The sequence below is a fragment of the Amycolatopsis sp. lyj-112 genome, from assembly GCF_046549055.1.
Classification (GTDB): domain Bacteria; phylum Actinomycetota; class Actinomycetes; order Mycobacteriales; family Pseudonocardiaceae; genus Amycolatopsis.
In genome coordinates this window covers 392474-504989 of the sequence record NZ_JAJPWS010000002.1, presented here as the reverse complement: position 1 = coordinate 504989, position 112516 = coordinate 392474, and the positions used below count along the sequence as shown (strand labels likewise).

General features: G+C 68.7%; 109 protein-coding genes and 1 pseudogene (2 of these 110 cut by a window edge). 55 read left to right on the top strand and 55 right to left on the bottom strand.

Annotated elements, in window-relative coordinates; genetic code table 11:
* From ACLJRL_RS09195 to ACLJRL_RS09170, 6 genes are all read right to left on the bottom strand, one after another.
* Positions 1-335, bottom strand: the 5' end (the start) of a protein-coding gene (locus ACLJRL_RS09195) for an ESX secretion-associated protein EspG (protein ID WP_410655648.1). 421 nt of this gene lie to the left of the window's left edge; only the first 335 of its 756 coding nucleotides appear in the window; the start codon lies at positions 333-335; its stop codon lies beyond the left edge, outside the window.
* A complete protein-coding gene (locus ACLJRL_RS09190; protein ID WP_410655647.1) occupies positions 336-1580 on the bottom strand; it encodes a hypothetical protein in 1245 nt (414 codons plus the stop codon).
* Position 1581: 1 nt separating this feature from the next.
* Positions 1582-2151, bottom strand: a complete 570-nt coding sequence (locus ACLJRL_RS09185) for a DUF3558 domain-containing protein (RefSeq protein ID WP_410656160.1) — start codon at positions 2149-2151, stop codon at positions 1582-1584.
* Between the two features lie 47 nt (positions 2152-2198).
* The gene (locus ACLJRL_RS09180; RefSeq protein WP_410655646.1) at positions 2199-2702 is read right to left on the bottom strand and encodes a hypothetical protein; all 504 of its coding nucleotides are present in this window, start codon (positions 2700-2702) and stop codon (positions 2199-2201) included.
* Positions 2703-2765: 63 nt separating this feature from the next.
* On the bottom strand, positions 2766-3311 hold the full coding sequence (locus tag ACLJRL_RS09175; protein ID WP_410655645.1) for a DUF3558 family protein: 546 nt from the start codon (positions 3309-3311) through the stop codon (positions 2766-2768).
* Positions 3308-3799, bottom strand: a complete 492-nt coding sequence (locus ACLJRL_RS09170; RefSeq protein WP_410655644.1) for a hypothetical protein — start codon at positions 3797-3799, stop codon at positions 3308-3310. The genes ACLJRL_RS09175 and ACLJRL_RS09170 overlap by 4 nt, the downstream gene beginning before the upstream one ends.
* On the opposite strand from ACLJRL_RS09170, the gene ACLJRL_RS09165 reads away from it, so the two are divergent.
* The gene (locus ACLJRL_RS09165; protein WP_410655643.1) at positions 3798-4640 is read left to right on the top strand and encodes a helix-turn-helix domain-containing protein; all 843 of its coding nucleotides are present in this window, start codon (positions 3798-3800) and stop codon (positions 4638-4640) included. The two genes, ACLJRL_RS09170 and ACLJRL_RS09165, sit on opposite strands and share 2 nt — an antisense overlap.
* A gap of 43 nt (positions 4641-4683) precedes the next feature.
* On the opposite strand, the gene ACLJRL_RS09160 is transcribed toward ACLJRL_RS09165, so the two are convergent.
* Entirely contained in the window at positions 4684-7176 is a 2493-nt protein-coding gene (locus ACLJRL_RS09160; RefSeq protein ID WP_410655642.1) for a protein kinase domain-containing protein, read from the bottom strand.
* Between the two features lie 78 nt (positions 7177-7254).
* Here ACLJRL_RS09160 and mdlC point away from each other — a divergent pair, with 78 nt between their 5' ends.
* Complete coding sequence (gene mdlC / locus ACLJRL_RS09155; RefSeq protein WP_410655641.1) at positions 7255-8838, top strand: benzoylformate decarboxylase; 1584 nt, start codon at positions 7255-7257, stop codon at positions 8836-8838.
* Positions 8839-8934: 96 nt separating this feature from the next.
* Here mdlC and ACLJRL_RS09150 read toward each other — a convergent pair whose 3' ends face one another.
* The 5 genes from ACLJRL_RS09150 to ACLJRL_RS09130 all read right to left on the bottom strand — a co-directional run bounded on the left by ACLJRL_RS09150 (position 8935) and on the right by ACLJRL_RS09130 (position 13644).
* A complete protein-coding gene (locus ACLJRL_RS09150; protein WP_410655640.1) occupies positions 8935-9801 on the bottom strand; it encodes an ABC transporter ATP-binding protein in 867 nt (288 codons plus the stop codon).
* A gap of 26 nt (positions 9802-9827) precedes the next feature.
* A complete protein-coding gene (locus ACLJRL_RS09145; protein ID WP_410655639.1) occupies positions 9828-10661 on the bottom strand; it encodes an ABC transporter permease in 834 nt (277 codons plus the stop codon).
* Positions 10658-11428 (bottom strand): ABC transporter permease, encoded by a 771-nt coding sequence (locus tag ACLJRL_RS09140; protein WP_410655638.1) that lies wholly within the window; start codon positions 11426-11428, stop codon positions 10658-10660. The genes ACLJRL_RS09145 and ACLJRL_RS09140 overlap by 4 nt, the downstream gene beginning before the upstream one ends.
* A gap of 8 nt (positions 11429-11436) precedes the next feature.
* Positions 11437-12438: an ABC transporter substrate-binding protein gene (locus ACLJRL_RS09135; protein WP_410655637.1), complete on the bottom strand. Its 1002-nt coding sequence runs from the start codon at positions 12436-12438 to the stop codon at positions 11437-11439.
* Between the two features lie 249 nt (positions 12439-12687).
* Positions 12688-13644, bottom strand: a complete 957-nt coding sequence (locus ACLJRL_RS09130) for an ABC transporter substrate-binding protein (protein ID WP_410656159.1) — start codon at positions 13642-13644, stop codon at positions 12688-12690.
* An 806-nt stretch (positions 13645-14450) separates the two neighbouring features.
* On the opposite strand from ACLJRL_RS09130, the gene ACLJRL_RS09125 reads away from it, so the two are divergent.
* From ACLJRL_RS09125 to ACLJRL_RS09095, 7 genes are all read left to right on the top strand, one after another.
* A complete protein-coding gene (locus tag ACLJRL_RS09125) occupies positions 14451-17573 on the top strand; it encodes a nitrate- and nitrite sensing domain-containing protein (protein WP_410656158.1) in 3123 nt (1040 codons plus the stop codon).
* A gap of 20 nt (positions 17574-17593) precedes the next feature.
* Entirely contained in the window at positions 17594-18052 is a 459-nt protein-coding gene (locus tag ACLJRL_RS09120) for a roadblock/LC7 domain-containing protein (protein WP_410656157.1), read from the top strand.
* A gap of 25 nt (positions 18053-18077) precedes the next feature.
* Positions 18078-18860, top strand: coding sequence for a DUF742 domain-containing protein (locus ACLJRL_RS09115; protein ID WP_410655636.1), 783 nt, complete (start codon positions 18078-18080; stop codon positions 18858-18860).
* A complete protein-coding gene (locus ACLJRL_RS09110; protein ID WP_410655635.1) occupies positions 18841-19449 on the top strand; it encodes a GTP-binding protein in 609 nt (202 codons plus the stop codon). Before ACLJRL_RS09115 ends, ACLJRL_RS09110 begins: the two co-directional genes overlap by 20 nt.
* 417 nt (positions 19450-19866) lie before the next feature.
* Positions 19867-20289, top strand: a complete 423-nt coding sequence (locus tag ACLJRL_RS09105) for a roadblock/LC7 domain-containing protein (RefSeq protein ID WP_410655634.1) — start codon at positions 19867-19869, stop codon at positions 20287-20289.
* 6 nt (positions 20290-20295) lie between these two features.
* A complete protein-coding gene (locus ACLJRL_RS09100) occupies positions 20296-20958 on the top strand; it encodes a DUF742 domain-containing protein (protein WP_410655633.1) in 663 nt (220 codons plus the stop codon).
* 440 nt (positions 20959-21398) lie between these two features.
* Positions 21399-21731, top strand: coding sequence for a hypothetical protein (locus ACLJRL_RS09095; protein ID WP_410655632.1), 333 nt, complete (start codon positions 21399-21401; stop codon positions 21729-21731).
* A 52-nt stretch (positions 21732-21783) separates the two neighbouring features.
* Here ACLJRL_RS09095 and ACLJRL_RS09090 read toward each other — a convergent pair whose 3' ends face one another.
* Entirely contained in the window at positions 21784-24027 is a 2244-nt protein-coding gene (locus tag ACLJRL_RS09090; RefSeq protein ID WP_410655631.1) for a helicase-associated domain-containing protein, read from the bottom strand.
* Between the two features lie 92 nt (positions 24028-24119).
* Here ACLJRL_RS09090 and ACLJRL_RS09085 point away from each other — a divergent pair, with 92 nt between their 5' ends.
* From ACLJRL_RS09085 to ACLJRL_RS09065, 5 genes and pseudogenes are all read left to right on the top strand, one after another.
* On the top strand, positions 24120-24302 hold the full coding sequence (locus tag ACLJRL_RS09085) for a hypothetical protein (RefSeq protein WP_410655630.1): 183 nt from the start codon (positions 24120-24122) through the stop codon (positions 24300-24302).
* A gap of 99 nt (positions 24303-24401) precedes the next feature.
* Positions 24402-25790 (top strand): NAD-dependent malic enzyme, encoded by a 1389-nt coding sequence (locus ACLJRL_RS09080; protein ID WP_410655629.1) that lies wholly within the window; start codon positions 24402-24404, stop codon positions 25788-25790.
* A 139-nt stretch (positions 25791-25929) separates the two neighbouring features.
* Positions 25930-27468 (top strand): alpha/beta hydrolase, encoded by a 1539-nt coding sequence (locus tag ACLJRL_RS09075; protein ID WP_410655628.1) that lies wholly within the window; start codon positions 25930-25932, stop codon positions 27466-27468.
* A gap of 17 nt (positions 27469-27485) precedes the next feature.
* Positions 27486-27956 carry a cyclic pyranopterin monophosphate synthase MoaC gene (moaC, locus tag ACLJRL_RS09070; protein ID WP_410655627.1) on the top strand — a complete coding sequence of 157 codons (471 nt, stop codon included), beginning with the start codon at positions 27486-27488 and terminating at the stop codon, positions 27954-27956.
* Positions 27953-28869, top strand: a pseudogene (locus tag ACLJRL_RS09065) (molybdenum cofactor biosynthesis protein MoaE). The gene moaC and the pseudogene ACLJRL_RS09065 overlap by 4 nt, the downstream one beginning before the upstream one ends.
* A 129-nt stretch (positions 28870-28998) precedes the next feature.
* Here the strand turns inward: ACLJRL_RS09065 and ACLJRL_RS09060 are convergent.
* From ACLJRL_RS09060 to moaA, 4 genes are all read right to left on the bottom strand, one after another.
* Positions 28999-29637: a transglycosylase family protein gene (locus ACLJRL_RS09060; protein ID WP_410655626.1), complete on the bottom strand. Its 639-nt coding sequence runs from the start codon at positions 29635-29637 to the stop codon at positions 28999-29001.
* Between the two features lie 454 nt (positions 29638-30091).
* Positions 30092-30937, bottom strand: a complete 846-nt coding sequence (locus tag ACLJRL_RS09055) for a phosphatidylinositol-specific phospholipase C/glycerophosphodiester phosphodiesterase family protein (RefSeq protein WP_410655625.1) — start codon at positions 30935-30937, stop codon at positions 30092-30094.
* Between the two features lie 125 nt (positions 30938-31062).
* A complete protein-coding gene (locus tag ACLJRL_RS09050) occupies positions 31063-31317 on the bottom strand; it encodes a MoaD/ThiS family protein (RefSeq protein ID WP_410655624.1) in 255 nt (84 codons plus the stop codon).
* 1 nt (position 31318) lies between these two features.
* Positions 31319-32326, bottom strand: coding sequence for a GTP 3',8-cyclase MoaA (moaA, locus tag ACLJRL_RS09045; protein WP_410655623.1), 1008 nt, complete (start codon positions 32324-32326; stop codon positions 31319-31321).
* A gap of 146 nt (positions 32327-32472) precedes the next feature.
* On the opposite strand from moaA, the gene ACLJRL_RS09040 reads away from it, so the two are divergent.
* From ACLJRL_RS09040 to ACLJRL_RS09010, 7 genes are all read left to right on the top strand, one after another.
* Positions 32473-32946: a MarR family winged helix-turn-helix transcriptional regulator gene (locus tag ACLJRL_RS09040; protein ID WP_410655622.1), complete on the top strand. Its 474-nt coding sequence runs from the start codon at positions 32473-32475 to the stop codon at positions 32944-32946.
* Between the two features lie 33 nt (positions 32947-32979).
* Positions 32980-33384 (top strand): TOBE domain-containing protein, encoded by a 405-nt coding sequence (locus ACLJRL_RS09035; RefSeq protein ID WP_410655621.1) that lies wholly within the window; start codon positions 32980-32982, stop codon positions 33382-33384.
* Positions 33381-34157, top strand: a complete 777-nt coding sequence (modA, locus tag ACLJRL_RS09030; RefSeq protein ID WP_410655620.1) for a molybdate ABC transporter substrate-binding protein — start codon at positions 33381-33383, stop codon at positions 34155-34157. The genes ACLJRL_RS09035 and modA overlap by 4 nt, the downstream gene beginning before the upstream one ends.
* A 76-nt stretch (positions 34158-34233) precedes the next feature.
* The gene (locus ACLJRL_RS09025; protein WP_410655619.1) at positions 34234-35010 is read left to right on the top strand and encodes an ABC transporter permease; all 777 of its coding nucleotides are present in this window, start codon (positions 34234-34236) and stop codon (positions 35008-35010) included.
* On the top strand, positions 35007-36074 hold the full coding sequence (locus tag ACLJRL_RS09020; RefSeq protein ID WP_410655618.1) for a sulfate/molybdate ABC transporter ATP-binding protein: 1068 nt from the start codon (positions 35007-35009) through the stop codon (positions 36072-36074). The genes ACLJRL_RS09025 and ACLJRL_RS09020 overlap by 4 nt, the downstream gene beginning before the upstream one ends.
* Positions 36075-36083: 9 nt before the next feature.
* Entirely contained in the window at positions 36084-36878 is a 795-nt protein-coding gene (locus ACLJRL_RS09015; protein WP_410655617.1) for an HAD-IIA family hydrolase, read from the top strand.
* A 38-nt stretch (positions 36879-36916) separates the two neighbouring features.
* Complete coding sequence (locus ACLJRL_RS09010; protein ID WP_410655616.1) at positions 36917-37744, top strand: metallophosphoesterase family protein; 828 nt, start codon at positions 36917-36919, stop codon at positions 37742-37744.
* Between the two features lie 92 nt (positions 37745-37836).
* On the opposite strand, the gene ACLJRL_RS09005 is transcribed toward ACLJRL_RS09010, so the two are convergent.
* Both ACLJRL_RS09005 and ACLJRL_RS09000 read right to left on the bottom strand, forming a co-directional pair.
* Entirely contained in the window at positions 37837-38517 is a 681-nt protein-coding gene (locus tag ACLJRL_RS09005) for a response regulator (RefSeq protein WP_410655615.1), read from the bottom strand.
* Entirely contained in the window at positions 38514-39689 is a 1176-nt protein-coding gene (locus ACLJRL_RS09000) for a sensor histidine kinase (RefSeq protein ID WP_410655614.1), read from the bottom strand. Before ACLJRL_RS09000 ends, ACLJRL_RS09005 begins: the two co-directional genes overlap by 4 nt.
* Before the next feature lie 169 nt (positions 39690-39858).
* Between ACLJRL_RS09000 and ACLJRL_RS08995 the strand changes: the two genes are divergently transcribed.
* From ACLJRL_RS08995 to ACLJRL_RS08985, 3 genes are read left to right on the top strand one after another with little or no spacing between them, the layout of a single operon-like run.
* A complete protein-coding gene (locus ACLJRL_RS08995; protein WP_410655613.1) occupies positions 39859-40791 on the top strand; it encodes an ATP-binding cassette domain-containing protein in 933 nt (310 codons plus the stop codon).
* Positions 40788-42332 carry a hypothetical protein gene (locus ACLJRL_RS08990; RefSeq protein ID WP_410655612.1) on the top strand — a complete coding sequence of 515 codons (1545 nt, stop codon included), beginning with the start codon at positions 40788-40790 and terminating at the stop codon, positions 42330-42332. The genes ACLJRL_RS08995 and ACLJRL_RS08990 overlap by 4 nt, the downstream gene beginning before the upstream one ends.
* Positions 42329-43093 carry an ABC transporter permease subunit gene (locus ACLJRL_RS08985; protein WP_410655611.1) on the top strand — a complete coding sequence of 255 codons (765 nt, stop codon included), beginning with the start codon at positions 42329-42331 and terminating at the stop codon, positions 43091-43093. Before ACLJRL_RS08990 ends, ACLJRL_RS08985 begins: the two co-directional genes overlap by 4 nt.
* Before the next feature lie 391 nt (positions 43094-43484).
* Here the strand turns inward: ACLJRL_RS08985 and ACLJRL_RS08980 are convergent, their stop codons facing one another.
* From ACLJRL_RS08980 to ACLJRL_RS08970, 3 genes are all read right to left on the bottom strand, one after another.
* On the bottom strand, positions 43485-43859 hold the full coding sequence (locus ACLJRL_RS08980; protein ID WP_410655610.1) for a YccF domain-containing protein: 375 nt from the start codon (positions 43857-43859) through the stop codon (positions 43485-43487).
* Positions 43859-44620: a PhzF family phenazine biosynthesis protein gene (locus tag ACLJRL_RS08975; protein WP_410655609.1), complete on the bottom strand. Its 762-nt coding sequence runs from the start codon at positions 44618-44620 to the stop codon at positions 43859-43861. The genes ACLJRL_RS08980 and ACLJRL_RS08975 overlap by 1 nt, the downstream gene beginning before the upstream one ends.
* A 66-nt stretch (positions 44621-44686) precedes the next feature.
* A complete protein-coding gene (locus ACLJRL_RS08970; protein WP_410655608.1) occupies positions 44687-47206 on the bottom strand; it encodes an ATP-binding protein in 2520 nt (839 codons plus the stop codon).
* Between the two features lie 156 nt (positions 47207-47362).
* Here ACLJRL_RS08970 and ACLJRL_RS08965 point away from each other — a divergent pair, with 156 nt between their 5' ends.
* From ACLJRL_RS08965 to ACLJRL_RS08950, 4 genes are all read left to right on the top strand, one after another.
* On the top strand, positions 47363-47932 hold the full coding sequence (locus ACLJRL_RS08965) for a hypothetical protein (protein WP_410655607.1): 570 nt from the start codon (positions 47363-47365) through the stop codon (positions 47930-47932).
* Positions 47929-51117 (top strand): trypsin-like peptidase domain-containing protein, encoded by a 3189-nt coding sequence (locus tag ACLJRL_RS08960; protein WP_410655606.1) that lies wholly within the window; start codon positions 47929-47931, stop codon positions 51115-51117. Before ACLJRL_RS08965 ends, ACLJRL_RS08960 begins: the two co-directional genes overlap by 4 nt.
* Positions 51118-51210: 93 nt before the next feature.
* Positions 51211-52869: an AMP-binding protein gene (locus tag ACLJRL_RS08955; protein WP_410655605.1), complete on the top strand. Its 1659-nt coding sequence runs from the start codon at positions 51211-51213 to the stop codon at positions 52867-52869.
* A gap of 124 nt (positions 52870-52993) precedes the next feature.
* Positions 52994-54142: a hypothetical protein gene (locus tag ACLJRL_RS08950; protein WP_410655604.1), complete on the top strand. Its 1149-nt coding sequence runs from the start codon at positions 52994-52996 to the stop codon at positions 54140-54142.
* 64 nt (positions 54143-54206) lie between these two features.
* Here the strand turns inward: ACLJRL_RS08950 and ACLJRL_RS08945 are convergent, their stop codons facing one another.
* Both ACLJRL_RS08945 and ACLJRL_RS08940 read right to left on the bottom strand, forming a co-directional pair.
* Positions 54207-55178, bottom strand: a complete 972-nt coding sequence (locus ACLJRL_RS08945; protein ID WP_410655603.1) for a R2-like ligand-binding oxidase — start codon at positions 55176-55178, stop codon at positions 54207-54209.
* A 15-nt stretch (positions 55179-55193) separates the two neighbouring features.
* The gene (locus ACLJRL_RS08940; RefSeq protein ID WP_410655602.1) at positions 55194-55820 is read right to left on the bottom strand and encodes a TetR family transcriptional regulator; all 627 of its coding nucleotides are present in this window, start codon (positions 55818-55820) and stop codon (positions 55194-55196) included.
* Positions 55821-55915: 95 nt separating this feature from the next.
* Here ACLJRL_RS08940 and ACLJRL_RS08935 point away from each other — a divergent pair, with 95 nt between their 5' ends.
* Positions 55916-56569 (top strand): HAD family hydrolase, encoded by a 654-nt coding sequence (locus ACLJRL_RS08935; RefSeq protein WP_410655601.1) that lies wholly within the window; start codon positions 55916-55918, stop codon positions 56567-56569.
* On the opposite strand, the gene ACLJRL_RS08930 is transcribed toward ACLJRL_RS08935, so the two are convergent.
* Positions 56505-56750: a hypothetical protein gene (locus ACLJRL_RS08930; RefSeq protein ID WP_410655600.1), complete on the bottom strand. Its 246-nt coding sequence runs from the start codon at positions 56748-56750 to the stop codon at positions 56505-56507. The two genes, ACLJRL_RS08935 and ACLJRL_RS08930, sit on opposite strands and share 65 nt — an antisense overlap.
* 132 nt (positions 56751-56882) lie before the next feature.
* On the opposite strand from ACLJRL_RS08930, the gene ACLJRL_RS08925 reads away from it, so the two are divergent.
* Positions 56883-57269: a cold-shock protein gene (locus ACLJRL_RS08925; protein WP_410656156.1), complete on the top strand. Its 387-nt coding sequence runs from the start codon at positions 56883-56885 to the stop codon at positions 57267-57269.
* A 97-nt stretch (positions 57270-57366) separates the two neighbouring features.
* On the opposite strand, the gene ACLJRL_RS08920 is transcribed toward ACLJRL_RS08925, so the two are convergent.
* The 3 genes from ACLJRL_RS08920 to ACLJRL_RS08910 are packed head-to-tail and all read right to left on the bottom strand — an operon-like array spanning position 57367 to position 60622.
* Positions 57367-57834, bottom strand: coding sequence for a DUF2771 family protein (locus ACLJRL_RS08920; RefSeq protein ID WP_410656155.1), 468 nt, complete (start codon positions 57832-57834; stop codon positions 57367-57369).
* A gap of 28 nt (positions 57835-57862) precedes the next feature.
* Positions 57863-59800, bottom strand: coding sequence for an MFS transporter (locus tag ACLJRL_RS08915; protein WP_410655599.1), 1938 nt, complete (start codon positions 59798-59800; stop codon positions 57863-57865).
* A 51-nt stretch (positions 59801-59851) separates the two neighbouring features.
* Entirely contained in the window at positions 59852-60622 is a 771-nt protein-coding gene (locus ACLJRL_RS08910) for a glutaminyl-peptide cyclotransferase (protein WP_410655598.1), read from the bottom strand.
* Positions 60623-60671: 49 nt separating this feature from the next.
* On the opposite strand from ACLJRL_RS08910, the gene ACLJRL_RS08905 reads away from it, so the two are divergent.
* Together ACLJRL_RS08905 and ACLJRL_RS08900 are read left to right on the top strand one after the other, a co-directional pair.
* Entirely contained in the window at positions 60672-61616 is a 945-nt protein-coding gene (locus ACLJRL_RS08905) for a DUF3027 domain-containing protein (protein ID WP_410655597.1), read from the top strand.
* Positions 61597-64434 (top strand): sacsin N-terminal ATP-binding-like domain-containing protein, encoded by a 2838-nt coding sequence (locus ACLJRL_RS08900; RefSeq protein ID WP_410655596.1) that lies wholly within the window; start codon positions 61597-61599, stop codon positions 64432-64434. Before ACLJRL_RS08905 ends, ACLJRL_RS08900 begins: the two co-directional genes overlap by 20 nt.
* An 81-nt stretch (positions 64435-64515) precedes the next feature.
* Here the strand turns inward: ACLJRL_RS08900 and ACLJRL_RS08895 are convergent, their stop codons facing one another.
* A complete protein-coding gene (locus ACLJRL_RS08895) occupies positions 64516-64743 on the bottom strand; it encodes a DUF2530 domain-containing protein (RefSeq protein ID WP_410656154.1) in 228 nt (75 codons plus the stop codon).
* Positions 64744-64823: 80 nt separating this feature from the next.
* Between ACLJRL_RS08895 and ACLJRL_RS08890 the strand changes: the two genes are divergently transcribed.
* The 3 genes from ACLJRL_RS08890 (at position 64824) to ACLJRL_RS08880 (ending at position 68150) form a co-directional block, all read left to right on the top strand.
* Positions 64824-66281, top strand: coding sequence for an NCS2 family permease (locus ACLJRL_RS08890; protein ID WP_410655595.1), 1458 nt, complete (start codon positions 64824-64826; stop codon positions 66279-66281).
* 67 nt (positions 66282-66348) lie between these two features.
* On the top strand, positions 66349-66780 hold the full coding sequence (locus tag ACLJRL_RS08885) for a MarR family winged helix-turn-helix transcriptional regulator (protein ID WP_039923532.1): 432 nt from the start codon (positions 66349-66351) through the stop codon (positions 66778-66780).
* A gap of 110 nt (positions 66781-66890) precedes the next feature.
* Positions 66891-68150 carry an MFS transporter gene (locus tag ACLJRL_RS08880; RefSeq protein ID WP_410655594.1) on the top strand — a complete coding sequence of 420 codons (1260 nt, stop codon included), beginning with the start codon at positions 66891-66893 and terminating at the stop codon, positions 68148-68150.
* Between the two features lie 22 nt (positions 68151-68172).
* On the opposite strand, the gene ACLJRL_RS08875 is transcribed toward ACLJRL_RS08880, so the two are convergent.
* The 6 genes from ACLJRL_RS08875 to ACLJRL_RS08850 form a co-directional block, all read right to left on the bottom strand.
* Complete coding sequence (locus ACLJRL_RS08875) at positions 68173-69192, bottom strand: hypothetical protein (RefSeq protein WP_410655593.1); 1020 nt, start codon at positions 69190-69192, stop codon at positions 68173-68175.
* 631 nt (positions 69193-69823) lie between these two features.
* Positions 69824-70825: a hypothetical protein gene (locus ACLJRL_RS08870; RefSeq protein ID WP_410655592.1), complete on the bottom strand. Its 1002-nt coding sequence runs from the start codon at positions 70823-70825 to the stop codon at positions 69824-69826.
* Between the two features lie 44 nt (positions 70826-70869).
* Positions 70870-71709 (bottom strand): SDR family NAD(P)-dependent oxidoreductase, encoded by an 840-nt coding sequence (locus tag ACLJRL_RS08865; RefSeq protein WP_410655591.1) that lies wholly within the window; start codon positions 71707-71709, stop codon positions 70870-70872.
* A gap of 215 nt (positions 71710-71924) precedes the next feature.
* Complete coding sequence (locus ACLJRL_RS08860; protein WP_410655590.1) at positions 71925-72683, bottom strand: arylamine N-acetyltransferase family protein; 759 nt, start codon at positions 72681-72683, stop codon at positions 71925-71927.
* A gap of 103 nt (positions 72684-72786) precedes the next feature.
* Positions 72787-73410, bottom strand: coding sequence for a superoxide dismutase (locus tag ACLJRL_RS08855; protein ID WP_184896249.1), 624 nt, complete (start codon positions 73408-73410; stop codon positions 72787-72789).
* 197 nt (positions 73411-73607) lie between these two features.
* Positions 73608-75491, bottom strand: a complete 1884-nt coding sequence (locus ACLJRL_RS08850) for a serine hydrolase domain-containing protein (RefSeq protein ID WP_410655589.1) — start codon at positions 75489-75491, stop codon at positions 73608-73610.
* Positions 75492-75603: 112 nt separating this feature from the next.
* Here ACLJRL_RS08850 and ACLJRL_RS08845 point away from each other — a divergent pair, with 112 nt between their 5' ends.
* The gene (locus ACLJRL_RS08845) at positions 75604-75876 is read left to right on the top strand and encodes a hypothetical protein (RefSeq protein WP_410655588.1); all 273 of its coding nucleotides are present in this window, start codon (positions 75604-75606) and stop codon (positions 75874-75876) included.
* Between the two features lie 36 nt (positions 75877-75912).
* Here ACLJRL_RS08845 and ACLJRL_RS08840 read toward each other — a convergent pair whose 3' ends face one another.
* From ACLJRL_RS08840 to ACLJRL_RS08830, 3 genes are all read right to left on the bottom strand, one after another.
* Complete coding sequence (locus ACLJRL_RS08840) at positions 75913-76581, bottom strand: heme oxygenase (biliverdin-producing) (RefSeq protein WP_410655587.1); 669 nt, start codon at positions 76579-76581, stop codon at positions 75913-75915.
* Between the two features lie 73 nt (positions 76582-76654).
* Positions 76655-77257 (bottom strand): TetR/AcrR family transcriptional regulator, encoded by a 603-nt coding sequence (locus ACLJRL_RS08835; RefSeq protein WP_410655586.1) that lies wholly within the window; start codon positions 77255-77257, stop codon positions 76655-76657.
* A gap of 35 nt (positions 77258-77292) precedes the next feature.
* Complete coding sequence (locus ACLJRL_RS08830; protein ID WP_410655585.1) at positions 77293-78792, bottom strand: glutamate-cysteine ligase family protein; 1500 nt, start codon at positions 78790-78792, stop codon at positions 77293-77295.
* 216 nt (positions 78793-79008) lie between these two features.
* On the opposite strand from ACLJRL_RS08830, the gene ACLJRL_RS08825 reads away from it, so the two are divergent.
* The 3 genes from ACLJRL_RS08825 (at position 79009) to ACLJRL_RS08815 (ending at position 80980) form a co-directional block, all read left to right on the top strand.
* Positions 79009-79824, top strand: a complete 816-nt coding sequence (locus tag ACLJRL_RS08825) for a TrmH family RNA methyltransferase (RefSeq protein WP_410655584.1) — start codon at positions 79009-79011, stop codon at positions 79822-79824.
* Positions 79825-79850: 26 nt separating this feature from the next.
* Entirely contained in the window at positions 79851-80471 is a 621-nt protein-coding gene (locus ACLJRL_RS08820; protein ID WP_410655583.1) for a DUF2537 domain-containing protein, read from the top strand.
* Between the two features lie 143 nt (positions 80472-80614).
* Entirely contained in the window at positions 80615-80980 is a 366-nt protein-coding gene (locus ACLJRL_RS08815) for an MmcQ/YjbR family DNA-binding protein (RefSeq protein ID WP_410655582.1), read from the top strand.
* Between the two features lie 39 nt (positions 80981-81019).
* Here the strand turns inward: ACLJRL_RS08815 and sepH are convergent, their stop codons facing one another.
* The 4 genes from sepH to ACLJRL_RS08795 all read right to left on the bottom strand — a co-directional run bounded on the left by sepH (position 81020) and on the right by ACLJRL_RS08795 (position 85754).
* Entirely contained in the window at positions 81020-81874 is an 855-nt protein-coding gene (sepH, locus tag ACLJRL_RS08810) for a septation protein SepH (RefSeq protein ID WP_410655581.1), read from the bottom strand.
* A gap of 193 nt (positions 81875-82067) precedes the next feature.
* Positions 82068-83234, bottom strand: coding sequence for an ATP-binding protein (locus ACLJRL_RS08805; protein WP_410655580.1), 1167 nt, complete (start codon positions 83232-83234; stop codon positions 82068-82070).
* Positions 83231-83890 (bottom strand): response regulator transcription factor, encoded by a 660-nt coding sequence (locus ACLJRL_RS08800; protein WP_410655579.1) that lies wholly within the window; start codon positions 83888-83890, stop codon positions 83231-83233. The genes ACLJRL_RS08805 and ACLJRL_RS08800 overlap by 4 nt, the downstream gene beginning before the upstream one ends.
* Positions 83891-83936: 46 nt before the next feature.
* Positions 83937-85754 (bottom strand): alpha-L-fucosidase, encoded by a 1818-nt coding sequence (locus ACLJRL_RS08795; protein ID WP_410655578.1) that lies wholly within the window; start codon positions 85752-85754, stop codon positions 83937-83939.
* Positions 85755-86034: 280 nt separating this feature from the next.
* Here ACLJRL_RS08795 and ACLJRL_RS08790 point away from each other — a divergent pair, with 280 nt between their 5' ends.
* The 5 genes from ACLJRL_RS08790 (at position 86035) to ACLJRL_RS08770 (ending at position 90888) form a co-directional block, all read left to right on the top strand.
* The gene (locus ACLJRL_RS08790) at positions 86035-86595 is read left to right on the top strand and encodes a hypothetical protein (protein ID WP_410655577.1); all 561 of its coding nucleotides are present in this window, start codon (positions 86035-86037) and stop codon (positions 86593-86595) included.
* On the top strand, positions 86592-87692 hold the full coding sequence (locus ACLJRL_RS08785; protein ID WP_410655576.1) for a peptidoglycan-binding protein: 1101 nt from the start codon (positions 86592-86594) through the stop codon (positions 87690-87692). The genes ACLJRL_RS08790 and ACLJRL_RS08785 overlap by 4 nt, the downstream gene beginning before the upstream one ends.
* Positions 87689-88375 carry an ABC transporter ATP-binding protein gene (locus tag ACLJRL_RS08780; protein ID WP_410655575.1) on the top strand — a complete coding sequence of 229 codons (687 nt, stop codon included), beginning with the start codon at positions 87689-87691 and terminating at the stop codon, positions 88373-88375. The genes ACLJRL_RS08785 and ACLJRL_RS08780 overlap by 4 nt, the downstream gene beginning before the upstream one ends.
* A complete protein-coding gene (locus ACLJRL_RS08775; protein ID WP_410655574.1) occupies positions 88372-89592 on the top strand; it encodes an ABC transporter permease in 1221 nt (406 codons plus the stop codon). Before ACLJRL_RS08780 ends, ACLJRL_RS08775 begins: the two co-directional genes overlap by 4 nt.
* Before the next feature lie 93 nt (positions 89593-89685).
* On the top strand, positions 89686-90888 hold the full coding sequence (locus ACLJRL_RS08770; RefSeq protein WP_410655573.1) for a glycosyltransferase 87 family protein: 1203 nt from the start codon (positions 89686-89688) through the stop codon (positions 90886-90888).
* A 286-nt stretch (positions 90889-91174) separates the two neighbouring features.
* Here the strand turns inward: ACLJRL_RS08770 and serC are convergent, their stop codons facing one another.
* On the bottom strand, positions 91175-92302 hold the full coding sequence (gene serC, locus ACLJRL_RS08765) for a phosphoserine transaminase (protein ID WP_410655572.1): 1128 nt from the start codon (positions 92300-92302) through the stop codon (positions 91175-91177).
* 115 nt (positions 92303-92417) lie between these two features.
* Here serC and ACLJRL_RS08760 point away from each other — a divergent pair, with 115 nt between their 5' ends.
* Positions 92418-92735, top strand: a complete 318-nt coding sequence (locus ACLJRL_RS08760) for a hypothetical protein (RefSeq protein WP_410655571.1) — start codon at positions 92418-92420, stop codon at positions 92733-92735.
* 21 nt (positions 92736-92756) lie between these two features.
* Here the strand turns inward: ACLJRL_RS08760 and ACLJRL_RS08755 are convergent, their stop codons facing one another.
* From ACLJRL_RS08755 to ACLJRL_RS08730, 6 genes are all read right to left on the bottom strand, one after another.
* Positions 92757-94103, bottom strand: a complete 1347-nt coding sequence (locus ACLJRL_RS08755; protein WP_410655570.1) for a serine hydrolase domain-containing protein — start codon at positions 94101-94103, stop codon at positions 92757-92759.
* Between the two features lie 14 nt (positions 94104-94117).
* A complete protein-coding gene (locus ACLJRL_RS08750; RefSeq protein ID WP_410655569.1) occupies positions 94118-94738 on the bottom strand; it encodes a response regulator in 621 nt (206 codons plus the stop codon).
* The gene (locus tag ACLJRL_RS08745; protein ID WP_410655568.1) at positions 94735-95889 is read right to left on the bottom strand and encodes a sensor histidine kinase; all 1155 of its coding nucleotides are present in this window, start codon (positions 95887-95889) and stop codon (positions 94735-94737) included. The genes ACLJRL_RS08750 and ACLJRL_RS08745 overlap by 4 nt, the downstream gene beginning before the upstream one ends.
* Positions 95886-96710: an ABC transporter permease gene (locus ACLJRL_RS08740; RefSeq protein ID WP_410655567.1), complete on the bottom strand. Its 825-nt coding sequence runs from the start codon at positions 96708-96710 to the stop codon at positions 95886-95888. Before ACLJRL_RS08740 ends, ACLJRL_RS08745 begins: the two co-directional genes overlap by 4 nt.
* The gene (locus ACLJRL_RS08735; protein WP_410655566.1) at positions 96707-97546 is read right to left on the bottom strand and encodes an ABC transporter ATP-binding protein; all 840 of its coding nucleotides are present in this window, start codon (positions 97544-97546) and stop codon (positions 96707-96709) included. Before ACLJRL_RS08735 ends, ACLJRL_RS08740 begins: the two co-directional genes overlap by 4 nt.
* Positions 97547-97712: 166 nt before the next feature.
* Positions 97713-98297, bottom strand: coding sequence for a TetR/AcrR family transcriptional regulator (locus ACLJRL_RS08730; protein ID WP_410655565.1), 585 nt, complete (start codon positions 98295-98297; stop codon positions 97713-97715).
* 82 nt (positions 98298-98379) lie between these two features.
* Here ACLJRL_RS08730 and ACLJRL_RS08725 point away from each other — a divergent pair, with 82 nt between their 5' ends.
* The 3 genes from ACLJRL_RS08725 to ACLJRL_RS08715 are packed head-to-tail and all read left to right on the top strand — an operon-like array spanning position 98380 to position 102221.
* Positions 98380-99879: an MFS transporter gene (locus ACLJRL_RS08725; RefSeq protein WP_410655564.1), complete on the top strand. Its 1500-nt coding sequence runs from the start codon at positions 98380-98382 to the stop codon at positions 99877-99879.
* Positions 99880-99915: 36 nt separating this feature from the next.
* Entirely contained in the window at positions 99916-101607 is a 1692-nt protein-coding gene (locus ACLJRL_RS08720) for an SDR family oxidoreductase (RefSeq protein ID WP_410656153.1), read from the top strand.
* 23 nt (positions 101608-101630) lie between these two features.
* Positions 101631-102221: a TetR/AcrR family transcriptional regulator gene (locus tag ACLJRL_RS08715; RefSeq protein ID WP_410655563.1), complete on the top strand. Its 591-nt coding sequence runs from the start codon at positions 101631-101633 to the stop codon at positions 102219-102221.
* A gap of 54 nt (positions 102222-102275) precedes the next feature.
* Here ACLJRL_RS08715 and ACLJRL_RS08710 read toward each other — a convergent pair whose 3' ends face one another.
* Positions 102276-103427 (bottom strand): citrate synthase 2, encoded by a 1152-nt coding sequence (locus ACLJRL_RS08710; RefSeq protein ID WP_410655562.1) that lies wholly within the window; start codon positions 103425-103427, stop codon positions 102276-102278.
* Positions 103428-103719: 292 nt separating this feature from the next.
* On the opposite strand from ACLJRL_RS08710, the gene ACLJRL_RS08705 reads away from it, so the two are divergent.
* Genes ACLJRL_RS08705 through ACLJRL_RS08680 form a run of 6 tightly spaced genes read left to right on the top strand, consistent with a single transcriptional unit; the run spans position 103720 to position 108133 of the window.
* Positions 103720-104022: an urease subunit gamma gene (locus tag ACLJRL_RS08705; protein ID WP_410655561.1), complete on the top strand. Its 303-nt coding sequence runs from the start codon at positions 103720-103722 to the stop codon at positions 104020-104022.
* Positions 104023-104034: 12 nt separating this feature from the next.
* A complete protein-coding gene (locus ACLJRL_RS08700; RefSeq protein WP_410655560.1) occupies positions 104035-104328 on the top strand; it encodes an urease subunit beta in 294 nt (97 codons plus the stop codon).
* Complete coding sequence (locus ACLJRL_RS08695) at positions 104328-106049, top strand: urease subunit alpha (RefSeq protein WP_410655559.1); 1722 nt, start codon at positions 104328-104330, stop codon at positions 106047-106049. The genes ACLJRL_RS08700 and ACLJRL_RS08695 overlap by 1 nt, the downstream gene beginning before the upstream one ends.
* The gene (locus tag ACLJRL_RS08690; protein ID WP_410655558.1) at positions 106049-106735 is read left to right on the top strand and encodes an urease accessory protein UreF; all 687 of its coding nucleotides are present in this window, start codon (positions 106049-106051) and stop codon (positions 106733-106735) included. The genes ACLJRL_RS08695 and ACLJRL_RS08690 overlap by 1 nt, the downstream gene beginning before the upstream one ends.
* Positions 106725-107432: an urease accessory protein UreG gene (gene ureG / locus ACLJRL_RS08685; protein WP_410655557.1), complete on the top strand. Its 708-nt coding sequence runs from the start codon at positions 106725-106727 to the stop codon at positions 107430-107432. The genes ACLJRL_RS08690 and ureG overlap by 11 nt, the downstream gene beginning before the upstream one ends.
* The gene (locus tag ACLJRL_RS08680; protein ID WP_410655556.1) at positions 107429-108133 is read left to right on the top strand and encodes an urease accessory protein UreD; all 705 of its coding nucleotides are present in this window, start codon (positions 107429-107431) and stop codon (positions 108131-108133) included. The genes ureG and ACLJRL_RS08680 overlap by 4 nt, the downstream gene beginning before the upstream one ends.
* Positions 108134-108189: 56 nt before the next feature.
* Here the strand turns inward: ACLJRL_RS08680 and ACLJRL_RS08675 are convergent, their stop codons facing one another.
* Positions 108190-109284, bottom strand: coding sequence for a lipase family protein (locus tag ACLJRL_RS08675; RefSeq protein ID WP_410655555.1), 1095 nt, complete (start codon positions 109282-109284; stop codon positions 108190-108192).
* Between the two features lie 91 nt (positions 109285-109375).
* On the opposite strand from ACLJRL_RS08675, the gene ACLJRL_RS08670 reads away from it, so the two are divergent.
* A complete protein-coding gene (locus ACLJRL_RS08670) occupies positions 109376-109996 on the top strand; it encodes a TetR/AcrR family transcriptional regulator (RefSeq protein WP_410655554.1) in 621 nt (206 codons plus the stop codon).
* Between the two features lie 161 nt (positions 109997-110157).
* Here the strand turns inward: ACLJRL_RS08670 and ACLJRL_RS08665 are convergent, their stop codons facing one another.
* The 4 genes in view from ACLJRL_RS08665 to ACLJRL_RS08650 are tightly spaced (at most 20 nt apart) and all read right to left on the bottom strand, a layout consistent with a single transcriptional unit that may run on beyond the window.
* Entirely contained in the window at positions 110158-110751 is a 594-nt protein-coding gene (locus ACLJRL_RS08665) for a GTP-binding protein (RefSeq protein ID WP_410655553.1), read from the bottom strand.
* The gene (locus ACLJRL_RS08660; RefSeq protein WP_410655552.1) at positions 110729-111109 is read right to left on the bottom strand and encodes a DUF742 domain-containing protein; all 381 of its coding nucleotides are present in this window, start codon (positions 111107-111109) and stop codon (positions 110729-110731) included. Before ACLJRL_RS08660 ends, ACLJRL_RS08665 begins: the two co-directional genes overlap by 23 nt.
* Before the next feature lie 20 nt (positions 111110-111129).
* Positions 111130-111555, bottom strand: coding sequence for a roadblock/LC7 domain-containing protein (locus tag ACLJRL_RS08655; RefSeq protein WP_005156032.1), 426 nt, complete (start codon positions 111553-111555; stop codon positions 111130-111132).
* Positions 111552-112516, bottom strand: partial view of a nitrate- and nitrite sensing domain-containing protein gene (locus ACLJRL_RS08650; RefSeq protein ID WP_410655551.1) — the final stretch only. The gene runs 1756 nt beyond the window's last position; 965 of the gene's 2721 nt are visible here — the last part of the coding sequence; its start codon lies beyond the right edge, outside the window; its stop codon occupies positions 111552-111554. Before ACLJRL_RS08650 ends, ACLJRL_RS08655 begins: the two co-directional genes overlap by 4 nt.

The window sequence follows — 112516 nt, the reverse complement described above, 5'->3', positions numbered from 1 at the left end:
CGCACCGCGATGAGCCGGAACCAGACGGATCCCGCGACGAGCACGCCGAGGTTGACGCCCGTGGTGGTGTCGGCGATCCAGCCGAAGCTCGCCTCCGCCGGGCTGGACAGCAGGACGGCGATGTCACGAAAGTCGGGCTCGTCCGCGTCGCGCGGATCGCCGCCGTAGCGGGCCTTCGCGGACTTGAGCGCCTTGGTGGCTTCGGCGCGGGCGGAGTCGTCCAGCCACACCGCCTGCGGCGCGAGAACGGGGTGCAGCTCGCCGCCCGTGGTCTCGGTGACCAGGGCGGCGAGCTGATCCACCGCGAACCGTTCCGGCTCGGTGAACCAGACCATCTACTTGCCGATGACCGGAGGTGTCGGGGACATGCCGGTCGTCGGATCGACGATCTTCTCGCCCTTTTCGCCGGGCAGGAAGTGAGAATCGTCGTCGAGCACGTACTTGCGCTGGTGCTCGTCGTCCTCGCCGCCCTTGCCGCGCTGCCCGGCCGCTCCCGGCGCCATCCCGCCCACGCCGGGTTTCCCGGCCGCGCCGCCGCGCATGCCCGGCTCGGCGATGCCGCGCGTGCCCGCCATTCCGGAACCCGAGCCCGGCCCGCCCCCGAGCCGCCCGCCCGTGCCGCCGCCAGTACCCGGTCCGGCGGTTCCCGGCCCGCCGATCCGGCCCGCGCCGGGCCCGCTGAGACGTCCCGCTCCTGGCCCTGATCCCGGTACGCCGGTGCGTCCCGGGCCGCCGGGTACGCCGGGTCCGGTGACCGGCGGGAGCCAGTTCGGGTTGCCGCTGATCGGCGGTCCGCTGATCGGCGGGCGGGGCACGTCCGTGATCGGGGTGCGGATGGGGTTCGGCTTCGGGTGATCCTCGACCGGCCGCGTCGTCTGGTCTTCGCCCTTCGCGACAGGTACGGGCTGCTTCGGTACGTCCACAGTGGACTCTTTGGGGCCTGGCTGAGGCGTGCCCGGCTTCGGAGCCGGAGTCTGGCCGGGAGTCCTCGGCGTCTTCTTGCGCTGCTCCGGTGCGCCACGGAACCCGTCGATCGCTCCGGGCTTCTCGCCGGGAGCCCCCTGCGAGACACTGAAAGCGCCCGGGTCGATGGTGCCGTAGGTGACCGGCATCCTCGCGCCGTTGTCGCCGGAGATCTTGGTCCAGCCGTCCATGACCGACACGTTGCTCTGCGCCGCGTTGTTCGACGCGGTCGTGGCCTCGAAGTAGTTCTTGGCCCCGCCTTCGATCATTTCGTCGAACGAGGCCGGCATCGGCGGGATCGGCGGCACGGGCTGGACCGCGTTCTTGGTGGCGTGGAAGCTGGCGACCTGAGTGCTGAGCAGGTTGTCGGCGAACTCCATCTCGCCACCCGCCTGGCCATGCGCGACGGCGAGAGGGCCCGCACCGCGCTGGGCGGCACCGGCGGCGTCGCCTTGCCAGTGTTCTTCGAGGGCCGCGGCGGCCCTGGTGATCTCGGCCTGGAGGCGGCCGTACTCGACACGGACCTCGACTAGCTGCCGTTGCGCTGCTTCGAGCCCACCCGGGCCGGGGGCGTTCGCGAAGTTCTCGTAGATCTGCTGGCCGTTCATCACTCCCATCTCAAGCCCCCTTCTTGATGGTTTCGATCACAGCTGTTGCCACGTTCTTCGCAGCCACGCAGCTGTCGTTGCCTGGCCTAGCTTGAAGGTCTACCGAGAAGAACATCGTGTCCGTGGCAGCAGTGGAAATACCGCAACTGCCGCCGTCGCGTAGATCCGAGATCCCGTTGTAAACAGCTGGATAGCCACTCACGGTTGCAGGCTCGAAGTAGCCGTTCTTCCACCAGCCAGTCTCGTCGAGGGCGTATAGGTGGCTCAGGCCATCGGGAAGCTTGCGGGCGAACGTCAGGCTGATACTCGTATCCCCGTTCGACCCGATCTCCCAGCGACAGCTCGGGTCTCCTTCGACGTCTTGAGGCGTGCCAGGACCGCGGACGTTGAATTCCTGCTGTTGCTCCTGAGTCAGCGTCGTGCAGGGTGACTCGACGTACTTGGCCGGTTCCAACGGGCTGGCCACTCTGGGCGCTTTCGTGTGGCTCTCGTGCCCGTTCGAAGAGGGCGCAGCGGTACTAGTGGAACTTGAGCTGGCACTGGGCTGTCCCGGCACATCCGATTTGCATGCAGACACCATGGCGAGTGGAACGGCTGCTGCTGCGATGAGCTGAAGCCATCGGCGATTCATGTGGCAGGTCGCTCCTTGAACAAGGCCGATGTTTCCTCATCGTGCTGTTTGTATGTTCCGTTCGCTTTGCGCAGAGAATCAATGAGGCCTTGCGCGTATTCAAGTATCGCAAGGTTGTTGGCCGCGGCTGCGGCCAACGAGTCTCGAACCTTGGCCGCGTTCGCGACCGCGGGAGGATCATTCGATGGTGGTGTTGCGTTTCGAGCCGCTCCCATGAGGTCCACATGAGCTGCGCGGCTGCGATCGCGGATGTCCTCGAACGTGCGGATCTGTGCGGCTAACGCCTCCGGATCGATCCGGTACCCCGCGCCCCCGGTCGGAGCAGCGCCGAAGCCCATCCCAAGCTTGTCGATCACGCTGGGCGGCGGTGGCGGCTCCTTCAGGTTCGCGCGCAGGTCCGTATCCGCTCTCGCGGTCTTGACCTGCTGCGCTATCTCCTGTTCGGCCTGCGTGGCTCTGCCGTGGTCCGGCGCGCCCATGACGTCCTCCCCTGTGGTCATCCCACACCCTCCGACGGAAGATCATAGGACATCGTTCCGCAACGGTGGGGTTACTCAGAGGAGTCACTGAGTGTGATTAAGCGTTTCGATCACCGACGAGGCGATGGCTCGTGCGAATTCGCATCCGGTGCCACCTTGGTGGGCGTGGGAGAAGACGGCGAAGAACAGCTGGTCCGTGAGAGCGACGTTCAGATCGCACTTTCCGATCGGTCGATCGTCCCTGATCGCGGCGAAGACGGCGGGGTAACCCGATACGGTGACGGGTTCGAAGTAGCCGTTCTTCCAGGCGTCGTTCCGATGGTATTCGTAAAGCTGTTCGAGTCCTTTGGTGATTTCCGGAAAGAGCAGGATGTCGATGGTCAACGGCTTGCCCTCGCCGGTGGTCATTTTGCAGCCCGGGGTCTTGCCGCGGTCGGTTTCTTCGATGCGTACGAGGGTCGGGTTGTTCGGGAACACCGCGCACGGGTCGGCCAGCAGTCCGGCGGCATCGAGCGGCTTCGGGACGAGTGGGGCTTTGCGCCCGAGCCCGACGTCGATTACATCCTGTGACGGTGTTGCCCCGCAGGCTGAGATGAAGAGAAGTATGACGATCGCCAACAAGCGTTTCATTGCTGCGCCCCCTTCGCGATGCATGAGCCGCAGCGTTCGTGACGGGTGATCTTGCCGGTCAGGTCGTGGCCGTAGAAGGGGAAGCATGCGGCGCCGCAATTCGCGATGTAGAGGAGGCCGAGCCGCAGTCGTCCCTTGCCGACATAGTGGGCGCGACGTTGTCCCAGGGAAGGGGTTCCGGCCTCGGGGATCCAGCCGCCCGCCGGTAGCCGTTGTGCGGCAAGACGATCGAGTTCGTCGGCGTAGGTGACAAGATCCGTGCCGACCTCATTCAGACGTTCGCCGAGGTCCCGCAGGCTGTCCGCGCGGATCGGCGTGGGGGAGAGCCACGTGATGTCCTTGGGCAACGTCGTGGCCAAGTCGTGCAAGCGCTCGAAAAGGCGTTCGTCCACAGTCATGCGCGGCATGTTCGGTGCTTCAAAACGGCAACACCAAATGTCGATCACCCGGTCGGGATCGCCGGGCTCCGGTGACACACTGCGCGGCATGACGGCACTGGTGGCTACCTCGCGGGCGCGCGCTCTCGGCGCCGCGATTCGTGCTGCGCGCAGGCGAAGAGGGATGGGACTGCGGGAGCTTTCGCGGCTCGCTGAGGTTCCAAGTCCGCAGTTGTCCCACTGGGAGAAAGGAACTCGACTTCCGAAGGTCGAGGAGCTGGCCGGTCTGCTCGCCTACTTGCGGGTGGTGGGTGAGGAGAAGGCGTGGTTCATCGAGTTGGCGCGCAACGCGCACGAGCCGGACTGGTTAGAACAGAATCAGCCCGGTGTGCCGCCAGGTTTGGCTTCGTTCATCGAATACGAGAGAACCGCGACCGCGGTCTTCAACTGGCAGCCGGTATTGATCCCCGGCATCTTCCAAACCTCTGCCTACGCCCGGGCGATCTTTGGCGGCGGCTCTTTGGCTCAAGATGATGTCGAACAGCGGTTGATGGTGCGCCTGGCTCGCAGAGAACTGCTAAGACGGTCAACTCTGCGCTATACCGCACTACTCGGCGAGATTGCCCTCAGGCAAGGCATCGGGGGAGATGCCGTGATGTGCGACCAACTCAAGCGGCTGCTCACGTTTGCGCAGCTGAGCAATGTGACGGTTCGGGTGTTGCCGTTCGGCGACGGCTATCACCCAGGGCTCAATGGATCGTTCGGCATCCTGGACTTCGATGATCTCCCGACGATCGTTCACGTGGAGCACTTCCGCTGCAGCGCGTATCTCTGCGCCGAAGACAAGGTGGCGGTATATCGGGCGGCCGCGAAGACCATGGTGAAGCTGTCTCTGGATGAGGCCGCGTCGTCCGCGGTGATCCAAGGGGTGATCACCGAACTGGAGGAATAGTTTATGAACTGCCCTGAAGCGTGGTCAGCCCTGACCCGCCGCCTCAAGCGCCGTTGAGCAGCGCCTCCACCTTTGAGACCAGTTCGGCCCGCCCCTGGTTCCGATAGATCTCGACAGCTTCAAGCCACATCTCGCGCGCCTTGTCGCCGTCACCGAGCGCGGCATGGCAATTTCCCAGTTCCACCAACGTTTCCGCCTCGCTGTCCGGGAAACCGTGTCCACGAAGCAGAGAAAGCGCCGCCTCGCAGTGCGTGCGCGCCTCGTCGAACCGGCCGAGCTTGCCCGTGTGTCGGCCCATCGCGTTGAGGGCCACGGCTTCCAGCGCGGGCTCGTCCAGCGTCTTGAACCGCTCTCGGGCGAGCGTCGAGTATTCCAGGGCCACTTCGTCATCCTCGCGCCGTTCCCAGAGCAGGCCGAGAATCTGGTACGAGCGGCCTTTCCCTTGCTCGTCCTCGGTTGCCTCGTACAACGAAAGCGCGATCCGGAGGTGATCCAGCGCTTTGTCGAGATCGGCCGTCCGGGAGTACGCGTGCCCGAGACATCGGTGGCACAGCGCCTTCGCGGCGGGATCGTCGAGGCGTTCGGCGGCCGACAGCGCCCGGTGCCACACCGCCAAGTCTTCCCCGACGCGCCCGCGCCGGGAATGGAAAGTGGTCAGCGTCGATGCGAGTTGCCAGACCTGCTCGTCCCAAGCGTGTTCGACGGCGAGTTGCTGGACGGCCAGCAGCATCGGCTGTTCCGCATCGAACCAGTCCAGTGCGGCCGCGGCGTCGGCCAGTCGTTCCGGCACGTAGCCCGAGGGGGCGGGGCCGAGGTCGATCAAGCGCCCGAGCGGGTCGAGCAGCCCTGTGGCCCGGTGCGCGGTGTGCAGAGAGAAATCGACAAGCCGGCGTAGCGCCTCGCCTTGCTCTTCCGGTGAGTAGCGCAGCCGAGCCCCTTGGGCCGCATAGAGCCGCACGAGATCGTGCATGCGCCAGCGGCCGTCGACATATTCATCCACAAGGGACTGTCGTTCGAGTGTTCGCAGCGTGGCCTTGGCTTCCGCGATCGAACCGTCGATCAGGTTCGCGACGGCGGGGAGCGGGAGGTCCGGTCCCGGCGCCAGGCCGAGCAGTTCGAAGAGTTCCCGGTGCCTCTCCACCAGCGCGTAGTACGACATTTCCAGCGCCGCTTCGAGCCCTGTGGCCGGGTTGCGGTCGTCAAGCGGGTCGAGCCTGCTCCGGGTACCGCGAAGGATCGCGGCGGCGGTTCCCAGGAAGAACCCGGGATGCGCGGTCAGCCGTCCGGCGACGATCGCCAGCGCCAGCGGAAGACCGCAGCAATGGGTCAGGATCTCTTCGAACGCTTCGGGTTCCGTGGCGGCCCGGTCCTCGCCGATACGCCGGACGAGCATCGCCCGCGCCTCGCGCACCGGCACCGTGTCCAGCGATACCGAGTGCGCGGCGTGGTCCGGCATCCAGCCGCGGCTGGTGATGAGCACCGTGCACTCCGGCGTACCCGGAAGCAGGTCGGCGATCTGCCCGGCGTCCCGCGCGTTGTCCAGCAGGATCAGCATGCGCTTCCCCGCGACGAGATTCCGGTACAGAACCATCTGCGCTTGCCGGTCGGCCGGGACCTCGTCCGGTGGCACCCCGAGCGCGGTGAGGAAACCGTGCAGCGCCGCTTCGGAATCGTTCAGGTTCACGAAAAGCTGTCCGTCCGGGAACCGTCGCAGGTTGTCGTGCGCCCAGCGCAACGCCAGCCAGGTCTTGCCGATCCCGCCCAGCCCGTCGATGACGACGACGTCGCCGGAGATCGCTTCGAGTTCCCCTTCGCGGCCTTCGAAGTGGACAGGCGCTGGAGGAAGCTGACGCGGCACGAGCGACGTCGACGCGGGCGGTGGGTTCTCGGCGACTTCCAGCAGCAGGGCACTCGCCTCGGCGGCCGTCGGGCGCTTGCGCGGATCCGGATCGGTCAAAACAGCCAGGAGTCCGGAGATGCCGCCCTCGGTCACCGCCGCGAGCGTCACGCCGAGCGCGTGGACATCGAACGCCGGGTCCGAGGCTTCGTCATCGGTGGCCAGGAATTCCGGACTGCCCGCGTTCGACCACACCGCGATGCCGAGATCGGTGAGCTTGGCCGTGCCGTCCTCGGCGACGAGCACGTTTCCCGGCGTGATGTCCCGGTGCACCAGGCCTTTGGCGTGCATCGCGGCCAGCGTCGCCGCCACCTGCGCGCCGATCTCCGCGGCCTTCCCGGCCGGGAGAAGATCACCCGTCCGCAGCATCTCGGCGAGACTGCGCGAGGGCAGGTACTCCATCACCAGCCAGCGCCCGCGCCGTTCCCGGACGACGTCCAAGACCGCGACGACGCCCGCGTGCCGCAGGCCCGCGCCGATTCTCGCCTCACGCCGGACCTGTTCGCCGGAGCGCGCGAGTTTGACGGCGACGACCCGGCGCAGTTCGAGATCCAGCGCCCGCCAGACCTCGCCCCGCTCGCCGGCGCCGACGACCTCCTCCAGCCGATAGCGGCCGGCGATCATCTCCCCCTTGCGCACGCCGTCAAGGTTAGAGCACGGACGGTGACTTGAGGTTGCATCTTCAACTACCGAGATCCGACCGGCTAGCGTGGGGGCATGGCTACCCGCACCGTACGTGACGCGACCAGGGAACTGCTGCGTGAACTGGGCCTGACCACGGTTTTCGGCAATCCCGGAACTACTGAAATCGCTTTCCTCACCGATTGGCCCGACGACTTCACCTACGTGCTCGCCCTGCAAGAGGCGTCCGTCGTCGCGATGGCCGACGGATACGCGCGCGCGTCGCGGCGTCCGGTGCTGGTGAACCTGCATTCGGCGGGCGGGGTCGGGCACGCGCTCGGGCACGTGTTCACCGCGTACCGCAACAACGCGCCGCTGATCATCGTCGCCGGGCAGCAGACCCGGTCGCTGCTCCCGGACGAACCCTTCCTCGGCGCCGTCGACGCGACGAGTTTCCCCAAGCCGTACGTCAAGTGGAGCTGTGAACCGGCCAGGGCCGAGGACGTCCCCGCGGCGCTGGCGCGGGCGTACCACATGGCGACGCAGGCCCCCATGGGTCCGGTGTTCGTCTCCGTCCCGGTGGACGACTGGGACGTCGAGACCACGAAGCCGATCGTGTCCCGCCCGCGGATCCCCGGTTTCGCCCCTGATCCGGCCACCCTGGACGAACTGGTGTCCGCTTTGGACGCCGCCGAGCGGCCTGCGATCGTCGTCGGGCCGGGCGTCGACGACGAAGGCGCCGTGCCGGACGTCGTCGAACTGGCCGAGAAGATCGGAGCCGGGGTCTGGGCTTCGCCGATGTCGTCGCGCTGCTCCTTCCCCGAGGACCACCCGCAGTTCTTCGGTTTCCTGCAGCCGGAACGGCAGATGCTCGCGAGCGCGCTGACCGAGCACGACGTCGTGGTGGTCATCGGTGCCCCGGCGTTCACCTATCACGTGTACCGCGGCGAGTCGGAGATCCCGCTGCCGCAACTGTTCCTGGTCAGCGACGACGAGCAGATCCTGGCGCGCGCCGCGGTGGGCACCGGCCTCCGTGCGACGCCGAAGCTCGCGATCCGGGCGCTGGTCGAGCGCGCCGCGACCCGTGAGGCGCCGAAGTCCCGCGCGGTGATGGAGAAGCCCGCCGCGGTCACGCCGATCTCGCCGGGCTTCGCCTACGCCACGATCGCGGAAGTGCTGCCGGACAACGCCATCGTCGTCGAAGAGGCGCCGAGCCACCGCAACGACCTGCACGACCACCTGCCGATCACATCCACCGACGCGGGCTTCCTGGCCGTCGCCAGCGGCACCCTGGGCTATGCCCTCCCGGCCGCCGTCGGCGCCGCGATGGCCCGCCCGGACCGCAAGGTCGTGGCCATCCTCGGCGACGGTTCGAGCATGTACTGCATCCAGGCACTGTGGACCGCGGCGCAGCACAACCTGCCTATCACCTTCGTGATCTTCGACAACTCGCAGTACGCCGCCGTGCGCATCCTCGGCGAGGCGGCGGGCGGCGAGAAGGTGCCGGGCGTCGACCTCGGCGGCATCGATTTCCCCGCGCTGGCACAGAGCATGGGCCTGCGGACGTCGGCCGTCGAGAAGGCCGAGGACCTGAAGCCGGCCCTGGAAGCGGCGCTGCCGGACGAGCGCCCGCACCTGGTGCACGTCCGCATCGATCCCAACCCCCGCAAGCTCTACTGAGCGACTGGACGAGTGCTGAAGGGCGCGCTATGAACGAGTCTTTCCTTGCAAATTTTGCAAGGAAAGACTCGTTCATAGCATCGCTGGGGAGAGTGATCAGCCCTTCGTGCGGGCTTCCGTCGCAGCGTCGGCCGCGGCGTCGACCTGGGCCAGGTCCCATTCGGCGGCGTCGGAAGCGGCGGTGACGGCTTCGGGCGCGCCACCCTGCAGCAGCCGCGCCACCTCACCGCGCAGCGTCACGAACTCCGGGGACTCGCGCGTGGTGATCTGGTTCCGTTCGGCGGGCAGCCCGACCGGCAGGTCCGCGACGATCGTGGCGGGCGACTTCGACAGCACCAGCACTCGGTCCGACAGGTAGACGCTCTCGTCGATGTCGTGCGTGACCACGAGAACCGTGCTCCCGTTCTCGCGCTGCACGCGCCGGGTCAGGTCCTCCAGTTCGAACCGCGTCTGCGCGTCGACCGACGCGAACGGCTCGTCCATCAGCAGCAGTGCGGGCCGGCTCGCCAGCGCCCGCGCGATCGACACACGCTGCTGCATACCGCCCGAAAGCTGCCACGGGAACTTCGAGCCGACACCGGACAGGCCGACCGACTCCAGCGCCTCCTGCGCCCGCGTCCGGCGCTCGGAACGGCTCAAGTTGCGCCACCGCAAGGGGAACTCGACGTTCTTCGCGACCGAGAGCCACGGGAACAGCGAGCGGCTGTAGTCCTGGAACACCACGGCCAGGTCTTCCGGCACTCCGGAGACGTCGTCGCCGTGCAGGCTGACCTGTCCGGACGTCGGCTTGATCAGCCCGGCGATGCAGCGCAGCAGGGTCGACTTGCCGCAGCCCGACGGGCCCACGATGCTGGCGAGCTGACCGGCTTCCACGGTGAACGAGAGGTCGTTGACCGCGACGTGCGCCTTTTCTCCCGCGCCGTACCGGTGGTTCAGCCCGGAGACCTCGAGCATGGTTGACATTTGGCTGACCCTTCGAAACTGGGAGACTAGATACGGCCGTTGCGGGTGGGCTGCCAGCGGAGCACTCTCTGCTCCACCGCCAGGAAGGCCGCGTTGAACCCGAAGCCGAGCAGTCCGAGCAGGACCAGCCACGACCACATGAGCGGGAAGTCGAACGCCTGCTGGGCGTCCATCAGGGACCGGCCGATGCCGTTGTAGGAACCGACCAGCTCCGAGATCACCATCAGCAGCAGGGAAATCGACAGGCTGAGCCGCAGGCCGGCGAAGATCTTCGGCCCGGCGGCCGGGAGGACGACCGAGCGCAGCCAGAACGACCTCGGCGTCCGGAACGAGCGCGCGGTCTCGACCTTCACCTGGTCCACCGAGCGGACACCGTCGACGGTGTTGAGCAGCACCGGCCAGATCGCGCCGAAGATGATCGACCCGGTCTGCATACCCGGTCCGAGTCCGAAAAGGACGATGAAGACCGGGATCAGCGCGGGCGGCGGAACCGAACGGAAGAACGCGAACAGCGGGCCGACGTAGTCCATGCCGGTCTTGGACCGTCCTAACGCGACACCCAGGGCGACCCCGATCGCGCCGGCCAGCAGCCAGCCGCCGAGTGTCCGGCCGAGACTGGGCAGGACGTTGTCGAACACGGTGTCGGTGAGGAACAGCTGCGACGCCGGACCGGTGAACCACAGTTTCGCCGCGGCGGCCACGATCTCGCTCGGCGGCGGGAAGAACGGGCTCTCGGCCAGCCGGGTCGAAAGCTCCCAGATTCCCAGCAGGGCGAAGAAGAGCAGCCAGTTGCGGACCAGGATGCCGAGCCCCCGGCCCACCTGCTTGCCGACGCGGCTGGACAGCGTGAGGGTCGTCACGAGACAGCCTCCCGGTCGACGGTGCTCCAGCGGAAGACCCGACGGCCGATCATCTCGAGCCCGCCGTTGATCAGGAAGCCGAGCACGCCGACCACCACGGTCCCGGCGAGTACGAGGTCGAACCTGGTCGAGCCGGTACTGGCCTGCATGATGAAGTTGCCGATGCCGAGTTTGGCGCCGGCCAGGAATTCGGTACTGACCACCGCGATCAGCGCGATGTTGGCGGAGAGCCGGACCCCGGTGAACACGAACGGCGCGGTGTGCGGCAGCGCCACCGACGTCAGCGTCCGGAACTTACCGGTGCCGCAGGCCTTCGCGGTCTCCATCAGTACGGGGTCGATCTCGCCGAGGGCGTAGATCGTGTTGAACATGATCGGCCACAGCGAGGCGTACACGGCCAGCGTGATCTTCGCTTCGGGGCCGCCGCCGATCAGCAGCAGCACCAGCGGGATCAGTGCGACGGCGGGGATCGGCCGCAGGAACTCGACGACCACCGCGGTCGCGGTGCGCAGCCCGGGGATGCTGCCCAGCAGCAGCCCCGCCGGCACGGCGATGGCGACGGCGATGACCAGGGCGATCGCCCACGCGAGGAACGTCGCGATCAGATCGCGGATGAACTGCACCTCACCGAACTGCTCGATGATCGTCACGACGACCACGGACGGCGGGGGGAGGAACTCTTGTCGGACCAGGCCGGCCCGGACGATCACTTCCCAGATCAGGAAGAAACCGGCCAGACCGGCCAGAGCACGGAGAAGTCGTGGCACCTTTACCTTTATCCAGCTTGAGGGGCGAGCATCGACGAGGCGTCGAGCTTGGCGGTGATCACGCCGGTCTGCAGGAGCAGGTCCGGCACGCGCTGCAGGCGACGGGCGTCCAGAGTGGACCCGAACGTCGGCAGCGTCAGCAGCGACGCGGTTTCGGCGTCGACCTTGGCGTACTTGACGACCAGGGGCTCGATCTTGGAACGGTCGGCCGAATCACGCACCGCCTTGCTCATCGCACGCTGGAACGCGGCCACCGTCTTCGGGTTCTTGTCGACGAACGCGCCGAGCGCGCCGAAGCCGGCCAGGGGGAAGTCCTGGGTGGCACCGGTCGAGATGTCGACGACCGGGGTCGCGCCGACCACCTTGGACGCCTGAGTCAGGAACGGCTCGGGCAGGTAGCCCGCGTCGACCTGGCCGGAGCTGAGCGCGGCCGCGATGTTCGGCAGCGCCATCGGCACCCACTGGACCTTGCTGGTGTCGACGCCGTGGTCCTTCATCACCGAGACGGTGAGCAGGTGCGACGCGGTGTTCTTGTCGGTGATCGCGATCTTCTTGCCCGCGAGGTCGTTGATCGTCTTGACCGGTGACTTCGGCACGGTGACGACCGCGTTGCTCTTCGGGCTGGCCGAGACGGAGTCGGCGACGAGCCGGATGTCCGCGGCACCCTTGCTCTTCGCGACGAAGAACGGGAAGTAGGTGGAGAAGGCGATGTCGACCTCGCCACCGATCATCTTGGTCATCGACGCCTGGCCGCTGGGGGCGTCGACCGCTTCGACCTCGAGCCCCTCGGCCTTGAAGTAGCCGCCTTCCTGCGCCAGCCGCAGCGGCGCGAGGTCGACGACGGGCAGCAGGGCAACCTTGATCTTCGTCTTCTCCAGCGTGCCGTCGCCGGACCCACCGGACGTGTCGTCACCGCCGAGCGCGCCGCAACCGCTCAAGGCGGTCAGCATCATCGCGCTCAGGGCGACACCGAGGACACCCCGTCGTCTGCGTGCCCCGCTCCTGCTCATGGCGTTTCGAAACAAAGCCCACTCCTCGGAAACAATGAATCACCGTTTGGGGATTTTTCGTCAGTGTCGTGGCTTTATTTCGCCAGGCACGCGGTCACCTTAGAGATTTGCCCACCTGCTCACAATGGGTGTCGTGAGCGGGTGATCATTTTAGGCCATTCGCCGGATCGCATGATCACCCGCTTGGACATCACTACTTGCAGTAATCAAAAAGCCGATTTGCGGGGATTTCGTGGTGACCGCGCGTCATCAGTTCGAGGACTGAGCCGCGATCATCCCGCTGACGTCGATCTTCGTCTGGATGGCGCCCATCTGCAGGAGAAGGTCCGGCACCCGCTGGATGCGGCGGGCGTCCAACGTGGACTGCAGCGTCAGCAGCGTGGTCAACGCGGCGGTGTCCTGGTCGATCTTGGCGTACTTGACCAGCAGCGGCTCGATCTTGGAGCGGTCGGCCGAGTCGCGGGTCGCCTTCTGCATGGCGCGCTGGAAGGCGGCCACGGTCTTGGGGTTCTCGGCGACGAACTTGCCGATGCCGCCGTAGCCGGCGGTGGGGAAGTCCTGGGTGGCACCGGTGGCGGTGTCCACGACCGGGACCGTGCCCGCGGCCTTCGCGGCCTGGGTGATGAACGGCTCGGTCAGGAAGCCGGCATCGATGTCACCGTTCTTGAGCGCGCCCGCGACGTTCGGCAGCGGCAGCGGCACCCACTGGACCTTGCTGAAGTCGACGCCGTGGTCCTTCATGACCGACTTGGAGAGCGTGTCGGACACGGTGTTCGGCGCGGTGATGCCGATCTTCTTGCCCGCCAGGTCGTTCACACTCTTGACGCTGGACGTCGGGAGCGTGACCAGCATGGTGCTCTTCGGGCCGGCGGAGGAGGCGTCGGCGACCAGCTTGATGTCCGCGGTGCCCTTGCTCACCGCGGTGAAGAACGGCGTGTAGCTCGAGTAGGCGATGTCGACCATGCCGCCGATCAGGTTCGTCAGCGAGATCTGGCCGGTCGCGGCTTCGACCGCCTCGACTTCGAGGCCCTCGGCCTTGAAGTAGCCACCGTCCTGCGCGAGGCGGAAGGGCGCGACGTCGATGGTCGACATCACGGAGACCTTGATCTTCGCCTTCTCCAGGTTCCCGGAGCCGCTGGAAGAGGAGGAATCGTCCCCGCCGAGCAGGCCACAACCGCCGACGGACGTCGACACGAGGGCTGCCATCGCGAGTGCGAGCGCCTTCTTCCCCCGGCCGGCGCTCAGGGCCTTCTTCGAGCTTGCAGAGCCAAGCAAGTGGTGCTCCTGATCAAGGGAGGTCACGTGTGACGTGGCCTGATGATGGATTCGGATGTGACTCATTGTCGGGAGTCACGGGCCCACTGTAGAGAACCGACAACCTGCTCACAATGGGTGGTCATCCTATGATCCTCTGGGGTAACGATCACCCGAACAGGTTGTTTGTCAGAAGTGAACACAACGCGGCGTGTTCGTCCCGTGGGTTTGTTGACAACTGAGTAGCAACGGTCAAGGTCCGTCCGGTGGCTCTTCCCACGTCTTGTCCGAAGGGTTACATCTGGGCCGCCCGTTCGCTACCCTCAGGCACCGGTAGTGAGGTGTGGACCACTGATGTAGTGAAAGAGAGTGCCTTGGATGGCCGAACGCTATGGACCTTTTCCGAGGTGCAAGGCACTCTGTGTTCATCGAATGAGCGTCCATCGAACAAGCGTCCGTCGAACGAATGTCCATCAGGACCGCGCTGTACCGGTGCGAGCCGTCACACTGGCGGGTTAGGCCGAAGAGACCAATGACTTGCCAGCACGAGGATCGAAAGCCATGCCTGGGCTGAACAGCTGCCGCCGCGCCAGGCGGGGTTTCGGCCGGGTACACCCGACAGAGTGCGCCGAAGACGTTCTTCTCGTTCAGATGAGTGAGAACTCGCGCCGTGCCTATCCCTGCCGGGTGGCAGGAGTGAGCGGGTAGTGGTCTTCGGCGACGGATCAAGACAGCAGAACGGCCAGTTCGAGAACGGCATGTCCAAAATGGGCTTTCCCGGCCCGAATGAAGATGATGGTGGTGCGGCGGTGCCGAACGAAGACACCGCGGGGGTTGGAGGGGCCCCTGCGCGGGAGACCGGAGACGGTTCTGGTGGAAAAGCCGGATCGTTCCTGGGTTTGCGTAACTGGCGGCTGCGATCCAAACTCGCGGCGGTCCTGATCATCCCGACGCTGACCGCGCTCGCGCTGGGCGCGTTGCGGGTGATCGACGACAGCGGCGAAGCGGCCCGCTTCCAGGACACGGCCGATCAGGTCGCGTTCGCGGACAAGATCACGCTGGTGGTGCACGAGCTGCAGAGCGAGCGCGCGCTGGCCGTCGCCCGGATCTCGTCCGGTGACGGATCGCGGCAGACCGGTGTCGACGCGCAGATCGCCAAGGTCGACCGCGCCGTCGACGACCTGCGGGCCTCGGCGAACCAGATCAACCCGGACGATCAGGACACGAGGGACCGCTACTCGCGTGGTCTGCAGCGGCTCGACGCCCTGCGCCCGCTGCGCGGCGCGATGAACACCTCGCTGCTCGGCGACACCCCGGTCCTCATCGCCTACTCGGGCATCCTCGACTCGCTGGTGCAGCTGGGCCGCGAGGTCACCACCGCGGTGGCCAACCGGGACGTGCTCCGGCTCGGCGTCACCGTGCAGGCCATCAGTGAGAGCAAGGAGTTCATCGCCCGCGGTGACGCGGCGCTGCTGATCGCCTCCTTCCGCTCGTCGTTCCCCGGCGACCTGTTCGACCAGGCCCGGTCGGCGGTCGCCAGCGGTGACGCCTCGACCGCGGCCTTCGTCGCCAACGCCAGCCCCGAACAGCGGCAGCTCTACTCGGACACCTTCTCCGGCCCCGAGGTCGACGACCGCCGCCGGATCACCACGATGGCGTTCTCGCTGGCCCAGCAGGGCCAGGCTCCGGAGATCGACAACGTCGCGCTGGGCAACGACAGCCGGGTCGCGCTGGACAGGCTGCGCGCGGTCGAGACCAACCTGCTCGGCCAGCTGCGGGCACAGGCCGACGGCCTGGCCACCGACGCGATCAACTCCGCCTGGATCGGCGGCGCGATCGTGCTGCTGGCCCTGTTGGCCGCACTGGCGCTGATGCTCGTCATCGCCCGCCTGATGCTGCGCCCGCTGCGGGTGCTGCGGAAGACCGCGCTCGACGTCGCCTACACCCGGCTGCCGGAAACGGTGCAGGCCATCCTCGACGACCCGGACCCGATCAACGCCTCGAAGCGCCGGGTCGAACCGGTGCCGGTCACCTCGCGTGACGAGATCGGTGAAGTGGCGCGTTCGTTCGACATCGTCCACGAACAGGCCGTCAAGATGGCCGCCGAGCAGGCCCTCCTGCGGGAGAACGTCAACGGCATCTTCGTGAACCTGTCCCGCCGGTCGCAGCGGCTGGTGGAACGCCAGCTCGGCGTCATCGACCGGCTCGAGGCCGACGAGCAGGACCCGGACCACTTGGCCAGCCTGTTCGAGCTCGACCACCTCGCCACGCGGCTGCGCCGTAACGGTGAGAGCCTCCTGGTGCTCTCGGGCGCCGGTCTCGCGAAGTCGGTGCCCAAGCCGGTGCCCGCCGGTGACGTCATCGGCGCCGCGGTCTCGGAGATCGAGCAGTACGCCCGGATCGAGATCGGGATCGTCCCCGACGTCGCGGTCCAGGGCCTGACGATCCACGACCTCGTGCACGTGCTCGCGGAACTGCTGGACAACGCCACCTACTTCTCCGAGCCGGAGACCAAGGTGACCGTCCGCGCGGTGATCACCCGCAAGAAGGCGCTCGCCATCCAGGTCACCGACCACGGTGTCGGCATGACCGAGGAGCGGCTCGCCGAGGTCAACACGCGCCTCGCCGACCCGCCGGACCTGGACGTCTCGGTGACCCGGCGGATGGGCCTGTACGTGGTCGCGCGCCTGGCGCGCCGCCACGGCATCGAGGTCCGGCTGCGGGAGAACGAGGACATCGAAGGCGGCGTGATCGCGCGGGTCGTCGTGCCCGCCGAGCTGCTCACGCAGATGCGGCCCGGCGTGCGGAACACCCTGCCGCCGTCGAACCGCTCGGAAACGTCCATGCCCGGGATGTCCGAGATGTCTGGGCCTTCTACCTCACTGCCGAACATCCCGGCGTCGGACCGCGGCCTGGAGATGACACCGCCTCCGCCGTCGAGGCCGCCGGCTTCGCAGCCGATCGCGCACCAGGGCGGGCTTGTCCCGCTCGACCAGCCGATCAGCCTCGACGACCTGGTCGGGAGCAAGAACGCGGCCGGCCCGTTCCTCAGCCCGGCGGTCCCCGCCGAGGAGACCCCGGCATGGCCGACGGCCGACGACCTGTCCCCGGGGAACGGGGACGGCGCTTCCAGCACCACCGAGACCCAGTTCGCCTCGCTGGTACTGCCGAAGCGGGAGCCGAGGTACGTCCCGGTGAACCCGGTGGAGCCGCCGCAGCGGCACGAGGAGCCCTCGGACACCGGCAAGTCGGCACTCGAGGACGACGTCCCCACCAGGCGGCTCCCGATCTACCAGTCGGTGCTGTCGCGCTGGTTCAGCGAAGGCGACGAGGCGACCGGCGAGACCACGCCCACCCACGCCGCGGAGCCCGAGCCCGCCGCTGAATCGGATGTTCCCGAGCAGGTTCGCCACGACCTCGGCGAACCCGTCGAACCCGTCGTCGAGCAGGAGCCCGAAGAGGTATTGCCCACTCGGATCCCGCAGACTGTTCCGCCGGAGACCGTGCTCCAGGACAATGGCTGGCGCAGCGCGTCCGATGACGGGTGGCAGGCAGCACAGGTCCTGTACGAAGATCGGAACGACGAGATCACCCCGGCGGGCCTCCCCAAACGGGTGCCGAACCAGAATCTCGTTCCAGGTTCGATCGGCGGGAACGAGCCGAAGAAGGAAGACTCGTTCGCCGACAAGACCTCCGGAATGCCGGGCACGGGTGCCATCGCCCGCTCGGCGACGGCGGCTCGGAGTCGGATGGCAAGCTTCCAGAAGGGCTATACATCGGGACGGCACGCGTTGAAGGAACGCCCGCTCGATGCGTCGTATGACAACGGCGTTCCGGTGACTGGCGGGGGTTCCCTTGCCGATGACAGCAGTAAGGAGTGAAAGTGACACGGGCGGGTGCAATGCAGCCGGGGGGCCAAGCGCAGCCTGGCGGCCAGGCGCAGGGTAAAGGACACACGAGCAGCTTTGCCTGGCTGATCACGGATTTCGTGCACCGGGTCCCGGGCGCTGCGCATGCCGTGGTGGTCTCGGCGGACGGTTTGCTGCTGGCCTCCTCGAAGGGGCTTCCCAAGGACAGGGCCGACCAGCTCGCCGCGGTCTCGTCGGGGCTCACGAGCCTCGCGCGCGGTGCGGCCAAGGTGTTCGAAGGTGGCACGGTCGCGCAGACGGTGGTCGAGATGGCCAACGGCTTCCTCTTCCTCATGTCGGTTTCGGACGGTTCCTGTCTGGCGGTCCTCGGCTCGCCGGAGAGTGACATCGGCCTGGTCGTCTACGAGATGACCTTGCTGGTGGAACGCGTGGGGCAACAGCTGACACCGGAGATGCGCGCGCAACTGCAGGGCGCGTCGGTCCGCCGCTGAGCGACCGGGAACCGAGGAGAATGCCGTGGACGACGGGCGCTTAAGGGGCGATGGCCGGCTCGGTGACGACTTCTCCGGTGGGTGGTCGGAACGCGACGACGGCCGGGAGGACTGGACGTCGTTCCGTGACCGGGTCGACCGCGAATGGCGATCACGCAGGGCAGAGGGGACGGACAACGACCCCGTGTCCGCGGACGAGGCCGCCCGCTGGCTGACCGATTCGAACGCCGGACAGGGACCCTCCGATTTCAGCGTCTCGGATTACCGGGAACGGCTGCTGGGCGGACCTGGGGCGGAACTGTTCGGTGGTGGCAGCGGCCCGCTGTACGACTCGGGCGAATTCGCCAAGTTCTCCTTCGACAAGGAGGAGGAGCGCAGGGCGGCCGCGGCCGCCGACCCGCTCGCGGCCGCGCTGCCGCAGCAGGCGCAGAACGAATTCGTCGATGAGCCGTACACCGACGACGTCGAATCATCCGGCCTGGTCCGGCCGTATTTCCGCACGCGGGGACGGACCAAGCCGACGTACGACCTGGCCATCGAGGCGTTGATCTCGACCAGTGAACAGGGACGCGTGCTCGACCGGGTGCGTGTTCCCGAACACCGGTCGATCTGCGACCTTTGCCTGGACACCCGGTCCGTAGCCGAAGTCGCGGCGCTGCTGCGCCTGCCGCTCGGCGTGGTCCGGGTGCTGATCGGAGACGTGGCCGGCCTCGGCCTGGTCCTGGTGCACACCGCCAGCCAGACCGTGGGAGACCGGCCGAGTATCGAGTTCATGGAGAGGGTGCTCAGTGGGCTTCGGAGAATTTGACTCCGACGCGAATGCGCCGCAGGTGACCGGACCGACTTCGTCGGCCAAGATCGTGGTCGCTGGCGGATTCGGCTCGGGGAAGACCACGCTGGTCGGGGCGGTTTCGGAGATCGATCCGCTGACCACCGAGGCCATGATGACCGAGGCGAGCGTGTCGGTCGACGACAATTCGGCGACCCCGAACAAGTCGACGACGACCGTGGCCATGGACTTCGGGCGTATTTCGCTGGATTCGGATCTGGTGCTGTACGTGTTCGGTACGCCGGGCCAGCACCGGTTCTGGTTCATGTGGGACGACCTCGCCGTCGGCGCCATCGGTGCCGTCGTGCTGGTCGACACGCGGCGGCTCGCCGACGCGTTCCCGTCGATCGACTTCTTCGAGAACCGGAAGCTGCCCTACGTCGTCGCGATCAACTGCTTCGACCGGCTGCTGCACCACCAGATCGAAGACGTCCGGCACGCGCTGACGATCTCACCGTCCGTGCCGATCATGGCGTGCGACGCGCGTGAGCGTGATTCGGCCAAGCAGGTCTTGATCTCGGTCGTGCAGCACGCCATCGCACACGATTCGGCGTTGCGGGCGGGATAGGCAGGACGAAAGCCCGGAGCGGATGCGGCCGTTGGAGTGAACTCGGCAGGCTTCACCCGCTTCGGGGAGTGGCGCCACCGGCTCGGCTGAACCTGGGGAGATCCCCTTCGGCCGCACCGGTGCCGGCAGCCCCCGATCGGGTCGTCGGCAGGCCCATGACCTGCGTGGACACCGTTTCACGCACGGTCGTCCGCCGCCACCACGGAGTGACCCACGAATGCGTGGTTCGCGATGGGTCGACGCGGTGAGCGGCTGGACGCCTACGTTCGGTGAACACCCTCGGCCGGGTGGCGGGCTCGACACGATCGACGGGGCGAATACGCTGGGTGGAGGCGTCTTTCGGCTCGTGGGCGAGGGACGTCCGGACCACGACGTCCACAGTGGGCGCGCGGTTCTTGACGCAGCGAGGAGGGACTAGTGACGGCATCCGGGCAGCAACAGAGCTCGTTCGGCTGGCTCATCACGGATTTCGCGCGCCGGGTTCCCGGCGCCGCGCATGCCGTGCTGGTCTCCGCGGACGGTCTGCTCCTCGCGCCGTCCGAAGGGCTGCCCCAAGAACGCGCCGAGCAGCTGTCGGCGGTCGCCTCCGGCTTGATCAGCCTGACCGCCGGAGCGGCGCGCTGCTTCGACGCGGGCGGGGTCAACCAGACGGTCGTCGAGATGGAACGCGGGTACCTCTTCCTCATGTCGGTCACCGACGGCTCCTCGCTGGCCGTACTGGCCGCGCCGACGTGTGACATCGGCACGGTGGCCTACGAGATGACCCTGCTCGTGGAGCGCGTCGGCCAGCAGATCACCCCCGAGCTGCGCGCGCAGCTGCAGGGCGGCGTACGTGGGTAGTCGCCGATGAAGATCACCGGATTCACCGAGCCGGATCCGTCCGGCTGGGACTCCCTCCACGAGGGCAACGACCGGGAGAGCTTCGATTCCCCGAGCCGGTTCGAGCTGAGCTCGATCAGCACGATCATGCCGCGCCGTCCGGTCGCGCCGCCCGAGCCTCCGCCGCCGCCCCCGATGTCTCAGCCGTCTCCGTTGGCGACGTCCCCGCTCGCGACCTCTTCCCCGGCGACCTCGCCGATCCGGCAGCCGAGCGTGCGTCCCGCCTCCGCCGGCAACGGTGCCGCCGGTTCCGGCCCAGGGAACGCCCCCGCTTCGGTCTACCTGCCTTTTTCGGGCTCCCGGGTCCGGCCCTACACCCGCACCGGCGGGCGCACCCGCACCGCGCACGACCTGGCGCTGGAGGCGCTGGTTTCGACCAGCGACGACGGCCGCCGGTACCGCGGCGTGCGGACCATCGAGCACCGGCAGATCTGCGACATCTGCCTGGACACCCGGTCGATCGCCGAGATCGCCGCGCATCTGCGACTGCCGCTCGGTGTCGTGAAGGTGATCGTCGGCGACATGGCGGACGCCGGCCTGGTGCTGATCCACCAGACGGAACTGATCCTGGGTGACTCGTCCTCGCGCGCGTTCATGGAGCGGGTCCTTCAAGGCCTTCGCGACCTCTGACTTCCCGCGTTTCGTCCTCTGGTTGCGGTACTTGCACGCGCAAGGATTTGCCCACGCGCAAGCCTCGCGCGCTTTGACTACTTTAAGGTGACTGGCCGGTACTTTCGGTAATGGTTTGTGCGGATTCTCGATAGACCCGTCGTTGCACGTGAACGGAATCTCAGCGTGACGCCGGTCCTCCTGATCTGCGTTAACCTGGTCGAGGAGTAGCCGGTGGGGTACTGGAGAAAGCATCCTAGGAAAGATCTGGAAGCTGTTCTGGATCATTTCCATCGGGCAGGATGGAGGATCTTGGATCCGCCGACCTACTACACCGTCCGGTGCCCATGCGGGCTGCATCAGCGTTGGATCCACCTGACGCCGAGTGGTGCGAACTACGGGAAGAACGCGTTGTCCTGGCTGTTGCGTCAACCTTGCTACGAGATCGAAAGGGGTTCCTGATGAGTGTCACGGTCCATGCGCACTGGGTCTTCATCGCCGACGGTGCCGATGATCTCTTCGGCTACGGCGACAAGGTGATGCACGCTCTCCTCGATCAGGAACGGTGCGTCGCCGGATTCACCGACAGTGCGGTCTCCGCCGACGCCGCGCGTGCGGTCATGGAGATCGAGGCCGACATCATCGGTGTCGACCTGTCCCACGCCATCGCGGAAGGTCATGCCGCGATTCGGGCTGCCCTGCATTCGGTCGGGATCGGAACGCCTGATTGGCCGACCCATGGCGAGGCCATGTCGATGGTGTTGAAGGACCTCCGCACCGAGCAACTGGCCTAGCTCTCGCTTGGATGCCACCGCGTGCAAGTACCGCAACCAGAGGACGAACGCGTCAGTCTTCGACCAGGGCCGCGGAAGTGATCCGGTGCAGCGGGTACCGCTCGTGGTCGTGCCCCTCCAGCACCCCGCCACCGACCCGCATCGGCCGCACCACGCGCTGGCTCGCCGTCCCGCGTGAGTCGACGAAGCCGATCCACACCTCGCGACGGTCCATGGTCGCCTGGGACAGCAACGCCAGCGTCGCGGACGTGTCCCCGGCGCCGACGCCCTGGGGCGCCCGCACGGTCTCGCCGCGGCGTCGCGCCGAAGCGGCGTCACCGGCCCGGACGTGCGCGACGATCTTGCCGACCTGATCGTCTGTCAGCCCGGCAGGTTCCCCAGGCGCCCTTCGCGGGCCACGCGACTTCGCGGGCAGACGACGTCCAGACGGCCTGATGTCCATGACGCGCCCGTCGGGCCCTTCGGCGGCAGGAGCGAACCCGGCGGCGCGGAGCCCGTCGAGGACCTCGGCGAGCGGGTACGAGCTGATGAGGACGGTCGGCGCGATCATGCGCAGGCCGTACTCCGCCGCGACCTGGTTTCCCAGGACCTCCGCCAGCAGCGACGCGTCGTCGCAGCGCAGGAACGACTCCGCGGCGCCACCGCGCAGCCGTCCGTGCCGTCGGGCGACGTCGTCGATCAGGTAGGTGAGCGATTGCGGCACCGGCGTCGCCGACCGCGTCGTGAACAGATGGTGCAGTTCGCCCGCGGTCCGCCCGGTGTCGAGCGCGCGCCGCACGGACGTCTCGGTGATCCGGTACACGGTCGCGTGGCCGGACGATTCGATGTCGGCGACGGCGGTCATGTCGGCCGCGAGTTCGGCCTCCAGCGGTCCGGGGGCGACCACCGTCAGATCGGCCTGGACGAGCACGTGGTCCACCGGGCGCGGCAGCGCTTCGAGCATCGACGCGACAGCGCCGGGCCGGTCTTCGTCCAGCAGCGCCCTCGTCGACGTCGTGAGCCCGCCGAGCGCGACCAGGCCCAGCGCGGACGCCTCGGCCATCGTCCAGCGCACGGTCTCGTCCCTCAGCCGCCCGCCCCGTCGTGGCGCGCGCCAGGCGAGCGCGGCGACGAGTTCGTCGACGCTCTTCACTCCGGCGCCCTCGGGCAGATCGGCCAGCGCGAGAAGGATCCGCCGCCGCGAGACCGGCGCCAGCGGGCGGCGCAGGTCCTCGGAAAGCGTCGCGATCGGCTTGTCCTTCGCGTCCCGTCCGCCGGCGAGACCGGCCAGCCGGGGCAGTTCGAGCCAGGCCTGCGCGATGGTCATCCAGCGTTGCGCGGTCGGCGACGCGAGCCACGAATCCGTGAGCGTCGTCGGCACCCATTCCGGCGTGGTCGCTTCACTGTCGGCGACCAGCCCGGCGCCGACGGCCATCTCGGCCAGCAGGGTCACCCGCGTTTCGCCGACGTCGAGATCCTTGGCGAGCTTCTTCAGTTCGCGCACTCCGAGCCCGCCGGACTTCAGCACCGGAGGCGGCATCTGCGACCACGCGCGGAGCATGGTTTCGGTCTGGCGCAAGAACTCCATCGCCTCGCCCGCGGCCGCCTTGTCCACTGTGGACTGCTGGTGCGGGTGGACCGGGAGCTTCGGTTCGCTCAGCGACGCCGGGTCGAACACCGACCCGCCGCGCAGAGCGATCCCGAGTTCTCGCGGCAGTTCGACGGTCTGATCGTCCCGGCGCAGCAGCAGGCCGCGGGCGAGCAGCCGCTGGACCGGGGTCTGCGCCCGCTCCAGCGAGACGTCGGCCGCGGCGTCCCGGGTGCGGCCGATCGGCGGCCCGGCGGCCAGTGTCGCCAGCAGCGCGCGCTCGTCCTCGCCGACCTCGGCGAGAGCGGCGGTGATGTCCACTCCGGCGAGCTCGGACGACGACGCCCCCAGCCCGGCGGGGAAGGGGCCGAGCGCGTCACGGGCCGACGGCGGGACGCGCAGCGCGTCGTCCTCACCCCAGACCAGTGCCCTGGCGCGCAGCCGCGCGAGGGTGGGGCCGACCTTGGTGCCGGTCAGTCGCGCGACCTCGGCCGCGGTGACCGGCCCGGTGTCCGCACCGGCCAGCAGCAGGGCGTCGAGCACGGCGAGCGTGAAGGTGTCGAGGTCTTCGCAGGCGCGCGCCACGGAGCCCGGCGTGCCGGCTCGGGTGGCGAGCACGATGGTGTCGGACGGTGGTGGCGTGGACAGGTCGCGACGTGTGCGAAGCAGTGCGGCGAGTTCGTCGTCGGACTCCTGGCGCAGCCAGTCCGCCAGGGAGGGCTCGGGCATAGACGACCAGGATACCGGGCGGGTGATTGCGCGGCAGTCGCGTTCGGGCAGACTGTGCGTCGAGACAGCTTGAACATGCTCGGGAGGACGTTGTGGCGAAGGGCGAGAACAAGAAGCGCGCGGGTATCGACCCGACCTGGCCCGGTGAAGACGGGGAGCACCCCGTCACCGAGCTCGCTTCCGACCGGCAGGGCGCGCTGTCCCCGTTCGGTGACCTGACCTTCCCGCTCGAAGCGGTGCCGTACGTGCACCCCGAGACGAAGATCAACAAGTAGCGAGTTACTCGCCAGTCACCCCCTGCGAGGCTTCGTGGCGGTCGTCACGGGAGTAGGTTTTCGATCGACCTATTCGAGCGTCTCAGCGGGGGTAGTGCCATGCCGGTTCCCGGTCCCGGATATTCGATCACCGTCCGGGTGGAGGCCCCCGCGTCGTCCACCGCGGCGGGTGATCTGACCACGGCCGTCGGCCGGGTCGGCGGAGTGCTGACCGCGTTCGACGTCGTCGAGTCGCACCCCGAATCGATCGTCGTCGACATCAGCGCCAACGCCCTGTCGGAGAACCACGCGCAGGACATCACGCAGACCCTGGACTCGCTCCCGGGCGTGCGTGTCCGCGCGATCTCCGACCGGACGTTCCTGATCCACCTCGGCGGCAAGATCGAGGTCACCCCCAAGGTCGCGCTCCGCAACCGTGATGACCTCTCCCGCGCGTACACCCCCGGTGTCGCCCGCGTCTGCCAGGCGATCGCCGCGAACCCCGAGGACGCGCGCCGCCTGACCATCAAGCGGAACACCGTCGCCGTCGTCACCGACGGTTCGGCCGTGCTGGGCCTCGGCAACATCGGCCCGGCCGCCGCGCTGCCGGTGATGGAGGGCAAGGCGGCGCTGTTCAAGAAGTTCGCCGACGTCGACGCCTGGCCGGTGTGCCTGGACACCCAGGACACCGAAGAGATCATCAAGATCGTCAAGGCGATCGCCCCGGTGTACGCCGGCATCAACCTTGAGGACATCGCCGCGCCGCGCTGCTTCGAGATCGAGGCGCGGCTGCGTGAGCTGCTCGACATCCCGGTGTTCCACGACGACCAGCACGGCACCGCGATCGTCGTGGTCGCCGCACTGCGCAACGCCCTGCGCGTGGTCGGCAAGAACATCGAGGACTGCAAGATCGTGGTCAGCGGGGTCGGCGCGGCCGGTTCGGCGATCATCCGCCTGCTGCTGCGCAAGGGCCCGGGCGACATCGTGGCCGCCGACATCGACGGCATCGTGCACTCCGCGCGCGGCAACCTCGACGACAACCTGACCTGGATCGCCGAGCACACCAACAAGGAGCAGCAGGCGGGCACGCTGCACGAGGCGCTCGTCGATGCCGACGTGTTCATCGGGGTCTCCGCGCCGAACCTGTTCGGCGCCGAGCAGGTCGCGACCATGAAGTCCGACGCCGTCGTGTTCGCGCTCGCCAACCCGGACCCCGAGATCGACCCGATGGAGGCGCAGAAGCACGCCGCCGTGGTCGCCACCGGCCGGAGCGACTTCCCGAACCAGATCAACAACGTGCTCGCGTTCCCCGGCGTGTTCCGCGGCCTGCTCGACGCGCACGCGCACCAGATCGACGACTCCATGCTGCTCGCCGCCGCCGACGCCATCGCCGACGTCGTGGACAACGGCAAGCTCAACGCGTCGTTCATCGTGCCGAGCGTGTTCGACAGCGCTGTCGCCCCGGCCGTCGCGGACGCGGTGAAGAAGGTCGCCAAGGCGGCGCGGTAGCAAAGGTCCCTTGCTCCATTCGGGACCGGCGTCACCACTGAGAGCTAGACCGATACCGGACCTCAGGGTGACGACCGCACGCCCTGCCCGCTCATAGGCTCGATTCCGACCAGGAAGTCGATCATGACGGGGGTTGGGAATGAAGCGCTCTGTCCTGAGCAGAATCGGGACACTCACGGCCGCGGCGGTCACTTTGGCGGTACTCGTACCCGCCACTGCGTCCGCCGCGTCCTCGTCTCTGGACTGGGAACCGTGTCCGGACGTGGCCACCCTGCAGTGCGCCACCTTGAAGGTCCCGCTCGACTATCGGAACCCGGGCGGGCCGACCATCGACATCGCCGTTTCGAAGCTCGCCAGCACCAAGCCGGCGAAGCGGCGCGGGATCATGCTGACGAACCCCGGCGGCCCCGGCGGGCCGGGGCTGACCATGCCGGACGCCCTGCGCGCCTCCGGTGTGCCGGCGAGTGTGCTCGACGCGTACGACATCATCGGATTCGACCCGCGGGGGATCGGCGGCAGTACGCCGGTCACCTGCGATCTCAAGCCCGAGCAACTGGTCAGCAACGTCCCGCCGTACGCGCGTGACGCGGCGGCGGTGGCGGAGCGGGCGACGCACGTGGCCGGCGTCGCGAAGCAGTGCGGCGAGTCGAAGACCGCGGGGAACCTGCCGTACATCACCACGGCCAACACCGCCCGGGACATGGACCGCATCCGGGAGGCTCTCGGCGAGAAGAAGCTTTCCTACTACGGCGTCTCGTACGGCAGCTACCTCGGCGCTGTGTACTCGACGATGTTCCCGCAGCAGACCGATCGCGTCGTGCTCGACAGCGTGACCGGTCCGGGCGGGCTCGACCCGGCGACCTCGCGTCGGCTGGCGGAGGGGTTCCAGGACCGCTTCCCGGACTTCGCGAAGTGGGCGGCCGCACGGCATGCCGGCTACGGGCTGGGCCGCACGCCGCAGCAGGTGACGGCGAAGTTCTTCGAACTCGCCGCCAAGCTCGACAGCGGCACGGTTCCCGGCGTGGACGGTGCGGCGTTCCGGATGGGCACGTTCGGTGCGCTGTACTCGACCAGTTCCTTCCCGGTACTGGCGCAGCAGTGGCAGGCGCTCGACACCGAAGGCGTCGTGAAGCAGACCGAGCAGGCGGCGCAGATCGACGTCGGCAATCTGCTGTCCGGCCAGCTGCACGTGGTCTGCAACGACGCGAACTGGCCCGAGAACGTCGGGACCTACCAGCGCAACGTCGAGAAGGACCGGGTCAGGTACCCGATGTTCGGCGCGGCCGGGGCCAACATCTGGGCGTGCGCGTTCTGGCCGTCCGAGCCGATCGAGCCGCCGGTGCGGATCGGCGACCGTGGCCCGTCGAACATCCTGCTGGTGCAGAACCTGCGTGACCCGGCCACGCCGCTCAGTGGTGCCAAGGAGATGCGGCGCGCGCTGGGCGACCGCACGCGGATGGTGTCGGTCGACGACGGCGGGCACGGGGTCTGGCTGACTTCGGAGAACGCTTGCGGCAACAACGCCGTCAACCGGTTCTTCGTGGAAGGCAAGCGCCCCGCGCACGACACGGCCTGCGCCGCGGACAAGGGCGGGCTCTTCAGCTCGATGACACCGGAACAGCGGCAGGAACGGGAGAAGGCGCTCGCCGAGGTTCGGTCGCGGCAGCGGATCTTCTGAGGACTAGCCTGCTGGGCGTGAGTGAACTCAGCCACGTCGACCATACGGGTGCTGCCCGTATGGTCGACGTTTCCGGCAAAACGCCCACCGCCCGCACCGCGCTGGCGGGCGGCACCGTGCACACCACGGCCGAGGTGCTCGGCCTCCTCGCGACGAACGGGCTGGCCAAGGGCGACGCCCTCGCGACCGCCCGGATCGCGGGCATCATGGGCGCGAAGAAGGTCCCCGACCTCATCCCGCTCTGCCACCAGATCGCGTTGTCCGGCGTGAAGGTCGAGTTCGCTCTCGACGAGGCCGCCGTGCACATCACCGCGACCGCGAAGACGAACGACCGGACCGGCGTCGAGATGGAAGCGCTGACCGCTGTCGCCGTCGCCGGGCTGACCCTGCACGACATGATCAAGGCCGTCGATCCGGCGGCGACGCTGGACGACGTCCGCCTGATCCGCAAGGACGGCGGCAAGACCGGGACCTGGGAGCGGCCGTGAGCCGCGCCGCCCGGGTGATCGTGGCGTCGAACCGCGCCGCGAAGGGCGTCTACGAGGACAAGACCGGCCCGGTCATCACGGCCTGGCTCGTTTCGCGTGGCTGGGACGTGCCGGACCCCGTGGTCGTCGAAGACGGGGACCCGGTGGGCGCCGCGCTGCGGGACGCCGTCGCGGCCGGGGTCCAGGTGATCGTGACGACCGGCGGCACCGGTATCTCGCCGACCGACCGCACCCCGGACGTCACCCGCGCGATCCTCGACTACGAACTCCCCGGCGTCGCGGACGCGATCCGCGCCGCCGGACTGCCCGCCGTGCCCACCGCCGTGCTCTCGCGCGGGGTCGCCGGCGTGGCCGGGCGGACCCTGGTGGTGAACCTGCCCGGGTCACGCGGCGGCGTGAAGGACGGCCTGGGCGTACTGGACGGGATCCTCGACCACGCCGTCGACCAGCTGGCAGGCGGCGACCACCTACGGGAGGCACAGCAGTGAGCGTTCGGGTCGCACGGATCGCGGTGGTCGACGAACCGCTCTCGGTCGAGGAACACGCACGACTGGTGGACGACGCGGCCGCGGGCGCCGTCGTCACCTTCGGCGGGGTCGTGCGCGACCACGACGGCGGGCGGTCGGTGGAACGGCTCGCCTACGAGGGACACCCCAGCGCTTCGGAGGTGCTCGCGGAGGTCGTCGCGGACCTCTCGGGGAACTGGACCGGCGTCCGGGCGGTCGCCGTCAGTCACCGGCTGGGCGCGCTGGCCATCGGCGACGTCGCGCTGGCCTGCGCCGTGGCGGCCGAGCACCGGGGGCAGGCCTTCGCGGCGTGCTCGGAACTGGTGGACGAGGTCAAGGCCCGGCTGCCGGTGTGGAAGCACCAGCACTTCAGCGATGGCAGCGACGAGTGGGTCAACTCGCCCTGAGCTTCCTGAAGGCCCCGTGGACGCAACAGAGCCCCACCGCCGGGGGAATAGGCGCGGTGGGGCTCTGTCAGTCGCGACGTGGCCGTGCGGGGATCCCGCAGGCATCACGACTTACTGGTGCTCAAGAGCTCACTTGGTGGCGAGCTTCTGGCCGACGACGATGAAGTCGGCGTTGGACACGAAGTCCTTGTTCAGCTCCTGCAGCTTCTGGTAGCCGCCCTGGACGTTGAACTTGGTGGCGATCGCGGACAGCGTGTCACCCTTGACGACGGTGTAGTCGCCGGTCGGGTGCGAGTTCGCGACGTTGGCGGCGGCCGGGGCCGGGGCCTGCTGCTTGGTGACCGGAGCGGTCGACTTCTTCGGGGTCACCTTCTTGGTGGCCTTCGGCGCGGAGGACTTGGCCTTCGCGGGGCCGGCCGAGGAGCCGGCCTTCTTGCCACAGTGCGGCCACGCGCCGATGCCCTGACCCTGCAGGACGCGCTCGGCGACAGCGATCTGCTGCTCGCGCGAAGCGTTGGCGGCGCTACCGGTGCCGCCGTAGGCACGCCAGGTGCTCTGCGAGAACTGCAGGCCACCGTAGTAGCCGTTACCGGTGTTGGTGCTCCAGTTGCCGCTGCTCTCGCACTGCGCGATGGCGTCCCAGTTGGTCGCCGACGCGGGGGTCGCGGCGATCGCGAGGGGAGCGCCGACCGCGACACCCGCAATGGCGACGCGGGCGATGTGGCGGGTAGCGGCGGACATCTTGCGGTGCTTGCCTCGGTAAGACATGTGAGTAAATCTCGCTCCCTGCGCCTACGAGCCTGAGCTGAGGGCGGGCCCGTGGGCCTGGCTGACCTTCGCAGGCCGGCTGACTTCGCCAGACGCACGACGCGTCGGCTCGGTCCCCTCGTCCCTGTCCGGAAATGCTTTCGCTCGGGGTTGGGTCCGGGAATCCGTTGGACAGGGCTCGGCGCTACGGGTTCCCGGTCATGCGTGGTCGGTCGGGGCCAACCGAAAAGCGACGGTACGTAACGAACGGCCTGATCGGAAATTATTCGAGCTGTGACCTACATCACAGTAACAGCGCACAACCTCTAACGATTCGGCTGTTTATGCAGGTCAGCGGGCCGTTATCTGACCGTTTCCTGGCCGAGATAATTCACGGATCGTGAGGCTTGGATCACGTGGATTAAGGGGTGACTGGCCCATTCGTGCGCCTTCGCGCGCTATTGGGCCGGGCACTTTAGCGAGCCCTCAAGAAGTCCGCCAGCCCTGGCAGGTCATCTGTATTCAGGTGGTCGACCCCGGCGGCGACCAGCTCTTTCCATAACGCTTCACGTGCAGGTCCAGCGGTATCCGGCGTCGCCCAGAAACGCACTCGCTGGCCCGCTGCGTGTGCCCGATTGACTACTTCGTGTAGTTTCGCGCGCTCGGTGGCGGGGAACGGGCCGACGCCGGTCCACGTGAACAACTCGCTCCAGGAGTCCGAGACCAGCGGGGCGATCTTGGGATCCGAGCCGATGTTCAGGTCGTTCTCGTCCCGGATCCGGCCGTCGTAGAAGGCGAGCCGGAACTTCTGCCCGAGCATCACGTCCTTGGGCCGCCCACCGGAGATCACCGCTGTTACTGCCCGCTTCTTCACGTGCCCAAACGCATACAAAGAGAAGAGGAAGGAGTAGCGCGGGTTGTAGAGCCGCTTCTCCAGCGCCGCGTACGTGCTGTTCGCTTCGCCCTTGACGTCGATCAACAGCTGAAACTCGGCTCGCTGCCGGTAAACGCCGCCGTGGTTGGCCAGGACGCGTTTGCGCAGCGGTTCCAGGTAGAGCGACTCCAGGGTGCGGTCCGGCCGCGTGTCCGCCAGGTCGTGCGCGACCAGCAACCGCCCGTCCACGAGATAGACGTCGGCCTCGACGCTGGTGAAGCCCTGATCGAGGGCGTCCTGCAGTGGGCGCGCGTGCTCGTAGTCGTTGTGGCTGTGCGCCTGCGGGAGCGGCCGGACGCGCTCGTGGGCGGACGCCGGGGCGGTCGCCAGGCTCGTGGCGGCGACGGCGGCGAGCAGCGCGGCGAAGACACGGCGGAAGGTGATCACTGGCGCATCCTCGGCTGCTTCGGCGTCCGGCCGGTGAATTCCGGACGGATAGCAGGTCAAAGGCCCCGGAACGACTCGCGGGGGAGCAAGGGACCTTTGCTATCGTTTCCCCGCGTTTCCGCAGGTCAGCCGCCCGCGAACGGAGGCAGGACGTCGAGTTCGGCGGCGTCGGTCAGCGGCCGGGTGAGATCGCGCACGGCGACGCCGTCCAGCAGGAACGACACCGCTTCGAGCAGCTTCGGCAGCTTCTCCGGGTGGAGTTCACGCAGGCGGGTGACGGCGTCGGCGACGCGGGCGCCGTCCGGCAGCGTCACCTTCTCTTCGTCGAGGCCCGTCGCCGCGCGCGCCGACGCGAAGTACCGCACCACGATGGTCACCATGTCAGCCGCCGATCGCGCTCATGGGCCGGATCGGCTGCGCGAAGCCGGCCTCGTTGATCTCGTGCCCGGCGAGCTTGCCCCACATCGTCGCGCGCCAGGCGTCCGCCACCTCTTCTTCGCGCGCGCCCGCGCGCACGAGGGCGCGTAGGTCGGTCTCGTCGTTGCTGAACAGGCAGGAGCGCACCGCGCCGTCCGCGGTCAGCCGGGTCCGCTCGCAGGCGCCGCAGAACGGCCGCGTCACCGACGCGATCACGCCGACGTCGCCCGGCCCGCCGTCGACCAGCCAGCGTTCGGCGGGCGCGCCACCGCGTGCGGCGGGGAACGGCGACAGCGTGAACTCCTCGCCGAGCATGCCGAGGATCTGCTCGGCGGTGATCATGTCGCGGCGGCTCCAGCCGTGCTGCGCGTCGAGCGGCATCTGCTCGATGAACCGCAGGTGGTAGCCCTCGTCGAGGCAGAACCGCAGCAGCGGCACGGCCTGGTCCTCGTTGAGCCCGCGCATGAGCACCGCGTTGACCTTCACCGGGTTCAGCCCGGCCTCCCGCGCCGCGGCCATGCCGGCGAGCACGTGGGACAGCCTGTCGCGGCGGGTGATCGTCTCGAACAGCGCGCGGTCGACGGTGTCCAGCGAGACGTTGATGCGGTCCAGGCCGGCGGAGGCGAGCGCCTTCGCGCGTTTCGCGAGCCCGATCCCGTTGGTGGTCATGGAAAGCCGCGGCCGCGGTTCGAGCGACGCGATCCGCTCGACGACGTTCTCCAGTCCCTGGCGCAGCAGCGGTTCGCCGCCGGTGAGCCGGATGTCGGTGACGCCGAGCCGTTCGACGGCGATCCGGAGCAGGAACACGAGTTCGTCGTCGGTCAGCACGTCCGCGCTCGGCATCCATTCCAGGCCCTCGGCGGGCATGCAATAGGTGCAGCGCAGATTGCACTTGTCGGTGAGCGACACCCGCAGATCGGTCGCGACGCGGCCGAAGGTGTCGATCAGGGCGGGGTTGTCCGGCCTGGGCACGCTTGACGGACCTCGTGTACCGGGGACACGGGGAAACCCGAGATCGACTGCTGTCATTGCCACCAGAGTAGCCCTGCGGCGAGCAGAACCGGCATTCTAAAATGCGCTGCCCGCCGAATCGTCGCTTTTCCCGAAGGGTTTTCCGGATGGTGAAATATCCGCTCTCGGCGGAGGAATTGGCCCGGTTCGCCCACCTCGGCCGCGAAGGCAGCACGCTGACCGTCCTCCGGCACGCCAGGATCGCCGAGCGGATGGGCCTCTCCGCCACCGACCACAAGGCACTCGAACTCATCGGCCAGACGCCGGGACCGTTGACAGCGGGCAGGATCGCGGAACTGACCGGGTTGTCGACGGGCGCTGTGACCGGCGTCATGGACAGGCTGGAGAAGGCGGGCCTCGCCCGCCGCGTCCGGGACACCGTGGACCGGCGGAAGGTGCTGATCGAGGTCGTCCCGGGCGCCCTGGAGCGCTACGCGCCGCTCTTCGAATCCGCGTACACGAACATGAAGAACGTGCTCGAACAGTTCTCCCCGGGCGAGCGGAAAGTCCTCGAACGTTTCCAGGCGACGTTGCTGGATGGCCTCCGCGACGAACTGCTCGGCAATTCCTCGCGTCCGTAGCTTTTCCGCATCTGCGGAAGTAGCCTTCCCGTCATGCCGCAATTCCGGTTATCCGAGGCCGCTCGTCTGCTCGGCGTCAGCGACGACACCGTCCGCCGCTGGGTGCGCGCCGGCCAGTTGACCGCGTTCGACGACTCGGCCGGGCGCAAGGTCGTCGACGGCGCCGAACTCGCCGCGTTCGCCAAGGCGCAGGCCGAACAGCCCGAGGACCCGTCCGGCGTCGGACGCTCCGCCCGGAACCGGTTCGTCGGCCTCGTCACCGAGGTCATCACGGACAAGGTGATGGCCCAGGTCGAACTGCAATGCGGCTCGCATCGCGTGGTCTCCCTGATGAGCAGCGAAGCCGTCCGCGAACTCGGGCTGCGGCCCGGGGTGCTCGCGGTCGCCGTCGTCAAGGCCACCACCGTCGTGATCGAAACCCCGGAAGGAAGCCGATGAGGAGACTCGTCTCTGCCTTGCGTGTTCCAGCCCTGCTCGCGCTGGCACTGGCCGCGACGGCCTGCGGTTCGGAGACGGCGGCCACGCCGCAGGCCGGGGCCAAGACGCTGACGGTCTTCGCGGCGGCGTCGCTGACCGAGTCGTTCGGCACGCTGGGCAAGCAGTTCGAGGCGCGGAACTCCGGGGTCACCGTGAAGTTCAGCTTCGAGGGCTCCTCGGCGCTGGTCCAGAAGCTGACCCAGGGCGCCGAGGCCGACGTCTTCGCCTCGGCCGACCAGGCCAATATGGACAAGGCCACCCAGGGTGAGGTGATCGACGGGCAGCCGTCGGTGTTCGCCACCAACCGGCTCGCCATCGCCGTCGGCAAGGGGAACCCGAAGGGCATCAAAGGCCTCGCCGACCTCGCGAAGGACGGGCTGACCGTGATCGTCTGCGCGCCGCAGGTGCCGTGCGGGGCGGCGGCGAAGAAGGTGCAGCAGAGTTCCGGGGTCACGCTCAAGCCCGCGAGCGAGGAACAGGACGTCAAGTCGGTGCTCGCGAAGGTGCGGTCGGGCGACGCCGACGCCGGCCTGGTCTACGTCACCGACGCGACGTCGGCCGCCGCGAAGGTGGACAAGGTGGACTTCCCCGAGTCGGCGGGCGCGATCAACAGCTACCCGATCGCGGTGGTCAAGGACGCGCCCCAGGCGGCGCTCGCGAAGCAGTTCACCGACTTCGTGCTCAGCGCCACCGGGAAGCAAGAACTGGTGAAGGTCGGATTTGGCACGCCGTAAAGCCGCAAGTAGTCCTCTGGTCGCGGTAGATGCGCGTGCAACTACCGCAACCAGAGGACGAATCGCGGGATCCGGGGTGCCGTGGGTGCTCTGGCCGCCGGCGATCTGCGCGCTGGCGCTGGTGGTGCTGCCGGTCGTCGGCCTGCTGGTGCGCTCGGACCTGAGCCGGTTCCCGAGCCTCATCGCCTCGCCGTCGTCACTGAACGCGTTGAGGCTCTCACTGGTCACGGCCGGACTGTCCACTGTGGTCTGTGTGCTGTTCGGCGTCCCGCTCGCCGTGGTGCTCGCGCGTTCGGGGGTGCGCGGCATCCGCGTGCTGCGCGCGGTGGTGCTGCTACCGCTCGTCCTGCCGCCGGTGGTCGGCGGTCTGGCTCTGCTGTACCTGCTGGGACGCAAGGGTTTCCTCGGCATGCTGGTGAACACCCTCACCGGCGAGCAGGTGCCGTTCACCACGGCCGCGGTGGTCATCGCGCAGACGTTCGTCGCGATGCCGTTCCTCGTGGTCAGCCTCGAAGGTGCGCTGCGCGGCGCCGGTGACCGCTACGAACGGGTCGCTTCGACGCTCGGAGCGAAGCCCTGGACGGTGTTCCGCCGGGTCACGCTGCCGTTGCTGCTGCCCGCGCTCGGTTCGGGGATCGTGCTGAGTTTCGCGCGGGCGCTGGGCGAATTCGGCGCCACGATCACCTTCGCGGGCAGCCTGGAGGGCGTCACCCGGACGCTTCCGCTGGAGGTCTACAACCAGGCCGAGGTCGACGTCGACAGCGCCGTCGCCCTGGCCCTGCTGCTGATCCTGGTCGCCGTCGCGGTGATCGCGCTCGCCCGGCCCCGGGCGCTCGAAGGGGTCCGCTCATGACCCTGACCGCCGAGATCGCCCTGCGGCGCGGCGAATTCACCTTGGACGTCGAGTTCGAAGTGCCCGACGGCGGCGTGCTCGCCCTGCTCGGACCGAACGGCTCGGGAAAGTCGAGTGTGCTCGGTTCCCTCGCCGGGCTGCTCCGCCCGGACCGGGCGCGGATCACCCTCGGCGAGCACGCCCTGTCCGGCCTGCCGCCGCACTCCCGCGGCATCGGCCTGCTCTCCCAGGACGCCCTGCTCTTCCCGCATCTGTCCGCTTTGGACAACGTCGCCTTCGCGCCGCGCTCGACCGGCGCCGGACGCGCCGAGGCGAAACGGCGCGCCCGCGACTGGCTGACCGAAGTGGACGCGCTGGAGCTGGCCGGACGACGGCCCGCGCAGCTCTCCGGCGGTCAGGCGCAGCGGGTCGCCATCGCGCGGGCGCTGGCCGCCGAACCCGGGTTGCTGCTGCTCGACGAGCCGTTCGCCGCCCTCGACGTCGACGCGGCTCCCGCCATCCGAGGGCTGCTTCGCCGGGTGCTGCGGTCCGGGCCGCCGACGGTGCTGGTCACCCACGACCCGCTCGACGCGCTCGCGCTGGCCGACCACGTCGCCGTGCTCGACGCGGGCCGGATCGTCGAACGCGGCGAGACGCGGAAGGTACTGGCCGCGCCGCGCACGGCGTTCACCGCGCGGATCGCCGGGCTCAACCTGGTGCCCGGCGTCGCCACCCAGAGCGGTTTGCGCACGTCAGGCGGGCTGCCGCTGGCCGGGATCCCAGCGGAAGACGTCGTCGCAGGCGAAGCGGCCGTCGCCGTCTTCGCCCCCAGCGCCGTCGCGCTGTACCTGAAGGACGGTGAGCATCGGGGCAGCCCGCGCAACACCGTCGAGGGAGTGGTCGACGCGCTCGAACCACACGGTCCGGTGATCCGGGTCCGCACCCGCGGTGACGGCTGGGCGGCCGGTCTGTCCGCCGACCTGACCCCCGCCGCGGTCGCCGAACTGGCGCTCGAACCCGGCACACCGGTCAACCTTTCGGTCAAGGCGGCGTCCGTGGCTGTTCACGCCGTCGCGGATCATTAGGGTGGGGGCATGAACGAGCGCCGTTGGACCTATCTCAGCGACATGGATGGCGTGCTGGTGAAGGAGGAGCACCTCGTACCCGGCGCGGACGAGTTCCTCAAGGAGCTGCGCGCGAACGACATCGGGTTCCTGGTGCTGACCAACAACTCGATCTATACCCCGCGCGACCTGCGCGCGAGGCTCGAACGGACCGGCCTGGACATCCCCGAAGAGGCCATCTGGACCTCCGCGCTGGCGACCGCGAAGTTCCTCGCCTCACAGCGGCCGAACGGCTCGGCGTTCGTGATCGGCGAGGCCGGGCTCACCACGGCGCTGCACGAGGTCGGCTACGTGCTGACCGAGCGCGACCCGGACTACGTCGTCCTCGGCGAGACGCGCACCTACAGCTTCAGCGCGATCACCCGCGCGATCCGGCTGATCGAGGGCGGCGCGAAGTTCATCGCCACCAACCCCGACGTCACCGGCCCGAGCGTCGAGGGCTCCATGCCGGCCACCGGTTCGGTCGCCGCGCTGATCGAGAAGGCGACCGGGCGGTCGCCGTACTACGTCGGCAAGCCGAACCCGCTGATGATGCGCTCGGCCCTGCGGCGGCTCGGCGCGCATTCCGAGTCGACGCTGATGATCGGCGACCGGATGGACACCGACGTCCACTCCGGAATCGAGGCCGGGCTGCAGACGATCCTGGTGCTCACGGGCATCTCCAGCAGGGAAAGCGCCGAGCACTACCCGTACCGGCCGACCATGATCATCGACTCCATCGCCGATCTGGTCGGGCGGACCGGCGACCCGTTCGGTGAAGGCTGAGCGAGGCGACGGCGGGCGGAGGGCTTATCGTGCTCAAGATGCACGACGATCAGCCCCCGTCCGATGCGCCGAATCCGACCTATGTGGTCGGTGACGTGCACGGACATCGGGACGAGCTGGCCGAAGCGCTCCGCGAGAAGGGGCTGCTCGACGCCGACGACGACTGGGCCGGTGGTGAAGCCACCCTGTGGTTCCTGGGTGACTTCGTCGACCGAGGACCCGACGGCGTCGGCGTCATCGACCTGGTGATGCGGCTGGAACGGCAGGCCGCGGCGGCGGGCGGCCACTGCGGGACGCTGCTGGGCAACCACGAGATCCTGCTGCTCGGGATGTACCACTTCGGTGACACGGAGGTGCCGTCGGACTTCGGGCCGCGCAGCTTCGCCCGCAGCTGGGAGATCAACGGCGGCCTGCTGGCCGACCAGGACAGGCTCACCCCGCAACATATCGAATGGCTGACCTCGCGTCCGATGCTGACGCTGGCCGCCAATCACCTGCTGATGCACTCCGACACGCTCGAGTACCTCGACTGGGGTACCGACATCGACGAGATCAACACGCGTGGCCGCGAGATCCTCCAGGGCAGCGACATCGAGTCGTGGTGGGACGTGTGGCGGCGGATGACCACGCGGTACGCCTTCCGCGGCCCGGAGGGCACCGACGTCGCACAGCAGATGATGGACCGGCTCGGCGGCGAGCGGATCGTGCACGGGCACAGCGTCATCGCCGACCAGCTCGGGATCCACCCGGCGCAGATCGAGGGCCCGTACCTCTACGCGGGCGGGAAGGCGCTGGGCATCGACGGCGGCCTGTTCGTCGGCGGTCCGTGCCTGATCATCCCGCTGCCCTGGGAACCCGAGGACTAGAAGCAACCCCGATCTCGCGTGATCAGAGACGTGATTCGCGTGATCGGGGGCGTGACTCATGAGTTCCGGCTTCAAGCACGCGAGTCACGTGCTCACCGAGAAGCCTTGGGCACGACGAGGCCGGATTCGTACGCGGTCACGACGGCCTGGGTCCGGTCGCGCAGGCCCAGTTTGTTCAGCACCCGGCTCACGTGGGTCTTCACCGTCTCCTCGGTGACGCTCAGCCTGCCCGCGATTTCCGGATTGGACAGTCCTTCCGCGATCAGCCGCAGGACCTCGGTCTCGCGCGGCGTCAGCGCGCTCAGTTCGGGCGGGACGCCCTGGCTCGGCCGGAGCCGGGCGAACTCGCTGATCAGACGGCGGGTGACGGTCGGCGCGAGCAGCGCCTCGCCCGCCGCGACCACGCGCACGGCGTCGAAGAGCCGTTCGGCGGTGACGTCCTTGAGCAGGAACCCGCTGGCCCCGGCGCGCAGCGCGTCGTAGACGTACTCGTCGAGGTCGAAGGTGGTCAGGATGAGCACCCGCGGTCCGTCCACTTCGGACTCGGCCACCAGCAGCCGGGTGGCCTCGATCCCGTCCATACCGGGCATACGGACGTCCATCAGCACCACGTCCGGACGCAGTTCCCCGGTGACCCGGACCGCCTCGGTCCCGTCGCGGGCGGTGCCGACGACGGTGAAGTCCGGCTGGCTGTCCAGCAACGCGGCGAATCCGGTGCGGACCACCTGATGGTCGTCGGCCACAACGACGCTGACGACGCGTACGGCGGTCATCCGGTCTCCTCGAGTCGGGCGGGCAAGACGGCTTCGACGACGAAACCGCCGCCCGGGGCGTTGCCGAAATGGAGTTCGCCGTCGACGGCCGCGGCGCGTTCCCGCATCCCGGCCAGTCCGTGGCCGCCGGGTGCGATCGCGGCTCGCGGTCCGGCGCCGTTGTCGCGGATGCGCAGCCGCACCACCTCGGCGTCGTAGCGCAGTTCGACGTCGACGGCGGCCCCCGGCGCGTGCCGGCGGGCGTTGGTGAGCGCCTCCTGGACGATCCGGTACGCGGCCAGTTCGATGCCCGGATCCAGCGTGCGAGGGCTGCCGGAGACGATCAGCCGGGTCCCCGCGCCGGACGCTTCCCTTGCCTCGTCGAGGAGTTCGTTGAGTTCCTGCAGCCCCGGCTGCGGCCGTCGCTCGGCCGGCCCGGCCCGCGCGTCCTCGCGGAGCACTCCCAGCAGCCGCCGCATCTCGGTCAGCCCGGCGCGGGCGGTGTCGCCGATCTCCGACAGCCGCTGCGCGCCCGCGTCGGGCATCCCTGGCGTGGTCAGCCGGGCCGTTTCCGCCTGGACGGAGATCATCGAGATGTGGTGTGCGACGACGTCGTGCAGTTCACGGGCGATCCGTGCGCGCTCCCCGCGAGCGGTGTGTTCGAGCAGGGTGGCGGCGACGGCCTGCCGGGCGGAGCGGTGCACCAGCGCCTCGCCGCGGGCCCGGAGCGCGATCGCGATCCACGCCGCCGCCGGGGCGAGCGACGCCAGGACCAGCGCGAGGAACGCGGCTTCGGAGTCGGCGGGAGCCGGCCCGGCCAGTGCGATCACCGGGAACGGAAGGGCCGCCAGCGACGGCAGGAGACGCGCCCCGGTGCGGCCGAGAAGGTACAGCGAGGCCAGCTGGGCGGCCATGCCCGCGACGGTCAGCGTGCCGAAGACCGTGAGCGAGAGGACGCTCGCCGCGGTGAGCGTCGCCGTCGCGGCGGCCGGGCTGGCGAACCCCAGTGGCAGCGTGGTGGCGAGCGCGAGCAGGCAGAGCACCAGCCCGTACTGCGCTTCGGCGCCCGTCAGCATCGCCCGAGTGAGGGCCTCGGCGACCCCGGCCGTGGCCAGTGCGCCCGCCGCGAGCGGCCAGGCGTGCGGCAGCGCGGCGATCCGCTGCCGGAGGACCGCCCATCCCGTGTTCGTCATCCCCGTCATTGTCTCCGCACGTCCGTCCCGGTGGCGTCCCTCCACCCAGCGACACCGCCGTCACTCCCACGAGGGATCCGCGCCGACCGCCTTCACTCCTGCCAGCGGCGAAGAAGACGGCTCTTCGGCGTGACGACCGGGCAGCCCCGGTTTCTTTAGCCTTTCCGGCGTGGAAGCAACCATCGAAGTCGCCGGCCTGCGAAAGCGATACGGCGCGACGCGGGCACTGGACGGCATGAGCTTCACCGTCACGCCGGGGAACGTTACCGGCTTCGTCGGCCCCAACGGGGCGGGCAAGTCCACCACCATGCGGGTCATCCTGGGGTTGAACACGCCCGACGAGGGCCGGGCGCTGATCGGCGGCAAGCCGTACCGGAGCCTGCGGAACCCGTTGAGCCACGTCGGTTCCCTGCTCGACGCGGCCGCGCTGCAGCCGAGCCGCACCGCGCGCAACCACCTGCTGTGGCTGGCCCATTCCCAAGGGCTGCCCGCCCGGCGGGTGGACGACGTGCTGGAGCAGGCCGGGCTCGCGAGCGCCGCGAAACGCCGCGCCGGCGGGTTCTCCCTCGGCATGCGGCAACGGCTCGGGATCGCCGCCGCCATGCTCGGCGACCCGGGCGTGCTGATGCTCGACGAGCCGTTCAACGGCCTGGATCCCGAGGGAATCCTGTGGATCCGGGGCTTCCTGCGCTCGCTCGCCGCGCAGGGTCGCGCGGTGCTCGTCTCCAGCCACCTGATGAGTGAACTGGAAGGTGCCGCGGACCATCTCGTGGTGGTCGGCCGCGGCCGGGTCATCGGCGATACGAGTGTCGCCGAACTCATCGCCGCCGCTTCCGGCGACCGGGTCACGCTGCGCACGTCCGAGCGGACCCGGGCGATGACGGTGCTGGCACGCGCGGGTGCGACGGTCGCGGCCACGGGGCCGGACACGCTCACCGTGTCCGGGCTGCCCGCGGAGCGCGTCGTGGTGCTGCTCGGTGGCGGCGGCGTCCCCTTCTCGGAGGTCTCGGCGCATCGCGCGTCGCTGGAGGAGGCCTACATGGAGCTCACGCGCGACGCCGTCGAATTCCGGTCCACCGAGGCCGAGGAGACCGCTCGATGAACGCGACGACCCTGCCGGTGAAGGACGGCTTTTCCCAGCTGCTGCACGCGGAATGGACGAAGTTCCGGACGGTCCGGGGCTGGGTGATCGGCATGCTGGTCGCCATCCTGCTCACCGTGCTGGTCGGCTTGCTCGGGCCCGCCGGAAGCGAGATCTCCTGCTCCCGGCCGGACGGGAGCACCTGTGACCACTCCCTGCCGATCGGTCCGGGCGGTGAAGCCGTCCACGACAGCTTCACCTTCGTGCACCGGCCGATGGGCGGCGACGGGAGCATCACCGCCAGGGTGACCTCGCTGACCGGCCGGTTCCTGGCTCCCGGCGGCGAAACCCAGGCCGATGGTCTCCAGCCGTGGTCCAAGGCCGGGATCATGGTGAAGGCGGGGACGGCCGAGGGCGCGTCCTACGTCGCCGTCATGGTCACCGGTTCCCGCGGTGTGCGGATGCAGCACGACTTCACCGGCGACATCGCCGGTCCCTCGGGCGAGGTGTCGGTCACGTCGCCGAAGTGGTTGCGGCTGACCAAAACCGGCGACAGCCTCACCGGCTACGCATCGGCCGACGGCGTGGCCTGGACCGAGATCGGCACCGTGACCGCGGCCGGACTGCGCACCGGAGCCGAGACCGGGCTGTTCGCCGCGTCGCCCGGGTACGAGGTCGTCACCGAGTCCTTCGCCAGTGTGAGCGGGACGTTCGGCCCCACCCAGGCCACCGCGCTCTTCGACAACGTCGGTGTTCAGGGCGGACAGCCGCAGGCAGGCTGGGCGTCCGACCTCGTCGGCGGAGACAGCGACCGGCCGAGTGGCCCGCCCGGTTTCACCGAGGACGGCGGCCGGTTCACCGTCGACGGCACCGGCGACATCGCGCCCGCCGTGGAAAGCCGGGGGTCGGCCGCCAGGACCATCGAAGACGGCCTTGCCGGCGTGTTCGCCGGGCTGATCCCGGTGATCGTCGTGGCCACCTTGTTCAGCACCTCCGAATACCGGCGTGGCCTCATCCAGACCACGTTCGCCGCGAGCCCGCGGCGTGGCCGGGTGCTCGCGGCCAAGGCCGTCGTGCTCGGCGGGGTCAGCTTCGCGGCCGGGCTCATCGCCGCCGTTCTCACCGTGCCGCTCGTCCAAAGCCTGGAGGAGGCCAAAGGCCTGTTCCTCTACCCGGTTTCGGCCTGGACCGAGTTCCGGGTGATCGTCGGGACCGCCGCCCTGTTCGCGGTCGTGTCCGTGCTCGCCCTCGCCGTCGGCACCCTGCTGCGGCGGAGCGCGGGCGCCGTCACCGCCGTCGTGGTGGCGATCGTCCTGCCGTACGTCCTCGCGATCGCGTCCGTGCTGCCTTCGGGTGCCGCACTGTGGCTGACCCGGCTCACCCCGGCCGCGGGCTTCGCCGTTCAGCAGAGCCTGCCCGAGTACCCCCAGGTCGCCGCGGCTTTCACGCCGGTGAACGGGTACTTCCCGCTGTCGCCCCTAGGCGGCTTCACGGTCTTGTGCTGCTACGCGGCTCTCGCCTTCGGGTTCGCAGTCGTCCTCGTTCGCCGGAGGGACGTATGAGGACGGCCCTGCACGCCGAGTGGACGAAACTGCGTACGACGCCAGGGCCCGCGTGGTCGCTGCTCGCCTGCGTCGTCCTGACGGCCGCGCTCAGCGCGCTGGCCGCCTCGACGGTCGCCTGTCAGTCCCCGGGCTGCGTCCAGGACATCGGCAAGGTCAGTTTCACCGGGATCCAGCTCGGGCAGGCGGTCGTCGTCGTGCTGGCCGTGCTGGTGATCGGAGGCGAGTACGGCACGGGGATGATCCAGACGACGCTGACGGCGATCCCGCGCCGGATCACCGCGCTGACCGCCAAGGTCGTCGTCCTGACTGCGGTGGTGCTGGTGGCCGGTGTCGTCGCGGTGCTCGGCTGCCTGGCGGCGGGCGCGCTGATCCTGCCGGGAAACGGGTTCACCCCGCTTTCGCTGTCCGACGGCCCGGCGTTGCGCGCGGCCGGAGGTTCGGTGCTCTACCTCGCGCTGGTCGGGCTGCTCGGCCTCGGCGTCGCGACCGTCGTCCGTGAATCGGCGACGGCCATCGGGCTGGTACTCGGGCTGCTGTACCTGTTCCCGATCATCACGTCGCTGGTCTCGGATCCCGACTGGCACCGGCGGCTCGAGAAGATCTCGCCGATGTCTTCGGGACTGCTCATCCAGGAGACGCTCGACCTCGGAAACCGGGTGCTGACCCCGTGGGAGGGCCTCGGCGTCCTCGGCCTGTGGGCGGCGGGCGCGCTCCTGGCGGGCAGTGCGGTGCTGAGGCTGCGGGACGTCTCGGCCTAGGGACTCGTGAGTGATTTGGGTCGTTCTGGTGGACGGGGTATGGCGCTTGCCGGGCCGGGTGTCGCGAGCCGGCCACGACCGCGCGCACCCTCGTGAAGGACGCTTTCCCAGCATGCGATGCAGGGAAAGCGTCCTTCACCTCTGCAATGGCTCAGGGGGTGGATACACAAATGAGCATCCGTTCTAACGACCCGAATCACTCAGGAGAACCCGACTCATGCGATCCCGCAGCCTCCCCGAACGTGACTGGACGGACGACACGCGTGACTGGACGGACGACACGCCCGCGGCCGGACTCCGCCCCGTGTCGTCCGTCTGGACACGCTCGCCGTCCGTCTGGACACGCGTGTCGTCCATCCAGTCACGCGAAACCGCCGCCCGCGCGCCGGCCTCAGGGGAGTTCGACGATCTCCTTGCCCAGCGGCATCAGCGACACCGGGATCATCTTGAAGTTCGCCACGCCCAACGGGATCCCGATGATCGTGATGCACAGCGCGGCCCCGGTCAGCACGTGCCCGATCGCGAGCCAGAGCCCGGCGAAGATGAACCAGATGACGTTGCCGATCGTCGACCCCGCCCCGGCGTCGTGCCGTTCGACCACCGTGCGGCCGAACGGCCACAGCGCGTAGGCCGCGATCCGGAACGACGCCAGCCCGAACGGAATGGTGACGATCAGGATGCAGCAGATGATGCCGGCGACGATGTAGCCGAGAGCCATCCACAGACCGCACAGGACCAGCCAGATGACATTCAGGATCAGGCGCATCAGACGTGCAACTCCCCACTGGCCACGGTGACCGCCTGCCCGGAGAGCAGGACGCGGTCACCTTCGAGATTCATCCGCACGATCCCACCGCGCGCCGAAGCCTGCTCGCCGACGAGGTCGTCCCGGCCGAGCCGTGCCGCCCAATACGGGGCGAGGGCGCAGTGCGCGGAACCGGTGACCGGGTCTTCGTCGATACCGACGCCGGGGGCGAAGAACCGGGTGACGAAGTCGACCCCGTCGACGTCGCCCGGTGCGGTGACCATCAGCCGTCCGGTCCAGTGCGCCCGCAGCGCGGCCAGGTCCGGGGTGCGGACGCGGACGTCGGAAGCCTTGTCCGCCACCGCGAACAGGTTCTGCTTGCTGCGGCCGACGTACTCGAACCGGATGCCCGGCAGGATCGACGAGAGGTCGTCGTCGGACTCCTTCGGCGGGTCCGACGGGAAGTCCATCGTCACCCAGCCGTCCTCGGCGCGGCAGCGCAGTTCACCACTGCGGGTGGTGAACGTCTGCTCGCCGCCCAGGACGTGCGTGGTCGCCAGCGTCGCGTGCCCGCACAGGTCGACCTCGGTCTCCGGGGTGAACCAGCGAAGCGACTTCGGGCCTTCGCCTCTGACCTCCACGAAGGCCGTCTCGGCGTGCTTCAACTCGGCCGCGACGGACTGCATCCAGGCCGCGTCGCCGGGCGAGTCCAGGAGCACCACCCCGGCGGAGTTGCCGGCGAAGGCTTCAGAGGTGAAGGCGTCGACGATGTAGAGGCGCATGTCCTCGACGATAACGGGCGCGGACGAACCCGGCCTCCGGGTTTCCCCCGAGGTGTCGCGGGTACCTCAGAAACCCGATTTCAGCAACGCGGAGACGACGTCGGCCACCGGACTGTCGATGGCGTTGTAGAGATCGAGGGACTTCCGCCAGCTGCGGCGAGCATCGGCATGCTCGCCGAGCTGCACGTGCGCGACACCGAGAAGGTACAGCGCATGCGCGAGTGAGGGCTTGTCCTCGGCTTTGGCGTACAGGGTGACCGCGATTTCAAGATGGTCGACAGCGGATCTGTGGTCGCCCGTCTTGTGCAGGATCTCGCCGAGCAGCGTGACCCCTTCGGCTTCGGTGTGGTCGTGGCCTCGGTCGTGCGCCAGGCCGACAGCGCGCCTGACCGCCTGGAGAGCTTCGGAAAACCGTTCCAGGGCAAGAAGACTACGAGCGAGCTCGATGAGAGCCCGCGCCTCGCCGACCTCATGACCGGACTGCGCCCACAAGGCCGCGGCTTGAGTCGCTTCGCCAATGGCGGCGTCATGCTGACCGAACACGGCGTGGACGGCGGCGAGCTGGGTCCGGCTGTCCGCCTCACCGTCGCGGTGGCCGAGGTCGCACCGGATCGCCAAGGCCTGCTGTAGAACGGAAAGCTGCTCGTCGTGCCGGTGCAGCCTGCCGTAGGCGGCGCCCATGTTCTGCAGCAGCCTGCTTTCCTTGGCCTGCAGCCCGGTCCGGCGGGCGATCGCGAGTCCTTGGTGGCCGAACTCGATCGCTTCCGTGCATTGCCCGGTGAACCGGTGGACGATGCACAGTCCGGTCAGCGCGGTCACCTGGATGTCCGGGTCGCCGTGAAAAGAGTCGGCGGCCAGTGCCTGTTCGAACGCCTCGATCGCCCGTTGGTTGTCGCGTTGGTCGGAGTAGATGTAGCCGAGTTGGTTGTGCAGCCACGCTTTCAGCCGGACGTCGCCCCGGTCGTGGGCATCGGCGAGCGCGGCTTCGGCTATGTCCGCCCATTCCGACCAGTACCTTCGCAGATCGAGGAACGCGATCACGGAGCCGGCGAGTTGCCGGAACCTTTCGGAGAAGCCTTCGACGTGGGCGCGGTGCACGGTCGCCATGAGGTTCGGCCGCTCGGTCTCCAGCCAGTCGATCGCCGCGGCCCGGTCGGCGAACAACCCGGACGGCTCACCGTTTCCGATGACGAGGGTGTCCGCGTCCTGTGCGTGGTCCAGGTACCAGTCGAACAGGCGCGGGAAGGCTGCCGCACGTTCGGCCGGAGTGCATTGCTCGGCGGCATACGCCCGCAGGAGATCGTGCATGCGCCAGTGAGCAGGCGAGTGGGTGTTCGAGTGGCGATGTTCCTCGACGAGGTGGGCCGCGGCGAGTGCTGTCAACGCCGCGTTCGCCTCCTGCACGGTTACCGCGGCGAGAGCGGCCGCCGCGTCCGTGCTGATACCCGGGCCCGTATGGAGACCCAGCAAACGGAAAAGCCGGGCGTTCGCCTCGGACAGCGCGCGATAGGACCACGACAGGACGGCGCGGACGTTCACGAGGTCTCCGGCGTCGAAGAAGTCCAGCTGCTGCTCACCGAGCTGGCGCACCAGGTCCGTGAGCGTGGACTTCGACCTCGCCGCGTGGGCGCCGGCGACGCGCAGTGCCAGCGGGAGGTAACAGCACATGCGGGCCATCCGGGCCAGCGCCGCGGGTTCCTCATCGGCCCGGGTGTCCGAAATGATCGTTCGCAGGAGGTCGCTCGCCTCGTCCGGGGCGAGCAGGTCCAAGGCGAGCCGGCGGGCGCCGGTTCGCGCGATCAGGCCGGGCATTTCGTTGCGGCTGGTCACGATGACCAGGCAGCCCGGTGTTCCCGGCAGCAACGGCTCCACCTGGTCCGCCGTCGCCGCGTTGTCCAGGAGTATGAGCACGCGTTTACCGGCGAGCGCGGTCCGGTACTGGCGGACGCGTCCGTCCAGCCGCGGCCGGATGTCCTGGTCGCGAACGCCGAGATCGCGCAGGAACTCGCCGAGCACGTTGGCGGCGCTCAGGGGTTTCTCGACGGGGTCGAAGCCGCGCATGTCGACGTAGAGATCCCCGTCGGGAAACCGGTCGCGGACCTGGTGGGCCCAACGCACGGCGAGGGTCGTCTTGCCGACTCCGGCGGTGCCCGCGATCGCCGAGATCACGACGGCGGAGGAGCGCTCGCCGAGGGTGAGCGCGAGCGCTTCGAGGTCGTGTTCGCGTCCGGTGAACCCGGACACCGCGAGCGGTAACTGCCGGGGCACGACCTGGGGCAGGTAGTCCCGTTCCGCGACCGATCGCCAGGCCCGCGACCACGTCTCGATCGTGGCCGCCGGGACGTCGAGCGACTGGAGCGCCTGGTGGAAGGCCGCGAGAGTGAGTTTCCTGGTACCCCGGCGATAGGCCGACAGCGACTGGGGACTGACCTGCATCATCCTGGCGAGCCTGCTCTGGGTGAGCGTTCCGCGGATCCGGCCGGTCTCCGGGGCGGTGCTGAGCTGCCACCGATGGACGAACCAGTCGAGTGCCGCGATGAGATCGGGCTGTGTCCGTGCCGCGGCCGGATCAGGCTCAGTCCGCATCGACCTTCCTCGCGGGTCGCCGGGTGTCCACGTCTGTCCACAATTCTCCACAACCGCTGGCCGCGCGGGGCCGTTCTCGCTAAACAGAACCTTTGCCGCGCGGTTCATACCCATCTGGGCGAAAGGCGAACATCGTTGTCATCAGGACAGGTACCGGTGTGGGTGCCCCTCGTCGTCGGCGTGCTCGGCCTGGTCGGTGTCGTCACCGCCCAGTTGATCAGCACGCGGCGGGAGAACCGGAGCTGGCGCCGCGAAGCGGAACGCGAGGATCTCCGGTGGCAACGGGAGCGACAGCGGCTGTCCGACCAGCGCGTCCATGAAATGACCCTGCATTGGAGCCACCTCCGCAATTCCGGGTACGCCCAGCTGCTGCAAGCGACCGACGCCTACTTGGCGGCGCTGCGCGACCACGCGGACGCGGCGTCACGCGGCGAAGAACCGACCGCCCCGGAGCCGGCCGCGCATCGCGTCAAGATCAGCGAATGCCAGGCGTTGATCGACATCACCGGCTCACCCCGGATCAGAGCGGTGACCGGCGAACTGGTGCGCGCCACCGCCGGTGCCCGGATGAGCATCTCGCCGGGCGGCGAAGCACGGCGTACCGGCGCGGACACCGCACAACGCGCCAAAGACGCTTTTCTCGCCGAGGTCCGCAAGGAACTCGGCATCGACGTCCAGCACACCGACAGCAGGCAGGTTCCGTCCGCCGCGAAAGGCCAGAAGTGATCTCCCAGGCGCTCAACGCCCTGATCTCGAAGTGTCTCGTCCAGGTCCGTGCTCCCGGCCGGTTCGCCACCGGCTTCTTCGTCTCCCGGTCCACCGTCATCACCTGTGCGGCCGCCTTGCGGGACGTCCACGAGGTCACCGTTTCCTGGGGTGTCCTGGAACTGTCCGGAAAAGTGACCACTCGCGTCCACCAGGACGGCCTGGACATCGCGGTCGTCGAACTCGCCGTGCCGGTGGACCACCCGTCGGTCTGGCTGGCCGATCCGCCCAAGCGGCTGCGGGACGGCGCCGCGCTGACGGCATACGGCTTCACGGCGGACACCCCGGAAACCAGGCCCGACCTGTGCAGTCTCGTCCTCACCCCCTCCGCGGACAGCGACTGCGTGCTGCTGGCGGAGTCCGTGCCCTCGGGGATGAGCGGCAGTCCGGTGGTCGACCGGCACAGCCGTCAGGTGACCGGCATCGTGCTGACCGGGGACCGGATCGTCACCGCGGAAGTGCTGACCCGACAGGTGCCGAACCTCGTCGAGGCGAACCGGCGTGACTGCGTGGCTTGGCGGGACACCGTCGACCCCGGGCTCGGTCATCTCCTCGAACTGTCCACTAAGGACAATCCGCCGGTCGTCGAGTTCGAAAGCGAACGGACGCCGTTCTACTACCTGGAACCTCGCCGCCGGGTCGTCGGCTTCCTGCACCGGCCCGAGCGCGAACTGGAGAAACTCGAGGAGTGGTGCCGGCCGGGCAGCTCACAGTGTGTACGGCTGATCTACGGCCCCGGAGGAGCGGGGAAGACCCGGTTGGCGGTCGAGCTGATCGACAAGGTGCGCGGGAAACCGGGCTGGACGGCCCTCCGGCTGGCCAATCCCGCCGACGCCGACCTCGGCACGCTGGCGAAGTCGTTGGACGGGCGCAGGGTGCTGCTCTGCCTTGAGGACGCCGAGGAATGGGCCTACGACCTGCCGGACATGCTGGCTAAGGTGCGCGACCGCAGTGGCTTGCGGATCCTGCTGCTCGCCCGGACCGACGGCCGCTGGTGGACCCGGCTGTGCACCGCGGGCGGGGATCTCGTCAACGCCGAGCAGCTGCTGCTGGCGCCCCTGGGCAGGAAGATCGACCCGGCCACCATCGTGCGGCAGGCCTACCAGGACTTCCGGACCGAGCTCGCACCGTCGGCCCCCGAGCAGGCACCGCCCGCGCTCGTCGACGCGGCCTTGCGTCAGGTGCACGCGCTGGAGTTACTCGCGGGCGTGCTCGCCGTCGTCCTGCACTGCCGAGACCACGAAGGCGAGCCGCCCGACGGGCCGATCGACCTGCAGCACACCTTGAAGGGTGTACTCGGGCACGAGCGGCGGTGGTGGGAGTCGTGGATTCGCCACGCGGACCAGAACGACGTGCAGGCGGATGCCGAAATCCTGGAGAAGGGCGACTTCAGCAGTCGGTTGCTGCTGATGCCCGCCGTCTACGTCGCGACCGACTCCCGCCAGGCCGATGACGCGATACAGGCGGCCTTCGCCGGCCAAGGCTTCGGCGCCGGACTGTCCGCCAGGGCCGCGGCGGCCCTGGCGAAGGTCTACCCGCCCACACCCGGCGGAGACGTGCCGCGGCTCTGGGATCCGCTTCGTCCGGACAGGCTGGGCGAAACCTTGGTCCTCGAGGTGCTGAAGGACGATCAAGCGGATCTCGCCGACCTGTTGTGCCGGATCTTCGCGACCGGCGTGGACCAGGTCCAGGCGGAACGTGTCCTCACCGTGCTCGGCCGCGCCGAGAGCGCGACCGACGACGAGGACCTGCGCCATCGCGTCCGAGCCTGCGTGCGGGCGCTGCTGGAGAGGTATGCCGGGGTGTTCTTCCCCGCCGCGATCTCCGTCGCTCTGACGCTCACCGATCCCACGTCACTGATCGATGCCATCGAGGCCACTTCCGGGTCGGCCAACGACGAGGCGCTGCGCAACGCGGTACTCGACATCCCGGAGGACAACACCAAGCTGGCGTCGTTGGCGGCCAAGCTGTGGGAGCGCCGCTGCACCTTGCTGCTGGAGCAGTCCAAGAACCTCGCGACGACACAGCGGCTCACCCTCGCCCAGTTCACTCAATGGCAGGCATACGCCCACGACAAAGCCGAAGAAACCCAGCTCGCGCTGGAGGTCGCCGGCCGGGCGATCGACCACTACCGGCAGGTGGTGGCCGCGGGCAAGGCCGGCGAGCAGCCGACCATGCTGAAAATGCGCGAATTCGCCGCGGAAATGGCGAAAAAGGGTGGCCTGTACGAGGAGGCTCTGGCGCACAGCCGCTATGCCAGCGACGCGTATTTCGACATCGAGGACTACGGCGGCCTGCAGCAGACGATGAAGTTCCAGGGTGAGCTGCTGCGCGAGCTGGGCAGGGACGCGCAAGCCGAGGAGGCGTTCAAGGAGGCCAAGAAATACGGCCTCGCCTACAAGAAGGAGATCGACGAGCTCGTCGCGGCGCAGATCATCATTCCCGATGACACCCCGGACCAGCTCGATCCCGTGCTCGCGTACCAGGGACCCAAGGCGAGGTACGACGATCCGGACGTCCGGCTGGTGATACCTGTCGGCCATTTCGCCGGACCGATGTACACCGCGCCCGGTGCGGCGGCACCGGAGTCGTTCGAAATCCGATTCCGCGACGGTGTGTTCAGCCTCTCGGCCGGGGAGTACGCCGTCTGGGCGACGAGCCACGGTGATCCGAACCTGGTCAGCCGGATACCCACGACGAGAGCGGTCGCCGAGTATGCGTCAAAGCAAGCAGGGGTGCTCGAGCCGGCCATCGTGTCCGGCCAGCTGCTCGACGACGGTCTGCTCGTCGAGATCGGCCTGACCGCCGAGTCCACCAGGGAGTTCGCGCGTAACCACCGCGTGGTTCCGCTCGCGCTCGGCCTCGGCAACTCGGCGCGGAACCCGGCCGAGTTCGCGATCGGCCTGCCCAACGCGGCCAGGGTTTCCGTCGGCTACGACGTCTACCACCTGTGGTTGTTCAGCCACCGCGCACCGACCCTGTGGGACGCGATCACCGCGATCGCGCAGGAAGCCGCGGAGTCCAATGACGAAGAGCAGGACGAGAGGGCGAGGCTGGTCGACGATCCCGACGCCCTGCTCGCCGGTCTCGTCCGGGCACTGCAGGTGCTGATCTCGACGAGCTGCGTGTTCATCGACCGTGTTTGACCGGAACGCCTCGGGGTCTCCACTTGCGGGTGGCCGGGGGCATCGGCGCTTCTTAGACTCGACGCGTCCACGCCGCCGAACGCAGGAGTCTCCATGCCTGACGCCCCCGCAGTGCCTGGCTACGCATCGGGAATCTCGGACGTCCCGCTGCTGGGGGACACCATCGGCGACAACTTCGATCGCACCGTGGCCGCCTTCGGCGATCGCGACGCGCTCGTCGACCGCGCGGCCGGGAAACGCTGGACCTACACCGAACTGGCCGCCGAGGTCGACGCGCTCGCGCTGGGCCTGCTGAGCCTCGGCATCCAGAAGGGTGACCGGGTCGGCATCTGGTCGCCGAACCGGGCGGAGTGGACGTTCACCCAGTACGCGACCGCGAAGATCGGCGCGATCCTGGTGAACATCAACCCGGCGTACCGCTCGCACGAACTCGAGTACGTGCTGAACCAGGCCGGGATCAAGCTCGTCGTGGCCGCGGAGTCGTTCAAGACCTCGGACTACGCCGGCATGATCGCCGAAGCCGGGCCGAAATGCCCGGCGCTGGAACACGTCGTGCTGCTCGAAGGCGAGGCGTGGACGTCGTTGCTGGAGAGCGGCCGCGGCGCCGATCGCGCGTTGCTGGCGCGGCGCGCACGCGAGCTTTCCGCGGACGACCCGATCAACATCCAGTACACCTCCGGCACCACCGGGTTCCCCAAGGGCGCCACCCTCAGCCACCACAACATCCTGAACAACGGCTACTTCGTCGGCGAACTCTGCAACTACACCGAGGCCGACAAGGTGTGCATCCCGGTGCCCTTCTACCACTGCTTCGGCATGGTGATGGGAAATCTCGCGGCGACCACCCACGGGTCGTGCATGGTGATCCCGGCGCCGGCGTTCGAGCCGAAGGCGACCCTCGAAGCCGTCGCGGCCGAGAAATGCACGTCCCTGTACGGGGTTCCGACGATGTTCATCGCCGAACTCGCCGACCCGGACTTCGGCACTTTCGACCTTTCCTCGCTGCGGACCGGGATCATGGCCGGCTCGCCCTGCCCGGTCGAGGTGATGAAGCAGGTCATCGACCGGATGGGCATGACGGAGGTGTCGATCTGCTACGGCATGACCGAGACGTCGCCGGTGTCCACCCAGACCCGCGCGGACGATTCGGTGGAGCGGCGGGTTTCCACCGTCGGGCGGGTCGGGCCGCACCTCGAGGTCAAGGTCGTCGACCCGGAAACCGGGCTGACCATGCCGCGCGGTGAGCCCGGCGAATTCTGCACGCGTGGGTACTCGGTGATGCTCGGTTACTGGGAGCAGCCGGACAAGACGGCCGAGGCGATCGACGCGGCGCGGTGGATGCACACCGGAGACCTCGCGATCATGGACGCCGAGGGCTACGTCAACATCACCGGCCGCATCAAGGACATGGTCATCCGCGGCGGGGAGAACCTGTATCCGCGCGAGATCGAGGAATTCCTCTATACCCACCCGGACATCCTCGACGCCCAGGTCATCGGCGTCCCGGACGACAAGTACGGCGAGGAACTGATGGCGTGGGTGCGGATGCGCGAGGGCGCCACGCCGCTGACCGCCGACGCGGTGCGGGAGTTCTGCGCCGGGAAACTCGCGCGCTACAAGATCCCGCGCTACGTCCACGTGGTCGAGGAGTTCCCGATGACGGTGACCGGCAAGGTGCGCAAGGTCGAGATGCGTGCGCGGTCGATCAGCATTCTCGGGCTGGAAGACGCCGCTTCGGCCGAGCACGCTTGAGCACGGGCCGAGGTTGACGTTTCAAGGCAACCTGTCACATCTCCCGTGCGTGTTCCCTTCGCGGCAGGAGGTTTTCCAGCTCTCGTGGAGGCGGGGGCGGTCGAACGTGCCGCGAAGGGGAGCTATGTCGATCAAACGGAGTACGAGACTTCTTGCACTGGCCGGCTCGTTCGCGGCGCTGCCGCTGATGCTGCCCGGTGTGGCGGCCGCGGATCCCGCGACCGCCCCGGTCGACCTCGGCACGTTGCCGGGCGATCAGTTCAGCACCGTCAACGCGATCAACGACTCCGGCGTCATGGTCGGTTCTTCGACCCCGCTCGAGCCGCAGATCAAGCACCACGCGACGAAGTGGGACGCGCGAGGCGTCATCTCCGCGTTGCCTGGCCTCGGGGGAGAGCAAAGCGAGGCGAAGGGCGTCAACGGCCACGGCGTCGCGGTCGGTTGGGCGCACAAGGACGCGACCTGGAACCAGAAGGCGGTCAAGTGGGCGTCCGACGGCGCCGTCACGGAGCTGCCTTCCTTGCCGGGCGGGGACTACGCGAACGCGAACGCGATCACCGACACCGGCGTGATCGTCGGCGCCGGGAGCGGTTCGGACGGAAAGACGCATGCCCTGCGCTGGAACCCGGACGGCACTGTCGTCGAACTCAGTGGCCTTCCGGGCGGTGGTTACGGAAGCGCGCAGTGGGTCACGCGGGACGGCCGGACCGTCGGCGGGACGGCGACCGACTCCGCCGGGCGCAACCACGTCGTCCGCTGGAATTCCACCGGTGCGATCACCGATCTTTCGCCGGGTGCCGAGCAGAGCACCGGTTACGACATGAACGACAACGGCGTGATCGTCGGAAGTGTCGATTCCAAGGGAAATTCGAAGCCCGTGCGCTGGGAGCGGGACGGGCGGACGACGTCGCTCGAGTGGCCGGAGAACAACCCGGGCTGGGCGAGAGCGGTCAACAACGCCGGTGTGGTCGCCGGCGGCGGCTATCTGGTCTTCGGCACGACAAGCCCGACGCGGTGGAACCGGGCGGGTGCCCGGACGACGCTGTCGACCGAGCGTGGAATGGGCAACGACGTCGACCGTGCCGGGACCGTTGTCGGCCAGGAGTACGAGTTCGCGGCCAAGTGGGACGCCAAGGGCGTCCGCACGAGCCTCGGCGCGTTGCCGGGCGGCACCTACAGCACCGCCACCCACATAGCGGCCAACGGGACCATCGCCGGCATGTCCTACAACGAACTCGGCCGCAGTCACGCCGTGTACTGGCCCGCCCGGTAGGAGAAAGTTCCGTGAAGGACTCCTTGAGGGACTCAGAGTCCCTCAAGGAGTCCTTCACGGACCGCTAGGCGGCAGAAGCGGCGGCCGCCGCGGCGATCGCCTTCGCGTCTTCCTCACCGAAGGTCTCTTCGAGTTTCTCCGGCGAGTAGTCGAGGTCGATCTGCTCGACCGGCATTCCGCGCGCGGATTCGATCGCGCCCAGGCGGCGCTGAGCCCGGTCGGCCGCGTACTGGATGATCTCCTCCGGATCGTTGTCGAAGGGGATCTCCTCGAACTGGTCCTGTACCCACTGGATCATGTTGAGCGCGTGGGGAAGCAGCTCGCCCATCCGCTGCTGCACGGCGTCCCACAGCGAGTCGTCCGCGGCGACGTGGCGACGGCAGGTGAAGGTGCCCCAGGCCATGTGACGGCGCTCGTCGTCGCCGATGCGGCGCACCAGTTCCTGCATCCCGGGCAGGATGTCGTGCTGCGTGCAGATCAGCTGCCAGGAGTAGTACCCGGTCAGCGCGAGACTGCCTTCGATGACGTGGTTGTAGGTGACACTCGCCCGGATCTGGTTGAGCGGACTGGGATCGTCCTCCAGCGCCCGCAGCGACTGCGGCAGTTCTTCGTAGAAAAGCTTGCGGTAGTGGGGATTTTCGGCGACGAAGGGGTGCAGGTCGTCGGTCAGTCCGACGGCGTCCATCCAGCGGCGGAACACTTCGGTGTGCTTGGCCTCTTCGAAGCAGAACTGCGTCAGGTACATCTCGTCGCCGAACCGGCCGGTCGCGGACATCGCCCGCATGAACGGCTGGATGTCTTCGGTGACCGCTTCTTCCCCCGCGATGAACTGCGCCACCAGGTACGTCGCCGACCGCTTCTGCTCCTCGTTGAGCGTCTCCCAGCCCTCGCGCTCTCGGGAGAAGTCGATGTCGGCGGGGTTCCAGAACTTCTTGTTGCCCTTGACGAACAGCCGCAACGGGAACGAGTCCCAGTTCAGCCCGCCCTTGCGCAGTGAGGAAAAACCGGTCCGCAGCTCAGAGAGCGTGTCGGTCATGAGGTCCCCTTCGTGTCACTCCATTGTGGACGATTCGGTGGTCAGCGCCCGGACGGCCGGCGCCAGCACGGCGACCACGGAGGCCGCCGCCTCGCCGGCCGTATGCGACGGCATGACGAGGTGGGACAGGGAAAGCCGCACCACGGTCTCGGCCAGCAGCGCGGCCGAGCGAGCCGAGAGCGCCGGTTCGAATTCGCGGTACTGCTCGGCCGCCAGTTCGGTGGCGGCGGTCAGGATCGGCTCGCCCTTGGTGGTGAGCAACGGAAGGAGGTCCTCGCCGGCATCGGTTCCCGGTGTCGTCGTACCGAGTGCGGCGGCGACCAGACGGTTTTCCCTGGCGTGTTCGATCGTGTAGACGACGGCCTGGCGGATCCCGTCGAGAAGATCGTCGGAGTGCTCGAAGCGCAGCCGGATGCCCTCCAGGAACTCCGACGTCGTCCGCAGCACCACGGCCTGGGCGAGCGCGGCCTTGTTGCCGAACTCGTTGTAGACGGTCTGCCTGCTCACCCCGGCCAGCGTGGCGACGTCCGCCATGCGCAGTGCCGCGTAGCCCCGCTCCGGGAGCAGTTCGGTGGCGGCGTCGAGCAGCGACTCTCGCAGGGATGCCTTGGTCCGGTCGGAGAAGCTCGTGATCTCGCCCACACTTCCAGCTTGACACAGAACACGTCCATGTCAATGGCGTTGACGATTGCCTGTCTGATGTAAATCAGCCGGTGGCGACGGCTACCGTGGCGGGCGTGGGCATCACCGTGGGGTTCGACCTCGACATGACACTGATCGATCCGCGGCCGGGCATGGTCGCGGTGATGAACGCGCTCGGCCGGGAGTCGGGGCTGCCGCTGGACGGCGAGTACTTCGCGGCCAACCTCGGCCCGCCCCTCGACGCCAGCCTGCGCGGCTTCGGGGCGCCGGAGGAGCGCATCCCGGAACTCGTCGCGCGCTTCCGTGAGATGTATCCGGAGGTCGTCGTGCCGGTGACGGTCGCGCTGCCCGGCGCGGCCGAGTCGCTGCAGGCGGTCCGCGAGGCGGGCGGGCGCACCCTCGTCGTCACCGGCAAGTACGGGCCCAACGCGCGGCTTCACCTGGACGCCCTCGGTTTCGAGGTGGACGTCCTGGTCGGCCTGCTGTGGTCGACGGAGAAGGCCACCGCGCTCACCGAGCACGGCGCCCGTGCCTACGTCGGAGACCACCTCGGCGACATCCGCGGCGCGCTGGCCGCGGACGCGGTGCCCGTCGGAGTCACGACGGGCCCGTGCACCAGGGCCGAACTGCTGGCGGAAGGCGCCGAGGTGGTGTTCGACTCGCTGGCCGAATTCCCCGCGTGGTTCAGCTCTTTCGGCGAGCTTCGCGAACCAGGGCGATCAGGCCGAGTGCCAGGCCTAACGGGGTGATCACGCCCGCCGCGGCGGACAGCCACACCGGAAGGTTCTCCAGCCCGGCGGCGAACAGGACGAACACCGCTGTGACAGCGAGCATGCCGAGCGCGAACAGGCCGACGCCCAGGCGCATGAGGATCGATTTGCCGGTCTTCTCCGGGACGGCCACAGCGGCCTCCTTAACTGCGGTCTCCATGAAGCAGAGGGTATCCGCCGGTATCCGCTTCTCCCCAGGGCATGTGGCGAGATAGGCTTATGCGACGCGCGCCCTGGGTACGCCCCCGGGCGCGTTCGTTGTGAGCAGGACAGCAAAGGATGGGTGAGGGAAGTGCCGACCGGCAAGGTCAAGTGGTACGACGCGGAGAAGGGTTTCGGTTTCGTCACCCAGGATGGGGGCGCCGACGTCTACATCCGTAAAGCCGCGCTGCCGCAGGGCGTCGAGGGGCTCAAGGCAGGTCAGCGCCTCGAGTTCGGCGTCGCCGACGGCCGCCGCGGCCCGCAAGCGCTCTCCGTCCGGTTGCTGGACCCGCCGCCCTCGGTCGCCGAGGCGCGCCGCCGTCCCGCCGAGGAGCTGCACGGGCTCATCGAGGACATGATCAAACTGCTCGAACTCAAGGTGCAGCCCGACCTGCGGCGCAACCGCTACCCGGACCGCAAGCACACGAAGCAGGTCGCCGAGATCATGCGCGCGGTCGCCCGGGACCTCGATCCCTGATCGGCCCGGTTTCCGTAAACGCTATGAACGGCCCGTTACTTGCAAAATTTGCAAGTAACGGGCCGTTCATAGCGCGCGCTCAGCGGCGAAACCGGCCTCAGGCGGCGGCAGGCGGTTCGACCTGCAGCGACCAGATCGCCGTAGTGATCGCCTCGGCGTCCTCCGGACGTCCCGTCTGGCTGATCACGGATGCCTGCGCGACCTCGACGACGAGGATCTGGTCGTCGGGCGCCGGCGTCGTCACGGTGTAGGCGAACCGGTCCAGTGACGTGATGATGTCCTGCTTCAGTTCCTGCGGCTCGCCCTTGCCGTTCACGTACTGCACGGTGACCTTCCACGGCGTCTCCGCGATCCCGCTGGGCACCGAGATCTGCACCGGTTTCCCCGGCCGGACGCGCAGTTTGCCCGCGGCCTCCGGCGTGGTCGTGCACTGGGCGGACGCCACGTCGCAGGACGCCAGCGGGGTGACGTTCACCGTCTTCCCGTCGGCGAAGAAGGTCACCTCTTCGGGGCCGGGGGCCGAGCAACCGGCCACCACGAAACCACCCACCGCGAGCAGGGCCAAGATACGAAGTCGCCGCATACGGTGAAGATTACGAGCCGGTGCGCCACCGGGAGTCACCGGCCTCCGAGGGGAGCGGCGATTCGCTGGTCGGCTCCGGGCGCAGCGGCCGGTCGCCGCCGAGGCCGGGGATCAGCGAAGTCCCGCGCCGGACCATGAACGTCTGCGTGAACCCGACGGACAGCAGGATCGACAGCACGAGGAACCCGATCCAGTACGTCGGCGGCAGCAGCAGGCCGACGGCACCGCCGAAGCACCAGCACATCTGCAGCACGGTCTCGGACCGCCCGAACGCCGACGCGCGCGATTCTTCCGGCAGGTCTTCCTGGATGACGGCGTCGAGGCTGATCTTCGCCAGCGCGCTCGCGGTCGCGCCGACCAGCGCGACGATCGCCGCCGTCGCCAGCCCGGCCGCGACGGTGGCGATGACCGAGATGCCCAGACAGGCCCCGACACAGGCCAGGATCACCTGATCCGGTTTACCGAAGTGCAGCCGCGAGCCGAGCGCGTTCCCGAGGAAACCACCGGCACCGGCGGCGGCGCCGATGATGCCGAGCAGCAGCAGCTGGTCGAACGGGCTCTGCCCGCTGCCCTCGGCCTGCGCCTTTACCGCGAACGCGGAGAACATCATCAGGAACCCGGTCAGCACGCGGACGGTGCCGTTGCCCCACAACGAGACGACGATCTGCCGCCCCATCGGCTGCCGCTGCTTCTTGACCCGCCGTTCCGGGTGCGCGGACAGCGACGCCGGTACCTCGCCCTCGGTCTTCTCGACCCACGACGGGATGCGCATCGACTGCACCGCGGCGGCGACACAGATCACCATGGTGAACCACAGCGCGCCCTGAGAACCCCAGATCCCGTTGAACCCGCTCGCCAGTGCGCCGAACACACCGGCGGCCACCAGGCCGAACACGGTCAGCCGGGCGTTGGTCTTCGAAAGGGTGATCTCGGGCGGCAGCACCCGTGGTGTCATGGCCGCCTTGAGCACGGTGAACGACTTCGAGAGCACCATCATGCCCAGGGCCGCCGGGTACAGCAGCCAGTCGTCGAAGTGCAGCGCCATCACGATGGCCATCAGTGCCTGGCCGGCCGAAGACACGCACATGGCCAGCCGCCTGCCGCGCTGGATCTTGTCCAGCGCGGGGCCGATCACCGGCGCGACCAGCGCGAACGGGGCGATCGTGATGAGCAGGTAGAGGGCGACCTTGCCCTTGCTCTCCCCGCTGGTGGCGGCGAAGAACAGCGTGTTGGCCAGCGCGATCGCCATCGCGGCGTCGCTGGCGTAGTTCAGCATCACCGCGTACGTCAGCGAAGTCAGGCCCGACTTGTCGGCGCCGTCCGCCTTCGTCGCGCGCTGGAACGCGCCGACGGCCTGCCCGGTGAGCTGACGGCTGCGCATCGCGGCGACCCGGGTGACCGTGATCTTCTTCGGCAGCTTCGGCATGCTGCCCGCGTTCGGCACCGCCGTGGTCGGGTGCTCCTGAGGCTGGTCCGAGGCGTCACGCGGTTCGCCCGCGTAGCCGCCGGTGTCGTAGTGCTCGTACTCGCCGCTGCCGGGCGGCTGGTCGTCGTAGAACCCGCCTTGACGACGCCGGACGGGTTCGGTCTGCCGCTGCGAAGGATCCGGATACGGCCTCGCGCCTCGCGGGGGAGTCTGCGGAGGCGGCGGTGGTGTGCGCGGCGGCGGTGGCTGGTGGTGGCCCATCGGGATCGCGCTGGTGCGCGCCTCGTCGGCGGTCGGGCCTGCCGAAAACGGCTGGTACTGGGGTTGCTGGCGCGGGGGAGGCGGCTGCCGCGGCGGCGCGGGCTGCTGCTCGACCCTGGTCGGCGGCGGCGCGGACCAGGTCCGCGCCTGGGCGGCGCCGGGCTCCGGCGTCCACTTGCGTTTGCTCTTACGGCCGCGCTCCTTGCCCGACCGGCCGGAACGCGTGCCGTCGGGTCCAGAGTTCGAGCCGAAGATTCCCACCCTTCAATCCTGCCTTACGCCGGGACCGCTTCGCGCGCTCACCACTGCTTTCTAGGAGATCGGCGCGAACTTCACCCGGAACATCTTGGGCCAGAGCTTGCCGGTGATGACGAATTCACTGGTCCCGGGTACCGCGGCGATGCCGTTGAGGACGTCGGCGGAGGTCCGCTCGCTCGCGTCGAGCAGCCCGGACGCGTCGATCTCGCCGGTGACCCGCCCGGTGGTGGCGTCGATCCGCAGGATCCGGTCGGTCTCCCAGACGTTCGCGTATACCGAGTCGCCCACGCACTCCAGCTCGTTCAACTGGTCACGGCCGGTCTCGACGCTGCCTGTCGGCGCGAAGGTGACGGGGTCGCGGAAGGTCAGCTTCGACGAGCCGTCGCTCATCACCAGCTGCCCGGTGCCCTCGCGGTGGCACAGGCCCCAGCCCTCGCCGGTGTAGTTCACCCGGCGGCGTTCGGCCAGCGTCTTGGCGTCGCGCTCGATCGCGACACCGTCCTTCCAGGTGATCTGCCAGGCCGTCGGGCCGAGCACGGTGATCCCCTCGCCGAACAGGTCCGGCAGATCCGCCTTGACCGACGGCGCCGCGCCCGCGGGCCCGGCCCGCATCGACGACCGGCCGACCAGACCGGTCCCCTCGTAGAGCGTCTCGCCGGAGAACTCGAGACCCTGGGTGAAGGCGGCCGGGTCGTGGGGCAGTGTCGAGAGCACCTGCACCTTGAGTTTCTCCGGTACGGGCGGGGCGGCATCGCTCACCGGAGCAGCCGCGCAACCACCCAGCGTGGCGGCCAGCAGGAGCGATGTGGTCATCAGCGTGCGCACGCGGACAGCCTGACACGGACCGCGATGTCGCGTGCGGCAGAATGGGGGCATGACCCTGCTGTTGACCCTGGACGACGGCTCTATCCAGCGCAAACTCGCGGAGGCGGTCGACTTCGCCCGTGCCGCTGCGTCGGAGGAAGCCGGTGCCGAACTCCTCGGCGCGCACGTCGGCGTGGACCGGGAGGACGCGGTTTCCGCGAGCCACCTGTTCGAGGCCACCGTGTCGGGCTACCGGGGCTGGCGATGGTCGGTGACGGTCGCGCTCGCCGGTGAGGACGAGCCGATCACGGTCAGCGAGGTCGTGCTGATCCCGGGTCCGGACGCGCGGGTCGCCCCCGCCTGGGTGCCATGGGACCGCCGGGTGCAGGCGGGTGACCTCGGCGTCGGCGACATCTTCCCGGTGGAGAAGGACGACCCGCGGCTCGCTCCGGCGTACCTGGCTTCCGACGATCCCGCGGTCGAAGAGGTCGCCAAGGAGGCCGGGCTCGGCCGGGTCCACGTGCTGTCCCGTTTCGGCAGGCTCGACGCGGCCGCCCGCTGGCACGACGGCGAGTTCGGCCCGCGTTCGGACATGGCGCGCAGCGCGCCGGACGTCTGCGGAGGTTGCGGGTTCTTCGTGGCGCTCGCCGGGTCGCTCAGCGCGGCCTTCGGCGCGTGCACCAATGACATCTCCCCGGCGGACGGCCACGTCGTCGACGTCGCCTACGGCTGCGGCGCGCACTCTGAGATCGAGGTCGAGGTGACCTCCTCGGTGCCGGTCGCGGAACTGGTCTACGACGACTCGCTCCTCGACTTCGAGGCTGCTCCGGAAGCGCCCGCCGAGCCCGAGCCTGAGACCGCCGAAGCCGCCGTCATCGACGAGTCCGAAGCTCCGGTCGCCGAGGTGCCCGAGACGGCGGAGGTCCAGCCCGAGGTCGAGCCCGAGGCGGTTGTCCCGGCCGACGAGACGAAGACCGAGGCCACCGAAAGCGCCAGTGAGCACCCCAACGCCTGACCCCTTCGGTACCGAAGCGCTGCGTGGTGCCGTTCTCCGCGCGTGGGCGGATTCGCCGACCCGGTTCACCGAGGACACCAACACGGAGAACGACCTGCGGGTCGGCGGCTACCGTGACCGGCTGTTCGTCGAACTGGCGCAGAACGCCGCCGACGCCGCGTTGGCGGCCGGGAAACCCGGCCGTCTTCGAGTGTCCGTTGTGGACAGTGAACTGAGGTTCGCCAACACGGGTGCGCCGCTGGACGCCCGCGGCGTCGAATCGCTTGCCTCGCTTCGAGCCTCGGGTAAGGGTGACGAGACCGTCGGCCGGTTCGGTGTCGGTTTCGCCGCCGTGCTCACGGTTTCCGCCGAGCCGCGGATCGTGTCGACGACCGGCGGGGTCGCTTTCTCCGCGGAACGCACACGCGCGGAAGCGGCCCGCACGGGCGACGTTCCCGTTCTCCGGCTGCCTTGGCCGGTCTCGGACAGCGAATCCGCCGTGCCCGACGGCTTCGCCACCGAGATCCGGCTTCCGGTGCGTGAGGGCGTCGATCTCCCGGCGCTGCTGGCGGATCTGACGAACGACATCGGTGACCTCCTGCTCGCCCTGCCGTGGCTGGAGACCGTCGAGATCGAGGAAGCGGTCTGGCGCCGCACGGATCTCGGCGACGGCGTCGTCGAACTCTCATCGCCCGACGGGTCCGCCGATCGCTGGCTCGTCCATCGCGGCGAGGTCGTCTGGGCGGTCCCGGTCGACGGATCCGGTGTGCCGCAACCGCTCGGTGACGACGTCCTGCACGCGCCGACGCCGACCGACGACGAACTTTCGCTGCCCGCACGCCTCATCGCGACGCTGCCGATCGAACCGTCCCGGCGGCGTGCCCTGCCCGGTGCTGAACTGAACGCGGCACTGAAGGTCGCCGCGCGGGAGTACGTCGAACTCGTCCGTTCCTTGCCCGGCAAGGAACGTCTGACGCTGATTCCCGGCGCCACCTTCCCGCGCTCCACTGTGGACGGAACGCTGCGCGAGTCCATCCTCGGGAATCTCGCCGAACTGCCTTGGCTTCCCTCCCAGCCTCTTTCAACGCAGACCGGCAAGGACCTATCCGGGCGTCAGGCGCGGGTGCTGTCCGTCGACGTCCCAGGTCTGCTGCCGTTGCTGGCCGATCTCGTTCCCGGGTTGCTATCACTGTCCGGTGTGGACCTTCGTGCCGTTGGTGCGCAAGCACTTTCGCCCGCCGAGGCCATCGACTTGCTGACCGGGATCCGGCGCGAGCCGTCCTGGTGGCGTTCCCTCTACGACGTGCTACTCCCGGCTTTCGAGGCGCACGACATCACCAGGGACGACCTCGGCGCCCTGCCGGTCCCGATGTCGGACGGCCGGACCCTGCCCGGTGTGCGGGACGCGCTGCTCGTCGGCGGTTCGGCCGAACTGCTCGAACTTCTGTCCGATGTGGACATTCTCGGCCTGCGTCTCGTGCATCCCGTCGCGGCTCATCCGTTGCTGGAACGCTTGGGCGCCAAGCATGCCGAAGCGGGCGACCTGCTCGAAGCCGACGCGCTGAGCGCCGCCGTCGAACGCAGTGTCGAGGACGTCCGGTCCGGTTTGGACGGTACGGCCCTGGCGGGCGCGGTGCTCCGGCTGATCGCCGAGGTCGGAGACGACGCTCCCGAGTGGGCGGGCGCGCTGGCACTGCCGAGTGAGGACGGCTGGCGGCGCGCGGACGAACTCATCCTGCCGACTTCGCCGCTGGGCGACCTTTTCGACCCCGAGGTGTTCGAAGAAGACGGCCCGTTGTCCGTGCTGGACGAGGAATTCGCCGAAGACTGGCCGGAAGGCACGCTCGTCGCGGTCGGCGTGCTCGATTCCTTCGCGCTGGTCACCGACGACGATCCGCTGGAACCTGAGCACGGCCTGCCCGAAGAACACGACTGGTGGGATTCGCGGGAGCGTCCGCCGTCGCGGGTGCTCGCCGTGCGCGATCTCGATCTGGTCGCCGACGACTCCTGGCCCGGGGCGCTGCGCCTGCTCGCGGCCCGGCCGGAGACCTGGCGTGCGCTCACCGAACCCGGCGGGCACACCGGCTGGTGGCTCGCGCGCTACGCGCTGCTGGACGGGCACGCTCCGCTCGACTGGCGGATGCCGGCTGCCGCCGCGCTGACCGGTCTCTACGACGTCGTGCCGGATTCGGGGCTGAGCAACGAAATCCTGCTCGCCGCGGGCGTCCGGACCGAACTGGGAACCGACACCGCCGAAGACGTCGAGGACCTGCTGGACAGGTTGGGAGACCCCGAGCGCGCGGTGAGCCCTGGGCTCGCCGCCCGCGCGCACGCCGTACTCGCGGAGACAGGAGCGGACGTCGACGCACCCGGACGTGTCCGGGTCGCGGACGGTTCGGCCGCCGACGCCGGGGACGCCGTAGTCCTCGACGCCCCGTGGTTCGCGGCCGTGCTGCCGGCGGACCGGCTGGTCGTCTCGGCGAGCGGTTCCGGTGCACTGGCGGAATTGCTGGACCTGCCGCTGGCGAGCGGTCTCGCCGCCAAGGTCGCCGATGACGGCGAGTTCGTGCCGTGGACGGAGCTTTCCGCGCTCCGGCTGGCCGCCGATCAGCTGGGCGTCGAACTGCCCGAGGGCGGCGTGCTGCTGCACGAAACGTTGACGGTGGCCTTCGAGGACGCCGAACACGAGGTCGCGTGGTGGTCCGACGGCCGTCTGCACGCCGCCGACACCTCCGAGGGACTCGCGCGGGCGTTCGCCTGGGCCACGGACCGGTGGGGCGACCGGCACGTCCTGACGGCCCTGCTCGACGACCCTTCGCCCTCCGCCCTCCTGAACTAGCGCCTCACTCCACGCGTTTCGTCCTCTACTTGCGGTACTTGCACGCGCAACTACCGCAACTAGAGGACGAAACGCGGAAACCTACAGGCGCTGGGCGCTCTTTGAACCGCGGCGGGCGGCGGCGCGTTGCCAGCCGACGATCGCGAGGCCGATGAAGCCGAGCACGACGCCCGACAGTGCCGTCTGCACCCAGATGCCGTCGGTCACAAAGAACAGGACCACGGTCGCGAGGGCCCAGAGCGAGGTCCCTACGATCACGACCGGCGTCAGGTCGGTCAGCCGCTTCGGCAGCTCCGGCGTATGCCGCAATGAACCGTTTACTTCCCCGGAATTGATCGATTCGCCCACGTGGGGAAGGGTACCCGGCAACGGGCGAAGGATGGTAAGCGATGGCGGAGCAGCGCACCAGGTCCACACTGGACCGGTATTTCAAGATCAGCGAGCGCGGCTCGACCCCGGGGCGGGAAGTCCGCGGCGGGATCGTCACCTTCTTCACGATGGCCTACATCGTCGTGCTCAACCCGCTGATCATCGGCAGCTTCTCGGCCGCTGACGCCGGGGCGCACAAGGACGTCGTCGGCAACATCCTTCCCGTCCCACAGGTGGCCGCGGTGACCGCGCTGGTCGCCGGCGTGCTGACCATCATCATGGGGCTGGTCGCGAACTACCCGTTCGCCATCGCCACCGGGCTCGGCATCAACAGCCTGGTCGCGGTCACCTTCGCCTCGCAGATGACCTGGCCCGAAGCGATGGGCCTGGTGGTGATCGAGGGTCTCGTCATCGTCCTGCTGGTCTTCGCCGGCATCCGCACGGCGGTGTTCAACGCCGTGCCACCGCCGCTCAAATCGGCCATCGCGGTCGGCATCGGCCTGTTCATCTGCCTGATCGGCCTGGTCGACGCCGGGTTCGTCCGGCGTGTCCCGGACGACGCGAAGACCACCGTCCCGGTCGGTCTCGGCATCAACGGTTCGATCGCGTCGTGGCCGACCGTGGTGTTCGTCGTCGGCCTGCTGCTCACCGGGATCCTGGTCGCGAAGCGGGTCAAGGGCGCCATCCTGATCGGGGTGCTCGCCTCGACCGTGCTGGCGATCGTCGTCGAGGCGATCACGAAGGTCGGCCCGTCGAAGGGCGTCGACCCGCAGGGCTGGAACCTCGGCTACCCGGCACTGCCTGAACAGGTCCTCGGCCTGCCGGATCTCTCGCTGGTCGGTGACATCTCCTTCGGCGCGTGGACACGGCTGCCGATCATCACCGTCGTGCTGCTGGTCTTCACCCTGGTGCTCGCGGATTTCTTCGACACCATGGGTTCGATGACCGGGCTGGCCAAGGAAGCGGACCTCCTTCCGCCGGACGGCAAACTCCCGAACGTCGGCAAGGCCCTGTTCGTCGACGGCACCGCCGCGGTGGCGGGCGGTTTCGCGTCGTCGAGTTCGAACACCGTCTTCGTCGAGTCCGCGTCCGGTATCGCCGAGGGCGCCAGGACCGGGCTCGCGAACGTCGTCACCGGCCTGCTCTTCATCGCGGCGATGTTCCTGACCCCGCTGTACCAGGTCGTCCCGGTCGAGGCGGCGGCTCCGGCGCTGGTCGTCGTCGGCGCGCTGATGATGAGCCAGATCAAGGACATCGACTTCGCCGACTTCACCGTGGCGCTGCCCGCGTTCCTGACCATCGTGGTCATGCCGTTCACCTACTCGATCGCGAACGGCATCGGCGCCGGCTTCGTCAGCTACGTCGTTCTCCGCGCGGTCACCGGCAAAGCGAAGGGCGTGCACCCGCTGATGTGGGGCATCGCGGTGATGTTCCTGGCCTACTTCGCCGTCGGCCCGATCCAAGCCGCCTTCAACTGACCAGCGGTTTTGTCACCCGTGGTCGATCTCACGGGTGATCGATACGATCGTGAGGTATGCTAACTATATGTCCGGTGACACGCACGAGCGCTCGTTGGCGAGCCGTCTGCGTCTCGCGGTGGTCCGGCTCAATCGCCGGCTGAGGGCACAGCGCGCGGGCGACGGTATTTCGCTGACGCAGGTTTCCGCGCTGTCCACACTGCACAAATGCGGTGCGCTGACCCCCGGTCAGCTCGCCGCGAAGGAAGGCGTCCAGCCGCCCTCGATGACGAGGGTGATCGCCGCGCTCGAGGAGATGGGTTACGTCGAGCGCAGGCCGCATCCGACGGACGGCCGTCAGGCCATCGTCGAGTTGTCGGACCGCGGCCGGGCCTACGTGATCGAGCAGATCACCGCGCGGGAGATCTGGCTGGACAAGCAATTGGCGGAGTTGAGCGCCCAGGAACGCGAAGTGCTCTCTCGCGCCGCCGAGATCATCGACAGGATGGCGGGGAACTAACAGCGGTGACGACCACGGGTAGCGAAACACAGTGTCCTTCGAAGACCACCGCTACCCGGGAACCCGCTCCACCGCCTCCAGCGCCGGCTCGCGAGAATCCGCGCGCGAGCATGTTCGCCTCGTTGAAGGTGCGCAACTACCGGCTCTTCTTCACCGGCCAGGTCATCTCGAACATCGGCACCTGGATGCAGCGCATCGCCCAGGACTGGCTGGTGTTCACCCTCAGCGGCAACAACCCGATCGCGCTCGGTATCGCGGTCGCGCTGCAGTTCGCGCCGACGTTGTTCCTCTCGCTGTGGGCCGGGGTGCTGGCCGACCGGGTCGACAAGCGGCGGCTGCTGATCGGCATCCAGATCGCCGTGCTGACGCAGGCCGTCGTCCTCGGTTTGCTCGACCTTTCCGGGATCGCGGCACTTTGGCACGTGTACCTCCTCTGCTTCACGCTCGGCATCACCGCGTCGCTGGAAGTGCCCGCGCGGCAGTCGTTCGTCGCCGAGATGGTCGGCCGGGACAAGGTCACCAACGCCGTCGCGCTGAATTCCTCGATCTTCAACATGGCCCGCATCGTCGGCCCGGCCATCGCGGGTTTCGCGATCACCTGGGTCGGCACCGGCTGGCTCTTCATCGCGAACGCGGTGAGCACGGTCGCGGTCGTCGTCGGGCTGGCGATGATGAACCCGGACAAGCTCTTCCGCGGCCCGGTCATCCCGCGCGAGAAGGGGCAACTGGTCGAAGGGCTGCGGTACGTCCGGCGGCGCAGTGACCTGATGACGGTGATGGTGCTGGTGTTCTTCGTGAGCACCTTCGGCATCACGTACTTCACCTCGCTGCCGATCGTCGCCGCGAACGTCTTCCACACCAACGCCGACGGCTACGGCCTGCTGTCCACACTGGTCGCCGTCGGAACCTTCACCGGCGCGCTGATGTCGGCCCGCCGCAACTCCCGCGGCGGCCCCCGGGTGCGGATGCTGCTGATCTCGGCGTTCCTGTTGGGCGCGTTCGAAGTGGTCACCGCGTTCATGCCGACGTACCTGACGTTCGGCCTCGCGCTGATTCCGCTCGGCTTCGCGACCATCACCTTCCTCAACACGGCGAACGCGCTCGTGCAGACCGCGGTCAGCCCGGAGATGCGCGGCCGCGTGATGGGCCTGTACGTGCTGGTGCTGATCGGCGGCAATCCCATCGGCGGCCCGATGACCGGCTGGATGGCCGATGCCTTCGGCGGCCGCTCGCCGTTCTACATCGGCGGCGCGATCTCGGCGATCGCCGCGGTGGTGTGCGCCATCGTGCTCATCCGGCGCGGTGGCGTGAGCCTGCCGGTGCGACGCTTCGGCAACGGCCTTCGAGTGCTGAAGCGGGAACGGGTGTGAACACACTCACCGACCGGACCACCTAGCGGCCGACCAGCGTGGGGATGGCCTTCTCCGCCAGAGCCTGGAGCTCGCCGGTTCCCTTGAACTTCAGGGTTTCCCCGTCGGCGTCGTCGGTGAGCTGGATGACGACGCTCTTCTGGTCGACCTGGGCGGGCAGCCCCGCGATGGTCGTCGTCGGGCGGACGGCCGAGGAAAGCTCGCTGTAGTCCGCGGTCACGCCGTTCACCTCGCACGCGGCGAAGAACTGCGGCACCGCCTTGTCGGTGGGCACGCCGAGCGCGCGGCCCAGTTCGGCGCACAGCAGCCAGGAGATCACCGGCAGGGGCTGGTCTTTGATCGGGCCGGGCTCGATCTTCTGCAGCGGGATCACGCCGTCCTCGCCGATTTTCGGCAACGCCGGCCCGGGCGGCATCGTGCCGGCGATCAGCGCCTCCGCGAGCGCTCGCGCCTTCTCCTCGGTCTTGAGTCCCTTGGCGGCCCTGGTGCGGATCGAGACCCTCAGCACCGGGTCGGCGCCGTGGTGCGGATCGACCTCGGCCAGCTCGACGCTCAGGGCCGTGCCCTCGTCGTCGGAGGCGATGGACGCGAGCTTGCCGGCGACGGACGTCTTCGTGGGCATGCCCCGGGTCGTGTCCTTGGGCAGTTCGAGGATCATCTGGGCACTGACGTCGAGCTCGGCCGTGACCGCGTGGCAGGCCGTGGTGGCCTCGCGCAGGGTGCGGCCGCCGAGGATCTCTTCCCAGCGCTGCTCCGGGATCGCCTGGCACAACACCTGTGCGGCGGTGCTGCCCGGCAGCGCGACCATCATCTCGCCCGTCGGCATCGTCACCGGGCGAAGCGCGTTCTCGGGTTTCTCCGGCCAGACGTCCGGCAACGGGCGCTCGCTCGTGTTTTCGCTGTCGCCGACGAGACTGATCATGACGACCGTGCCCACGCCGAAGAGGAGCAGGACACTCGTCAGGGCACAGCCCGCCCAGATCCACATCGGACGGTCCGTCCTGCGCGCGATCTTGCGGTATTCCTGGCTTCCCGAGTCCACGGGGTGAAGCTAGCCGTTCGCGGCGCCGCTGTCCGCTGAACCGGCGGACCCGATGGGCGGATCCGGCGGGTGGGCCTTCCGGACGGTGGGTGGGCCGGGTTTCGCGTTTCCGTACCTCAAACGGTGCGAACCTCACTTTCGTACGGCCCTTCGGCGCAATGCAGAAACGGTGAGTCGTGAGTGATTTGGGTCGTTCTAACGACCCGAATCACTCACGACAACCCGACCCACGCGATACCGCAGCCTCCCCGGACGTGGCCGGACGGACGACACGTGTGACTGGAGAGACGACACCTGTGACTGGACGGACGACACGCCCGCGGCCGGGCTTCCGCCCCGTGTCGTCCATCTGAACACGCTCGCCGTCCGCCTGGACACGCGTGTCGTCTCTCCAATCACGCGAAACCGCCGCCTGCGCACAGGCCAGCAGAACCGCCAACGCCAAGCAAGCGGGATCACAAACTCGCCGACGTAGGTACCTCGAACACTCTTGGCCCTAACGGCCCAAATCACTCACGACCCCCGGACCTAACGGCTACAGGCCCGTGACGCTCACGCGCTTTCCCGATCCTTGCGCGCGCAACGACCGCAACCAGAGGACTAAACGCGAGCGACCCCGGACCCCGAGTGCTCAAGAGCCCAGAAGCGGCGGAACCACCTTTTCCGCCAGCTCCCGCAGATCCGTTTTCGAACCACCGCTCCACTGGAACCGCAGTCCCTGTTTCGAACCGTTGTCCGTGAGCAGAACACTCAACTCTCCCTGGCTTTCCTTGGCCGGACGCCCGGCCACGGGGGCGGCCGAATGCTCCGAGATGAGCGCGTCGTTCTCGACCCGGATGGGTCCCTTCGCGGACTCCACCATGCACTTCCCGTCGATGCGCGGCTCCGTGGCTTCGGCGGGAAGCCCGAGCGCGCGGCCGAGCTGAGTGCAGAGTTTCCACGCGATCTCCGGCAGCGGGGCGTCGAGGATTCCCGCGCCGGGCTCGACGGTCTTGCGCTCGATGGCGTCCAGTCGGCCGACGGCGGGCAGTTTCGGCTCCGGCCCGAACGACGCGGCGAGGGTGGCCTCGGCCAGCCCCAGCAGCCGGGATTCGCTCTGGTCGTCCTGTCGCGGAACGCGCGTCCAGCTGGTCTCGATCCTGAGGATGCCGCCGGTGGGCGGCTGCACGCCCTCGTCGGCGAGCTGGACCTCCACCAGGGACGGTGAGCCGCCGATGACCAGGGTCGCCGGCCGTCCGGCGACGGTGATCTTCTTGCGAGTGCCCAGCGTGGTCCGGTCGGCGACGCCCGTCCGGTTCAGCGAGATCCGGACCCAGTCGTCCAGCCCGACCGCGTGACAGGTCTCGCCGTGCTCCACCTCGCGTGCGACCTCGCCGCCCATCAGCTGTGTCCAGCGCTCGGCCGGGATGGCCTGGCACAGGACCTGCGCCGTGGTCTCCTTCGGTAGCGCCATGAGGATCTCCCCGGACGGCATCGGGACCGGGCGCAGGGCGTGGCCGTTCTCCGACGGCCAGGACTTGGGCAGTTCCTTCGGCCCGAGCCCCTCCTCGTAGGTGTCGATCTTCGCCGTGCACCCCGCGCCGAGAAGGGCGACCACGGCGACGATCGCGCTCTTGACTGCCCAGTTGACCATTCGCGGACGCTAGCGGATCCGCGCCGGTCAGGGGCGCGAAAGGGTCACTTCCACCTGGCCGAGGGAGGCGGCTCCAGCACCTCCCGCAGCTCGCCGTCGATGGCTTCCGCGATGTCCTCGACCGTCCAGGAGTCACGTTCGAGGACGGGCTCCTTGATCGCGGTCTGGCGCAGGACGCACAGGATGTCGCCGCGGAACCGGATGATCTGCCCGTTGACGCCCGCCGAAAGGTCGCTGAGCAGGTACGTCACCAGCGGCGCCACCCGATCCGGGCTGTGCTCCGGGGTCTGGACGACGCTCGGATCGTTCTGCGCCATCCGGGTCCAGGCCACCGGTGCGACGGCGTTGACCCGGATGCCGTGCCCCGCCAGGTCGGCCGCCCACGAGGCGGTCATGGACGCGACGGCGCCCTTCGAAGCCGAATACGCGGCCGCGCGGCGCTGGCCGATCATCGAGCCGGATCCCACGTTCACGATCACGCCCGCGCCCTGGTCGCGCATCACCTTCACCGCCGCGGTCCCGCAGAACAACGGGCCCAGCACGTTGACGTCGACCAGTTCGCGGATCCGGGCGGGATCGTCGTCCCACGGCTCGGCGCGGTAGTTGAGGGCGGCGTTGTTGACCAGGCCGTCGAGCGTGCCGAACTCGGAAACGCACTGCTCGATCAGGCCGGCGGCGTTCCCGGCGTCGGCGACCGAGTCGCCGTTGGCCACCGCGCGTCCACCTTGCGAGCGGATCTCGTCCGCGACTTCGTGTGCGAGGTCGGGGTCGACGTCGTTCACCACGACCGCGGCCCCCTGCGAAGCCGCGTGATGCGCGAAGGCCCTGCCCAGGCCTCGCCCGGAGCCGGTGATGATCACGGCTTTACCGCTCAGAAGACTCATGGGAACAGTCTGCCGTCACTCGGACGGGTGAGATCGGCGTCTCTCGGCCGACCCCCTTGCCCACGTAGTGAGGTTAGGCTAACCTCATACATGTCCGCTTCGTGGTGGGAGCGGCAGTCAGTTCGGGAACGGACGAAGCCCCGCAACCGGGTCACCCCCGGAGGCGGGGCTTCGTTCATGCCGGGGGTTCATGGTCGATGACCGGGCACTTCTGGTCAAGGCCGTACCGGTACGCGGTCGAGATCGATCCCGAACTCCTTCCGGTAGACGTCCAGGATCTCCTGATCACCCGAAAGCCTGGTCTCCTGACGCTCGCCGTGGGTCGTGACGATCAACCTGTCACCCGCCAGGGTGACCCGGCCGTGCTTGGTCGGCAGCGAACAGGTCGGCCCCTTGGTGAAGTTCGAGTCGGACGACGTCGACTGCCACCACGCTGTCGGCGTGAAGTCCGCCAGCTCCCGCTCCCGCGCTTCCATCCGGTACTGCGGCTTGCCGTCCTGGAGGACGTCGATGTCGCCGTAGGGCGCGTCCAGGACCAGGAACTCGCCGTCCGGATCGGCCTGGGCCTCGGTGGCGGACAGTCGCAGCGGGAACCGGCTGAACCGGCCGAAGCCGACATCGGCCAGCCAGGGCTCGTCCAGTTCGACGCGGATACCCGCGTGGTCGAACGGCGGCCCGAGGACGCCGTCCTGCCCGAACACCCTCGCGGACCGCAGGGTGGCGTCGAAGCCCAGCTCTCGCAGCAGCGTCGCGAAGAGGCCGTTGAGCTCGTAGCAGAAGCCGCCGCGACGACGTCGCACGATCTTGTCGAACAGCGCCCCGGGGTCCAGGACGATCGGCTCGCCGAGGTGGATGCTCAGGTTCTCGAACGGCACCGCGGCGAGGTGGCGTTCCTGCAGCACCCGCAGCGCGGTGATGTCCGCGGTGGCGGGGCGGTCGAGCCCGAGGCGTTCGAGATATGCGGCGACGTCCATGCGTCCACCCTGACACCTCGACTTCGCTGGAGGTCAACCTTCGACACGAACAAGAGCGGGGCCCTCCCGGAAAAGGAGAGCCCCGCTTCGTGGTGGTGAGAGGTCAGCCGAGCAGCAGACCGTTGCCACCGGCGACGGCGTTGTCGAACCGCTTGGAGATCTCGGCCCAGTTGAAGATGTTCCAGAGGGCTTCGACGTACTTCGGCTTCACGTTCTTGTAGTCCAGGTAGAACGCGTGCTCCCAGACGTCGACCAGCAGGATCGGCGTGGTCGGCAGGACCAGGTTGTTGTGGTGGTCACGCAGCTGCTGGGTGATCAGCGTCTTGCCGATCGGGTCCCAGGAGAGCGCGGCCCAGCCGTTGCCCTGGATCGTGGTGGCGACCGCGGTGAACTGCGCCTTGAACTTGTCGAAGGAGCCGAACGCCTCGTCGATCGCGGAGGCCAGCTCGCCGGTCGGCTTGTCGCCGCCTTCCGGGGACAGGATCTTCCACCACACGACGTGGTTGGCGTGCCCGGCGAGGTGGAACGCCAGCGTGGTCTGCAGGCCGACGATGTCACCGAAGTTACCGGCGTCGCGGGCTTCGGCGATCTTGTCGAGCGTGTCGTTCGCGCCCTTGACGTAGGTCGCGTGGTGCTTGCTGTGGTGCAGTTCGTTGATCTCGCCCGAGATGTGCGGCGCGAGGGCCGCGTAGTCGTAGTCGAGTTCGGGCAGCTCGTAGCGGGCCATTGGCCCTCCTTCTGATTTCGACACGAGTTTCCAGTACCGAACTTAGTCGTCTTCACCCGTTTGCGGCGACCGGGGCGGCCGCGTTCTTCCCAGGTGGAACGACCTGTCCTCAGCAGCTGTACCCGCTAGGGCCGCTGCCTGAAACCCACCCTGCTAGCTCCAGTTAAGTGGAGGTCAAGGAGGTGTGACGGTGGTCATCAGGCCAGGTAGGGCAGTCCCACCAGCTGATAGGACGCGATCACGCCGAGGAATGCCACCAGCGCCACGGAAATGACCGTATAGGTGATCCGGGCGGAGGTGTTCCACCATCCGCGTAGCCAGGCGAGCCCCACGCAGACGAGGGTGGCGCCGGTCAGCAGGAGCGCGATGTCCGGCAACACCAGGGTCGCGCTCAGCAACGGAGAGTGACCGGACGTCAGCGCGACGGCGGCGCCGCTGAAATCGCTCATGAGCACCGCGAATCCGGCGACGAACAGCGCGATGGCCAGTGCCGCGGCCCAGGCGACGCTGGTCGCGAAGCGGGCACCGGAAGGGTGCCGCTCCCGGCCTCGCCGCACGAGGGCGCGGATCGGCCACCACACCAGCGCACCCAGCAGGAGTACGAGCGCGACACCGAGGATCAGCAGGTGGGTGGAGGCGGAGCCGAGCCACGACATGCGTTCGTAGGAGGTGTTCGGGTCGTCGCCGGTGAAGAGCAGGACCTTGCCGTCCGTTTCGCGGAACGCGATCCGTGCGCCGGTCTCGTCGGTGAACAGGCCGGGCTCGGTCTGTGTCCAGCGCCGGGTTCCTTCGCCGATTCCGGACGTCGTCAGCACGCCGTCGCCGTCCGCGTTCACCGAGACACCGCCCGCGAGCGCGCGGACCTTCGTGAAGCTGTCGAAGTCGAGCCGCGTGTCGTTGTAGCCGCCTTCGAACCGCGTGACGTCGCCGGAAAGGGCCTGCAGTGCGGGGACGGGCGATGACGGGTGCAGCCGGTCGAGGAACGCCTTCAGTGCTTCGAAGGTGACCGCGGCGGCGTCACCGGAGAACGCGCCACCGTTGAACACCAGGTACACGCCGGTGTTCTTCTCCGGGATCAGTTCCAGCACGCTGAGGAAACCCGGCGAGTCACCGGTCTTCTCCACCAGGCGCAGCCCGTTCATCCGCCGTTCCGAGAAGCCGAAACCCATCCCCGTCAGCCGCGGATCGTTGCGGAAGCGCGCCCCGTGCAACTGGTCCAGCAGGGAGCGGCTGAACGTTCCCGGCACGAGGTTCGCGGAGGCGTAGCGGCCCATGTCGGCGGGAGTGGCGATGTTCCCGTCGCCGGCGGGCGGTTCCGGGCCGAAGTTCGCCGGCGGGACGACCTGCGCCGAGCCGTCCCAGCGATAGCCGGTGGCCAGCGGGACGTCGGGGGTGGGCTGGGCGACGCTGCTGTTCTTCATTCCCAACGGTTCGAAGATGTGCTGCCGCACGTAGTCCGCATAGGACTGTCCCGAGGCGAGTTCGACGAGGTGCCCGGCGAGGGCGAAGCCGTAGTTCGAGTACGCGGTGTGCTCACCCGGCGGGCGGACACGGGTGGGGATCTCGGTCGCGAGGTGTTCCGCGAGCGACGGGAGCTTTTCGTCGCGGGGCGTGAACATCCGGTAGACGTGGTCTTCGAATCCCGCGGTGTGGGTCAGCAGCGAGAACAGGGTGACCGGACGGCCGGGGAAGGTATCGGGGAGATGGAAGGACTTCAGATAGCCGTTGACGTCGGTGTCCAGTCGCAGCTTGCCCTGCTCGACGAGTTGCATCGCGGCGGTGGCGGCGATCGACTTGCCGACGGAGTTGATCAGGAAACCGGTGCGGTCCGGGTCGACCTTCGCCTGAGTGTCCATAGAGGACACGCCATAGCCCGCGGAGAACACCGTCTTGTCGCCTTCGACGACGACCACGGCGGCGCCGGGGATGTTGTGCGCGGCAAGGCTTCGCGGGAGCACCTCGTCGAAGACCGCGGCGGCGAAGGCGGGCGTGGCCGGTGCCGCTTGGGCGGCTTCGGCGGTTGGGGCGATGATGACCGCCGTGAGGGTCAGAAGGGCGGCGGTGGCCCCGATCCGGATCATGCCTTAGAAATTAGGGTCTTCTTGGGGCCCAAAGGATCCGGCAGCCCACCGGGCAGGGGGTAGGGCGCGCCCTACCCCCTGCCCGTCATGCCGTCAGGAGAACGACACGGGGATGAAGACGTCCGAGTTCCGGTCGTTCGACGCGAAGTGGTCGCGACGCGAAACGATCGCGCAGGTCACGGAGGGGTCCGAGCAGTCGAGGCCGCTGTTGACCTCGGCGATCCGGATCTGCGTCGTGAAGGTGCCGTTCGAGGCGATCGGCGAGGAACCGCCCGGGAAGTTGGTCACCCAGGCGGACGGGCCGACGCCGGTGGCCTTGGAAGCGGAGAGGGTCCTGGGCGCCGGTCTGGTGCTGGTGCTGGCGGTGCGGCGCCGGACCGCTTGACCGGTCGTGGACATGCCGTTTACAAGCCCGCCGAGGTCAGGCCGCGCGGTACGAGTCCAGCTCACCGGCCAGCTCGTCGAACACCGCGATGTTGCACTCGAAGGCCACGATCGCCTCGTCGATCAGCCGTGCGCGCTCGTCGTCGCTCCACGGCGCCGTGTTCAGCTGCTCGCGGTACTGGTCCCGGAACTTCGGGGCGCTGCCCAGCTGGTCGAAGTGATAGAACAGCGACCCCGCCTCGGTCAGCTCGTATTTGCGCTCCAGCAGCCGCCGGATCACCTGGCCGCCGGCGATGTCGCCGAGGTAGCGGGTGTAGTGGTGGGCGACGAAGCCGCCGGACCAGTCCGATGCCTCGGCCACGCGCCGGGCGTACCGCTCGGTGGACGCCAGCGGGCGGACGGTCTCGCGCCAGTTCGGGCCGACGAGGTGTTCGAGGTCGCGTTCGAGGTTCGGCAGCCGCCGCAGCTCGTCGAAGACGAACTTGCCCGCCACCGGGTCCTTCGCCAGCTTGTCGCCGGCCTGCTCGATGGCCTGGTAGATGAAGTAGTACTGGATCGCCAGCTGCGTGTAGCCCTCGATCGCGAGCTCGCCGCCGAGCAGGGCGTTCATGTAGACGGAGTGGTTGGCCCGGTCGTGAGCCGCCATGGTGGAGGCGCGCAGGGCCGCGGAGAACGGCCCGGATTCGACGTCGGTGGTCACCGGCATGGAAAGAGCCTCCAAGCATCGATCTGACATGCTGTCAGAAAGAGCGTAAGGCACAACTACGGGTTAGGCTACCCTAATTTCCGAGTTTTTCCCGGTCATCCGCCATCCCGACCGCTCTGAGCACGAACCGGACGGCTCCCTCGATCGCCTCTTCCAGCCGTTCGGGTGGTACATCGACGACCTGACGGCTGCCCAGCGCGGCGGTGATCATCGGAATCAGCACGTCGGGGTCCTCTTCCGGCACCCCTTCGGCGAGGATCTCGCGAAGCTGCGCCGTGATGGGGTCGGCGTGCGCGCTGATCCGCCGGTACGCGGCGGGCGCCAGCGCGGACGCGAGCGCCGTCCCCGGGGGCAGGTGGTACTCGGCCAGCACCCGCAGCTGCAGCCGGACGAACGTCGAAAGCTTGCCGACGGGCGTGTGGGCGGTCGCGACGGCCGCCTTCAGCCGTTCGACGTAGCGCGTGGCCTCGTCCTCGACGAAGGCGACCAGCAGGCTCTCTTTGTCGGGGAAGTGGTTGTACATCGCCGTGCGGCCGAGGCCCGCTTCGGCGGCGACGCCCGCCAGCGTGATCGCGTCGAAGCCGCGCTCGTACAGCTGCCCGCGCAGGACGTCGAACACCCTGCTGCGGACCTCGCGCCGATGTTCCTCCAGCGACCTGCCGATGATCTTGGGCACGAGCCACCTCCCTGGGTGACCACCCTATGCGCCCCTCAGGCCTCTAGCGACCAGGTGTGCACCGGAGTCTCGGTGGCCGACAGCTCCTGATACCGGCCCAGCATCCTGGTCAGCGCGGTCTCCCGCTCGGCGCCGCGCTCCTCCGCGCGCAGGACGTACTCCCGTTGCCACGCCGCGCCGGTCCTCCTGGTGAGGCATCGTTGCTCGATGACACCCAGATAGCGCTCTCTTGCTTCGTCGGAGACATCCGATCGGCGTAGTCCCTCGTGCGCCAGCGGCAGCAGGACCCGCAGCACCAGCTCGTCCGGCGGGATCCAGCCGATCCCCGGCCAGTACAGCTGCGCGTCGAAGCCGCGGCGCGCCCCGGCGTACATGTTCTCCTCGGCCGCCTGGAACGACATCTGTGTCCACACTGGACGGTCGGCTTCGGCGAGTGCCCTTTGTGCGCCGTAGAAGAAGGCCGCGTTGGCGACCATGTCGATGACGGTCGGCCCGGCGGGCAGCACCCGGTTCTCCACCCGCAGGTGAGGCATGCCGTCGACGACGTCGTAGACCGGCCGGTTCCAGCGCCACACCGTGCCGTTGTGCATCCGCAGTTCGGTGAGTTTCGGTGCCTGGCCGGAGTCGAGCGCCTCGACCGGGTCTTCGCTGTCGGTCTCCGGAAGCAGACCGGGGAAGTACCGGACGTTCTCCTCGAACAGGTCGAAGATCGACGTGATCCACCGCTCGCCGAACCACACCCGCGGCCGCACGCCCTGGTTCTTCAGTTCCTCCGGCCGGGTGTCCGTGGCCTGCAGGAACAGCGGGATCCGCGTCTCGTGCCAGAGTGCCTTGCCGAGCAGGAACGGCGAATTCGCGCCGACCGCGACCTGGACTCCGGCGAGTGCCTGTGCCGCGTTCCAATGCGCGGCGAACTCCTCCGGGGCGACCTGCAGATGCAGCTGGACCGACGTGCAGGCGGCCTCGGGCAGGATCGATTCCGAGTAGCTGCGCAGCCGCTCCGGCTGTCTGCCCGGGAGCGGAGAGCCCTCCATCGAGAGCACCGTGCGCTCGCCGCGCGCGGCGAAGATCCGGTCGTTGAGCAGGGAATACCGGGCGTTGTTGGTGAGCCACTTCTGGTCGAAGTGCTCATGCCGCAGCGTGGGAAGGATGCCGATCATCGCCAGCGACGCGCCGGATTCCTCGGCCTTCCGCATGGCCGCGCCCAGGTACGAGTGGAGATCGTCCTCCAGCTGCAGTGCGGAATCGCCGGCCAGCGGCCGCGGCGGCACGTTGAGCTCCAGGTTGTGCTGGCCGAGCTCGGTGGTGAAGGACGGGTCGTTCAAGGCCTCGAGTACCAGCGTGTTCGTCATCGAAGGGCGCAGTTCCCTGTCGATGAGATTGAGTTCGACCTCGAGCCCGATGTTCTTGCGAGGGAAGGAAAAGCTCCCATCGGTGAGCATCCGGGCGAGGGTGTCGAGGCAACGCTGGACCTTTCGGCGGTAACGTCCGCGATCCTGCGGTTTGAATGGGTCCGCCGAAAGATCGTTACCCATGTTCGTCGAGCTCCTCATTGGCGATGATCCGCGGGTTCCAGGCGGGACTGCCAGGCGGCCCAACGGTTTCACGCATCGCCGTCGCCCGGCTAGCGGCCAAACTGGTGCTCTCTGTCACTAGGGGTTAACTTACAGCAAAATACGTCCGTTCGTACCACCTGCCGGTGGACGTTCGGACGTGTAACGCGCGCAGTGGGTGGATGACACACTCACCTGGTGGCTGAATTGATCACCATCGACGACCGGGACGACCCCCGGCTCGACGATTTCCGCGACTTGTCCACAGCCGATCGGCGGCCCGATAGGCCAGGTGGGCGTGGCCTGGTGATCGCCGAAGGTGCCGTCGTGGTCGAGCGGCTGCTCAAGTCCCGGTACCCGGTACGCGCTCTGCTCGGAGTAAAGCGCCGATTCCAGGAATTGAGCACCGCACTCGACGACGTCGACGTTCCCGGCTATGTGACCTCGCCCGAAGTGATGGCCGACGTCGTCGGTTTCCATCTGAATCGCGGGGTGCTCGCCGTCGCGGACCGGCCCGTTCCGCCGCCGTCGGTCGAGGACGTCATCGACCGCGCTCGCGTGCTCGCGGTCCTCGAAGGCGTCGGTGACCACGAGAATCTCGGCTCGCTGTTCCGCAACGCGGCCGCGCTCGGCGTCGACGGGGTCCTTCTCGGCGCCGGCTGCTCGGACCCGCTGTACCGGCGCAGTGTCCGCGTCTCGATGGGGCACGTCCTGCGCGTCCCGTTCGCCACCTTCGGTTCCTGGCCCGGCGACCTGAATCTGCTGCGGGAACGCGGTTTCCGTATCGCGGCCCTCACCCCGCGTGCGGATTCCGTTTCGCTGCGGCAGTTACGGGACCAGACACCGCAGAAGGTCGCGCTGATGCTCGGTGCGGAAGGCCCGGGCCTGACCGCCGAGGCGATCGCCGCCGCCGACCTCGCCGTGCGGATTCCGATGCCCGACGGCGTCGATTCGCTGAATGTCGCCACGGCGGCCGCGATCGCGTTCTACGAGACGCGTCCACCGCTATCGTGAGCACCCGAGCGAGCATAGGAGAACCCATGGAATTGCGGATCCGTGAGGGACGCGCGGTGCTGGCCGGCCCAGGCGGCGGAAGCGCGCGCGAGGTGGACCCGCATTCCCTCGCGATCGGTTCGGACCTCGCGCAGGCGTTGCACGAATGGGCACGCGTGGCGTCCGCCATCAGCTCCACCGCCCGCCCCGGAGATCCCGGTGCCGAGGCCGCTTCCGTGGTTTCCCAGCGAGGCCGGCAGCTGGCCCAGCGGGTCGCCGCCGCGATGGGCACTTCGGTCCGCTTCGTGGACCCCGTTTCCGGCGACGGTGTCGTCGTCGACCCGCCGTCGGCCGCCCCCCGCAGCGAACTCGCGCGGCGCCTCTTCGGCACCCCGGATCCCGCCGGCGAACCGACCCCGTGGCTCACCGGCCTGACCATTTCCGCGTTCGTCGCGGCGGTGATCGTCGTCGCGATGCTGGCGCTGGCGAACACCCTCGCGCGCGAGACCAACAGCTGGCTCGCGCTGCTGGCTTCCGCTGTGGTGACCGCCGGGATCACGCCGTCGCTGTGGCTCGCGCGGCGGGTGCCGATCGTGCGGTGGGCGTCGTTCGGTGCCGGTGCGGGAATCGTGATCGCCTGGATCGGCGTGCTGATCGTCGCCTTCTAGACGCGTGTCCGGTTCCCGGGGGGAACCTCAGTCGCGTGATCTTGGGGAGGACACGCGTGACTGGATGGAGATCACGCGTGTCCAGCCGGAGAACTCGCGTGATTGGACGCGGAACACAGGTGCCGGCGAGGATACTGAGATCCATGGCCGAAGACCCGCTCGAAGCCTTGAGGCGGCTGTGCCTCGCGCTGCCGGAGACGACCGAGCGGCTCAGCCACGGCGAGCCGACGTGGTTCGTGCGCGGCAAGAAGACGTTCGTCATGTACGCCGACCACCATCACGACGACAAGCTCGCGTTCTGGTGCCCGGCGCCGTCCGGGGCTCAGGAGGAACTGGTCGGCACCGAGCCGGAGCGGTTCTTCCGGCCGCCGTACGTCGGGCATCGGGGGTGGCTCGGGGTGCGGCTGGACGTCGACGTCGACTGGGACGAGATCGCGGGGATCGTCAGCGACGCGTACTGCCTCGTGGCGCCGAAGTCGCTGATCGCGCAGGTCCCCGGACGCACTTAATGGCCCCTTCTCCAGTGAAAGGGGCCACTAAGTGCGAAGTCATCCTCTTTGGGACCGTACGCCGAGTAAGACGTCTTCCCACGACGGAACGATGGGATGGTTCTTCTTCCCCTTCGTTCTCGGCGCGGGTTCCGCCGACGCGTGCTCCTCGGGGACGACGACGGCCGCAGCCTCGGCCTCGACGTCCTCCTCGGGCTCCGCGATCGGGGCGTCGATCACCTTGGCGACCTGCTCCTCGGGAACCGAATCCAGGGTGGGCTGGATGACGGCTTCCTTACCTGGCTCCAAAGCCCGCACCGTGCGCGGGGCACGGTAGGCGTTGGGGTTGAGCAGGACCTCGGCGTTTTCGTCGAGCGCCTGGACGGTGCCCCCGTGCGCGCCGGGTGCGTACGCCCAGTGCGCACGATTGTCCGAACGACCGGCCTTCCAGGCGAGCACGACGACCCACTTGCCGTCGTCGCCCTTCCACGAGTCCCAGGTCGCTTGGCTGTAGTCGTGACCGCGAAGACCGAATGAGTGAGCCATGACCTCGCCGAGCGTCTGCACGTCGGGGCCGTCTTCACGGACCGGGTGTGCGCGCTGGGCGAGTTCGGCGGTACGCGAGCGTTCGAGCAGGACCGGGTAGGCGAACCGCTCGACACGCTGCACCGTGACGCCGGCGCCGCTGGCGACCTGCTCCACGGACTCTCCGGCCCGGATTCGTGCCTGGATCTCGCGTGGCCGCATTTGGCTCTCCAACTCGATCTCGATCTGGCCGAGGCGAGTGATGTCACCCCTCGCCGCCGCTCGCAGCCTCTCATCCGCGGGGAGCAGGAAGCGTGTGCGGCTCGCCGGGTCTTCGCACACGATGGACTTACCGTCCTCGTGCAGCCCGATCACCCGTAGCGCTCGCATTCTCGCCTCCCCGATTCTTCACCTTTGTGGGTGTCAACGTTAGATCGGCGCGTCGCCTTGACGTGTGAGGCGCGCCGATGTCATCTGTTCTGCTCACTATTTTGTTCATGGCTGCAAACGCATTGTTGGGGAGCGATCCGGAAGCTGCAGCGTGACGCGCCGGACACAGACAGTCACGATCGGGGGAATCTCCCTAACCGAGCCGCACTCGGACGACCAGTCCGCCGCTCCGTCCGCCCGGCTCGGCGCCCGCGGTCCCGCCGTGCGCCTGGGCGATGGACCGGACGATCGACAGCCCGAGCCCGGCGTTGCGCGAGTCGCCGGTCCGGTCGGCCGAAAGCCGCCGGAACGGTTCGAACAGCGTGGGGACGGCGTCCAGCGGCACCTGCGGGCCGGTGTTGCGCACCGCCAGCGCCGGATCGCCGCCGATGTCGACGTGGACCCAGCCGCCCTTGCGGTTGTAGGTGATGGCGTTGTGCACGAGGTTCGTCACCAGCCGCTCCAGCAGCACGGGATCGCCCGACACCGTCCGCGGCCGCAGCCGCGATTCCACCGTCACCCCGGCCTCCTCCGCCATGGTCGACGCCGAGCGGATCACCGTCGCCGTGACCTCGTCCAGCCGGACGGGGCTGCGTGACGCCAGCCCGCGGTCGCTGCGCGCCAGCACGAGCAGGCCCTCGATCATGCGTTCGCTGCGCTCGTTGGTGTAGATCAGGTGCTCGCCGAGTTTTCTGACCTCGGGGCTGACGTCGGGATCGGCCATCGCCACCTCGACCAGCGTGCGTTGCACGGCCAGCGGCGTCCGCAGTTCGTGGGAGGCGTTGGCGACGAAGCGTTTCTGGCTGTCGAACGACACCGCGAGCCGGTCGAGCATGCCGTCGAAGGTGTCCGCGAGTTCCTTGAGTTCGTCGTCGGGGCCGTCGAGGTTGATCCGCCGATTGAGGTTCTCGACCTCGAGTTTCCGTGCGGTGGTGGTGATCGCGTGCAGCGGCCGCAGCGCCCGGCTCGCCATCAGCCAGCCGAACAGGACGGCGAGCGCGCCGGCGATCGCCAGCGCCACCAGTGATTGCCACAGCAGCGTGGACAGTACGCCCGAGCGGTATTCGTCGATGGAGGTCGCGACCAGGCGCGTGGCCTCGGCGCGCTGGGCGGGCATGATCATCTCGGTGTCCATCGGGTACGTCTGGGCCCGCTCGAGCGCCACCCCGCCGGTGCTGTCCGCCGCGAACGAAACCGTGTCCGGCAGCGTAGAGCTCACCAGCAGGTAGTTGACGACCAGCAGGGCGAGGCCCACGACCAGGAAAGTGCCGCCGTAGAGCGCGGTCAGCTTGGTGCGGACGGAGAGCCGGAGCGGTTTCATGACCCGAACCGGTAACCCGCGCCGGGCACGGTCTCGATCAGCGGCGGCGTCCCCAGTTTGCGGCGAAGCGTCATCACGGCCACCCGGACCGCGTTGGTGAACGGATCCGCGTGCTCGTCCCACGCCTTTTCCAGCAGTTCCTCCGCGCTGACCACGGTACCTTCGGCGCGCATGAGCACTTCCAGCACGGCGAACTCCTTGGGGGACAAGGGAAGGAACCGGCCATCGCGGGCGGCCTGGTGCCGGGGCAGGTCGAGGACGACGCCGCCGCGTTGCAGCACCGGCGGCAGCGCGGGCCGTGCGCGCCGCGACAACGCCTGCACCCGCGCGACGAGTTCGGCGAACGCGAACGGCTTCGTCAGGTAGTCGTCGGCGCCCAGGCCCAGCCCGGCGACCCGGTCGTTGATGTCGGCGGCGGCGGTCAGCATGAGCACCCGCGCCTCGCCGCCCGCCGCGAGCACCGCGGCGCACACCTGGTCGCCGTGCACGACCGGCAGATCCCGGTCGAGCACGACGACGTCGTAGCCGTGCACCCCCACCCGGTCCAGGGCCTGTCCGCCGTCGTAGCAGACGTCGACGGCCATGGAGAACCGTCGCAGGCCCTCGGCGATCGTGTCCGCCAGAAGCCGCTCGTCTTCCACTACCAGCACTCTCACCAGGCCAGTCTGCCCCGGGCAGGGGTAAGCACGGGATAAGCGTGGATCAGCCGACCGGGTGCAACTGGCGTGCCGGAATCACCTGCTGGGGTGTGTTCGGGCTGGACCACAGCAGTTTTATCGACGACTCACCTCCTCGTTCGGTTTGTTCGAGCCGGATCGCGTACGACTTTCCGGCGACCAGGTCGATTGTCGCTTTGTCGATACTGGGCCCGTGTGGGGTGGTGTTGTCGATCAGGAGTTTTCCGTCGACCCAGAGCCGCACGGTGTCGTCGGAGACGGTCGTGAACGTGTACTTGCCGGTGTCGCGCGCGGTCACCTTGCCGGTCCACCGCGACGAGAAGGACTCCGCCGGGATCTTCGCGTCGGGTGACCCGGTGAACTTCCAGTTGTGGTTCACGCCCGGCTCGACCCGGCGAACCGACGGTGGTCCGGTGAAGTCCGAGTTCGGCCAGTACTCCGCTGTCAGCCCCGTCCCGCGCCCGGCGGGAGCCTGCGGCAGCGGATCGACGCTCAGTTCGACGACGGTCGCGACGTCGTTCGTCCGGCCGCCCAACGGCGTGAGTTTCACGCTTCCGGAGGTCTGCTCCACCTTCACGCGTTGCCCGCTGCCGAGCACCCGCGCGTTGCGAACCCGGAACGGCGCCAGCGTGTCGAGCGTCAGCGAACCGCCGGACGCCGGCCAGTCGAACACCGACGCGTACAGCTTGTCGCCGCGACGGCTGACGACGCCCCAAGCCGGTTCCGCGACGAGGCCCGGCGCTCCCGCGCCGTAGACGGCGGACGACTGTTTGTTCGTCCGCAGCCACTGGCCCATCTGCTTCAACCGGTCGACGGATTCCTGCGGGACCCGGCCGGTGCGATCCGGCCCGACGTTGAGCAGGAAGTTACCGCTACGGCCGGCGATCGAGAGCAGTTTCCTGGTCAGGTCCGTCGAGGATTTCCAGTTCTGGTCCCATTCCGTGTAACCCCAGCTGCCGTTGAGGGTCATGCACGATTCCCACAGTTGCCCGTCGACGGGCTTGTCCGGGATCTCCTGTTCGGGTGTCCCGGTGTCGCCGTCGACCACGCGCCGTTTGCCGACCCGGTTGTTGACCACAATGGACGGATCGAGACTTCGCACGTACGCCTCGAGTTCTTCACCGTCCTTTTCGGACCAGGGATTGTTCGGCCGGTCGGTGCTCCATTCGCCGTCGAACCACAGCACCGCCGGGTGGTAGTTGTCGACGAGTTCCTTGAGCTGGGCGTACATTCGCTCCTTGTACTTCGGGAACGTCGCCGGATCGGGGAAGTCCGGGTCGTGCCAGTCCCAGATCGAGTAGTAGAAGCCGAGTTTGACGTCGCGCGCGGCCGTCGCGCGCTTCAGTTCGGCGAGGATGTCGCGGTTCTTGTCGAACGCGGAATGGTCGCGAAGGTTGTACTTGTTGACCTTCGTCGGCCACATCGCATAACCCTCGTGGTGCTTCGACGTGATCACCACGTACTTCTGGCCCGCGTCCTTCGCGCTCTGCGCGATGGCGTTCGCGTCGAAACCGGACGGATTGAACTTCGCGGCCAGGTTTTCGTACTCCTCGCGCGGGATCTGGCAGTTCCGCTGGATCCACTCGGCGTCCTGGCAGACGCTCCCGTCGGGACGCCGGTACTTCCCCTGCAACTGGGAGTACGCGCCGAAGTGGATGAACTGGCCGAACCGGTCGTCGCGCCACCAGCGCGTCCGGTCGGCGGTGAACGGGTCGTCGTAGGCGAAATCGGTCCCTGGTCCGGAAGGACGTGGCGCGGCCTCCGCGGCGGCGGGCAGGACGCCCAGCGCGGTGGTCGCGATGACGAGGGCCGTCAAGGCCCGGAGCGGCGTGCGACGGGTCATGCACTCCTCCTCGATGAGGTGTGGACGTCGGAACTCTAGGAAGTCAGACGTCGGATGTGAACCCCTAGAAGTCGCACTTGGTCGCTAGTTCACCCAGAAAGACGGCTGATTGAGGGCTGATAGATCCGATCTCTGTCCCGCTGATCGGGACGATAAGCGCGACATAAGCGTCTTCGCTTACCGCGCCGGAATCGCCCGCTCCGTAGAACTTCGGCCCAGGCGGGTCCGGTCGTTCGGGGGACCGGACCCGCCTCACGAAGACGACGGAGAAGGAGCAGCGATGCGGAAACGACCGAGGTTCGCCCTCGTGGTCTGCGGAGTCGGCGCGGCTTTGGCGCTGGTGACCGGATGCGGTGGAGGCGGAGAGGACGGCGACAAGGTCGCCTCGATCTCGTCACCGCCGAGTCCCGGCGCCGCCGGCGACGAGAAGCAGGCCGACAACGTGTCCGACGACGACAAGATGCGCAACTACGCCAAATGTATGCGGGAACACGGCATCGACATGCCGGACCCCCAGACGAACGGCGACGGGCAGAGCACCATCTCCATCGGCGGCGGGCCCGGGCAGATCGACGAGAAGAAGATGAACGACGCGAGCGAGGCGTGCCGGAAGCTGCTGCCCAACGGCGGCGAGATGAAGCCGCCGTCGCCGGAAGAGCTCGACAAGATGCGCAAGGACGCGAAGTGCATGCGCGAGCACGGCATCGACATGCCGGATCCCTCGGCGGACGGCAAGGGCGGCGCCATCTCGCTGGACGCGGGCGGGGATCCCAAGAAGTTCGAAGAAGCGGCTAAGGCCTGCGGTATGGGCATGAGCATGAGGGCGGCCCCGGCGAAATGAGTGAACACGAAGGACCCGGTGGTGTCCGGCGTTCGCGCCGGGCACGCTGGTTCGTCATCGCGGCCGTGTTCGTGGTCGTGGCCGGGACGATCTCCGCGGTCGTGCTGACCAGGGTCACCTCGGAGGCGGGCCAGGTCGCGGCGCCGCCGCCCCAGGTGGAGACCGCGAAGGTCGAGAAAACCGACCTGCGGGAAGAGGAAGAAGGGAGCGGGACTCTGGGCTACGGCACGGAAAGCTCCCTCGCCGGCCGGAAACAGGGCACCATCACGTCGCTGCCGGACGCGGGCGCGGTGCTCACCCGCGGCAAGACGGTCTACGGCGTCGACGCCAAACCGGTGCCGTTGTTCTACGGCACGCTGCCGTTCTTCCGTGACCTCGCGGACGGGGCCACGGACGGCCCGGACGTCAAGCAGCTGGAAGAGAACCTGAAGGCGCTCGGCTTCGGCGGCTTCGGCACGCCGGACAAGAAGTTCGCTTCCGCCACCGCGAACGCGATCAAGAAGTGGCAGAAGTCGCTGGGCGTCGAGCAGACCGGCACCTTCGGCCAGGGCGACGCCGTCCTCGCACCCGGTGAGATCCGGGTTTCGCAGGTCGCCGCGCAGCTCGGCGGTCCGGGCGGCGGTGAACTGTTGAAGTACACCGGCACCGAGCGACTCGTCGAGGTCAAGCTCGACGCCGCCAAGCAGGCCATCGCCAAGGCGGGGGACAAGGTCGGGATCGACGTCACCGGCGGCAAGACCACGACCGGCGTGATCACCGAGGTCGGCAAGGTCGCGGAGAACGGCAAGGACGCCGCCGGGCAGGACGACGGCAAACCGAAGATCAAGGTGAAGATCAAGCTGGACGACCCGGCCGCGGCGGGGTCGCTCGATTCGGCGCCGGTGTCCGTGCGGTTCACCAAGGAAGTCCACAGTGGAGTGTTGGCGGTCCCCGTCGGCGCACTGCTCGCGCTCGCCGAGGGCGGGTACGCGGTGGAGGTCGACGAGGGCGGCAAGCGGCGGCTCATCGCGGTGAAGACCGGCCTGTTCAGCGGCGGGCTCGTCGAGATCACCGGGACCGGGCTGGCCGAGGGGATGCGGGTGGTGACGACGTCATGACCCCGGTCCTGGCCGTGCGCAACGCGTCGCGCACCTATCCCGGTGGGGTGCGGGCGCTGCACGAGGTGACCTTGTCCATTGAGGACAGAGAGATGGTCGCGATTCTCGGGCCGTCCGGTTCGGGCAAGTCCACGCTGCTGCAGCTGATGGGCACGCTCGACCGGCCGACCAACGGCGTCATCGAACTGCGCGGGCACGATGTGGCGAAACTGCCGGACCGCAGGCTTTCGGCGTTGCGGTCGCGGTGGATCGGCTTCGTGTTCCAGCAGTTCTTCCTCAGTGAAGGCGTGAGCGCGGTGGACAACGTCGCCACTGGACTGCTGTACGCGGGCGTGCCCCGGCGGAAACGGCACGAGCGCGCGCTCGCGGCGCTCGACCGGGTCGGGCTCGCTCATCGGGCATCGCATTTCCCGAACGAGCTTTCGGGCGGGGAGCGGCAGCGGGTGGCGATCGCGCGGGCGGTCGTCAACTCGCCGTCGATCCTGCTGGCCGACGAGCCGACCGGGAACCTCGACACCGGCAACGGGGCGGCGATCCTGAACCTGCTGGCCACGTTGAGCTCGCAGGGGACGACGGTCGTGATCATCACGCACGACCGGGAGATCGCGGCGGGCATCCCGCGGCGGATCGAGCTGCGCGACGGCCGGATCCGGCTCGACACCGGGACGGGGGTGCTGGTGTGAGCGCGCCCGTCCTGGACAAGGTGCCGACGCCGACCCCCGGCAGGCTCGGTGCCCGTGACGTGCTGACCCTCGGCGCGCACGGGATGCGGACACGGCCGATGCGCGCGGTGCTGTCCGCGCTCGGCATCGGGATCGGGATCGCCGCGATGGTGGCGGTGCTCGCGATCCCGGCGTCGGGCGCGAAGGCACTGCACGACCAGCTCGCCGCGCTCGGCACCAACCTGCTCACCGCGGGGCCGGGCAAGACGATGTTCGGCGGCGACGCCACCCTGCCGGACAGCGCAGTGCCGATGGCGAAGCGAATCTCCCCGGTCACGGCGGCCTCCGCGACCGGGAGCACCAGCGCGACCGTGCGCCGCTCGGACAAGATCGAAAAAGGGGAGACGTCCGGGCTCGGGGTCTACGCCGCGACGCCGGACCTTCTCGACGTCATCGGCGGCAAGATCCGCGGCGGGCAGTTCCTTCGCGACGCCACGCGGGACTACCCGGTGGTGGTACTCGGCTCGGTCGCCGCCGCGCGGCTCGGGATCGACCACCTCGACCCGGCGCGGCCGCCGCAGGTGTTCATCGGCGGCCACTGGTTCACCGTCGGCGGGATCCTCGGGCCGACGCCGCTCGCGCCCGAGATCGAGCGGTCGGTGCTGGTCGGCTGGGACGTCGCGAAGCGTCTCCTCGGCTTCGCGGGGCACCCGACCACGGTGTACGTGCGGGCGAACGAAGCCCAGGTGGAGAACGTCCGCTCGGTGCTCGCGCAGACGATGAACCCCGAGGCGCCCAACGAGGTCGAGGTGCTTCGCCCGTCGGAGGCGCTGGAGGCGCAGAAGCTGACGGAGGACACCTACAGCGCGCTGTTCCTCGGGCTCGGTGGCGTGGCGCTGCTGGTCGGCGGGGTCGGCGTGGCCAACACGATGGTGATCTCGGTGCTGGAACGGCGTCGGGAGATCGGCCTCCGCCGTGCGCTCGGCGCGACGAAACGGCAGGTGAGAGGTCAGTTCTTGGCCGAGTCGGTGCTGTTGTCCGGGCTCGGCGGGGTCGCCGGGGTCCTGGTGGGCGTACTGGTGACGTCGGCGTACGCGCTGAGCCAAGGCTGGCCGGCGGTACTCCCCGTCGGCGCCCTGCTCGGCGGCGTCGGGGTCGCCGCCCTGGTCGGTGCCGTCGCGGGGGCGTACCCGGCGATGCGTGCCGCCCGGCTCCCGCCGACCCAGGCCCTCGCCTAAGTACGCGATTCGTCCTCTGGTTGCGGTAGTTCGTAGTGCCAACTACCGCAACCAGAGGACTACTTGCGGGGTAGCGGTGGGTAATCTCGCCAGGTGCTGGTGGGATTGTCGGGGCGGAAACTCGTGGGGGCGCTCCTCGCGCTCGAAGTCGTCGTGGTCGCGGTGCTGTTCACCCTGAAGGTGTTCGACGGCCAGGACCTCGAGGTCTACATCGGCGGCGCGCGGCTGCTCGTCGACTCGGGCGACCCGTACAGCACCTGGGTGCAGACGCACGGGGGTTCGCTGCCTTTCACCTACACACCGTTCGCGGCGGCGGTGTTCCTGCCCGGCACCCTTCTGTCCGCCGCCCTGGCGACCAGGCTCGTCGGGATCGCGACGATCATCGCGGGCGGGATCGTCGTCTATCTCTTCGTCGCGACGCTCAACGGTTCGCTCACCGACCGCACCGCCGTCCGGGGCCGGGCGATCGCCGTCCTGGTGGCGATCGGGGCGCAGCTCGCGGGCGGGATCATGGAACCGGTCCGCTCGACACTCGGCTTCGGCCAGGTCAACACCCTGCTGATGCTGATGGTCGTGCTCGACGCCCTGCTGCCGGGCCGCGCGCGCACCAAGGGACTGCTCATCGGCGTGGCGGCGGCGATCAAACTGACCCCGGCCGTGTTCATCCTCTTCTTCTTGTTCCGCAAGGACTTCCGCTCGTCGGCACGGGTCGTCGCCGGATTCGTCGGCGCGGGCGCGCTGATGTGGCTGGTCGCTCCCAGCGCGTCGGCGAAGTTCTGGACGAACATCCTCTTCGACACCAGCCGCATCGGCGATCGGGGCTATGTCGGCAACCAGTCGCTGCGCGGAATGCTCGCGCGGTTCGGGCTCGGCTCGGCGGAAGACGTCGTCTGGATGCTGGCCGCCGCGGTGATCGTCGCGCTGACCGCGTTCGTGATCGTGCGGGTCGCCGAACCGGTACTCGCGTTGACCGCTTGCGCCGTCGGAGGACTGCTGGTCTCGCCGGTGACCTGGACACACCACTGGATCTGGTGCGTGCCACTCCTGGTGTTGCTGGCTTACGTGGGCGTGTGGGCACGATCGGTCGTCGCGTACGCGCTCGCCGTCGTGACGGCGGTGCTGTTCGTGATGGCGCCGATGTGGCTGGCGCCGCGGCCGGCCGGGAGCTTCGGCTGGTGGCTGGCGACCGAATCCTTTGTGCTGTACGGCCTCTTATTACTGGTGCTCGGCGCTGCGGTTCCGAGCCGTCTCAACCGGACTGTCACTTCTCGACAAGCCCTGGCTGACGTCGCGTGAAGGCCCCTTCTCTCGGCTCAGCTGTGCCAACGGATCCTTCGAGTGCTTCAGGTCTGCCTGTACGCGCCCGGGTTCGAGGCGCGGGCGCGGGTGGGCTGTTGACGAGCGTCGCGGTGACTGTGGCCACGACAACGCTCGCACCACGCGGCTGAGGATTCTCATGATCACGAGAGCCTGCCGATTCGGGCGCCTGGAGTACCGGGGTCCTGAATGCCATGAACGGCCCGTTACTTGCAAAATTTGCAAGTAACGGGCCGTTCATGGCACGCCGGAGCGGAAGGCTAGCTCAGCCCAGGCGCTCGACGACGTACTCGATGCTCTGGGTCAGCCGCGTGATGTCGTCCGGGTCGATGGCCGGGAACAGGCCGACGCGCAGCTGGTTGCGGCCCAGCTTCCGGTACGGCTCGGTGTCGACGATCCCGTTGGCGCGCAGCACCTTCGCCACCGCGGCGGCGTCCACCTCGTCGGTGAAGTCGATGGTGCCGACGACCTGCGAGCGCAGCGACGGGTCGGTGACGAACGGCGTCGTGTAGCTGGTCTTCTCGGCCCATTCGTACAGGCGGGTCGAGGAGTCGCGGGTGCGCGAGGTGGTCCACTCGAGACCACCGCCTGCGTTCATCCACTCGATCTGGTCGGCCAGCAGGAACAGCGTCGACACCGACGGGGTGTTGTACGTCTGGTCCTTGCGGGAGTTGTCCAGCGCGGTGGTCAGCGACAGGAACTCGGGGATCCAGCGGTCGCTCGCGCCGATCTCGCCGATGCGCTCGACCGCGGCGGGCGAGGCCAGTGCGATCCAGAGGCCACCGTCGGAGGCGAAGGACTTCTGGGGCGCGAAGTAGTAGACGTCGAAGTCTTCGGCCTTGACCGGCAGGCCGCCCGCGCCGGAGGTGGCGTCGATGGCGACGAGTGCGCCTTCACTGCCTTCGGGGCGGCGGACCGGCACCGCGACACCGGTCGAGGTCTCGTTGTGCGCCCAGCCGACCAGGTCGGCACCGGCTTCGTAGGCGATCTCGGGCGCGCTGCCCGGTTCGGCCTTGACGACGATCGGGTCGGCGAGGAACGGGGCGCCCTTGGTCACCGTGGCGAACTTCGAGGAGAACTCGCCGTAGGTGAAGTGCTGCGCACGTTCGCGCACGAGACCGAAGGCCGCGGCGTCCCAGAATGCGGTCGTCCCGCCGTTGCCGAGGACGACTTCGTAGCCTTCGGGCAGCGAGAACAATTCGGACAGACCCGCACGCACCCGGCCGACGAGCGACTTCACCGGCTTCTGACGGTGCGAGGTGCCGAGGTAGGTGGCACCGGATTTCGCCAGGTTGGAGAGCTGCTCGTCGCGGACCTTGGACGGTCCGCAACCGAAGCGGCCGTCGGCCGGCTTGAGGTCCGCGGGGAGGGTCAACTCAGGTGCGTCGGTCATGCGCCCAGTCTCTCAGGTCGGGATGGGCCTGCTGACAATCGGTGCCGTGTGTCCGGCATGTGGGATCGCCGATCTGCCTCCCGCTCGCGCCGACCGACGGGTAGCTTCTCGCGTCATGGCGACAGTGCACGAGCGATTCCCCCGGCCCCCCGAGGCCCTGTGGCAAGCCCTCCCGAACGGGGTCACCGCGGTCAAGGGGCAGAACCCCTTCTACGACGCGGCCGCCGGCTACGTCACCTTCTCGACCAAGCTCGGCCTCTTCAGCTACGGGCAGACGGTCACCGTGAAGGTGGAGCGGACGCCGGACGGCGCGGGGCTGGCGATCCAGACGAGCCTGAAGTTCGGCTTCGTCGACTGGGGCGAGGGCAAGCGCATCGCCCGCAAGTTCATCGCGGGCGTTTCCGACGCCGTCGGGCACACCCCGGCGGAGTGAGGTGGCCCGACGGTTCGTGCGTCAGCGCCAGCCGTCGGGGTCGACGCCGCCGGGAACCGGCGCGGCCGGGTCGTACGGCGTACGCGTGAAGATGAACGTCGCGAGGTCGAGGTGGTCCGGCTTCCCGGCCGCGTCGCGCCCGATCCGGATCGTCTCGCCCGAGTAGTAGCCGTCGAGGCCGACCCAGGTGTCGTCGCCGAGCGGTGTGAACCGTGAGGCGCGGCCCGGGCCGTCGGCGGGCGCGAGGGAGAACAGGCCGTCCGGGAGCAGGCGCAGGTGGTACGGCGTCGGCCCCCAGTGCCAGAGGCCGGTCAGTTCCAGCAGCTTCGGGTCCACAGTGGACGGTTGCCACTCCGGGGGCAGCGACGGCTCGTGTTCCTCGGTCAGGGTGATCAGATCGAGGCACAGCTGCGTGATGCCGACGCCCGCCGTCGAGTTGGTCAGGACGAGCGCGCCGATACCGGCGTTCGCGTCGACGAGCGAGCAGGCGAGGAAGCCCGGCATCGACCCGGTGTGCCCGGCCAGGCGCCTGCCCTGCGTGCGGACCAGCATGACGCCGAGCCCGAAGCCGGTCGTCCAGGTGTCCCCGTCGTCCACGGTGACCATCTCGCGCATCTCGGCGACGGTCTGCTCGCTCAGCACGCCACCGGTGTGGCCGCCGAGGAACGCCGTCCAGCGGGCGAGGTCGGTGACCGTCGACCACAACTGGCCGGCCGGCGCCATCGCGCCCGCGTCCGGCGAAGGCTCCGGCATGAGGACGTCGGCGAAGGGGTGCACGGCGAAACCGTTCGCGTGCGCGCCTTCCGGATGCGGCGAGGTCCGGGTCATCCCGAGCGGGCCGAGGATCTCGGCGCGGACGACGTCCAGCCAGGACTGCCCGCGGTAGCGGGAGACCAGTTCGCCGAGGACGCCGTAGCCGACGTTGCTGTAGTGGAACCGGCTGCCCGGCCGGTGCCGCGTCGCGCCTTCCTTCAGGCTCTCGACGAGCGCGTCCCAGTCCGCGCCCACCGTGCGCTCCCACCAGGAACCGGGCGATTCCGCGGTCAGCCCGGAGGTGTGCGAGAGCAGCTGCGCGATGGTCGCCGCGCCGAACGACGTACCCGGCAGGTGCTGCTCCAGCGGGTCGTTGAGGTCGAGCTTGCCTTCGTCGCGCAGGCGCATGACGGCCGTCGCGACGAGGGTCTTGGTGATCGACCCGAGCCGGTATTGCGTGTCGTCGCCCGGTGTTTCGCCGTCGACGCGGCCACGCGCCCCGGACCAGGCGATTTCGCCGTCGCGGACGACGGCGGCGACGAGGGACGGGGCGCGGCACACGGACTGCTCGTGCGCGAGTCGGCGGAGCAGCGCCAGTTCGGTCGTGGCAAGCATGGGATGCATTCTGCCTACCCCAGCAGGCCCAGCCGCATGGCGGTGGTCACGGCGGCCGTCCGGTCCGAAACGTCCAGTTTGCCGAACGTCCGCAGCAGGTGCGTCTTGACCGTGGCCTCGCTGATGTGGAGCGCACGCCCGATGTCGGCGTTCGTGCTTCCCTGGGCCACCAGTCGCAGCACCTCGATCTCGCGCGCCGACAACGGCGACGGCGTCGGATTGCGCACCTGGTTCACCAGTTTTCCCGCGACGGAAGGCGCCAAGACCGTCTCGCCGCGCGACGCCGCCCGGATCGCTCCGGCGAGCTCCGTGCGGGAAGCGTCCTTGAGCAGGTAGCCGGAAGCGCCGGCCTCGACCGCGCGCAGGATGTCCGCGTCCGTCTCGTACGTGGTGAGCACGACGACCCGTTGTCCCGGCCGGTCGGCGAGGATCTTCCGGGTCGCGCCGACCCCGTCCAGCCCGGGCATCCGCAGGTCCATCAGGATCACGTCCGGCTGCTTGACCCGGCTCAGCGCGACGGCTTCGTCGCCGGAGCCGGCTTCCCCGATGACGCTGAGGTCCGGTTCGGCCTCCAGCATGCCGCGCAGCCCTTCCCGCACCACGGGGTGATCGTCGACCAGCATGATCGTGATCACGCGGGCACCTCCAGTTCGACTGTCGTCCCCGCACCGGGTTCGCTCTTCAGGTTCACGATGCCATCCACCTGGCCGGCCCGCGTCCGCATCCCCGCCAGGCCGAACCCGCCGGTGGGCTCGGCCGGGTCGAACCCGGCGCCGTCGTCGATCACGCTGAGCCGGACATGTCCGTCCTCAACGGACAAACGCAGCGAAACCCTGGTGGCGTGCGAATGTTTGCGGATGTTGCTCAACGCCTCCTGCGCTCCGCGGAGCAGGACGACCTCCGCGGCCATCGGCAGCGCGGGCAGCGGCCCGGCGACCTCGAAGGTCGTCGCGATCCCCGCCTCCTCGTCGAGACGCTCGGCCTGACGCCGCAAGGCCTCCTCCAGCGAACCGGACGCGAGCGCCGACGGTTTCTCCGCCGCGACGATCGCCCGCGCCTCGGCCAGGTTCTCCCGCGCCGTCCTCGCCGCCAGTTCCAGGTGACGGCGAGCCGCCTTCGGATCGGTGTCCATTTCGGACTCGATGGCCTGGGTGAGTGTGACGATGCTGGTGAAACCCTGCGCGAGCGTGTCGTGGATCTCACGGGCCATCCGCTCGCGCTCGGCGGCCGTCCCCGCTTCCCGGGAGAGCCGGGAAACCTCCGCCTGGCTGGCTTCCAGCTGTTCGATCAACGCGGCCCGCGCCTTGCTCTCGGTGATGATCTGCGTGGTGTAGCGCCCGGCGAGGATGCTGAAGATGATCAGGATCGCGGTCATCGGCAGCAGGACCGGCTGTTCGTCGATCCCGCCCCGGAGGAGCAAGGACGCCGGGCTCAGCAGCACCGCCGCCGTGGTGACGATCGAGGCCGCCTTCGTCGACATCGTCATGTAGAGCAACGGACAGACCAGGAACAGGATGAAACTCGAGTTGCCCGCGGCGAAGACGGCCCCCGTCAGCAGGATCATCGTGGTCGCGATGAACGGCCAAGGTGTCTCGAAGTCCTCGCGCCCCTTGATGAGACGGCGTCCTCGGACGAGGTAGGCCACGCCGATACCGGTGAGGCACGCGACGGCGATCGCCTTGTTCGCGGGTTCCCCGTCTTCGAAGATCACCAGAGCGGTCGTCGCGACGTAGGTGATCCCGAACAGGACCTCCCAAAGCCAAAAGGAGCGCTCCCAGGCGTTCATTTGCTTTCGTTCGACCAGCGGAACGTCAGCTTCGCCAGCGCCAGGCCCGCCACGCACCACGCCGTCAGCACCAAGGCCACCATCGGAAGTTCCCATGTACCCGCCATCTCCTGTGTCGCCGCCTCCGCCGGCAGGAACACCGAGCGGAAGCCCTGGCAGATCCACTTCACCGGGAAGAAGGAGGCGATGGTGACCATAACCTTCGGCAGTGCGGTGATGGGCGTGACGAACACCCCGGAGATGAACTGCATCGAGATGTAGATCAGGTTCATCACCGCGACGGCGCCGCTGACGGATTTGGTCGCCGAGCTGAGCGCGATGCCCAGCAGCGTGCAACTGGTGATGCCGAGCAGGAAGACCCACAGCGCGGTCAGCAGCTTCACCGGATCGGTGGGCAGTGTCAGGTCGAACAGCAGCATGCCGACGATCGACATCAGCACCACCTGGGCGACGCTCGAAACGCCCACCAGGATGATCTTGCCGATGAAGTAGGACGCGGCGGGCATCGGCGTGCCGCGTAACCGTTTCAGCGCCCCGGTTTCGCGGTCGGCCGCGATGCCGATGCCGATGCTGTTGAACGACGTCGAGACGATGCCCGAGCCGATCATGCCCGCGGCCAGCACCTGGCCGGTGGTGATCGCCGTGCCCGGCATCGACGAGTTGAGCATCGAGCCCAGCAGGACCATCAGCAGGGACGGGAAGGCGAAGGTGAAGATCACCTGTTCCCGGATGCGGAAGAACTGCCGTAGTTCGGCGGAGCCCCGGATGAGGCCGAGGGAGAGGGTGCTCGGGAGTTTGCCCGGGTGGGTCAGCGTCGTCATCGGGCTTCTCCGATCAGGTCGAGATAGGTGTCTTCGAGGGTGGGCCGGTGCACGGTCAGTTCCGAGGGCTCGCGACCATCGGCGGAAATGTCGCGGACGAGCTTGGCCGGGAAGTGGGTCCGCTCCTGGTGCTCGCCGAATTCGTCGGCCCAGCGGACAGTGGCCTCCGCGGTCGCGCGGCCGCCCAGCGTCTGCGGCGTGCCCTCGGCGACGATCCGGCCGCGGGCGATCACCGCGACACGGTCGGCCAGCGCCTCGGCCTCGTCCAGGTAGTGGGTGGTGAGCAGGATCGTGGTGCCGTCGTCGGCGAGGCTCTGGATCAGCGCCCAGAACTGGCGGCGCGCTTCGGGGTCGAATCCCGTGGTGGGCTCGTCGAGGAACACCAGCTCGGGCCGTCCGATGATGCCGAGCGCGACGTCGACCCGGCGACGCTGTCCGCCGGACAGGCTCTTGACGCGTGCGCCCGCCTTCTCGGTGAGGCCGACCTTCTCGATGATTTCGTCGACGTCACACGGGTTCGGGTAGTACCGGGCGAAGTGCCGGACGGTCTCCGTCACGGTGAGCTCGGCGGAGTCGTTGGCCGTCTGCAGCACGATCCCGAGCCGCGACCTCCAGGCGCGGCTCGCGCTGCCGGGGTCCTCGCCGAGGACGTCGACCTCGCCGGCCGTGCGTTTCCGGTGACCCTCCAGGATCTCCACCGTCGTCGACTTGCCCGCGCCGTTGGGGCCGAGCAGCGCGAACACCTCGCCCTGCTCGATGTCGAGGTCGATGCCCTGGACTGCGGTGTGGCCGGGGTACTCCTTGCGTAACCCGCGGACCTTGACTGCTGTCTTCATACGTCGATCGTGCTCCGGCGGACCCCTGTTCCGGGACGTCCGCTGGACTGAACCCGGTTGTCCACCGATCGACGGACACCCGGGTCACCGCCCCTCCGCGTTTCGTCCTCTAGTTGCGGTCCATGCACGCGCAACTACCGCAACTAGAGGACGAGACGCGGAGGGGTCAGGGAGCGAGAAGGGTGCGTACGGCGGTGTTCAGGGACGGGAGCAGGGCGGCCGGGTCGGCCGACGTGAGCATCCGGTTCGCGAAGCCGTCCGTCAGGGCGAGGACGGCGGCGGCCAGGTCGCCGGCAGGGAGGTCTTCGCGGACGTGCCCCTCGGTCTGGGCCGCTTCGATGTACTGCGTCGTGAGCTCGTGCATGTCGTCATAACCCGTGCGAATGAACTCGGCCCACGACGGCCGGACGGCGGCGCGGGCGGTGAAGGCGTTGACCACGATCACCTCGGCACGGCGCTGCTCGTCGAGCGGCATCGCCTCGGTCAGCAGGCGCAGCAACAGGTCCAGCAGGTTGCCGGACCGGTCGATCGTCTTCCATCGCTGTTCCAGGAACTCGCTGGTCAGGTCGAGGGCGAAGCGGAACAGTTCTTCCTTGGTGGAGAAGTACTTCTGCACCGCGCCCGCGGACACCCCGGCTTCCCCGGCGACCGAGCGCACGCTGACGGCCTCGACCCCTTCGCGCGCGACGATGCGCAAGAGGGCACCGGCGATCTCCCGGCGGCGTTCGGCCCGGTCCACGATCTTCGGCACTGACGCATCCTACTTTCGGAGGACTCCCGGCCTGGCTGACGTCTTTAGAATACGTTCGTATTCGAAAAAGGGGGGTAGTGCGATGGACGAAGTCGCCCGAAAGCGGCGGTCGGAGGAGAGCCTGCTCGCCGCGGCGTTGGCGAAGGGGCCGGCGGAGGTACTCGACTTCCTCCTGCCGCTGTGGGTCGGGAGTCAGCTCGGTGCGTCCGCAGCCGCGGTCGGTGCGCTCACCGCACTCGAGACGCTGGTGTCGTTCGTGGTGCGGCCGATCGCGGGATCGCTCGCGGACCGGTACGACCGGAGCCGGATCGCCGCGGTCGGAGCCGTCCTCTATGGACTGTCCTTTGTGATCTACGCGGTGACGCCGGGTATCGAGGTCGCCTATGTCGCGGCGGTTCTCGGGGGTGCGGGCGGCGCGCTGTTCTGGGTCGCCTTGCGAGCCCGCGTGGGGGAAGGGCTCGCAAAGGACGACGGCGCGTTCAGCAAACTGTTCGCGGCCGAGGGCGGCGGCACGTGGATCGCGTTCGTGGTCGCCATGACCGCGATCAACTGGATCGACTATCGGGGTGTGTTCTGGCTCGGCGCGGCTGCCTGCGTGGCCGCGGCCGTGGTGCTGCTGAACGCGAAATCCGTGCAGGTGCGCGAAGTGGACTCGCCGCGCCTGCTGCAGTTGAGCAAGCGGATGCGCCCGATGCTCGCGCTCGTCGCGCTGACGGCGATGGCCGAGGCCGGGGTCGCACTCCTGCTCCTGATGCATCTGCAACGCGGGCACCAGCTGAAACTCGGCGAGATCGCCGCCGTGTTCATCCCCGGGTTCATCGTGTACAGCTTCCTGCCGGACTACCTGCACGGGTTCGTCCGCAAGGTCGGCCGGACGCGGGTGCTCGGCCTGGCGATGGTCGCGAGCGCGATCTTCGCGGCCGGGCTGTCGTTCGCGCCCAGCCCGTGGGCGCTCGCGGTCATGTGGATCCTGTCCGCGGCGGCGTTCGCGGCGGCCATCCCGGTGGAGCAGGCCGTGGTCGCCGAAGCGGCCGGGCTGAGCCTCGGCCGGGCGATGGGGATCTACGAGAGCGCGACGTTACTCGGAGCGACGATCGGGACGTTCCTAGCGGGCCAGCTCTACGGTTCGGACTCCGGCTGGCGCATCGCGTGCTTCGGCGCGGCGGCGCTTCTCCTCTTCGGATCGCTGGTGGTTCGTGGCGCGGTCCGGCGCGTCGGAGTTGCGGAGTTTCCCGTGGAACCAGCGAAAACGCCGTCACAAAAGGAAAAACCGGCCTCGAAGGAGGTCGTGGAGGTTTCGCAAGACGCCGAACCGGTGAAGACCGGGGCGAACAAGCGGGCGAAGCCGCTCCGAAACTGGGCGACCCACGCCGTGGTATTCGTCCTCGCGCAGGCGGCCCTGGCGATGGCCGGGTACAGCTGGCCGGTCGAGGCGCTCTTCGGCGGGGCGCACGACGCCGGCTGGTACTGGAACTCGAGTGGTCACTGGCTGTTGAACACCGGCCGGATCTGGACGTTCGTCTTCGTGATCGACACCGCGTGGACGCTGGGCCGCGAGGTACTGAAGAAGCGCCCTTATTGACATGTTGTCTAACATGACAATATGTCTCATACGTGGGTGACGGCCAGCGACGGTGTCCGCCTCTCGGTCCGGGTGACCGGTGTCGACGACGCGCCCACGGTGGTGCTCGTCCACGGTTACCCGGACAACGGCTCGATGTGGGACGGCGTCGCCGCCCTGCTCGAACCCCGCTACCGGGTCGTCGTCTACGACGTCCGCGGCGCGGGTCGCTCGGACAAGCCTTCGGGACGCGGGTCCTACAAACTGGACCAGCTGTCCAGGGACCTCGCTTCGGTGGTCGACGAGGTCCAGCCCGAGGGCAAGGTCCACCTGCTCGCGCACGACTGGGGCTCCATCCAGACCTGGCACGCCGTCACCGGCGATCAGCTGCGCGGACGGCTCGCGTCGTTCACGTCGATCTCCGGGCCGAGCCTCGATCACGCCGGCGCGTGGTTCCGCGCGCAGCTGCGCCCGAACCCGAAGCGGCTCAAGAACGCGCTCGCGCAGGGGTCGCACTCGACGTACATCCTCGGCTTCCAGATTCCCTTGATCCCGCAGCTGTTGTGGCGCACCGGGGTGATGGGCAGGCTCATCGGCAGGATGGATCCGGCCGCCGCGGCTCCGTCCACTTCGGACGGCCTCTACGGTCTCAATCTCTACCGCGCCAACATGTTCACCCGGCTCTCCCGCCCGCAGCCGCGGAAGGCCGAGATCCCGGTGCAGGTGCTCGCGCCTACCGGCGACAAGTTCGTCACCACTCCGCTGCAGGCCGAGGTCGAGCGCTGGGCCCCGGATCTCCGTGTCCGCCGGATCGCCGGCACGCACTGGGTTCCGCGGGAAAAGCCGCAGGTGATCGCGGCGGCCACGGCCGAACTGATCGACCACGTCGAAGGCGGCGAGGAGAGCCGCGCGCTCAAGCGGGCGCGGTCCGGCGGATTCGCGCACAAACTCGTCGTGGTCACCGGCGCCGGCAGCGGCATCGGGCGGGAGACCGCGCTCGCGTTCGCCGCCAAGGGCGCCGACGTCGTCATCACCGACATCAACGGTTCGGCCGCCGCGGACACCGCGAAACTACTGCGGAACAAGGGTGTCACCGTCGGCGAGTACACAGTGGACTCTTCCGACGCCGAGGCGGTCGAGAAGTTCGCCCAGCAGGTCAAGGAAGAGTTCGGGGTCCCGGACATCGTCGTGAACAACGCGGGGATCGGCCTGTCCGGCCCGTTCCTCGACACTTCGGTCAAGGATTGGGAACGCCTCATCGACGTGAACCTGTGGGGTGTCATCCACGGTTGCCGCGTCTTCGCCGAGCAGATGCGCGAGCGGGCCGAAGGCGGTCAGATCGTGAACGTCGCCTCGGCCGCGGCGTACCTGCCGTCGAAGATCCTTTCCGCCTACGCCACCACGAAATCCGCCGTGCTGACACTGAGCGTGTGCCTGCGCGCGGAACTCGCCGCCGAGAACATCGGCGTCACCGCGATCTGCCCCGGCATCGTGAACACCAACATCACCAGCACCACCCGGTTCGTGGGCGTCGACGACGTCGAACAGAAGCGGCGCCAGAAGTCGAGCAGCAAGCTGTACGCGAAACGCGGTTTCGGCCCGGAGAAGGTCGCGCGTGACATCCTGCGCGCGGTCGAGAAGGACAAGGCGATCCAGCCGTCGACCCCGGAGGCCAAGGCCGCGCTCGTCCTCTCCCGGCTCACCCCTGGACTGCTGCGGGCCGCGGCGAAACTGGACGTCACCCCGTGACTTCCGCCAGACGCCCTCGCCGGATGTCGCCCCAGGCGCGCCGCGAGGACCTGATCCGCGCCGCGCTGGACCTGTTCGGCTCACGTGCGCCCGAACTCGTCACGGTCGACGACATCATCGCGCGCGCGGAGGTCTCGCGGCCGCTGTTCTACCGGTACTTCTCAAGCCTGCGTGAGCTGCAGGTCGAGGCGCTGAAGACGGTCACCGAAGGACTCATCGACGGCTTGGCCGGGCTCGAAGAGGGCCCGCCCGAGGCGCGGCTTCGGGCCGCTGTCCGCGGGCTGATCGACGTCGCCGACAACTATCGCGCGGGCTACGTCGCCTTGCTGCGCAGTGGTTCGGTGATCGCGACTTCGGAGACGGACGCGGCGATCGACGAGGTCCGCAACCGCGCCGTCGAGCTGATCCTCGACGCGCTGGGTGTGTCGGAGCCTTCGCCCATGCTGCTGCTGACCTTGCGGTGCTGGACCGCCGTGGTCGAGGGGGCGTTGCTGAGCTGGCTTCAGGAGCGTGCCGTGCCTCGTGAGGTCCTCGACGGCTGGCTGGTCGACCAGCTGACGGCCATGCTCGCCACGACCGCGACGCACGATTCTTCGGTCGCCCAGATGCTATGAAAGACTCGTTACTTGCAAAATTTGCAAGTAACGAGTCTTTCATAGCACGACGCGCTAGTCCCGCTTCGCGACCAAGTCCCAGCCTTCGACCTCTTCCGGCCGGCGCGGCTCGGGACCGACGTACTTGGCCGAGGGGCGCACGAGGCGTCCGGTCTTCTTCTGCTCCAGGATGTGCGCGGCCCAGCCGGCGGTGCGGGCCGAGCTGAACATCGCCGGCATCATGTGCGGCGGTACCTGGGCGAAGTCCAGGATCACGGCCGCCCAGAACTCGACGTTGGTCTCGATCGGGTGGTCCGGACGCCGCTCGCGCAGCTCTTTCAGCGCCACCTGCTCCAATTCCGCGGCCGCCTCGTAGCGCGCCGCGCCGAGCTCCCGGCAGGTCCGGCGCAGCACGCGCGCCCGCGGGTCCTCCGCGCGGTACACGCGGTGACCGAAGCCCATCATGCGTTCCTTGCGGTCCAGGATGCCCTTGACCAGGCCGGAGGCGTCGCCGGTCTTCTCGACCTCTTCGATCATCGGCAGCACCCGCGCCGGCGCGCCGCCGTGCAGCGGGCCGGACATCGCGCCGATCGCGCCGGACATCGCCGCGGCGACGTCGGCGCCGGTCGAGGCGATGACGCGGGCGGTGAAGGTCGACGCGTTGAGACCGTGCTCGGCGGCCGAGACCCAGTAGGCGTCGATGGCCTTGACGTGGGCCGGGTCGGGCTCGCCGCGCCAGCGGACCATGAAGCGCTCGGTGATCGACTTCGCCTCGTCGACCCGGGTCTGCGGGACGGCGGGCTGCCCGATGCCACGAGCCGACTGGGCGACGTAGGAAAGCGCCATCACCGAAGCGCGGGCCAGCTGGTCGCGCGCCTCTTCGTCGCTGATGTCGAGCAGCGGCCGGTAACCCCAGATGGGGGCGAGCATGGCGAGCGCGGCTTGGACGTCGACCCGAACGTCGCCAGTGTGCACCGGCAGCGGGAACGGCTCGGCGGGCGGAAGACCGTGGCCGAACTGGCCGTCGACGAGAAGACCCCAGACGTCACCGAAGGTCACCTTGCCGGCGAGGTCCTCGATGTCGACGCCGCGATAACGCAGAGCGCCACCGTCACGGTCGGGCTCGGCGATTTCGGTCCGGAAGGCGACCACGCCTTCGAGACCCGGTCGGAAACCGTCGTCGACCTGGTCGGACGGCTGATTGGTGCTGATCGTGGAGGCACTCACTGTGGTGAAACCTTTCGATGCGCATTCCCCGGCTTTGTGTTTCACACGTGGACTGGATACACGCAGCGTAGGCGCGCCTCATCGCACGGATGGACAAACTTTGCTCCACGTCGGGGCCGGGGGCAATCGAAAGATGTGGTGGTTTCGGTCACGATTACGAGAACGATTCAGTGAAAACGGCCTTCGTACGCGAAGAGTTACGGCGGCGTTCACTTTGCGTGTACCGGTCTGCAGGTAAATCCTGTGTTTCGAGAACCGGCGCCACCGGGTTTCGGCGTGATAGACCTTTCTCATGCACCTGAGCCCCCAGGAGCGGGACAAACTGCTCATCCACGTCGCGGCGGACGTCGCCCGCAAACGCCTGGAGCGCGGGGTCGTCCTGAACTACCCCGAGGCGGTCGCGCTGATCACCGATCACGTTCTCGAAGGTGCCCGCGACGGCCGGACGGTGAGCGACCTCGTCTCCAGCGGGCGCTCGGTGCTCTCCCGGGCACAAGTGCTGGACGGCGTGCCGGAAATGGTCGATTCGGTCCAGGTCGAAGCGACTTTCCCCGACGGCACGAAGCTCGTCACCGTGCACGACCCGATCGTCTAGAAAGGGCTGCGAGTGCGCCCAGGAGAGATCATCACCGGCGAGGAGCCGGTCGAGCTGAATCCCGGCAGGCCGCGGGTCCGGCTGCTCGTGCGGAACCTCGGCGACCGGCCCGTCCAGGTCGGTTCGCACTACCATTTCGCGGCGGTCAATCCGGGCCTCGAATTCGACCGTGAAGCCGCGCGCGGACACCGCCTCGACGTGCCCGCCGGGACGTCCGTGCGGTTCGAACCGGGCGTCGAACGCGAAGTCGACCTCGTTCCGCTCGCTGGAAACAAGCGAGTGCCGGGATTGCGCAAGGAGTCCTGATGCCGTCGATCGACCGTGAGCGTTACGCCGAACTCTTCGGCCCGACCACCGGTGACCGGATCCGCCTGGCGGACACCGATCTGCTCCTCGAGGTCACCGAAGACCGCAGCATGGGGCCGTCCGGCAGCGGTGACGAGGTGCTGTTCGGCGGCGGCAAGGTGATCCGCGAATCCATGGGCCAGGGGATGGCGACCCGGGCCGAAGGCGCGCCCGACCTGATCATCACCGGCGCGGTGATCCTGGACCACTGGGGCATCGTCAAGGCCGACGTCGGCGTCCGTGACGGCCGGATCGTCGGTATCGGCAAGGCGGGCAACCCGGACACGATGGACGGCGTCGATCCGGCTCTGGTCGTCGGACCGTCGACGGAAGTGCTGTCCGGCAACGGGAAGATCCTCACCGCGGGCGGGATCGACTGCCACGTCCACTTCATCTGCCCGCAGCTGACCGACACCGCGCTCGCGTCCGGGCTCACCACGCTGGTCGGCGGCGGTACCGGCCCGGTCGAAGGCAGCAAGGCCACCACGGTCACGCCCGGCGCCTGGAACCTCGGCCGGATGCTGCAGGCGATGGACGGCCAGCCGGTCAACGTCCTGTTGCTGGGCAAGGGGAACACCGTCCGGCACGAGGCGCTGCGCGAGCAACTGGCGGCCGGCGCGGGCGGGTTCAAACTGCACGAGGACTGGGGGACCACGCCCGCCGCGATCGACGCCTGCCTCACGGTGGCCGACGAATCCGGTGTCCAGGTGGCGATCCACACCGACACGCTGAACGAGGCCGGCTTTCTGGAGTCCACTGTGGACGCCATTCGCGGCCGCTCGATCAACGCGTACCACACCGAAGGCGCCGGCGGCGGGCACGCACCGGACATCATCCAGGTCGCCGGGCTGGCCAACATCCTGCCGTCGTCGACGAACCCGACGCGACCGCACACCGCGAACACCCTCGACGAGCACCTCGACATGCTCGTCGTCTGCCACCACCTGAATCCGTCCGTGCCGGAGGATCTGGCGTTCGCGGAAAGCCGGATCCGGCCGACGACCATCGCGGCCGAGGACGTGCTGCACGACCTCGGCGCGATCTCCATGATGAGCTCGGATTCGCAGGCGATGGGCCGGATCGGCGAAGTCATCATCCGGACCTGGCAGACCGCGCACGTGATGAAGAGACGGCGTGGCTCCCTGCCCGGCGACGGCGCGGCCGATAACCTGCGGGCCCGTCGCTATGTCGCCAAATACACGATCAATCCCGCGATCGCGCACGGGATGGACCACGAGATCGGCTCGGTGGAGATCGGGAAACTCGCCGATCTCGTGCTGTGGGAGCCGAAGTTCTTCGGGGTCCGGCCGCATGTCGTGCTGAAGGGCGGATTCCCGGCGTGGGCGGCGATGGGCGACGCGAACGCGTCCATCCCGACACCGCAACCGGTGCTCGCGCGGCCGATGTTCGGCGCGGCACCCTCGGTCGCCGCCGCGAGCAGCTTCCATTTCGTGGCACCGGAAGCGATCGACAACGGGGTCGCCGAGCGGTTCGGCATCGCCCGGAAACTGGTGCCGATCGCGAACACCCGCTCGCGGACCAAGGCGGACATGGTGCTCAACGACGCCTTGCCGGACATCCGGGTGGAGCCGGACAGTTTCGCCGTGCACGTCGACGGCGAGCTGATCGAACCTCGGCCGGTGACCGAACTTCCCATGGCGCAAAAGTACTTTCTGTTCTGATGGACCTCTCCGCGCTGATCCTCGCCGACTCCCGGTTCCCCGGGGGCGGTCACGTCCACTCCGGCGGGCTCGAAGAAGTCATCGCCCGCAAGCTGGTCACCCACGAACGCGACCTGCCCGGATTCCTCTCCGGCCGGTTGCGGACCGCGGGTTCGCTGGCCGCCGTGTTCGCCGCCGCCTCGGCGCACGCGGCCGCGCGAGGTGTCCGGAGTGGACACTGGCGGCTGCTCGACGCCGAACTCGACGCGCGGACGCCGTCGCTCGCGCAGCGGGAGGCGTCACGCGCGCAAGGCCGGGGTACCGCCAGAGCGGGCAAAGCGGCTTGGCCCTCGTCAATGCTTTCCGCGCTGCTCAAGGAAACGCCACGGCCGCACCATCCGGTGATCCTCGGCGCCTTGGTCGGTGTCGCCGGCGGGTCGCCGTTCGACGCCGCGATGGCGGTGGCCTACCTCGCGATCAGTGGTCCGGCGAGCGCGGCGGTCCGGCTGCTCGGGCTGGACCCGTTCGCCGTGAATGCCGTCGTGGCAAGGCTTTCCCTCGAAGTGCGGGACGTTTCCCTGCGGGCCGCCGAGGTCGCGGGCGACGACCCGGCCGGACTCCCGGCGCCCGGGTCTCCGGCGCTCGATCTGTTCGCCGAGGCACACGCCCGGCACCACAAGGAAGAGGTGCGTCTCTTTGCCAGTTGAGCATGGTCACGGACACGGTCACGTCCACCCGGTCAACTTCGACCCGACCGCGGCGGAACCCGATCACTACGAACCGGCGCCGACCGCGGGCCGCGCGTACCGGATCGGGATCGGCGGGCCGGTGGGCAGCGGGAAGACCGCGCTTACCGCGGCGTTGTGCCGGGCGCTCGGCGACGAGGTGAACCTCGCCGTCGTCACCAACGACATCTACACCACCGAGGACGCGGACTTCCTGCGCACGGCCGGGGTGCTCGACCCGGAGCGGATCGAGGCCGTGCAGACCGGCGCGTGCCCGCATACCGCGATCCGCGACGACATCACCGCGAACCTCGACGCCGTCGAACTGCTGGAGGAGCGTTTCCCCGGGCTGGATCTGGTGATCATCGAGAGCGGCGGGGACAACCTGACGGCGGTGTTCAGCCGGGGGCTGGCCGACAGCCAGGTCTTCGTGGTCGACGTCGCGGGCGGAGACAAGGTGCCGCGCAAGGGTGGCCCTGGCGTGACGACGGCGGATCTGCTGGTGATCAACAAGATCGACATCGCGCATCTGGTCGGCGCGGACATGGACGTGATGACCTCGGACGCGCACCGGATGCGAGGTGAGCTGCCGGTGATCACACAGTCCCTTGTGGACACCCCGAACGCGCCCGCCGTCGCGGACTGGGTCCGCTCGTTGCTCCCGGTCCGCGCGGGGTGAAGGCGCACGCGCGGCTGGCAGCCTGTTTCGAAGGCGGCCGGACCGTACTGCGTGAACTGCGCTCGATGGCGCCGCTCACGCTGCTTCCCAAACGGGGCACCGGCCGGACGGCCGTGGTGCACCTGGTCAACTCGGCGACGTCTCCTTTGGGCGGCGACGAACTGAAGCTGACCATCCGCGTCGGGCGGGGTGCCTCGCTGCGGCTTTCCGGAGTCGCGGCGACCATCGCGCTTCCCGGCTTGCACGGCGAGGAAAGCGTGTCCGAAGTGGACATCGAGGTGGATGGCGGCGGGTCGCTGGAGTACCTGCCGGAGCCGACCGTGGTGACCGCCCGCGCCCGGCACCGCGCGGTGTTCAAGGCGTCTCTGGCAGCCGACGCTTACCTGCACACGCGGGAGGTGCTCGTCCTGGGGCGGGCCGGCGAACGGCCGGGGTCCTTGGTGACGACACAGCAGGTAACGCGGGGCGAAGTGCCAGTACTGCGCCAGACGTTGGAGATCGGAGACTCCACTTTGGACTCCAGCCTCGCGCATCTGGCCGGGCGCCGGGTTCTGGCGACCGACCTGGTGGTGGGCGGCCCCTCGGTTCCCGCGGCGTCCGGTGAGTGGTGGTCGAGGACGCCGCTGGCCGCCGGTGGCACCCTCACGACGTCACTGGCCCCCGACGCCGTCACCGCGCTGAAGCCCTTCGAAAGTCCGTGAAGGCCTCCTTGAGGGACTCAGAGTCCCTCAAGGAGGCCTTCACGGACGGACTGAGGCTAGAACTTGGTGCCCAGCCAGGTCATCGCGACCGGACCGCCGACCGAGACGCCGCCGATGTGCTCCAGCAGCGGGAATTCCTGCCAGGTGACGTCGGCGCCGAGTGCGCGGTAGCGGTCACGCAGGCCCTTGCCGACGCCCAGCGGGATCAGTTCGTCCAGCGACGCGTGGTACAGGTAGACCGGCGCGCCCGGTTTGGTCTGACCGGCGAGGTTCTCCGCGAGCCGGGCCTGCCAGCGCGGGTCGGAGGAAACGTTCGGCACGGTGGTGAAGTCGTTGAGCCGCGCGAAAGGCGCCGCCGCACCGAGTTCGACGGTGCACGCTTCCTTGACCTTCGCGACGGCCTTCTTGCCCCGCTCGTTCAGCACCTCGGCGAACGGCAGTTCGGGGTAGGCCGTCGACTGGCCGACGGCGGCACCGAGTACCAGGCCGAACGCCGCCCCGCCGTCGTTGAACTTCAGGACAGCGTTCAGATCCGCCGGGACACCGCCTTCCGCGACCCCGACCAGGTTGACGTCGGGTGCGTAGGACGGTTGCAGTTCGCCCGCGAACGCCGCGGCCTGACCACCTTGCGAGTAGCCGAAAACGCCGACCGGACCGGTCTTGGACAGGCCCGCGCCGGGAACGTTCGCGGCGGCACGGGCGGCGTCGAGGACGGCCCGGCCTTCGGACTGCCCGACGGCGTAGGTGTGCGTGCCCGGTGTGCCGAGGCCTTCGTAGTCGGTGACGACAACGGCCCAGCCCCGAGAGAGCGCTTGGCTCATCAGGAGGACTTCGTTCTCGGACCCGTTCGTCAGCCGGGTCGACGGGGCGCAGCGGTCGCCGAGGCCGTGGGTGCCGACGGCGTAGCTGACCAGCGGGCGCGGCCCCTTCGTCCACGGCGTGTGCGGGACCAGCAGGATGCCCGACACCGTGTTCGGCTGCCCGGTCGCCGAGGTCGAGCGGTAGAGGAGTTTCCATGCCTTCGCCGGGGCCGTGGCGATGACCGACTTGGATTCGACGAGGTCCCCGGGCGCACTCGGCGCCGCTTGCGCGGCGGGCGCGCCTATCAAGGCTGCGGCCGCGAGGGCTGAGACCAGAACTGTCCGAAGCACCGTTGCCTCCAGTTTGGTAATTTAGATTTTCGCAATGTAGGCGGTCTTGGTAGCATCTGGCAATCCCTGTTACCGCATTGGGGGAGGACGAGTGGCCCGCACCTATGGCGGGGTGGCGCCGGAGCAGCGACGCGCCGAACGGCGTGAACGCCTGCTCCTGGCGGCCCTGGACCTGTTCACCTCAACGGGCTACCAGCAAGCGAAGATCACTGAGTTGTGTACGCGCGCAGGTGTCTCGACACGGAACTTCTACGAGGAGTTCGAGGGCAAGGAGCAAGTGCTGCTCACCCTGCACGAGAGCATCAACGCCCTCGCGTTGGAGCACGTCACCGGCACGCTGGCGCGTCTTGAGGACGCCGACGCGGTCACCCGGATCGCGACCTTGCTGGACGTCTTCGTCGACACGGTGACGTCGGATCCGCGGATGCCGCGGCTGAACTACGTCGAAGCCGTCGGCGTCAGCGCGGCGTTGGAGGCGCAGCACCAGGAGTGGGTCGACCGGTGGGCCACGTTCATCGAGACGGAGGCCCGGCACGCCGCCCTGCACGGCGTCGCGCCGGATCGTGACTACCGCCTGACCGCGATCGCGCTCGTCGGCGCGGCGACCGGGCTGCTGCGCGAGTGGCAGGCGCACGTGCCACCGCTGCCCGTCGCCGACGTCGCCGCCGAACTCCGTGCCCTGATGCTCGCCGCCATCACCCGCCCCGCCTGACCCGCAATTAGTCCTCTACTTGCGTGGGGCACTCACCCTGAACTACCGCCATTAGTCCTCTACTTGCGTGGGCGCTTGACGCGCGGGTTTTCGTTCATGCAAGTAGAGGACTAATGGCGGTAGTTGCACGCGCAAGTACCGCAACTAGAGGACGAAACGCGTTACGAGACGGCGGACGCTCGCCGGAAGGTGTTGTGCAGGACGGCCAGCAGCGCGTCCCGGACCGACAGCTTCTGCCGCGCGTCGAAGGTGATCAGCGGGACGTCCTCGCTCACCGCGAGCGCCCAGCGGACGTCTTCGAGGTCGTGCTTGAGGGAACCGTCGAACACGTTCACCCCGACCACGAACGGCAGTCCGGCCTTCTCGAAGTAGTCGACGGCCGGGTAGCAGTCGTCGAGCCGCCGGGTGTCGACGATGACCAGCGCACCGAGCGCGCCCAGCACGAGGTCATGCCACATGAACCCGAACCGGTCCTGACCCGGCGTGCCGAAGAGGTACAGCTTCACCTCGTCGTCGATGGTGATGCAGCCGAAGTCCAGCGCCACCGTCGTCGTGGTCTTGGCCGGGACGTCACCGCCGGCGTCGTCGACGGCCGCACCGGTCGAGGTCATCGCGGCCTCGGTGGTCAGGGGTTTGATCTCCGAGATCGCCCCGACGGTGGTCGTCTTACCGACCCCGAATCCGCCGGCGATGACGATCTTGACCGGTGTCGGCGGTTTGACCGACCCCGGTTCAGCGAATTGCTTCGAGTCCACGAATGACCCTTTCGATCATGCCGAGGTCCTTGGTGAAGGCACCTGCGGGGCGCCGGAGGACGACGTAGCCGAGTGCGGCGAGATCGGCCACCAGCACTCTGGCCACGCCGATGTGCAGGCCGAGCATCGCCGCCACTTCCGCGACGGATTTCGTTTCCCGGCAAAGGGAAACGATCTCGCGCCGCTCGAAGGTCAGCCTCGCGTTGGACGCCGCTCCCAGCCTGCTCGTCAGCACCTGTGCCTCGATTTCGAGCGTGCCGTCGACCGGCTGCGCGCGGCCGGCGGTGAGCAGATACGGGCGCAGCAGCGAGATGTCCTGCTCGGCCCCGCGGGGCCGAGGCACCTGGTCGTCGCTCATTCCGTCATCTCCCCATCTCCTCAGCTGCCGACGCTCTTCTTGAGTTCTTCGATCAGCGCGGGGGTGAGCACTTCGGTGGCCCGGTTGGCGAACATCGCCATCTCGTAGGCGATCGTGCCGAGGCTGGCCTGCTTGGTGGCCAGCACGCCGAGCGAGCAGCCGATGCTGATCGTGCAGACCAGCAGGTAGCCCTGCTCCAGTTCGATGATGATCTTGTCGGGTGAACCGAGCGGGTGGCTCTCGGAAACGCCGTGCGCCAGGCCCAGCATCGCCGAGCAGATCGCGGCCAGCCGGTCGGCGTTGGCGCGTTCCAGTTCGGACGACATCGCGATCAGCAGGCCGTCCGCGGAGACGGCGATCGCGCCCATCGCGCTCGCCGTGTTCTGCGCGAAGCGCGTCACCAACCAGTTGAAGTTGCGGGCTTCGACGCTGACTCCGGTCGTCATGTGTTGCTCTTCTCTCTCTGTTCCATCGCCGGGTTGACGGCTTTCTCCAACCCGTCACTGAAGGCGTCGAACGCGGCACGCTCGGCCTCGGGGTCACGCATGCCCTTGGGCTTGGTGGTCAGCGTCGCTCGCGCGTTCTGGAGGCGCGCACTCGGCCCCTTCGCCAGACCTGGCGCGAGCTGGGCGCCGGGGACACGCCGGGTGAGGCCGCCGCGGGAGGCGGCGGGTACCGGCGTTGGGGTCGGCATGGGCATGGGTATCGGGTTGCCCGCCGGCGGGCTCGCCGGGGGTGGCGGAGCTTGCGGTGGCGCGGTGTTCATCGAAGACGCGGTGTCCGGCGAAACGGTGGCCTTCGCGATCCCGGCTTCGAATCCGTCGAACGCCGCCTTGGCCGCCTCCGGATCATGCCGGGACTTCTGACGTGCCGGCGCTTCGGGGGCGCCGGGCAGTTGTGCTCCCTTGACCCGCCGCCGCAGCCCGCCGCGGGTCTCACCGGAACCGGCGGTCAGCGTCGGCGCGGCGGGAGCGGGGATTTCGTACGCGGGCACAGGTTCGGGCAGGGGCGCGGGCGCCGGTGCCGGCTCGGGAATCGCCCGGTCGGCTTTGCGGAACCACCGGAAGTCCCTGGGGGGCTGGCCGTCGCGCGGGACCATCCCGGCGATCGCCAGCGTCGGCAGCTCACGCGAGGACGTCTTCGCCCACGGCTGAGCCGGAGCCTGCGGCTGGGGTTGGTGCTGGGGTTGCCGCGCTGCCGGCTCGTCGCCAGGTTCCGCCGTCGGCCACATCGGTGGCGCCTCGACGATCTTCGGTGTCGGCGGCCGGTAGGTCAGCAGCCCCGGCGGGACGATGATCCGCGCGGTGATCCCGGCGCCCGGTTCCGTCTCGGTCAGCTCGACGTTGAGCCCGTGCCGCCGGGCGAGCCGTCCGACCACGAACAGGCCGAGCACACTGGTCGGCGCCA

What these genes read in the sequence shown, in the direction of transcription:
- ACLJRL_RS09095 (WP_410655632.1), top strand. Translation starts at nt 21,399, where the DNA reads ATGAGTGTCACGGTCCATGCGCACTGGGTCTTCATCGCCGACGGTGCC.
- ACLJRL_RS08660 (WP_410655552.1), bottom strand. Translation starts at nt 111,109, where the DNA reads ATGAGCGACGACCAGGTGCCTCGGCCCCGCGGGGCCGAGCAGGACATC.
- ACLJRL_RS08955 (WP_410655605.1), top strand. Translation starts at nt 51,211, where the DNA reads ATGCCTGACGCCCCCGCAGTGCCTGGCTACGCATCGGGAATCTCGGAC.
- ACLJRL_RS09020 (WP_410655618.1), top strand. Translation starts at nt 35,007, where the DNA reads ATGACCCTGACCGCCGAGATCGCCCTGCGGCGCGGCGAATTCACCTTG.
- ACLJRL_RS08780 (WP_410655575.1), top strand. Translation starts at nt 87,689, where the DNA reads ATGACCCCGGTCCTGGCCGTGCGCAACGCGTCGCGCACCTATCCCGGT.
- ACLJRL_RS08805 (WP_410655580.1), bottom strand. Translation starts at nt 83,234, where the DNA reads ATGAAACCGCTCCGGCTCTCCGTCCGCACCAAGCTGACCGCGCTCTAC.
- serC (WP_410655572.1), bottom strand. Translation starts at nt 92,302, where the DNA reads ATGACCGACGCACCTGAGTTGACCCTCCCCGCGGACCTCAAGCCGGCC.
- ACLJRL_RS09165 (WP_410655643.1), top strand. Translation starts at nt 3,798, where the DNA reads ATGACGGCACTGGTGGCTACCTCGCGGGCGCGCGCTCTCGGCGCCGCG.
- ACLJRL_RS09010 (WP_410655616.1), top strand. Translation starts at nt 36,917, where the DNA reads ATGCACGACGATCAGCCCCCGTCCGATGCGCCGAATCCGACCTATGTG.
- ACLJRL_RS09150 (WP_410655640.1), bottom strand. Translation starts at nt 9,801, where the DNA reads ATGTCAACCATGCTCGAGGTCTCCGGGCTGAACCACCGGTACGGCGCG.
- ACLJRL_RS09060 (WP_410655626.1), bottom strand. Translation starts at nt 29,637, where the DNA reads ATGTCTTACCGAGGCAAGCACCGCAAGATGTCCGCCGCTACCCGCCAC.
- ACLJRL_RS08725 (WP_410655564.1), top strand. Translation starts at nt 98,380, where the DNA reads ATGGACGAAGTCGCCCGAAAGCGGCGGTCGGAGGAGAGCCTGCTCGCC.
- ACLJRL_RS08760 (WP_410655571.1), top strand. Translation starts at nt 92,418, where the DNA reads ATGGCGACAGTGCACGAGCGATTCCCCCGGCCCCCCGAGGCCCTGTGG.
- ACLJRL_RS08880 (WP_410655594.1), top strand. Translation starts at nt 66,891, where the DNA reads ATGTTCGCCTCGTTGAAGGTGCGCAACTACCGGCTCTTCTTCACCGGC.
- ACLJRL_RS08860 (WP_410655590.1), bottom strand. Translation starts at nt 72,683, where the DNA reads ATGGACGTCGCCGCATATCTCGAACGCCTCGGGCTCGACCGCCCCGCC.
- ACLJRL_RS08755 (WP_410655570.1), bottom strand. Translation starts at nt 94,103, where the DNA reads ATGCTTGCCACGACCGAACTGGCGCTGCTCCGCCGACTCGCGCACGAG.
- ACLJRL_RS08950 (WP_410655604.1), top strand. Translation starts at nt 52,994, where the DNA reads ATGTCGATCAAACGGAGTACGAGACTTCTTGCACTGGCCGGCTCGTTC.
- ACLJRL_RS08990 (WP_410655612.1), top strand. Translation starts at nt 40,788, where the DNA reads ATGAACGCGACGACCCTGCCGGTGAAGGACGGCTTTTCCCAGCTGCTG.
- ACLJRL_RS09050 (WP_410655624.1), bottom strand. Translation starts at nt 31,317, where the DNA reads ATGGTGACCATCGTGGTGCGGTACTTCGCGTCGGCGCGCGCGGCGACG.
- ACLJRL_RS08695 (WP_410655559.1), top strand. Translation starts at nt 104,328, where the DNA reads ATGCCGTCGATCGACCGTGAGCGTTACGCCGAACTCTTCGGCCCGACC.
- ACLJRL_RS09185 (WP_410656160.1), bottom strand. Translation starts at nt 2,151, where the DNA reads ATGGTGTCTGCATGCAAATCGGATGTGCCGGGACAGCCCAGTGCCAGC.
- ACLJRL_RS09125 (WP_410656158.1), top strand. Translation starts at nt 14,451, where the DNA reads ATGTCCAAAATGGGCTTTCCCGGCCCGAATGAAGATGATGGTGGTGCG.
- ACLJRL_RS09040 (WP_410655622.1), top strand. Translation starts at nt 32,473, where the DNA reads ATGGTGAAATATCCGCTCTCGGCGGAGGAATTGGCCCGGTTCGCCCAC.
- ACLJRL_RS08795 (WP_410655578.1), bottom strand. Translation starts at nt 85,754, where the DNA reads ATGACCCGTCGCACGCCGCTCCGGGCCTTGACGGCCCTCGTCATCGCG.
- ACLJRL_RS09005 (WP_410655615.1), bottom strand. Translation starts at nt 38,517, where the DNA reads ATGACCGCCGTACGCGTCGTCAGCGTCGTTGTGGCCGACGACCATCAG.
- ACLJRL_RS08655 (WP_005156032.1), bottom strand. Translation starts at nt 111,555, where the DNA reads ATGACGACCGGAGTCAGCGTCGAAGCCCGCAACTTCAACTGGTTGGTG.
- ACLJRL_RS08790 (WP_410655577.1), top strand. Translation starts at nt 86,035, where the DNA reads ATGCGGAAACGACCGAGGTTCGCCCTCGTGGTCTGCGGAGTCGGCGCG.
- ACLJRL_RS08845 (WP_410655588.1), top strand. Translation starts at nt 75,604, where the DNA reads ATGAAGACGTCCGAGTTCCGGTCGTTCGACGCGAAGTGGTCGCGACGC.
- ACLJRL_RS09175 (WP_410655645.1), bottom strand. Translation starts at nt 3,311, where the DNA reads ATGAAACGCTTGTTGGCGATCGTCATACTTCTCTTCATCTCAGCCTGC.
- ACLJRL_RS08850 (WP_410655589.1), bottom strand. Translation starts at nt 75,491, where the DNA reads ATGATCCGGATCGGGGCCACCGCCGCCCTTCTGACCCTCACGGCGGTC.
- ACLJRL_RS08985 (WP_410655611.1), top strand. Translation starts at nt 42,329, where the DNA reads ATGAGGACGGCCCTGCACGCCGAGTGGACGAAACTGCGTACGACGCCA.
- ACLJRL_RS08865 (WP_410655591.1), bottom strand. Translation starts at nt 71,709, where the DNA reads ATGAGTCTTCTGAGCGGTAAAGCCGTGATCATCACCGGCTCCGGGCGA.
- sepH (WP_410655581.1), bottom strand. Translation starts at nt 81,874, where the DNA reads ATGCGAGCGCTACGGGTGATCGGGCTGCACGAGGACGGTAAGTCCATC.
- ACLJRL_RS08745 (WP_410655568.1), bottom strand. Translation starts at nt 95,889, where the DNA reads ATGAACGCCTGGGAGCGCTCCTTTTGGCTTTGGGAGGTCCTGTTCGGG.
- ACLJRL_RS08715 (WP_410655563.1), top strand. Translation starts at nt 101,631, where the DNA reads ATGTCGCCCCAGGCGCGCCGCGAGGACCTGATCCGCGCCGCGCTGGAC.
- ACLJRL_RS09035 (WP_410655621.1), top strand. Translation starts at nt 32,980, where the DNA reads ATGCCGCAATTCCGGTTATCCGAGGCCGCTCGTCTGCTCGGCGTCAGC.
- ACLJRL_RS08820 (WP_410655583.1), top strand. Translation starts at nt 79,851, where the DNA reads ATGGAATTGCGGATCCGTGAGGGACGCGCGGTGCTGGCCGGCCCAGGC.
- ACLJRL_RS08890 (WP_410655595.1), top strand. Translation starts at nt 64,824, where the DNA reads ATGGCGGAGCAGCGCACCAGGTCCACACTGGACCGGTATTTCAAGATC.
- ACLJRL_RS09180 (WP_410655646.1), bottom strand. Translation starts at nt 2,702, where the DNA reads ATGACCACAGGGGAGGACGTCATGGGCGCGCCGGACCACGGCAGAGCC.
- ACLJRL_RS08930 (WP_410655600.1), bottom strand. Translation starts at nt 56,750, where the DNA reads ATGGAGACCGCAGTTAAGGAGGCCGCTGTGGCCGTCCCGGAGAAGACC.
- ACLJRL_RS08980 (WP_410655610.1), bottom strand. Translation starts at nt 43,859, where the DNA reads ATGCGCCTGATCCTGAATGTCATCTGGCTGGTCCTGTGCGGTCTGTGG.
- ACLJRL_RS08855 (WP_184896249.1), bottom strand. Translation starts at nt 73,410, where the DNA reads ATGGCCCGCTACGAGCTGCCCGAACTCGACTACGACTACGCGGCCCTC.
- ACLJRL_RS08690 (WP_410655558.1), top strand. Translation starts at nt 106,049, where the DNA reads ATGGACCTCTCCGCGCTGATCCTCGCCGACTCCCGGTTCCCCGGGGGC.
- mdlC (WP_410655641.1), top strand. Translation starts at nt 7,255, where the DNA reads ATGGCTACCCGCACCGTACGTGACGCGACCAGGGAACTGCTGCGTGAA.
- modA (WP_410655620.1), top strand. Translation starts at nt 33,381, where the DNA reads ATGAGGAGACTCGTCTCTGCCTTGCGTGTTCCAGCCCTGCTCGCGCTG.
- ACLJRL_RS08905 (WP_410655597.1), top strand. Translation starts at nt 60,672, where the DNA reads ATGACCCTGCTGTTGACCCTGGACGACGGCTCTATCCAGCGCAAACTC.
- ACLJRL_RS09000 (WP_410655614.1), bottom strand. Translation starts at nt 39,689, where the DNA reads ATGACGAACACGGGATGGGCGGTCCTCCGGCAGCGGATCGCCGCGCTG.
- ACLJRL_RS08735 (WP_410655566.1), bottom strand. Translation starts at nt 97,546, where the DNA reads ATGAAGACAGCAGTCAAGGTCCGCGGGTTACGCAAGGAGTACCCCGGC.
- ACLJRL_RS08815 (WP_410655582.1), top strand. Translation starts at nt 80,615, where the DNA reads ATGGCCGAAGACCCGCTCGAAGCCTTGAGGCGGCTGTGCCTCGCGCTG.
- ACLJRL_RS09090 (WP_410655631.1), bottom strand. Translation starts at nt 24,027, where the DNA reads ATGCCCGAGCCCTCCCTGGCGGACTGGCTGCGCCAGGAGTCCGACGAC.
- ACLJRL_RS08785 (WP_410655576.1), top strand. Translation starts at nt 86,592, where the DNA reads ATGAGTGAACACGAAGGACCCGGTGGTGTCCGGCGTTCGCGCCGGGCA.
- ACLJRL_RS08970 (WP_410655608.1), bottom strand. Translation starts at nt 47,206, where the DNA reads ATGCGGACTGAGCCTGATCCGGCCGCGGCACGGACACAGCCCGATCTC.
- ACLJRL_RS08975 (WP_410655609.1), bottom strand. Translation starts at nt 44,620, where the DNA reads ATGCGCCTCTACATCGTCGACGCCTTCACCTCTGAAGCCTTCGCCGGC.
- ACLJRL_RS09135 (WP_410655637.1), bottom strand. Translation starts at nt 12,438, where the DNA reads ATGAGCAGGAGCGGGGCACGCAGACGACGGGGTGTCCTCGGTGTCGCC.
- ACLJRL_RS08705 (WP_410655561.1), top strand. Translation starts at nt 103,720, where the DNA reads ATGCACCTGAGCCCCCAGGAGCGGGACAAACTGCTCATCCACGTCGCG.
- ACLJRL_RS09190 (WP_410655647.1), bottom strand. Translation starts at nt 1,580, where the DNA reads ATGGGAGTGATGAACGGCCAGCAGATCTACGAGAACTTCGCGAACGCC.
- ACLJRL_RS09170 (WP_410655644.1), bottom strand. Translation starts at nt 3,799, where the DNA reads ATGCCGCGCAGTGTGTCACCGGAGCCCGGCGATCCCGACCGGGTGATC.
- ACLJRL_RS08830 (WP_410655585.1), bottom strand. Translation starts at nt 78,792, where the DNA reads ATGGGTAACGATCTTTCGGCGGACCCATTCAAACCGCAGGATCGCGGA.
- ACLJRL_RS09100 (WP_410655633.1), top strand. Translation starts at nt 20,296, where the DNA reads ATGAAGATCACCGGATTCACCGAGCCGGATCCGTCCGGCTGGGACTCC.
- ACLJRL_RS09015 (WP_410655617.1), top strand. Translation starts at nt 36,084, where the DNA reads ATGAACGAGCGCCGTTGGACCTATCTCAGCGACATGGATGGCGTGCTG.
- ACLJRL_RS09130 (WP_410656159.1), bottom strand. Translation starts at nt 13,644, where the DNA reads ATGGCAGCCCTCGTGTCGACGTCCGTCGGCGGTTGTGGCCTGCTCGGC.
- ACLJRL_RS08945 (WP_410655603.1), bottom strand. Translation starts at nt 55,178, where the DNA reads ATGACCGACACGCTCTCTGAGCTGCGGACCGGTTTTTCCTCACTGCGC.
- ACLJRL_RS08740 (WP_410655567.1), bottom strand. Translation starts at nt 96,710, where the DNA reads ATGACGACGCTGACCCACCCGGGCAAACTCCCGAGCACCCTCTCCCTC.
- ACLJRL_RS09080 (WP_410655629.1), top strand. Translation starts at nt 24,402, where the DNA reads ATGCCGGTTCCCGGTCCCGGATATTCGATCACCGTCCGGGTGGAGGCC.
- ACLJRL_RS09120 (WP_410656157.1), top strand. Translation starts at nt 17,594, where the DNA reads ATGCAGCCGGGGGGCCAAGCGCAGCCTGGCGGCCAGGCGCAGGGTAAA.
- ACLJRL_RS09075 (WP_410655628.1), top strand. Translation starts at nt 25,930, where the DNA reads ATGAAGCGCTCTGTCCTGAGCAGAATCGGGACACTCACGGCCGCGGCG.
- ACLJRL_RS08840 (WP_410655587.1), bottom strand. Translation starts at nt 76,581, where the DNA reads ATGCCGGTGACCACCGACGTCGAATCCGGGCCGTTCTCCGCGGCCCTG.
- ACLJRL_RS08885 (WP_039923532.1), top strand. Translation starts at nt 66,349, where the DNA reads ATGTCCGGTGACACGCACGAGCGCTCGTTGGCGAGCCGTCTGCGTCTC.
- ACLJRL_RS08870 (WP_410655592.1), bottom strand. Translation starts at nt 70,825, where the DNA reads ATGGTCAACTGGGCAGTCAAGAGCGCGATCGTCGCCGTGGTCGCCCTT.